Source organism: Nocardia sp. NPDC060259 (assembly GCF_042728775.1).
Taxonomy (GTDB): domain Bacteria; phylum Actinomycetota; class Actinomycetes; order Mycobacteriales; family Mycobacteriaceae; genus Nocardia.
Map to the genome: position 1 here is coordinate 56976 of NZ_JBHXAY010000002.1, position 113106 is coordinate 170081.

At 68.4% G+C, this 113106-nt stretch carries 109 protein-coding genes and 1 riboswitch (2 of these 110 running past the window's edge); of the genes, 40 read left to right on the forward strand and 69 right to left on the reverse strand.

Features of this window, described 5'->3' with window-relative positions; translation table 11 throughout:
* Positions 1-854, reverse strand: the 5' portion of a protein-coding gene (locus ACFWF2_RS01425) for an MFS transporter (RefSeq protein ID WP_379303421.1). It extends 658 nt beyond the left edge of the window; the window shows 854 of its 1512 coding nt (coding positions 1-854); it begins with the start codon at positions 852-854; its stop codon lies off the left edge, out of view.
* A gap of 118 nt (positions 855-972) precedes the next feature.
* Here ACFWF2_RS01425 and ACFWF2_RS01430 point away from each other — a divergent pair, with 118 nt between their 5' ends.
* Positions 973-2283, forward strand: coding sequence for a D-alanyl-D-alanine carboxypeptidase family protein (locus ACFWF2_RS01430; RefSeq protein ID WP_379303423.1), 1311 nt, complete (start codon positions 973-975; stop codon positions 2281-2283).
* Between the two features lies 1 nt (position 2284).
* Here ACFWF2_RS01430 and yhjD read toward each other — a convergent pair whose 3' ends face one another.
* Genes yhjD through ACFWF2_RS01445 form a run of 3 tightly spaced genes read right to left on the reverse strand, consistent with a single transcriptional unit; the run spans position 2285 to position 5348 of the window.
* Complete coding sequence (gene yhjD / locus ACFWF2_RS01435; protein ID WP_379303425.1) at positions 2285-3307, reverse strand: inner membrane protein YhjD; 1023 nt, start codon at positions 3305-3307, stop codon at positions 2285-2287.
* Between the two features lie 42 nt (positions 3308-3349).
* The gene (trpS, locus tag ACFWF2_RS01440) at positions 3350-4381 is read right to left on the reverse strand and encodes a tryptophan--tRNA ligase (protein WP_379303427.1); all 1032 of its coding nucleotides are present in this window, start codon (positions 4379-4381) and stop codon (positions 3350-3352) included.
* Positions 4382-4403: 22 nt separating this feature from the next.
* On the reverse strand, positions 4404-5348 hold the full coding sequence (locus ACFWF2_RS01445; RefSeq protein ID WP_379303429.1) for an oxygenase MpaB family protein: 945 nt from the start codon (positions 5346-5348) through the stop codon (positions 4404-4406).
* A 103-nt stretch (positions 5349-5451) separates the two neighbouring features.
* Here ACFWF2_RS01445 and ACFWF2_RS01450 point away from each other — a divergent pair, with 103 nt between their 5' ends.
* A complete protein-coding gene (locus ACFWF2_RS01450) occupies positions 5452-6090 on the forward strand; it encodes a TetR/AcrR family transcriptional regulator (protein WP_379303431.1) in 639 nt (212 codons plus the stop codon).
* Between the two features lie 21 nt (positions 6091-6111).
* On the opposite strand, the gene ACFWF2_RS01455 is transcribed toward ACFWF2_RS01450, so the two are convergent.
* The 4 genes from ACFWF2_RS01455 to ACFWF2_RS01470 form a co-directional block, all read right to left on the reverse strand.
* Entirely contained in the window at positions 6112-6345 is a 234-nt protein-coding gene (locus tag ACFWF2_RS01455) for a hypothetical protein (RefSeq protein ID WP_379303433.1), read from the reverse strand.
* A 109-nt stretch (positions 6346-6454) separates the two neighbouring features.
* The gene (locus ACFWF2_RS01460) at positions 6455-6925 is read right to left on the reverse strand and encodes a barstar family protein (RefSeq protein WP_379303435.1); all 471 of its coding nucleotides are present in this window, start codon (positions 6923-6925) and stop codon (positions 6455-6457) included.
* A complete protein-coding gene (locus ACFWF2_RS01465; protein WP_379303437.1) occupies positions 6925-7419 on the reverse strand; it encodes a ribonuclease domain-containing protein in 495 nt (164 codons plus the stop codon). The genes ACFWF2_RS01460 and ACFWF2_RS01465 overlap by 1 nt, the downstream gene beginning before the upstream one ends.
* A complete protein-coding gene (locus ACFWF2_RS01470) occupies positions 7416-8195 on the reverse strand; it encodes an exodeoxyribonuclease III (protein WP_379303439.1) in 780 nt (259 codons plus the stop codon). The genes ACFWF2_RS01465 and ACFWF2_RS01470 overlap by 4 nt, the downstream gene beginning before the upstream one ends.
* Positions 8196-8266: 71 nt before the next feature.
* On the opposite strand from ACFWF2_RS01470, the gene ACFWF2_RS01475 reads away from it, so the two are divergent.
* Positions 8267-9121 carry an alpha/beta fold hydrolase gene (locus ACFWF2_RS01475; protein ID WP_379303441.1) on the forward strand — a complete coding sequence of 285 codons (855 nt, stop codon included), beginning with the start codon at positions 8267-8269 and terminating at the stop codon, positions 9119-9121.
* Between the two features lie 53 nt (positions 9122-9174).
* On the opposite strand, the gene ACFWF2_RS01480 is transcribed toward ACFWF2_RS01475, so the two are convergent.
* The 9 genes from ACFWF2_RS01480 to glpK (ACFWF2_RS01520) all read right to left on the reverse strand — a co-directional run bounded on the left by ACFWF2_RS01480 (position 9175) and on the right by glpK (ACFWF2_RS01520) (position 18926).
* Positions 9175-10407, reverse strand: coding sequence for an acyl-CoA dehydrogenase family protein (locus ACFWF2_RS01480; RefSeq protein WP_379303443.1), 1233 nt, complete (start codon positions 10405-10407; stop codon positions 9175-9177).
* 13 nt (positions 10408-10420) lie between these two features.
* Positions 10421-11302, reverse strand: a complete 882-nt coding sequence (locus tag ACFWF2_RS01485; protein ID WP_379303445.1) for an SDR family oxidoreductase — start codon at positions 11300-11302, stop codon at positions 10421-10423.
* 25 nt (positions 11303-11327) lie between these two features.
* A complete protein-coding gene (locus ACFWF2_RS01490; RefSeq protein WP_379303447.1) occupies positions 11328-12203 on the reverse strand; it encodes a MaoC/PaaZ C-terminal domain-containing protein in 876 nt (291 codons plus the stop codon).
* Between the two features lie 9 nt (positions 12204-12212).
* Positions 12213-12647, reverse strand: a complete 435-nt coding sequence (locus ACFWF2_RS01495) for an SRPBCC family protein (RefSeq protein WP_378855100.1) — start codon at positions 12645-12647, stop codon at positions 12213-12215.
* Positions 12648-12667: 20 nt separating this feature from the next.
* The gene (locus ACFWF2_RS01500; RefSeq protein WP_379303448.1) at positions 12668-13885 is read right to left on the reverse strand and encodes a lipid-transfer protein; all 1218 of its coding nucleotides are present in this window, start codon (positions 13883-13885) and stop codon (positions 12668-12670) included.
* 121 nt (positions 13886-14006) lie between these two features.
* A complete protein-coding gene (locus tag ACFWF2_RS01505) occupies positions 14007-14756 on the reverse strand; it encodes an SDR family oxidoreductase (RefSeq protein WP_379303450.1) in 750 nt (249 codons plus the stop codon).
* A gap of 208 nt (positions 14757-14964) precedes the next feature.
* Entirely contained in the window at positions 14965-15603 is a 639-nt protein-coding gene (locus tag ACFWF2_RS01510) for a TetR/AcrR family transcriptional regulator (protein WP_379303451.1), read from the reverse strand.
* A 102-nt stretch (positions 15604-15705) separates the two neighbouring features.
* On the reverse strand, positions 15706-17409 hold the full coding sequence (locus ACFWF2_RS01515) for a glycerol-3-phosphate dehydrogenase/oxidase (protein ID WP_379303453.1): 1704 nt from the start codon (positions 17407-17409) through the stop codon (positions 15706-15708).
* Positions 17409-18926 (reverse strand): glycerol kinase GlpK, encoded by a 1518-nt coding sequence (gene glpK, locus ACFWF2_RS01520; protein ID WP_379303455.1) that lies wholly within the window; start codon positions 18924-18926, stop codon positions 17409-17411. Before glpK (ACFWF2_RS01520) ends, ACFWF2_RS01515 begins: the two co-directional genes overlap by 1 nt.
* Before the next feature lie 115 nt (positions 18927-19041).
* Here glpK (ACFWF2_RS01520) and ACFWF2_RS01525 point away from each other — a divergent pair, with 115 nt between their 5' ends.
* Together ACFWF2_RS01525 and glpK (ACFWF2_RS01530) are read left to right on the forward strand one after the other, a co-directional pair.
* Entirely contained in the window at positions 19042-19794 is a 753-nt protein-coding gene (locus tag ACFWF2_RS01525; RefSeq protein ID WP_379303457.1) for an IclR family transcriptional regulator, read from the forward strand.
* Positions 19795-19906: 112 nt separating this feature from the next.
* Complete coding sequence (gene glpK, locus ACFWF2_RS01530; protein WP_379303459.1) at positions 19907-21409, forward strand: glycerol kinase GlpK; 1503 nt, start codon at positions 19907-19909, stop codon at positions 21407-21409.
* Between the two features lie 52 nt (positions 21410-21461).
* Here the strand turns inward: glpK (ACFWF2_RS01530) and ACFWF2_RS01535 are convergent, their stop codons facing one another.
* A complete protein-coding gene (locus ACFWF2_RS01535) occupies positions 21462-22043 on the reverse strand; it encodes a TetR/AcrR family transcriptional regulator (protein WP_379303461.1) in 582 nt (193 codons plus the stop codon).
* A 152-nt stretch (positions 22044-22195) separates the two neighbouring features.
* Complete coding sequence (locus ACFWF2_RS01540; RefSeq protein WP_379303463.1) at positions 22196-23155, reverse strand: hypothetical protein; 960 nt, start codon at positions 23153-23155, stop codon at positions 22196-22198.
* Positions 23156-23836: 681 nt separating this feature from the next.
* Between ACFWF2_RS01540 and ACFWF2_RS01545 the strand changes: the two genes are divergently transcribed.
* Positions 23837-24367 carry an ester cyclase gene (locus ACFWF2_RS01545; protein WP_379303465.1) on the forward strand — a complete coding sequence of 177 codons (531 nt, stop codon included), beginning with the start codon at positions 23837-23839 and terminating at the stop codon, positions 24365-24367.
* Between the two features lie 16 nt (positions 24368-24383).
* Here ACFWF2_RS01545 and ACFWF2_RS01550 read toward each other — a convergent pair whose 3' ends face one another.
* The 3 genes from ACFWF2_RS01550 to ACFWF2_RS01560 all read right to left on the reverse strand — a co-directional run bounded on the left by ACFWF2_RS01550 (position 24384) and on the right by ACFWF2_RS01560 (position 28021).
* Complete coding sequence (locus tag ACFWF2_RS01550; protein WP_379303467.1) at positions 24384-25265, reverse strand: hypothetical protein; 882 nt, start codon at positions 25263-25265, stop codon at positions 24384-24386.
* 175 nt (positions 25266-25440) lie between these two features.
* Entirely contained in the window at positions 25441-26577 is a 1137-nt protein-coding gene (locus tag ACFWF2_RS01555) for an MFS transporter (RefSeq protein ID WP_379303643.1), read from the reverse strand.
* Between the two features lie 226 nt (positions 26578-26803).
* The gene (locus tag ACFWF2_RS01560) at positions 26804-28021 is read right to left on the reverse strand and encodes an NADP-dependent isocitrate dehydrogenase (protein ID WP_379303469.1); all 1218 of its coding nucleotides are present in this window, start codon (positions 28019-28021) and stop codon (positions 26804-26806) included.
* Between the two features lie 244 nt (positions 28022-28265).
* Here ACFWF2_RS01560 and ACFWF2_RS01565 point away from each other — a divergent pair, with 244 nt between their 5' ends.
* The gene (locus ACFWF2_RS01565) at positions 28266-28913 is read left to right on the forward strand and encodes a hemerythrin domain-containing protein (protein ID WP_379303471.1); all 648 of its coding nucleotides are present in this window, start codon (positions 28266-28268) and stop codon (positions 28911-28913) included.
* 55 nt (positions 28914-28968) lie between these two features.
* On the opposite strand, the gene ACFWF2_RS01570 is transcribed toward ACFWF2_RS01565, so the two are convergent.
* The 3 genes from ACFWF2_RS01570 to ACFWF2_RS01580 all read right to left on the reverse strand — a co-directional run bounded on the left by ACFWF2_RS01570 (position 28969) and on the right by ACFWF2_RS01580 (position 35337).
* Positions 28969-32970 (reverse strand): BTAD domain-containing putative transcriptional regulator, encoded by a 4002-nt coding sequence (locus ACFWF2_RS01570; RefSeq protein WP_379303473.1) that lies wholly within the window; start codon positions 32968-32970, stop codon positions 28969-28971.
* Between the two features lie 36 nt (positions 32971-33006).
* Complete coding sequence (locus ACFWF2_RS01575) at positions 33007-33693, reverse strand: hypothetical protein (protein WP_379303474.1); 687 nt, start codon at positions 33691-33693, stop codon at positions 33007-33009.
* Positions 33694-33843: 150 nt separating this feature from the next.
* Positions 33844-35337 carry an MFS transporter gene (locus ACFWF2_RS01580; RefSeq protein WP_379303476.1) on the reverse strand — a complete coding sequence of 498 codons (1494 nt, stop codon included), beginning with the start codon at positions 35335-35337 and terminating at the stop codon, positions 33844-33846.
* A 133-nt stretch (positions 35338-35470) separates the two neighbouring features.
* On the opposite strand from ACFWF2_RS01580, the gene ACFWF2_RS01585 reads away from it, so the two are divergent.
* The 3 genes from ACFWF2_RS01585 to ACFWF2_RS01595 all read left to right on the forward strand — a co-directional run bounded on the left by ACFWF2_RS01585 (position 35471) and on the right by ACFWF2_RS01595 (position 38927).
* Positions 35471-36211 (forward strand): TetR family transcriptional regulator, encoded by a 741-nt coding sequence (locus ACFWF2_RS01585; RefSeq protein ID WP_379303478.1) that lies wholly within the window; start codon positions 35471-35473, stop codon positions 36209-36211.
* A gap of 63 nt (positions 36212-36274) precedes the next feature.
* Positions 36275-36385: riboswitch (SAM riboswitch) on the forward strand.
* 80 nt (positions 36386-36465) lie between these two features.
* Positions 36466-37782, forward strand: a complete 1317-nt coding sequence (locus ACFWF2_RS01590; RefSeq protein WP_379303480.1) for a bifunctional o-acetylhomoserine/o-acetylserine sulfhydrylase — start codon at positions 36466-36468, stop codon at positions 37780-37782.
* Complete coding sequence (locus tag ACFWF2_RS01595; RefSeq protein WP_379303482.1) at positions 37779-38927, forward strand: homoserine O-acetyltransferase; 1149 nt, start codon at positions 37779-37781, stop codon at positions 38925-38927. Before ACFWF2_RS01590 ends, ACFWF2_RS01595 begins: the two co-directional genes overlap by 4 nt.
* Before the next feature lies 1 nt (position 38928).
* Here ACFWF2_RS01595 and ACFWF2_RS01600 read toward each other — a convergent pair whose 3' ends face one another.
* The gene (locus tag ACFWF2_RS01600) at positions 38929-39573 is read right to left on the reverse strand and encodes a TetR/AcrR family transcriptional regulator (RefSeq protein ID WP_379303484.1); all 645 of its coding nucleotides are present in this window, start codon (positions 39571-39573) and stop codon (positions 38929-38931) included.
* A gap of 152 nt (positions 39574-39725) precedes the next feature.
* Between ACFWF2_RS01600 and ACFWF2_RS01605 the strand changes: the two genes are divergently transcribed.
* Complete coding sequence (locus tag ACFWF2_RS01605) at positions 39726-40685, forward strand: oxygenase MpaB family protein (protein ID WP_379303486.1); 960 nt, start codon at positions 39726-39728, stop codon at positions 40683-40685.
* Between the two features lie 48 nt (positions 40686-40733).
* Here ACFWF2_RS01605 and ACFWF2_RS01610 read toward each other — a convergent pair whose 3' ends face one another.
* Complete coding sequence (locus tag ACFWF2_RS01610) at positions 40734-41108, reverse strand: winged helix-turn-helix transcriptional regulator (protein WP_379303488.1); 375 nt, start codon at positions 41106-41108, stop codon at positions 40734-40736.
* A 69-nt stretch (positions 41109-41177) separates the two neighbouring features.
* Here ACFWF2_RS01610 and ACFWF2_RS01615 point away from each other — a divergent pair, with 69 nt between their 5' ends.
* A complete protein-coding gene (locus tag ACFWF2_RS01615; RefSeq protein WP_379303490.1) occupies positions 41178-41825 on the forward strand; it encodes a nitroreductase family protein in 648 nt (215 codons plus the stop codon).
* On the opposite strand, the gene ACFWF2_RS01620 is transcribed toward ACFWF2_RS01615, so the two are convergent.
* The gene (locus tag ACFWF2_RS01620) at positions 41818-42144 is read right to left on the reverse strand and encodes a DUF3017 domain-containing protein (protein ID WP_379303492.1); all 327 of its coding nucleotides are present in this window, start codon (positions 42142-42144) and stop codon (positions 41818-41820) included. The two genes, ACFWF2_RS01615 and ACFWF2_RS01620, sit on opposite strands and share 8 nt — an antisense overlap.
* Before the next feature lie 99 nt (positions 42145-42243).
* On the opposite strand from ACFWF2_RS01620, the gene ACFWF2_RS01625 reads away from it, so the two are divergent.
* The 3 genes from ACFWF2_RS01625 to ACFWF2_RS01635 all read left to right on the forward strand — a co-directional run bounded on the left by ACFWF2_RS01625 (position 42244) and on the right by ACFWF2_RS01635 (position 43483).
* Entirely contained in the window at positions 42244-42708 is a 465-nt protein-coding gene (locus tag ACFWF2_RS01625) for a tRNA (cytidine(34)-2'-O)-methyltransferase (RefSeq protein WP_379303494.1), read from the forward strand.
* Between the two features lie 93 nt (positions 42709-42801).
* Positions 42802-43029, forward strand: a complete 228-nt coding sequence (locus ACFWF2_RS01630; RefSeq protein WP_379038658.1) for an AbrB/MazE/SpoVT family DNA-binding domain-containing protein — start codon at positions 42802-42804, stop codon at positions 43027-43029.
* Between the two features lie 28 nt (positions 43030-43057).
* Entirely contained in the window at positions 43058-43483 is a 426-nt protein-coding gene (locus tag ACFWF2_RS01635) for a type II toxin-antitoxin system VapC family toxin (RefSeq protein WP_379303496.1), read from the forward strand.
* On the opposite strand, the gene ACFWF2_RS01640 is transcribed toward ACFWF2_RS01635, so the two are convergent.
* The 7 genes from ACFWF2_RS01640 to ACFWF2_RS01670 all read right to left on the reverse strand — a co-directional run bounded on the left by ACFWF2_RS01640 (position 43484) and on the right by ACFWF2_RS01670 (position 50465).
* The gene (locus tag ACFWF2_RS01640) at positions 43484-43711 is read right to left on the reverse strand and encodes a DUF167 domain-containing protein (protein WP_379303498.1); all 228 of its coding nucleotides are present in this window, start codon (positions 43709-43711) and stop codon (positions 43484-43486) included.
* Complete coding sequence (locus ACFWF2_RS01645) at positions 43671-44651, reverse strand: DUF4349 domain-containing protein (protein WP_379303500.1); 981 nt, start codon at positions 44649-44651, stop codon at positions 43671-43673. Before ACFWF2_RS01645 ends, ACFWF2_RS01640 begins: the two co-directional genes overlap by 41 nt.
* 42 nt (positions 44652-44693) lie before the next feature.
* Entirely contained in the window at positions 44694-45128 is a 435-nt protein-coding gene (locus ACFWF2_RS01650) for a type II toxin-antitoxin system VapC family toxin (RefSeq protein ID WP_379303502.1), read from the reverse strand.
* A complete protein-coding gene (locus ACFWF2_RS01655) occupies positions 45125-45367 on the reverse strand; it encodes a CopG family transcriptional regulator (protein ID WP_379303504.1) in 243 nt (80 codons plus the stop codon). Before ACFWF2_RS01655 ends, ACFWF2_RS01650 begins: the two co-directional genes overlap by 4 nt.
* 39 nt (positions 45368-45406) lie before the next feature.
* A complete protein-coding gene (locus ACFWF2_RS01660) occupies positions 45407-46408 on the reverse strand; it encodes a M48 family metalloprotease (RefSeq protein WP_379303506.1) in 1002 nt (333 codons plus the stop codon).
* Positions 46409-46487: 79 nt separating this feature from the next.
* Positions 46488-49943: an error-prone DNA polymerase gene (locus ACFWF2_RS01665; protein WP_379303508.1), complete on the reverse strand. Its 3456-nt coding sequence runs from the start codon at positions 49941-49943 to the stop codon at positions 46488-46490.
* Between the two features lie 66 nt (positions 49944-50009).
* Complete coding sequence (locus ACFWF2_RS01670) at positions 50010-50465, reverse strand: hypothetical protein (protein WP_379038665.1); 456 nt, start codon at positions 50463-50465, stop codon at positions 50010-50012.
* Between the two features lie 132 nt (positions 50466-50597).
* Here ACFWF2_RS01670 and ACFWF2_RS01675 point away from each other — a divergent pair, with 132 nt between their 5' ends.
* Positions 50598-51569, forward strand: a complete 972-nt coding sequence (locus tag ACFWF2_RS01675; protein WP_379303510.1) for an SDR family NAD(P)-dependent oxidoreductase — start codon at positions 50598-50600, stop codon at positions 51567-51569.
* A gap of 122 nt (positions 51570-51691) precedes the next feature.
* On the forward strand, positions 51692-52909 hold the full coding sequence (locus ACFWF2_RS01680; protein WP_379303512.1) for a TIR domain-containing protein: 1218 nt from the start codon (positions 51692-51694) through the stop codon (positions 52907-52909).
* Here the strand turns inward: ACFWF2_RS01680 and ACFWF2_RS01685 are convergent, their stop codons facing one another.
* The 4 genes from ACFWF2_RS01685 to ACFWF2_RS01700 form a co-directional block, all read right to left on the reverse strand.
* Positions 52910-53803, reverse strand: coding sequence for a DUF4231 domain-containing protein (locus ACFWF2_RS01685; protein WP_379303514.1), 894 nt, complete (start codon positions 53801-53803; stop codon positions 52910-52912).
* A 113-nt stretch (positions 53804-53916) separates the two neighbouring features.
* Entirely contained in the window at positions 53917-54876 is a 960-nt protein-coding gene (locus tag ACFWF2_RS01690) for a sucrase ferredoxin (protein WP_379303516.1), read from the reverse strand.
* 196 nt (positions 54877-55072) lie between these two features.
* On the reverse strand, positions 55073-56644 hold the full coding sequence (locus ACFWF2_RS01695) for a DNA polymerase Y family protein (protein ID WP_379303518.1): 1572 nt from the start codon (positions 56642-56644) through the stop codon (positions 55073-55075).
* Positions 56645-56840: 196 nt separating this feature from the next.
* On the reverse strand, positions 56841-57590 hold the full coding sequence (locus tag ACFWF2_RS01700) for a hypothetical protein (RefSeq protein WP_379303520.1): 750 nt from the start codon (positions 57588-57590) through the stop codon (positions 56841-56843).
* 211 nt (positions 57591-57801) lie between these two features.
* Between ACFWF2_RS01700 and ACFWF2_RS01705 the strand changes: the two genes are divergently transcribed.
* A complete protein-coding gene (locus ACFWF2_RS01705; protein WP_379303522.1) occupies positions 57802-58935 on the forward strand; it encodes a serine/threonine-protein kinase in 1134 nt (377 codons plus the stop codon).
* Between the two features lie 60 nt (positions 58936-58995).
* Here ACFWF2_RS01705 and ACFWF2_RS01710 read toward each other — a convergent pair whose 3' ends face one another.
* The gene (locus ACFWF2_RS01710) at positions 58996-59637 is read right to left on the reverse strand and encodes a response regulator (protein ID WP_379303524.1); all 642 of its coding nucleotides are present in this window, start codon (positions 59635-59637) and stop codon (positions 58996-58998) included.
* An 85-nt stretch (positions 59638-59722) separates the two neighbouring features.
* The gene (locus ACFWF2_RS01715; protein WP_379303645.1) at positions 59723-61111 is read right to left on the reverse strand and encodes a PspC domain-containing protein; all 1389 of its coding nucleotides are present in this window, start codon (positions 61109-61111) and stop codon (positions 59723-59725) included.
* Positions 61112-61906: 795 nt separating this feature from the next.
* Here ACFWF2_RS01715 and ACFWF2_RS01720 point away from each other — a divergent pair.
* From ACFWF2_RS01720 to ACFWF2_RS01735, 4 genes are all read left to right on the forward strand, one after another.
* A complete protein-coding gene (locus ACFWF2_RS01720) occupies positions 61907-62536 on the forward strand; it encodes an MspA family porin (protein WP_379303526.1) in 630 nt (209 codons plus the stop codon).
* A gap of 84 nt (positions 62537-62620) precedes the next feature.
* Complete coding sequence (locus ACFWF2_RS01725) at positions 62621-66403, forward strand: hypothetical protein (RefSeq protein ID WP_379303528.1); 3783 nt, start codon at positions 62621-62623, stop codon at positions 66401-66403.
* Between the two features lie 139 nt (positions 66404-66542).
* Positions 66543-68222: a PspC domain-containing protein gene (locus ACFWF2_RS01730; RefSeq protein ID WP_379303530.1), complete on the forward strand. Its 1680-nt coding sequence runs from the start codon at positions 66543-66545 to the stop codon at positions 68220-68222.
* The gene (locus tag ACFWF2_RS01735; protein WP_379303532.1) at positions 68215-68427 is read left to right on the forward strand and encodes a hypothetical protein; all 213 of its coding nucleotides are present in this window, start codon (positions 68215-68217) and stop codon (positions 68425-68427) included. The genes ACFWF2_RS01730 and ACFWF2_RS01735 overlap by 8 nt, the downstream gene beginning before the upstream one ends.
* Before the next feature lie 300 nt (positions 68428-68727).
* Here the strand turns inward: ACFWF2_RS01735 and guaA are convergent, their stop codons facing one another.
* Positions 68728-70302, reverse strand: coding sequence for a glutamine-hydrolyzing GMP synthase (guaA, locus tag ACFWF2_RS01740; RefSeq protein WP_379303534.1), 1575 nt, complete (start codon positions 70300-70302; stop codon positions 68728-68730).
* A gap of 110 nt (positions 70303-70412) precedes the next feature.
* Between guaA and ACFWF2_RS01745 the strand changes: the two genes are divergently transcribed.
* Positions 70413-71213: an alpha/beta fold hydrolase gene (locus tag ACFWF2_RS01745; RefSeq protein WP_379303536.1), complete on the forward strand. Its 801-nt coding sequence runs from the start codon at positions 70413-70415 to the stop codon at positions 71211-71213.
* Here ACFWF2_RS01745 and ACFWF2_RS01750 read toward each other — a convergent pair.
* Positions 71210-72364, reverse strand: a complete 1155-nt coding sequence (locus ACFWF2_RS01750; RefSeq protein WP_379303538.1) for a GuaB3 family IMP dehydrogenase-related protein — start codon at positions 72362-72364, stop codon at positions 71210-71212. The two genes, ACFWF2_RS01745 and ACFWF2_RS01750, sit on opposite strands and share 4 nt — an antisense overlap.
* A gap of 112 nt (positions 72365-72476) precedes the next feature.
* Positions 72477-74021 carry an IMP dehydrogenase gene (gene guaB, locus ACFWF2_RS01755; protein ID WP_379303540.1) on the reverse strand — a complete coding sequence of 515 codons (1545 nt, stop codon included), beginning with the start codon at positions 74019-74021 and terminating at the stop codon, positions 72477-72479.
* Between the two features lie 217 nt (positions 74022-74238).
* Here guaB and ACFWF2_RS01760 point away from each other — a divergent pair, with 217 nt between their 5' ends.
* Complete coding sequence (locus tag ACFWF2_RS01760; RefSeq protein ID WP_022567296.1) at positions 74239-74652, forward strand: DUF5319 domain-containing protein; 414 nt, start codon at positions 74239-74241, stop codon at positions 74650-74652.
* Between the two features lie 125 nt (positions 74653-74777).
* Here ACFWF2_RS01760 and ACFWF2_RS01765 read toward each other — a convergent pair whose 3' ends face one another.
* From ACFWF2_RS01765 to ACFWF2_RS01775, 3 genes are all read right to left on the reverse strand, one after another.
* Positions 74778-75878, reverse strand: coding sequence for an anti-sigma-D factor RsdA (locus ACFWF2_RS01765; RefSeq protein ID WP_379303542.1), 1101 nt, complete (start codon positions 75876-75878; stop codon positions 74778-74780).
* The gene (locus ACFWF2_RS01770; RefSeq protein ID WP_110037079.1) at positions 75871-76449 is read right to left on the reverse strand and encodes a sigma-70 family RNA polymerase sigma factor; all 579 of its coding nucleotides are present in this window, start codon (positions 76447-76449) and stop codon (positions 75871-75873) included. The genes ACFWF2_RS01765 and ACFWF2_RS01770 overlap by 8 nt, the downstream gene beginning before the upstream one ends.
* A gap of 157 nt (positions 76450-76606) precedes the next feature.
* The gene (locus ACFWF2_RS01775) at positions 76607-77440 is read right to left on the reverse strand and encodes a hypothetical protein (protein ID WP_379303544.1); all 834 of its coding nucleotides are present in this window, start codon (positions 77438-77440) and stop codon (positions 76607-76609) included.
* Between the two features lie 624 nt (positions 77441-78064).
* On the opposite strand from ACFWF2_RS01775, the gene ACFWF2_RS01780 reads away from it, so the two are divergent.
* The 3 genes from ACFWF2_RS01780 (at position 78065) to ACFWF2_RS01790 (ending at position 79354) form a co-directional block, all read left to right on the forward strand.
* Positions 78065-78358, forward strand: coding sequence for a WhiB family transcriptional regulator (locus tag ACFWF2_RS01780; protein ID WP_022567299.1), 294 nt, complete (start codon positions 78065-78067; stop codon positions 78356-78358).
* Between the two features lie 125 nt (positions 78359-78483).
* Positions 78484-79101, forward strand: a complete 618-nt coding sequence (locus ACFWF2_RS01785; protein WP_379303546.1) for a sigma-70 family RNA polymerase sigma factor — start codon at positions 78484-78486, stop codon at positions 79099-79101.
* Position 79102: 1 nt separating this feature from the next.
* A complete protein-coding gene (locus ACFWF2_RS01790) occupies positions 79103-79354 on the forward strand; it encodes a hypothetical protein (protein ID WP_379303548.1) in 252 nt (83 codons plus the stop codon).
* A 57-nt stretch (positions 79355-79411) separates the two neighbouring features.
* Here ACFWF2_RS01790 and groL read toward each other — a convergent pair whose 3' ends face one another.
* Both groL and groES read right to left on the reverse strand, forming a co-directional pair.
* The gene (groL, locus tag ACFWF2_RS01795; protein WP_379303550.1) at positions 79412-81022 is read right to left on the reverse strand and encodes a chaperonin GroEL; all 1611 of its coding nucleotides are present in this window, start codon (positions 81020-81022) and stop codon (positions 79412-79414) included.
* An 84-nt stretch (positions 81023-81106) separates the two neighbouring features.
* Positions 81107-81406, reverse strand: a complete 300-nt coding sequence (gene groES / locus ACFWF2_RS01800; RefSeq protein WP_019045169.1) for a co-chaperone GroES — start codon at positions 81404-81406, stop codon at positions 81107-81109.
* 362 nt (positions 81407-81768) lie between these two features.
* Between groES and ACFWF2_RS01805 the strand changes: the two genes are divergently transcribed.
* A complete protein-coding gene (locus tag ACFWF2_RS01805; RefSeq protein WP_379303552.1) occupies positions 81769-83274 on the forward strand; it encodes an Hsp70 family protein in 1506 nt (501 codons plus the stop codon).
* Positions 83275-83419: 145 nt separating this feature from the next.
* On the opposite strand, the gene tsaD is transcribed toward ACFWF2_RS01805, so the two are convergent.
* The 7 genes from tsaD to ACFWF2_RS01840 form a co-directional block, all read right to left on the reverse strand.
* Positions 83420-84466: a tRNA (adenosine(37)-N6)-threonylcarbamoyltransferase complex transferase subunit TsaD gene (gene tsaD / locus ACFWF2_RS01810; protein WP_379303554.1), complete on the reverse strand. Its 1047-nt coding sequence runs from the start codon at positions 84464-84466 to the stop codon at positions 83420-83422.
* Positions 84463-84957: a ribosomal protein S18-alanine N-acetyltransferase gene (rimI, locus tag ACFWF2_RS01815; protein ID WP_378852364.1), complete on the reverse strand. Its 495-nt coding sequence runs from the start codon at positions 84955-84957 to the stop codon at positions 84463-84465. The genes tsaD and rimI overlap by 4 nt, the downstream gene beginning before the upstream one ends.
* A 23-nt stretch (positions 84958-84980) precedes the next feature.
* Entirely contained in the window at positions 84981-85673 is a 693-nt protein-coding gene (gene tsaB, locus ACFWF2_RS01820; protein ID WP_379303556.1) for a tRNA (adenosine(37)-N6)-threonylcarbamoyltransferase complex dimerization subunit type 1 TsaB, read from the reverse strand.
* A gap of 65 nt (positions 85674-85738) precedes the next feature.
* The gene (tsaE, locus tag ACFWF2_RS01825) at positions 85739-86194 is read right to left on the reverse strand and encodes a tRNA (adenosine(37)-N6)-threonylcarbamoyltransferase complex ATPase subunit type 1 TsaE (RefSeq protein ID WP_379303558.1); all 456 of its coding nucleotides are present in this window, start codon (positions 86192-86194) and stop codon (positions 85739-85741) included.
* Complete coding sequence (locus tag ACFWF2_RS01830) at positions 86187-87263, reverse strand: alpha/beta fold hydrolase (RefSeq protein WP_379303560.1); 1077 nt, start codon at positions 87261-87263, stop codon at positions 86187-86189. Before ACFWF2_RS01830 ends, tsaE begins: the two co-directional genes overlap by 8 nt.
* On the reverse strand, positions 87260-88465 hold the full coding sequence (gene alr / locus ACFWF2_RS01835) for an alanine racemase (protein WP_379303562.1): 1206 nt from the start codon (positions 88463-88465) through the stop codon (positions 87260-87262). The genes ACFWF2_RS01830 and alr overlap by 4 nt, the downstream gene beginning before the upstream one ends.
* 7 nt (positions 88466-88472) lie before the next feature.
* Positions 88473-89912 (reverse strand): NAD(P)H-hydrate dehydratase, encoded by a 1440-nt coding sequence (locus tag ACFWF2_RS01840; RefSeq protein ID WP_379303564.1) that lies wholly within the window; start codon positions 89910-89912, stop codon positions 88473-88475.
* A 68-nt stretch (positions 89913-89980) separates the two neighbouring features.
* On the opposite strand from ACFWF2_RS01840, the gene ACFWF2_RS01845 reads away from it, so the two are divergent.
* Positions 89981-90406: a cupredoxin family copper-binding protein gene (locus ACFWF2_RS01845; RefSeq protein ID WP_379083276.1), complete on the forward strand. Its 426-nt coding sequence runs from the start codon at positions 89981-89983 to the stop codon at positions 90404-90406.
* Between the two features lie 66 nt (positions 90407-90472).
* Here the strand turns inward: ACFWF2_RS01845 and ACFWF2_RS01850 are convergent, their stop codons facing one another.
* The 3 genes from ACFWF2_RS01850 to glmS all read right to left on the reverse strand — a co-directional run bounded on the left by ACFWF2_RS01850 (position 90473) and on the right by glmS (position 95559).
* Positions 90473-92053: a serine/threonine-protein kinase gene (locus ACFWF2_RS01850; RefSeq protein WP_379303566.1), complete on the reverse strand. Its 1581-nt coding sequence runs from the start codon at positions 92051-92053 to the stop codon at positions 90473-90475.
* Positions 92050-93591 (reverse strand): serine/threonine-protein kinase, encoded by a 1542-nt coding sequence (locus ACFWF2_RS01855; protein ID WP_379303568.1) that lies wholly within the window; start codon positions 93589-93591, stop codon positions 92050-92052. The genes ACFWF2_RS01850 and ACFWF2_RS01855 overlap by 4 nt, the downstream gene beginning before the upstream one ends.
* Before the next feature lie 87 nt (positions 93592-93678).
* Entirely contained in the window at positions 93679-95559 is a 1881-nt protein-coding gene (gene glmS, locus ACFWF2_RS01860) for a glutamine--fructose-6-phosphate transaminase (isomerizing) (RefSeq protein WP_379303570.1), read from the reverse strand.
* Between the two features lie 36 nt (positions 95560-95595).
* On the opposite strand from glmS, the gene ACFWF2_RS01865 reads away from it, so the two are divergent.
* On the forward strand, positions 95596-96453 hold the full coding sequence (locus ACFWF2_RS01865; RefSeq protein ID WP_379303572.1) for a dienelactone hydrolase family protein: 858 nt from the start codon (positions 95596-95598) through the stop codon (positions 96451-96453).
* Between the two features lie 51 nt (positions 96454-96504).
* Here the strand turns inward: ACFWF2_RS01865 and ACFWF2_RS01870 are convergent, their stop codons facing one another.
* Entirely contained in the window at positions 96505-97158 is a 654-nt protein-coding gene (locus tag ACFWF2_RS01870) for a Uma2 family endonuclease (RefSeq protein WP_379303574.1), read from the reverse strand.
* 124 nt (positions 97159-97282) lie between these two features.
* Here ACFWF2_RS01870 and ACFWF2_RS01875 point away from each other — a divergent pair, with 124 nt between their 5' ends.
* The 8 genes from ACFWF2_RS01875 to ACFWF2_RS01910 all read left to right on the forward strand — a co-directional run bounded on the left by ACFWF2_RS01875 (position 97283) and on the right by ACFWF2_RS01910 (position 104435).
* Positions 97283-98734: a serine/threonine-protein kinase gene (locus ACFWF2_RS01875; protein WP_379303576.1), complete on the forward strand. Its 1452-nt coding sequence runs from the start codon at positions 97283-97285 to the stop codon at positions 98732-98734.
* Positions 98735-98920: 186 nt separating this feature from the next.
* On the forward strand, positions 98921-99235 hold the full coding sequence (locus ACFWF2_RS01880) for a hypothetical protein (protein WP_379303578.1): 315 nt from the start codon (positions 98921-98923) through the stop codon (positions 99233-99235).
* Positions 99232-100797 (forward strand): hypothetical protein, encoded by a 1566-nt coding sequence (locus tag ACFWF2_RS01885; protein ID WP_379303580.1) that lies wholly within the window; start codon positions 99232-99234, stop codon positions 100795-100797. Before ACFWF2_RS01880 ends, ACFWF2_RS01885 begins: the two co-directional genes overlap by 4 nt.
* Positions 100794-101315, forward strand: coding sequence for a hypothetical protein (locus tag ACFWF2_RS01890; RefSeq protein WP_379303582.1), 522 nt, complete (start codon positions 100794-100796; stop codon positions 101313-101315). The genes ACFWF2_RS01885 and ACFWF2_RS01890 overlap by 4 nt, the downstream gene beginning before the upstream one ends.
* Before the next feature lie 116 nt (positions 101316-101431).
* Positions 101432-101992, forward strand: a complete 561-nt coding sequence (locus ACFWF2_RS01895; protein ID WP_379303584.1) for a DUF3558 domain-containing protein — start codon at positions 101432-101434, stop codon at positions 101990-101992.
* A 28-nt stretch (positions 101993-102020) separates the two neighbouring features.
* Entirely contained in the window at positions 102021-102482 is a 462-nt protein-coding gene (locus tag ACFWF2_RS01900; protein ID WP_379303586.1) for a hypothetical protein, read from the forward strand.
* Positions 102482-103675: a hypothetical protein gene (locus ACFWF2_RS01905; RefSeq protein WP_379303588.1), complete on the forward strand. Its 1194-nt coding sequence runs from the start codon at positions 102482-102484 to the stop codon at positions 103673-103675. The genes ACFWF2_RS01900 and ACFWF2_RS01905 overlap by 1 nt, the downstream gene beginning before the upstream one ends.
* Entirely contained in the window at positions 103668-104435 is a 768-nt protein-coding gene (locus ACFWF2_RS01910) for an ESX secretion-associated protein EspG (RefSeq protein WP_379303590.1), read from the forward strand. Before ACFWF2_RS01905 ends, ACFWF2_RS01910 begins: the two co-directional genes overlap by 8 nt.
* 51 nt (positions 104436-104486) lie before the next feature.
* Here ACFWF2_RS01910 and ACFWF2_RS01915 read toward each other — a convergent pair whose 3' ends face one another.
* The 7 genes from ACFWF2_RS01915 to ACFWF2_RS01945 form a co-directional block, all read right to left on the reverse strand.
* Entirely contained in the window at positions 104487-105128 is a 642-nt protein-coding gene (locus ACFWF2_RS01915) for a Uma2 family endonuclease (RefSeq protein ID WP_379303592.1), read from the reverse strand.
* Positions 105129-105269: 141 nt separating this feature from the next.
* Positions 105270-106841, reverse strand: coding sequence for a serine/threonine-protein kinase (locus ACFWF2_RS01920; protein ID WP_379303594.1), 1572 nt, complete (start codon positions 106839-106841; stop codon positions 105270-105272).
* A gap of 89 nt (positions 106842-106930) precedes the next feature.
* Positions 106931-107356 carry a hypothetical protein gene (locus ACFWF2_RS01925; protein ID WP_379303596.1) on the reverse strand — a complete coding sequence of 142 codons (426 nt, stop codon included), beginning with the start codon at positions 107354-107356 and terminating at the stop codon, positions 106931-106933.
* Between the two features lie 50 nt (positions 107357-107406).
* Positions 107407-109173, reverse strand: coding sequence for a hypothetical protein (locus ACFWF2_RS01930; RefSeq protein WP_379303598.1), 1767 nt, complete (start codon positions 109171-109173; stop codon positions 107407-107409).
* 9 nt (positions 109174-109182) lie between these two features.
* Complete coding sequence (locus tag ACFWF2_RS01935; protein ID WP_379303600.1) at positions 109183-109515, reverse strand: hypothetical protein; 333 nt, start codon at positions 109513-109515, stop codon at positions 109183-109185.
* A gap of 97 nt (positions 109516-109612) precedes the next feature.
* Positions 109613-109921 (reverse strand): DUF6802 family protein, encoded by a 309-nt coding sequence (locus ACFWF2_RS01940; RefSeq protein WP_379303602.1) that lies wholly within the window; start codon positions 109919-109921, stop codon positions 109613-109615.
* 93 nt (positions 109922-110014) lie between these two features.
* Positions 110015-110206, reverse strand: a complete 192-nt coding sequence (locus ACFWF2_RS01945) for a PspC domain-containing protein (RefSeq protein WP_019045152.1) — start codon at positions 110204-110206, stop codon at positions 110015-110017.
* Positions 110207-110352: 146 nt separating this feature from the next.
* On the opposite strand from ACFWF2_RS01945, the gene ACFWF2_RS01950 reads away from it, so the two are divergent.
* Both ACFWF2_RS01950 and ACFWF2_RS01955 read left to right on the forward strand, forming a co-directional pair.
* Entirely contained in the window at positions 110353-111993 is a 1641-nt protein-coding gene (locus ACFWF2_RS01950; RefSeq protein WP_379303604.1) for an ABC-F family ATP-binding cassette domain-containing protein, read from the forward strand.
* Between the two features lie 8 nt (positions 111994-112001).
* Positions 112002-112433 (forward strand): hypothetical protein, encoded by a 432-nt coding sequence (locus ACFWF2_RS01955; protein WP_379303606.1) that lies wholly within the window; start codon positions 112002-112004, stop codon positions 112431-112433.
* A 1-nt stretch (position 112434) separates the two neighbouring features.
* On the opposite strand, the gene ACFWF2_RS01960 is transcribed toward ACFWF2_RS01955, so the two are convergent.
* Positions 112435-112800 carry a hypothetical protein gene (locus tag ACFWF2_RS01960; protein WP_379303608.1) on the reverse strand — a complete coding sequence of 122 codons (366 nt, stop codon included), beginning with the start codon at positions 112798-112800 and terminating at the stop codon, positions 112435-112437.
* 132 nt (positions 112801-112932) lie between these two features.
* Positions 112933-113106 carry the final stretch of a phosphoglucosamine mutase gene (gene glmM, locus ACFWF2_RS01965; RefSeq protein ID WP_379303610.1) on the reverse strand. 1164 nt of this gene lie beyond the right edge of the window, so only the last 174 of its 1338 coding nucleotides appear in the window; its start codon lies off the right edge, out of view — the gene reads right to left on this strand; it ends in the stop codon at positions 112933-112935.

A 113106-nucleotide genomic window follows, 5' to 3' on the forward strand; every position in this document is an offset into this window, starting at 1 on the left:
GTGAAGAACATGCCGAACATCGCGAAGCTGACCAGGATCGAGATCGCGGTGCCCCACCGGAAGCCGGGCGCGGCGAACAGCGCGAGGTCGATCAGCGGATACTCGGTGCGGCGCTGCCACCACAGGAACACCGCGAGCGTCGCCGCCCCTGCCGCGACGACGAGCCAGCCGGCCAGGTCGTCCCAGCCGCGTTCACCGATCCGGATGAAGCCGTAGGTCAGCCCGAGCATGCCTGCGGCCGAGAGCAGTGCGCCGAGGAGATCGATGCGAAAAATGGTGTCGCTCCGCGATTCCGGCACCAGGGTGGCGACGGCCAGCGCGCCGATGACGACCAGCGGCACATTGATCAGGAACACCGATCCCCACCAGAAGTGCTGCAGCAGCCAGCCGCCGAGGATCGGGCCGAGCGGCAGGCCGATGGCGGTCGACGTGACCCAGATGGTCAGCGCGCGTTGCCGCTCGACGGGGTCGGTGAACAGCACCGGCAGCACCGACATCGACAGCGGTATCAGCGCGGCGGCGGCGATGCCGAGCACCACCCGCGCCACGATCAGCTGGCCGGCCGATGCGGCGACCGCGCAGGCCACCGAGGCCGCACCGAACAACACGAGCGCCGCGAGCAGGACTTTCTTACGCCCGTACCGGTCGCCGAGCGCGCCCGCGGGCAGCATCAGCGCGGCGAGCGCGAGCGTGTAGGCGCTGCTGAACCATTGCAGCGCAGCGGTATTCGCGTGCAGGTCGACCGCCAGGGTCGGCAGCGCGACAGTGAGCACCGTGACGTCGAGCCCGATCGTGAGCATCGCCATGGCGAGTGCGCCGAGGGCGAGCCAGCGGCGGGTGGATTCCGTCCGCATATCTCCTCCAAAATGAGAGTTACTTTCTTTTGCTAGTAACCATCATTTGATTGCCCATGTCAAGAGCCGTCGCCCGTCGCCGCGCCGTCGCCGCGAGGGCTCGCTACGCTCTGATGCGATGAAGATCCGCGAACTCGGCGTGCGCGCCGCCTGTACCCTCGGCGCCGCCGCGATCGCCGCGGTCATGGCAGGCGCTCCCACTGCCACCGCCGTACCGACGACCGACGCACCGCCGAGCAGCGGCTCGAGCACGACGACCACACCCCCGTTCACCACCCCGAACACCGACGGCTGCCCGCAGAAGACCCAGCCGCCGCCCCCGGTCGACACCTCCGAGGTACCGGCGCCGGGCGAGCCGACGCCGAGCGCGCTGCCGGTGCCATCGCCCGCCGTCGGCGGTGACCGGATGAGCGAGTGCGGTGTCGTCCTGCCCAAGGGGGCGCCCCCGCTGCCCGCCGACATCTCGGCCACCTCATGGATGGTGTCGGACCTCGACACCGGCCGGGTACTCGCCGCCAAGGACCCGCACGGCCGCTACCGGCCCGCCAGCACCATCAAGGTCGCGCTCGCCATCGTCGCGCTGCGCACCCTCGACCTGAACACGGTCGTCATCGGCACGCAGGCCGACGCCGACGTCGACGGCACCAGGGTCGGCATCGGGCCCGGCGGCCGCTACACCAACCGCCAGCTCATGCAGGCGCTGATCATGTGCTCGGGCAACGACGCCGCCCATGCCATCGCCACCCAGCTCGGCGGCGACAAGGCCGCTGTGGCGAAGATGAACGACGTGGCGAAGTCGTTGCGCGCGTTGGACACTCGCGCGGCGACCCCGTCCGGGCTTGACGGCCCCGGTATGAGCACCTCGGCCTACGACCTGTCGGTGCTGTTCCGCGAGGCGATGAACATCCCACTGTTCGCCGAGCTCATCCACACCGAGCAGGTCGACTTCCCCGGCTACCCGGCCAACCCGGCGATCCCCGACGACTCCGACCACCCCGGCTTCCCGATCGCCAACGACAACCAGCTGCTCTACAACTACGAGGGCGCGATCGGCGGCAAGACCGGTTTCACCGACGACGCCCGCCAGACCTTCGTCGCCGCCGCCGAACGCGACGGGCACCGGCTGGTCGTCACCCTGCTCAAGGCCGACGTGCGCCCGATCCGGCCGTGGGAGCAGGCCGCCCGCCTGCTCGACTACGGCTTCGCGCTCGACGCCGACGACCGCATCGGCAAGCTGCCCGAAGCGGGCAGCGAGGCAGTGCAACCCAGCGTGCCACTGGCCTCACCCCCACCGCGGGCCGACGGCTCACAGGCCGAGCCCGACCGGCAGCCGCACCAGGCCGCCCGCGTGGTCACCCTGATCGGCGCGCCGCTGTTCGTCATGGTGGTGCTGCTCTGGATCCGGCGGGCCTCCCGGCGCAGGCGCTGAGTCAGCGGCGCCTGCCGAACAGCACCAGCGCCAGCGCCGCGATCGCGCCCGCACCGAAGTAGGCAGCGCCCGCCCCGGTCGACATGCCCTGTTCCACCACGCGCGGCCGGATGACCACCGCGTTCGGCGGCGCGATGTCGGCGCTGCGCTCGTTGTCACGCGAGGTCGCCGCCCATGCGGTGGCGAACAGCAGGATCCGGTAGGTGATGTAGCTGAACACCATCAGGCCGATGATCGAGCCGAACGTCGCGCCCGCCGGGCTGCGCAACACTATCTGCAGGTAGAACGCGGCGATGACCTTGAACACCTCGAACGCGATCGCCGCCAGCGCCGCCGCCCGCGCTGCACTGCGCAGCGAGACCGGCTCGCGCGGCAATCGCGCGATCATCCAGGCGAACACCGCCCACGAGGCGAGCAGGCCGAGCGCGATCGACACCACCGACAGCACCAGCGTCGCCCCCGGCAGATGATCCGCCCCGATCGCCGCGAGCAGTTGCGCGCCGAGATCACTCTGCGCGAGCGCGGACAGCCCGAGCGAGACGATGAACGCCAGACCGAGGCCGACGAGCGCGCCCAGGTCGGACAGTTTGCTTCGCCACCAAGGACTTTCGGGGTGCTGCACCTCCCACTGCTCGGTGAGCGCCGCCCGCAGGTTCGCCATCCAGCCGAGCCCGGTGTAGAGACCGACGACCAGACCGAGCAGACCGACGGTGCCGCGCGATTGGATCGCCTGATCGATCAAGTCGTTGATCTGGGTGCCGAAGGCCCCGGGGATCTTCTCCTTGACACTGTCCTGGAGCTCGGTCAGCAGGTCTGGCTGACCGGCCAGGATGAACCCCGCCACCGAGAAGGCCACCATCAGCAGCGGAAACAGTGACAGCACAGTGAAATAGGTGATGCCCGCGGCGTAGTAGTCACCGCGTTGACGCTGAAATCGCCCGCCTGCCCTGACCAGATGATCCAGCCAGGGCCTGCGCCCGATCTGCTTCTCGACCGCGGCCGAGATCTTGTCGACGACCTGCATGGCACGCGCCCCTTCAGCCGAAAACCTCAGGCGCGCACCGGGTCAGCGAGCCAGGAAGCCCACCCGGTCGTACACCTGAGCCAGTGTGTTGCCTGCGATCTCACGCGCCCGCTCGGCCCCCGCGGCGAGGATCCGATCCAGTTCGGCCTGATCGGACAGGTACTCCTGCACCTTCTTCTGGACGGGGGTGACGAATTCGACCAGCGCGTCGGCCACGTCGGCCTTGAGATCACCGTAACCCTTGCCCGCGAAATTCTCCTCCAGCGTGACGATCGGAGTTTCGGTGAGCGAGCTCAGGATGACGAGCAGGTTGCTCACGCCCGCCTTGTGCTCGGGGTCGTAGCGGATCTCGCGCTCGGTGTCGGTGACCGCCGACTTGACCTTCTTCGCGGTGACCTTCGGATCGTCGAGCAGGTTGATGAGGCCTGCGTCGGTGGAGGCCGACTTGCTCATCTTCGCGGTCGGATCCTGCAGGTCGAAGATCTTGGCGGTGCCCTTGACGATGTGCGGCTCCGGCACGACGAAGGTCTTCTTGAAGCGGGTGTTGAAGCGCTGGGCCAGGTTTCGGGTCAGCTCGAGGTGCTGGCGCTGATCCTCGCCGACCGGCACCTGGTGCGGGCGGTAGAGCAGGATGTCGGCGGCCATCAGTACCGGGTAGGTGAACAGGCCGACGGTCGCGTTCTCCGCACCCTGCTTGACCGACTTGTCCTTGAACTGGGTCATCCGGCTCGCCTCACCGAAACCGGTGATGCAGCTGAGGACCCAGGTCAGCTCGGCGTGCTCGGGCACCTGGCTCTGCACGAACAGGGTGGACTTGGCCGGGTCGACGCCGAGCGCGAGCAGCTGCGCGACGGCGCCCTTGGTGCGGGCCCGCAGCGCCTTGGGGTCCTGACTGACGGTGATCGCGTGCATATCCGGGATGAAGTACAGCGCGTCGTAGTCGTCCTGCATGGTCACCCAGTACTGCAGCGCACCCAGGTAGTTGCCGAGGTGGAAGGAGTCGCTGGTGGGCTGGATGCCCGACAGCACCCGCTGCTTGCGTTCGGCCGTCGCGGCCGGGGCAGGACTGGACATGCCCCTGATCTTTCCATGGCCCTCAAGCGGAATTGCGCTGCACCCAGTTGCGCGGATCGACGCCGGGCATGCTCGGCTTGCCCGCCTTGACCATTCGCTGTTCGCGACGGGCGAGCAGCTGGTACGAGGGCGTGCTCGGCCCGGCGAGCGCACCGGCCAGGACCCGGGGCGCCAGCGGTGGGGCGACGTGCGCGGTGCGCAGGCTCCGGCACAGCGTGCTGTAGGCGAGCTGATCGGCGATCCCCCACTCGATGCCGTACATCCGCCGGATCCGGTCCGGGAGACTGCCCTGGACCAGCAGATACAGCGCCGAACCGACCTGCTCGGCCGGCGGGCGCAGCCGGTAGGCCTTGCGGTGACCTGCCAGGTAGGAACCGACCAGGCGGGCCTCGTCGGTGAGGAACAGCTCCGAGGAGTTCAGGTAGCCGTCGAAGTACCGGCGGAAGGCCGGGTAGTCGGCGGGTGCCGCGTCGCGTGGCATGCCGAACAGCTCGCCCCAGCGGACGTAGTCCTGGTAGAGGTCCTCGCGTTCGGTGGCGGTGAGTTCGCGCACCAGCCGGTCGTACATCGCCTCGGCCGAGTCGAAGGTGAAGGCCATGGTCATGAACATCAGGTGCGGATCGTGGGCCGCGTAGGCGGTGCCGGCGGGATGGTGTTCGCCCGCGTCCTCGGGCAGGGCGCCGACGACCTTGTCGTGCTTGCGCCGGGTGAAGGCCAGCGCGCGATCGGCTTCGGCCTTGCTGCCGAGGAAGACCGCCTCGAACAGGGCGCCGGTAACGGCCAGCCGGGTGTAGGGCGTCGCGCGATGCGCGGTGTGCTCGCTGGTGCCGACGAACAGCAGCGGATGGACCGCGCCGATCACCAGGGCCCGCACGCCGTAGGTCAGACCCACCGCCCGCTTGCTCATCACCCGTCGGATCATCGAATCGTCGGCGAAATATCCGGGTTCGCCCTGCCGTGCGGCCATGCTGCGCCTCCTCGTCGAGTGCATCTGGCAATAGAATCCACCAGATTTGGTAATCTGGCAAGAGTCTCTACCAGAAAACCGGCGCCGGAGGGCAGCACGCAGAATGGATGCTGTGACAGCACAACGGACATACGGCGGCGTCTCGGCGCAACAGCGACAGGCCCAGCGCCGTACCGCCCTGCTGGACGCGGCGCTCGACATCGTCGCCGAAGAGGGGCAGGCCAAGCTCACCGTCGCCGGGCTATGCGCCCGCGCCGGTCTCAACGAGCGCTACTACTACGAGAATTTCGAGCATCGCGAAAGCGTGCTGGAGGCCCTGCTCGACCGCATCGCCGAGGAACTGACCGGTGCGATCGTGGCGGCGTTGACCACCGCGCCCCCCGACAGCCGGTCGCAGTCGCACGCCGCGATCGACGCGGGCATCTCGGTGCTCACCGACGATCCGCGCAAGGCACAGGCCGCGCTGATCGCGGGCATGGCGACCCCAGAGTTGCGGGCGCGCACCGCCCGCACGGTGCGGGCATTCGCCCGGCTCGTCGCCGCGGAAGGCACCGGTTTCTACGGGGTCGAGGTCCCGCAGAACCTGGTCGACTTCCGCGCGATCTACCTCATCGGCGGCTTGACCCAGACCCTGACCACCTGGCTGGCCGGCGACCTCGACCTCACCCGCGCGGAACTGATCGACCAGGTCACCGAGGTATTCGTGCTCCTCGGTGACGATCTGGCAGGCCGCTACCGCTGACGGACAGCCGACCCGCGTGACCTAGACCGGCACGCACCCGTCGAGAATGACAACGCAGTCTGCGGCGGAACCGGTCGACAGCGCGTGCAGTAGGTTGCCGAGCACATCGCTGGAGCCCGACGACGGATCGGCGATCCGCGCAACGCCGGCCTGGCCGAAGCTTTCCGGCGCCGAATCGGCTTCGGCCGTCGCCATTCCGGTGCTCGCCGCCATGATCGCGGTCAAGATGCTCGCGCTCACCAGTACTCGCTTCATCGATGTCTCTCCTCACGGGCAGCCTCGGGGCGACTGCTCCCGCGACGACGGTAACCAGACCGATCGGTCACCGGCAGCCACCAATTCAGGTGGCAGCGGAAGCTCTGGATCACTCCGTGAGAGCGACGGCGCCGAAGGTTTCCGGGTCGCCCTGCAGGACGACCCGGAAGGCGACGTCGCGGCGGGACCAGTAGGCGGCGCAGTCGCGCATGGCGCTGCCGAACCAGTCGCGCTCGGCGGGCTCCTCGGCGAGCAGGTCGGCCGAATTGCGCACCACCGCGACGTAACCGGGCGCGTCGCCGACGAAATCGTCCAGGTCACGCAGGCATTCGTCGAAGGCGTCCTTGTTCGCGCCGAAGTAGTACGGGAACTGGAAGGCCGCGGCGAATTCGTCGAAGAGTGCGGCGGTGGTGCGCATCTTGGGGCCGCGGAGTTCGCGGACGCGATAGTCGGCGGGCGAGTCGTAGCGGACGCCGCTGAACGCCGCGGCGTCGACCGCCAGCGCGCCGAGCACGGGATGTGACGCGGCCGGAGCCTCAGTCGTGGGACGAGCAAGGAACTGCGACAGCGTCATTCGCATCAGCGCATCCTCGTGAAGGTCTCGTAGTGGTCGCCGGTGTACCAGGCCGTACCGTCGCTGCCGGTGACGATGCGTTCGGCATCGCGACCCCGGTTGCGCTGCTTGGGATTGACGTCCCACTCCTGGTAGGTCACCGGCTTGCCCGCCGAATCCTTCGGCGGCAGTTTGGTTCCCCGGTTCATCCACTGCTCACCGCCCTTGGTCCCCGGCGCGTTCGCCGAATCCGGCCAGCGGCCCCCATCGATCTCGAGGAGGGTCGTGTAGGCGCGATCGGGCACGCCCGCCGCCCCGTTGCCCGGCGCCGCGCTGGCATTCCCGATGGGCGGGCCCGGTTTCGGCGCGGCCTTGGTGGTGGTGATCCCGGCGACCGCGTTGGTGGTAGTCGCCGTCGCGGTGTCGTTGCCGCCGCGTCCGGTGAACAGGGTGAACCCCACCGCGAGAACGATGAGCAGCAGTCCGCCGAGCAGTCCGAGCGTTTTGCGCGAGAGATTCACCGGTATTGCACCGTCACGGGAGCGTGGTCGGACCACCGCTGGTCGTAGGCGTCGGCGCGTTCGACGACGGCCTGCTTGGCGCGGGAACGCAGGTCGCCGAGGGCGAGCTGGTAGTCGATGCGCCATCCGGAGTCGTTGTCGAAGGCGCGGCCGCGGTAGGACCACCAGCTGTAGGGGCCCGCGACATCGGGATGCAGGGCGCGCACCACGTCGACGTAGCCCGCGGCCAGCAGGTCGGCGATCCAGGCGCGTTCCTCGGGCAGGAAGCCCGCCGACTTCTGGTTGCCCTTCCAGTTCTTGAGGTCGACCTCGGCGGGTGCGATATTCCAGTCCCCGCTCACCACGAACTCCCCGGTGCGGGTCTTCAGATAGGCGCCGAACTCGGCCATGAACCGGTACTTCTCGTCCTGCTTCGGGGTGTTCTCCTCGCCCGAGTGCACGTACACGCTCGCCACGGTGACGTCATCGAAGTCGGCCTCGATGTACCGCCCCGAGTCGGCGAACTCGCTGCTACCGAACCCGATCCGTACCGCGTCGGGCGCGCGCCGCGACAGAATCCCGACACCGGCCCGCCCCTTGGACTCCGGTTCCGCGTGCGAGAGCACCCACCCCGCGTCGAGTGCGGGCGCCAGCGCGGTAGCGACCTGCGCGTCGGTCGCCCTGGTCTCCTGCAGGCACACGATGTCGGCTTCGGTCGCGTCCAGCCACGACAACATGCCCTTGGTCGCGGCGGCGCGCACGCCGTTGACGTTCACAGTCGAGAGGATTATCGGCACCGAACGACCGTACAATGGCTAGTCAGGAATGCTCCCCCCGGACACTGTCGTCCAGGAAGGGGTGAATGACGATGACGTCACGCACCGCCAAGTCCACTGTCCCCGCCGCGCCTGTCAAGGCATTGCACCTCGGGTCCGGTGATCCGGTCCTGCTGTTGCACGGGTTCATGTTGTCGCCGCACTGTTGGGAGCAGGTCGCGCGGCGAATGTCGTCGAATTGCGAGGTTTATGCCCCTGCCTTCGCCGGGCACTGGGGTGGACCCAAAGTCGAGGGCTGGTTTCTGGACGTCTACGCGCTGGCCGATCAGATGGAGGACCAGCTCGACGCGCTGGGCTGGCGCACCTGTCATATCGCCGGAAATTCGCTAGGCGGCTGGGTGGGCCTCGAGCTGGCGCGACGCGGCCGGGCCCGCACCCTGACCACCGTGGCCGCGGCGGGCGGCTGGGCCTCGCCCTCGATCAGCCAGGTCAGGGTCGGCTTGAAGTTCGCCTCGATGATCCCGTTCGTCGAGATCGGCAAGCTGCTCGGCGGGGTGGCGATCAACAATCCGCTCATCCAGTACGTGGCCGCGTTACTGCTGGCCAAGAACACCGGCGCCGTCTCGCGCCGCGACTTGGCGACCACCATCACGGCGGTGTTGCACTGCGACGCGATGATCCCGCTGATCCTCGGCAGCCTCCGCGCCCCGGGGATGGACGACCTCGGCGAGCTCACCACCCCCGTGCGCATGCTGCTCGCCGAGTACGACCGGATCATCCCCAACCGCGGCTACGCCACCCGCTACCTGCGCGAACTCCCCGACTCCGCCGACCGCATCCTGGTGCACGGCGTGGGCCACGTGCCGATGCTGGAGGCGCCGGACCGCATCGCGACGCTCATCGCCGAGCACATCTACGCCAGCCGCGGGCACCTGCGCGCGATCTGAACACGCGAGAACCCGGCCGCGCGAACAGCATTCGCGGCCGGGCCCTGTCGCGCCTACTTGCCGAGCAGACCCTTGGCGATGTGGGTCACCTGGATCTCGTTGCTGCCCGCGTAGATCATCAGCGACTTCGCGTCGCGGGCGAGCTGCTCCACCCGGTACTCGCTCATGTAGCCGTTGCCGCCGAACAGCTGCACCGCCTCCATCGCCACCTCGGTGGCCGCCTCGGAGCAGTAGAGCTTCATCGCCGACGCTTCGGCCAGGCTCGGCGGCTTGCCCGCCTTACCCCGCTCGAGCACGTTGAACACCATGTTCTGCACATTGATCCTGGCGATCTCCATCTTCGCCAGCTTGAGCTGGATCAGCTGGAAGCGCCCGATCTCCTGACCCCACAGCGTGCGGTTGCGGGCGTAGTCGACGCAGAGCCGGTGACATTCCTCGATGATGCCCAGCGCCATGAACCCCACGCCCACCCGCTCGGCGGTGAAACTGGCTCTGGCGCTTTCCCGTCCGTCGCCGCCGCGATGTTCCTCGGTCTCGCCGAGCAGCCGGTCGCGGCCGAGCCGGACATTGTCGAAGAACAGTTCGCCGGTCGGCGAGGAGTGCAGGCCCATCTTCTTGAACGGCTTGCCCTGGGTGAGGCCCTCCATGCCCTTGTCCAGCACGAAGGTGAGCACCTTGCGGTGGCGCTTGTCGGCGCCGTCGCCCTCGTCGAGCTTGGCGTAGACGATCATCACGTCGGCGCACGGGCCGTTGGTGATGAAGGTCTTCTGCCCGTTGAGGATGTAGTCGTCGCCGTCGCGTTCGACGCGCGTCTTCATGCCGCCGAACGCGTCCGAGCCCGAGTCGGGTTCGGTGATCGCCCAGGACGCCACCTTGCGCAGGGTGACGATGTCGGCGAGCCAGCGCTGCTTCTGTGCCAGGGTGCCCCGCGACATGATGGTGGTGGCGCCGAGCCCGATGCTGACACCGAGCGCGGACACCAATCCCATACAGACACCGGACAGTTCGCTGATCAGCACCGCCATCATCGACTGCTGCCCGGCGAACGGCGATCCACCGCCGCCACCGGACTTCTCCCGCGGTCCCGCCGCTTCCTTGGCGAGCAGCTTGGCGACGGCGTCCTCGCCCATCGCATCGATCCCGAACTGGCTGAACAGCTTCCGCAGGATCGGGTACGGCAGCATCTCACCGCTGTCGAGGGCGTCCAGATGCGGGCGCACCTCCTTGTCGATGAAGGTCCGCACGGCGTCGCGGATCATCAGATCGGTTTCGGACCATTCGATCATCGTCGTCTCCCGCTCAAGGCAGCCGCACGGCGATGTCGTCGATCGCCCACGGCCCTTCGGTCTCGATGGTCTTCACGTCGTGCCAGCCGACCAGCTCCGAGATGGCGCCGCCCTGCACCGCGAACACCTTGCCGGTGATGGGGCACTTGTCCGAAGCCAGGTAGGCGACCAGCGGCGAGATATTGGCCGGGCTGAAGGCGTCGAAGCCGCCGGATTCCTCGGCCGCGGCGGCCTCGGCGGCGAACATCTCGCCCATGCCGGGGGTGGCCAGGGTGAGCCGGGTGCGGGCGATCGGCGCGATCGCGTTGACCCGCACGCCGTAGCGGCCCAGTTCCTCGGCCGCTACCTGGGTCAGCGCGGCGATCCCCGCCTTGGCCGCGCCGTAGTTGGCCTGGCCCGCGTTGGGCAGGGTGACACCCGAGGCCGACGCGGTATTGACGACGGCCGCGTTGGGCTGATTGCCCGCCTTGCTCTGTGCCTTCCAGTAGGCGGCCGCGTGATGCAGCACGGCCGCGTGCCCCTTGAGGTGCACGGCGATCACCGCGTCCCATTGGGCTTCGTCCATCGCGGCGACGAAGACATCGCGCAGGATGCCCGCGTTGTTGACCACGATGTCGAGCCCGCCGAACTCCGACACCGCCTGGGCGATCAGGTTCCGCGCGCCGTCCCAGGTCGCGATGTTGTCGGTATTGGCGACCGCGTCGCCGCCCGCGGCCCGGATCTCGTCGGCGACCTGCTGCGCCGGACCGACGTCGGTGCCGACGCCGGCGTTGCTGCCGCCGAGGTCGTTGACGACGATCTTCGCGCCTTCCCGCGCGAACAACAGCGCGTGCTCGCGGCCGATGCCGCGGCCGGCGCCGGTGATCACGGCGACCTTGCCTGCCAGGGAACTCATGGGTGACTCCTGTATGTGAGGGGGTTCAGTCCGCGATCACGGCGAGGCCGTCGCTGAGCACGACATCCTCGCCGCGCACCGTCTCGAACGCGTAGGTGGTGACGCCGTCGGCGCTGGTGACGGGCCAGATCCGGGTCTGCAGGTCGTCACCGGGGAACACGAGCTTGGCGAAGCGCACCGCGAAGCGCCGCAGCCGATGCACATCCGAACCGGCGGTCGCGGTGAGCACGCCCCAGGAGGCCATGGCCATCGTGCACAGGCCGTGCGCGATGATGCCGGGCAGTCCGGCGTCCTTGGCGACCTGCTCGTCGAGGTGCAGCGGCACCGGATCGCCCGAGGCGGGCGAGTACCGGAAGGTCTGGTCGTCGTCGACGTGGTGGTCGACGACGGCCGAGGGCGCACTCGCCCGCAGACTGTCGTCGAACCGGTGCGACGGCGCCTGCTCCCCCACCGACTTGGCAGCGTCGATGTTGCGGAAGAAGGCGGTGAGGTACTGCTCGTTCACCAGTTCGCCCGCGGCGTCGCGGCATTCGACCAGGATGGTGATGGTCGTTCCGGTGGACTTGCTGGTGTAGCCGACCGCCTTGGCCCGCGAGACCAGTTCCTCGCCGGGCCGGATCGGCCGGTGGAAGTGGAAGTCCTGCTCGCCGTGCACGACGCGGCCGAAGATGTCCATCGGCGCCACGTCGATGACGGGCATCATCATGGCTTCGAACACCGGCACGATGGCGAATACCGGCGGCGCGACCTCACCGGTGCGGTGCGCCTCGATCGGATCATTGGTCGCCGCGGCGTATTCGGCGATCCGGTCCGCGGTCACCGCGAATCGCTCCGTGTCGCTCCATTTTTCCAGGCCGGCGTCGTCGAACTCGACGACGCGTCCCGATGCCTGCGCTGTCATCCCGGCGCCCTACGCCGAGGCCAGCGCGTCGAGCTGGTCGAGGGACTTGTCGAGCTGGGTGCGGCCGTCCTTCTCCACGGCCTTGCCCAGCGCGCCCTTGATCAGCGCGCCCTCGAAGTCGCCGGACACCAGGATGACGCTGCCGGAGCCCTCCGGCTTGATGTCGAAGGTGAATTCGGTACGCACACCGGCCATTCCGGCCCCGGTGAGGGTCAGCCGATTCGGCACCTCGACGGCCTTGACCGTCCATTCCATCTTGTTCGCCATGCCGAGCATGACGATCTTGGCGACCAGCCCGGCGCCCTCGACCAGCACGGCGGGCGGCTCCTCCATGAACTTCTCGTGGATGGTGAACCACTTGTCCCAGGTCTGCGGGTCCGAGACGACGGCCCAGAGCGCTTCGGGAGTGGCGGTGACGGTCTTGGTGGCTTCGATATGTCCCATTGCGGTACTCCTCGTGCGGGTCAGCGCACCGCGCGCTGGTAGGCGGTGACCACGGCGGCGCCGCCGAGGCCGATGTTGTGCTGCAGGGCAGCGGTGACGTCGTCGACCTGGCGTTTGCCCGCGGTGCCGCGCAGCTGCCAGGTGAGCTCGGAGCACTGGGCCAGGCCGGTCGCGCCGAGCGGATGCCCCTTGGAGATCAGCCCGCCCGACGGGTTGACCACCCACTTGCCGCCATAGGTGGTCTGGCCATCGTCGATCAGCTTTCCCGCCTCGCCCTCGCCGCAGAGGCCGAGCGCCTCGTAGAGCAGCAGTTCGTTGGCGGAGAAGCAGTCGTGCAGCTCGATCACCTGGAAATCCTGGGCGCCGAGCCCGGCCTGCTCGTAGACCTTCCGCGCCGCGATGACATTCATGTCGTAGCCGATGAGGTTCTTGGCGGTGCCGTCGAAGGTCGAGGCGAAGTCGGTGGTCATCGCCTGCCCGACGATCTCGACCGCCTGGGCCGACAGGTCGTGCCGGTCGACGAACGCCTCGCTCGCCAGGATCGCCGCGCCCGAGCCGTCGGAGGTCGGCGAGCACTGCAGTTTGGTGAGCGGGTCGTAGATCATCCGCGAGCCGAGGATGTCGTCGAGCGAATACTCGTCCTGGAACTGCGAATACGGGTTGTTCACCGAGTGCTTGTGGTTCTTGTAGCCGATTTTGGCGAAGTGCTCGGCGGTGGTGCCGTAGCGCTTCATGTGCTCGCGCCCTGCCGCGCCGAACATCCACGGCGCCACCGGGAACAGCACCTCGGAGATCTCCGCGAGCGCCATCACGTGCTTGCCCATGGGCTGCTCACGGTCGTCCCAGGTGGAACCGAGCGAGCCCGGCTGCATCTTCTCGAAGCCCAGCGCCAGCGTGCACTCGGCCAGCCCGCCCCGGATCGCCTGTGCCGCGAGGTAGAGCGCGGTGGAACCCGTGGAGCAGTTGTTGTTGACATTGACCACCGGGATCCCGGTCATACCCAGCTCGTAGACCGCGCGCTGTCCCGAGGTCGACTCGCCGTAGACGTAGCCGACGTAGGCCTGTTCCACCTCGCGGTAGTCGATGCCCGCGTCGGCCAGCGCCTTGGTCCCCGCCTCGCGGGCCATGTCCGGATAATCCCAGGCCCGGGTGGTCCCGTCGGCCTCCTCGACCTGCTTGCGGCCCGGCTTCTCGAACTTCGTCATCCCGACGCCGACCACGTAGACCTTGTTCGCCATTGAACTCCCATCCTCACGCTTGGCCATAAACATACAGCCCTGCATGTATCTTCACAATGGGATTTCGTGACTCAGGTCACCGTCGAGCCGCGCGACAGTCGTGGCGGCGCCGGGTTTGCCGTCAGAGAAGCTTGCGGACCAGCGGCAGCGGGAGGGTGCGCAAGGCGAAGCCGATCGGGATCCAGGGCCAGTCCGGGACGTAGGCCTTGGCGCGGCGCTTCTCGATGGCGGCGACCATGGACCGGACGCCGGTTTCGGTATCGACCATGAGCTTCGGCGCGTGTTCGATCCGGTCGTTCATCTCCGAGCGGATGTAGCCGGGGTAGATCACCGAGACGTCGACGCCGGGAACAGCTTCCGCGCGCAGGCCCTCGGCCAGTGCGGCGACTCCGGCCTTGGTGGCGGCGTAGGTGGTCAGCGTTTTGGGCATGCCGCGCAGGCCGGAGATCGAGGAGATCATCACCAGATGGCCTGTGCCCTGGGCGCGGAAGATCTTCATCGCGGCCTCGGTCTGGGCCAGTGCGGCGAGGAAGTTCACGACCGCGGTCTCCCGGTTGGCGGCGTGCTTGCCGGTGCCGAGTGGCGCGCCCTTTCCCAGGCCCGCGTTCACCACCACGCGGTCGATGACGCCGAATTCGGCCGCGAACTCGTCGAAGACGGTGAACACGGCAGCGTCGTCGGTGACGTCGAGCTGTCGCACCGAGACGACACGATCGGGATGCTCGGTGAGGATCTCCGCGCGCAGTTCCTCGAGCCGTTCGGTGCGGCGGGCACACAATCCGAGGTCATAGCCGATGGCGGCGAACTGGCGGGCCATCTCCGCGCCGAGGCCGGAGCTGGCGCCTGTGATCACGATGGTGCCCCGGCTCATGACACCACCGCCGGCGCTGGTGCCTGCGAGGGCTCGATGTGCGATTCCATGGGCTCACGCTAGTCATCCGGCGCCCGTCGGCGGAACCGATCGCTGCCGACGCGCAGCGGACCGCGGCGCTTGGGGCGCCCACCGGCCCAACCCGGAGCCGACACCACCCATCGTGTGCCCCGGATCTGCCGCCGCTATCGACCCGCGGCGCTCGCGATCAGCGAGAACCTGCGGCGATCACGGCAGCCGCCGCGGCACGCAGGTCCACCATGGCGCGACGCCAACGGCGGTGCGCCCGTTCGGGGTCGGGGACGACGAAATTGGCGACGAGGATGCCGCGCAGCGCGTCCATCGCGGTGTAGGCGAAGTCGCGGGCGCCCTTGCGGCGCAGATCGTCCGGGATCAGCTCGGCGACCGCTTGCAGCACCGCGGTGTTGACCAGCGGTTCGACCTCCTCCATGGCGGCGGCCAGCACCGGATCGGTCCGGCCCGCCACCCACAGCTCCACCGTGGCGATGAACAGCGGCCCCTGATGCAGGTCCCACAGGAACTCGAGCGCGGCGCCGACCGGATCGTCACCGACCCTGACCTGCGTCATCTCGCTCATGGCGGCCGCCACCCGCCGCTCGGCCAGATGCTTGATCGCGGCGACAACCAGATCGTGTTTGGAGCCGAAATGGTGCACCTGCGCGCCGCGGGTGACGCCGGCGAGTTCGGCGACCCGCGGCGTCGTCGTGCCCGCGTATCCGTATTCGACCAGGCAGTCGATGGTCGCGTCGAGCAGGCGCGTGCGCATCTCGCTGCTGCGCTGCTCCTGCGTCCGCCGCGGCGGTTTGTCGGCTGCGGTGCTGGTCATCGGCCGATCCTACCTCTTACATACAGACCTGAAGGTAAGCGGTAGGTCGTGGCCGCGCCCGCCGGAAACCGTGGCTTCCGCGCCCGAGACCGGGTCAGCCCGTCACCGAACGGCGACCAAGCGCGCGGTGTTCGCGGAGATGTCGTCGCTCGCCTCGTTGGCGGCGAGCTCGGCGTGCACCCGGTCGTAGTAGCGGTTGATCTCGGCGTTGGTGGTGTCGTCGTCCCAGCCGAGCAGCGGCGCGATCAGGCGGGCGATCTCCGGCGCCGCGGCGAGGCCGCGATCGGGAACCTCGATGGAGATGCGGGTGCGGCGGGTGAGCAGGTCGTCGAGGTGCAGCGCGCCCTCGTGGGTGACCGCGTAGACGGCCTCGGCGGCGAGGTAGTCCGGCGCACCCGGAATCGGCTGGCGCAGTGCGGGATCGGCGCCGACGAGGGCGAAGATGTCGGTGGCCAGCGCGCCGTAGCGGCCGAGCAGGTGCTCGACGACATCGACGGGCAGACCCACCGTGGCGGCCAGTTCGGCGGCCTCGGCCAGCATTTCGCGGTAGCCCTCCGCGCCGACGATCGGCAGCTGCGCGGTGGCCGAGGCGGGGATGTCGCCGCCGAGGCGGGCGGTGACGGCGTCGACCACGTCGGCGGCCATCACCCGGTAGGTGGTGTACTTGCCGCCCGCGATGACGTACAGGCCGGGCGCGGGCTCGGCGACGGCGTGCTCGCGCGAGAGCTTGGCGGTCTCCTTGGTCGCACCCGTCATCAGCGGGCGCAGTCCGGCGTAGGTGCCGACGATGTCGGCCCTGGTCAGCGGCTCCCGCAGCACCGCGTTGACGTGGTCGAGGATGTACTGCACGTCGGCGGCGGTGGCCGTGGGGTGGTTCTTGTCCAGCGACCACGCGGTGTCGGTGGTGCCGATGATCCAGTGCTCGGCCCACGGGATCACGAACAGCACCGACTTCTCCGTGCGCATGATCAGGCCGGTGTGCAGGTCGAGCCGGTCGCGGGGCACCAGGATGTGCACGCCCTTCGACATCTGGACGTGGAACGGGAAGTCGACGCCGGTCATCTTGATCATGTCGTCGGTCCACACACCGGTCGCGCTGATCACGCTGCGGGCCCGGATCGTGTGGGCGGCACCGGTTTCCAGGTCGAGCACGTGTGCGCCGACGACCTGCTCACCGTCACGAACGAGCCCGGTGACCTTGGTGCGGGTCAGCACGGTCGCGCCGTGGTCGGCGGCGGTCCTGGCGATCATCATGGTGTGGCGGGCGTCGTCGACCTGGGCGTCGTAGTAGCGGATGGCACCGGTCATCGCGTCGGAGCGCAGTGCGGGCGCGAGTTCCAGTGCGCCGGTGCGGGTCAAGTGCTTGTGCATGGGCACGGTGCGCGCGCCGCCGAGGGTGTCGTAGAGGGCGATGCCCGCGCCGATGTAGGCGCGCTCCCACACGCGGTGCTGCAACGGGAACAGGAACGGCACCGGATGCACCAGGTGCGGGGCGAGCGTATTCAGCAGCAGCCCACGCTCTTTCAGCGCTTCCCGAACCAGCGCGAAGTCCATCTGCTCCAGGTAACGCAGGCCGCCGTGGATGAGCTTGGACGAGCGGCTCGAGGTACCGGCGGCGAAGTCACGGGCCTCGACGAGGGTCACCGACAGGCCGCGCGAGGCGGCATCGAGCGCGGCACCGGCGCCGGTGACACCGCCGCCGATCACCAGCACGTCGATCTCGCTGTCGCCGAGCGCCGCGATCGCCTTGGCGCGGTAGGTGGGGTCCAGGGAAACGGACACGACTTGCTCCTTGTTGTGGTTCATCAGTCGATTTCGGCCCAGTCGAGGGTGCGTTCGACGGCCTTGAGCCAGCGGCGGTAGCCGCGTTCGCGCTGCTCGTCGGACCAGGTGGGGAACCAGCGGACGTCTTCGTGCCAGTTCGCGAGCAGTTCGTCGGTGGAGTTCCAGACCCCGACCGCCAGGCCTGCCGCGTAGGCGGCGCCGAGCGCGGTGGTCTCGGCGACGACCGGCCGCGAGACCGGGACGCCGAGCAGGTCGGCCTGGATCTGCATGGCCAGTTTGTTCATGGTCACGCCGCCGTCGACGCGCAGGGTCGCCAGCTGCACGCCGGAGTCGCGCTGCATGGCTTCGACCACATCGCGGGTCTGATAGGCGATGGATTCCAGTGTCGCCCTGGCCAAGTGGGCATTGTTGCTGTAGCGCGAGAGGCCGACGACCGCGCCGCGCGCGTCGGGTCGCCAGTACGGCGCGAACAGCCCGGAGAAGGCGGGCACGAAGTACACGCCGCCGGAGTCGTCGACCTGTTCGGCCAGGTCCTCGATCTGCGCGGCGCCGGCGATGATGCCGAGCTGGTCGCGCAGCCACTGCACGGCCGAGCCGGTGACCGCGATCGAGCCCTCCAGCGCGTAGACGGGCTTGTCGTCGCCGAACTGGTAAGCGACGGTGGTGATCAGGCCGTGCGTGGAGCGCACGATGTCGGCGCCGGTGTTGAGCATCAGGAAATTGCCGGTGCCGTAGGTGTTCTTGGCCTCGCCCGGCTGGAAGCAGACCTGCCCGACGCCGGCGGCCTGCTGGTCACCGAGGACGCCCGCGATCGGCACCGCGCCCTTGAACGGGCCGTCGGGATTGGTGGTGCCGAAACCGGCCGGGTTCGACGACGGCGCGATGGCGGGCAGCATGGCGCGCGGGATGTCGAAGATACGCAGGAGTTCGTCGTCCCAGCGCAGGGTCTCCAGGTCCATCAGCATGGTGCGCGAGGCGTTGGTGGGGTCGGTGACGTGCACGCCGCCCCGGATGCCGCCGGTGAGATTCCAGATCAGCCAGGTGTCGAGGGTGCCGAACAGGGCGTCACCGCGTTCGGCGTCGGCGCGCACGCCCTCGACATTGTCGAGGATCCAGCGCAGCTTGCCGCCCGAGAAGTAGGGCGCGGGCGGGAGTCCGGTCTTGTCGCGGATGCGCTCGCTGTGCCCGGCCGCCTCGAGTGCGGCGATGATGCGATCGGTGCGGGTGTCCTGCCAGACGATCGCGTTGTAGTACGGGCGGCCGGTGCGGCGGTTCCACACGATGGTGGTCTCGCGCTGATTGGTGACGCCGATCGCGGCCAGGTCGGCGGCGGTCAGATCGGCCGTCGCGAGCGCGGTCTTGACGACGGTGCGCGTGCGTTCCCAGATCTCGTCCGGATTGTGTTCGACCCAGCCCGCGCGCGGCATGATCTGCTCGTGTTCGAGCTGATGCCGGGCGACGACGGCGCCGTTCCGGTCGAAAACCATGAAACGCGTCGAGGTCGTGCCCTGGTCGATCGCGCCCACATACCGATTCATCGTGGTCCTTTCGAGAACTCACCATCGAGTCCGGAACCCACGCTAGGAACGGCGTGACCCGGCCGCCACGGCTGCCGTTCGACAATGCTGAACGGTTGGCTGATAGGTTCGGGCGGTGCCGGGTCCGATCCAGTCGATCGAGCGAGCCGCGGCCGTGCTGCGGCTGCTCGCGCGCGGGTCGGGGCCGATGGCTGTCGGCGAGGTCGCGGCCGCGCTCGACCTGGCCAAACCCACCGCGCACGGCATCCTGCGGACCTTGCTCGGGGTGGGCTTCGTCGACCAGGATCCGGCGACGGGCCGGTATCTGCTCGGGCCCGCGCTGGGCGAGCTCGGCAGCGACCATCTCGATGTCAACGAGCTGCGTTCGCGGGCGATTCACCGGGCTGATGCGCTGGCGTCACGGACCGGGGAATCGGTACGGATGGCGGTGTCGCGGCCTTCCGGCGTGACGGTGGTGCATCACGTCTTCCGGCCCGACAACACCGAGCAGGTGCTCGCCGTCGGTGAGGTGCTGCCCGCGCACGCGACCGCGCTGGGCAAGGTGTTGCTCGCCTACGACGCGGCGACGGAACCCGGTGCGCTGCAATCCTTCACGCGTCGCACTATCGTCGACCCGACAGCGCTGGACCGCGCGATCGCCGAGGTCAGGCGGACCGGCTGGGCGAGCGAGGTCGAGGAGTATCGGACCGGCGAGGCGGGTGTCGCCGCGCCGATCCGGGCCAGAGGAGGACTGGTGGTGGCTGCCATCGGCATCTCGGGACCGACCGATCGACTGTGCGACAACCGGCTACAGATCCGGCCCGCCGCCGTCGATCAGGTGCGCGCCGCCGCTGCGGCCGTGCACCGCGATCTCGGCGCGGCACGATGATCCGCGCCACCGTGCCGAACCGGGCCTTGCCGGTCAGTGCTGCCGCGGACAGGCAAGTGCCAGCTGGCGATCCATCGGGATCTCGGCGCGGCGCGACCAACGGGAGACTCCGGTGACGCAACGGTATGTGCTCGCCCTGGATCAGGGCACCACCTCCACCCGCTGCATCGTGTTCGACCGGCACGCGCGGCTGGTGGGGCTGGCTCAGCGCGCGCACCGCCAGCGGTATCCGAGGTCGGGGTGGGTCGAGCAGGACGCGCTCGAGATCTGGCGGACCGTCGAGCGGATCGTGCCCGCCGCGCTACGCGATGCCGGAATCACGGTCGCGCAGGTGGCGGCGATCGGGATCGCCAACCAGCGTGAGACCACCGTGGTGTGGGATCGTGAGACCGGGTTGCCGGTACGGCCCGCCATCGTCTGGCAGGACATCCGTACCGAGGAGCTCGTCGAGCGATTGCGGAAAGCGCCCGGCGCGCATCGGATCACGGAGCTGAGTGGGCTGCCGCTGGCCACCTACTTCGCCGCACCGCGGATGCGCTGGCTGCTCGACCATGTCGACGGGTTGCGGGCGCGCGCCGAACGCGGCGAGGTGCTGTTCGGGACCATGGAGTCCTGGCTGATCTGGAATCTCACCGGCATCCATGTCACCGATGTCACCAATGCGGGCCGCACCCTGCTGATGAATCTGGCCACCCGGCAGTGGGACGAGGAACTGTTGCGGTTCTTCGATATTCCGCGCGCGATGCTGCCCCGCATCGAACCGTCGACCGGTGACTTCGGGACCGCGCGCACGGTCGCGCCCGGCGTCCGGATCGGCGCTGCCCTCGGCGACCAGCACGCGGCGCTGTTCGGCCAGACCTGTTTCGCGCCCGGCGAGACCGAATGCACCTACGGCACCGGTGGATTCCTGATGATGAACACCGGCACCGATCTGATCCGATCCGAACACGGGCTGCTCACCACCATCGGCTACCAGGTCGGACCCGACCCGGTGTACGCGCTGGAAGGCCCGATCGCGGTCACCGGTTCGCTGGTGCAGTGGGTGCGCGACATCGTCGGACTGATCGCCACCGCACCCGAGATCGAAACCCTCGCCAGCACGGTCGACGACAACGGTGGCTGCTACCTGGTCCCGGCGTTCTCCGGGCTCTACGCACCGCATTGGCGCAGCGACGCGCGCGGGCTGCTGATCGGGCTGACCTCGTACGTCACCAAGGGCCACCTGGCCCGCGCGGTACTGGAGGCCACCGCCTGGCAGACCCGCGATGTCGTCGAGGCGATGAACGCCGATGCCGGTTTGCGGGCACAGTCGTTGCGCGTCGCGGGCGGGATGGCCGCGAACAATCTGCTCATGCAGATCATCGCCGATGTGCTCGGCGTTCCGGTGATGCGCCCGCTGGTGACCGAGACGGTCTCGCTCGGCGCGGCCTACGCGGCCGGGCTGGCCGTGGGGTACTGGCCGGATCTGCAAGGGCTGCGGCGCAATTGGCGGGTGGCGGCGCAGTGGGTGCCGCAGGCCGATCGGTCCGTCCGCGACGAGGAGTACGAGCGGTGGCAGCGGGCGGTGCAGCTCAGCGTCGGCTGGGCGCGGCCCGCGGGCGGTGGGTCGGCCTAGCCCGCAAAATAGACCGATCGTTCACGAATGAGGGTGCGCCGCGCGCCGGCGCTCAGCCCAGAATCGAGGCGGCGACCCGGCCCGCGTCCCGCAGGCGGGTGGCGGAATTGGGTGCGCGTTCGAGCACCCAGACGCCCTGGAAGAAGACGAGCAGGAAGCGGGCCATGGCGCGCGTATCCGCGTCGGGCGACAGTTCCTCCTGCGCCCGTGCGCGCGACAGTGCGGAGAACAGGGCCGTCTCCGTGCGCGCCCAGCTGGATTCGACCAGCCGGGCGACATCGGCGTCGCGGGCGGCGAGCTCGACCGCGGCGGTCGTGACCAGGCAACCCAGGAACCGGTTCTCCGCACAGGACTCGTTCACGAACTGGTCGATCAGCCCTCTGATCGCGGGCAGCGCCGGGCCGGGACGGGCCAATTCCGCGGTGACCCGCGCGTCGACGATCTCCAGGTGGCGTTGCAGCGCCTTCATGAAGAGCTCGTGTTTGCTGCCGAAAGTCGCGTAGATACAGCCCCTGGCGATACCGAGATGCTCGATCAGATCCGCTATCGATGTCGTCTCGTAGCCGCGCTGCCAGAACAGATCCAGCGCACGGTCCAGCGCGACATCGGGGTCGAATTCTTTGGTACGCGCCACTTTCCGAGCATACCCAAGTCTATTTTGATCGATCGGTCAACTATGTAACACTGCGATCCGACATCCATCACCACAGAACTGAACAACTGGTTGGTGGCGGAATCGCGTTGCCCGGACGGGGGATATCTCGATTCCGCCACCACCGGCATCTTTCAGAGGGGAGCGATCTCGGGACATTGCCATGGCGATTCCCATTTCGTGGCCTCTTTGTTGTCGGAGAGCCCGTCCAGCTTGGTAAGACTGACACGCGAGGAGTCGTCGATCGGAATGATCAGCGAATAGCCGTTCTCCACCGTCCACCGGGCGGGGACGAGTACCCAGCGGTCAGGACGGACCACGAGGGTTCGGAGGCACTCGTAGCGGTGGGTAAAACGCTGACCTGGTTGCGTGCCGAGCGGAGTTTCCAGTACCAGGTTCCGCGGGGCAAACAGGGGCTCGGTCGTGTCGAGTGTCACGACCGTTTCCCGGTCCCAGAGATCAGCCGCAGTTCTCTGCGCCTGCAGTTGTCCGTACCAGTCGGCGAAAATGTTCGTCAGCCAAAACGACGCCAGCACGATCGCCACACCGGCGAACATCCAAACGGATCGCTGAGCGGAGGTGGCGGACCGCGGTGTGTCTCGTGACCGGAGCGCCGCCAAAGCCTCGGATCCCGCCACTGTCAACAACGCCCCCGCTGCCAGCACCACCGGAATCAGCACTGTGGATCGCAGCACTGAGAATCGTGGCGCAACGACTCCCAACACCGCCAGTGCAGTCAGAATCGCTCCCGTCACAATCGCCGCCCAGCCTGCGCGATGCGCAAGACGAGAGTCCCCGACCTCACGAAGGGCTCGCCATCCATACACGCGGATCGCGAACAGCGCACAGGCCACGACCAGAGCAATCACGAGAGCTGGGTAGAGCACGCTCACGCTGCGCAGGACGTAGTCCGCCGTCGAGTAGTGGAAGGACTCGGTATCGACACCGAAGTAGGCGAAATACGCGCGGGCGGAGACGAAACCGAAGTAGTAGCACAATCCGGTGATCACGGTCGTGGGCGCGACGACGCCTGCGACCACGCCTATCCACTTGTCGACGGCGACCGTCGGTGTCGGCGAAGACGGTGCGCTCATTGTTCAGAGCCCGTCGTTTCGGGTTGGGGGTCCGGGGCTGGTGATGGCGGAGGAGCCGTCGGTGGAACCGCATCGGGTGTAGGAGCAATCGTCGTTAGAGTCCGGGTCGTCGGACCACCTGGGAGGGGACCATCCGAAGTGGGCTGGGGCCCTGGAAGCCGTGTCCGACCGCGATAGGTTGAGGGCGCCGACCAGGTCGTTTCCTCGGATGTCGTGGCCTCATCCTCAGTCGTTGCCGGTACGGACCATGTCGCCGGCTCCGATGTCGTGGCCTCATCCCCGACGGATGACACCGGCGCGGGCCTCGTCGTAGTGGACGATGGCGGCTCTTCTAGCGATCCATCACACCCAGAAGCGAGTGCTGTTGTCAGTGCCAGAGCCAGCGACAACACACCCAAGAGAAGGTACGCACCCAGCGAGACCTCGGCGCGGCCATGTTTTGTCGATCGCATCGGACCTCCCGCTGACGATCTTCGGCGGAGCTTCCCGGGACGACACCGGTGGGTCGAACCGGTAGGTGACAAAGTGTCGTCCGCTGCGACATAGGTCGCACGCGTACCCGACTACTCGATAGTCGGCGACTACTAGTGCGTTCGGCGGTGTAGGAGGTCAGTATGGACAGAGAAGGCTTCCGAGACGCGCCGGCGAACTTGTCGCGCACAACGTGCAAGGGAGTTTGAGATGACTGATTTCAGCCACACCCTGACCACCATCGCTCCGCCGAAGAACGGCTCGCACACCGAACTCGTCCGATGGGCGTTCGGGCGGCTCCATGCCCAGGACGTCGACAGCCTGCGTGGGTCCTGGTGGACGGCCGATACCGTCGTGTACTTGCCGACCGGGACATGTCGTGGCGCCGATGAGATCGCCGCCTACTTCGAGCAGACCTTCGCCGCTGTGGCCGACCTCGATCTCGCGATCGTGGCGATCGCCGAGTCGGATGAGGATGTCTTCGTGCACTGGCATCTGACCGGTCGGCACGTCGGTACGTACTTCGGAATCGACGGCACCGGTGCGCGCATCGACTTCGAGGGCATGGATCACTTCGTGCTCGCGGACCGGAAGGTCGCCACCAATACGGTGCGCTACGACCAGATGGAGTTCGCGCGCCAGATCAAGCTGCTCCCCCCGGACGGATCGCTGGCGGATCAGGCGTTGAAGGCCGCCTTCAACGCCAAAACACGCGTAATGGGCCTCACTCGCCGTCGCTAGGGGCGGCGAGTCGACGTCAGCTGAACAGCTCGTCGGTACGGGTTGCGGTAACGGCCTGCGTCAACCAAGCATCGAGCTGACCGAGGTCGGTGCATTCGGTGAGCTGAGTGCGTTGCGCGGCCGACAGCTCGAGCCCGCGAGCAGTCAGCACCGTGAGCACCGCATGCGCAGCATTCTCCACGCGCCCCTCCTCGCGCCCTTCCGCGCGTCCTTTGGCCACGTACTTGGTGGCGATACGGCCGCGGTATTCGGGAGTGGTCTTCATCAGTTCCTCCAGACGTCGGCTTGCCGCGATGGTCAATGCGTCGTCGACCAGATCAAGGTACATTTTCACACGTTCGTCGTCGGTTTTCATCAGCCCGGCAAGGAAGGCGACGAGGACTTCCTCCATGTGTGGTCCCGCGCCGTGGGCGATAGCCGACAGGGTCGCGAGCTCGGGGCAGCGCCTGGCCTCATCCGGGTCGGTGACGACGGGAAAGCGGTCGGGCCCCAGCACCAGCGGTTGGATGACAGAGCCGACGGTATCGAGTTCGATCGGTTGTTCGGCCCACTTCGCGACCGTCCGGCTCGGAGTCACCACCAGCAGCACGGCCGGACAGCACAACCGTGACCGCAAGGTGGTCAGGTAGACCGGCCATTTCCAACGGCGGACATCCTCCTTGGCCAACTGAACCTCGACACACACGCCGAGCACCGGCTGGTCTCGGTCATCGTGTGTGCTGAGGGCGAGATCGCCACGGAATTCCTTGGGCCCGACGTCGGTGAAGTCGCAGGGCTCGGTCCGTATCTGGGCAAACTCGGGCAGGGGGACGCGGAACTCCTCGGCCAGCAGCGTCGGGGCCAGCGAGAGGTTCGTGCGGAAGAGATCAAGCAAACCTTCGTGCAGGTAGCTCGGCATGCCGGGCACCGTATTAGTGAATGCGTGGAGCACCCGAATCATGGCGGTGTGTTGGGCGAAACACACCGGCCTGGTCGGCGTGCCGACGCGCACTCGCCGGGTCGGTGGCGAGTGCGCGCGGCGATCTGGTAATCCAGATTTCGGCGACGCCGGAGTGGGGCATCGAGCCGGGAAGTCAGGCCGAGCGCCCTCCGGCCCACACGGTGACGGTGAAGAGCAGGACGCCCAGGACTGCCAGTAGGGCGCCGACCGCGGCGGGGGCGGTGTAGCCGAGACCTGCCGCGATGACGAGGCCGCCGAGCCAGGCGCCCGCCGCGTTGGCGATGTTGAGGGCCGCGTGGTTGAGGGCGGCGGCCAGGGTTTGGGCGTCGGCGGCGACGTCCATCAGGCGGGTTTGCAGGCCGGGGGCCAGGGCCGCGCCGGATGCGCCGACCAGGAAGGCGCCGATGGCGGCGGTGACGGGGTTGTGGGCGGCCAGGACGAAGCAGGCCAGGATGACCACCATCGCGATCATGGCGAAGAGGATCGAGCGGTCGACACCGCGGTCGGCCATGACGCCGCCGAGGATATTGCCCGCGATCATGCCGAGGCCGAACAGGGCGAGCACGATGGGCACCGCGCCGATCGGCATGCCGGCGACATCGGTCATGGTGGTGGCGATGTAGGTGTAGACGGCGAACATGCCGCCGAAGCCGATCGCGCCGACGGCCAGGGTGAGCAGCACCTGCGGCCGGCGTAGCGCGCCGAGTTCGGTCATCGGGTTGGTGACCTTCATACCGCTCAGCGAGGGCACATATCGCCACAGCGCGGCCATCGTCGCCACGCCGATCACGGCGACGACGACATAGGCGTCCCGCCAGCCCAGATGCTGACCGAGCCAGGTCGCGCCGGGCACACCGATCACGTTCGCCACGCTCAGCCCGAGCATCACCGCGGCCACCGCCTTCGCCCGCTGCCCGACCGGGGCGAGCGTGGCCGCCGCCAGCGAGGCGACACCGAAGTAGGCGCCGTGCGGCAGCCCGGAGACGAACCGGGCGAGCACGAGGGTGCCGAAGGTGGGAGCAAGCACGGTCGCGACATTGCCGACGGTGAACGCGGCCATCAACGCGATGAGCAGCTTCTTGCGCGGCACCCTGGCACACAGCGCGGCGATCAGCGGCGCACCGACGACAACGCCGAGCGCGTACGCCGACACCGCGTGCCCGGCCGTCGGCTCGGAGATGTCGAAGGCTCTCGCGATATCGGGCAGCAGGCCCATGGTCACGAACTCGGTGGTGCCGATGCCAAACCCTCCCAGCGCCAGCGCGAGCATCGCCGGGACATGCCAGCTCGTGCGTGGCGCGTCGACCCGGTCGGCGGCGGAGAGGGAAGAAGTCACGCCTCCATGCAACGGGCCGGGGTACCCGATCGCTACCCGAGGCGGGGGTGAGTTACCCCACCCCCGGGATCCGGCAACGAAAAAGCGCCCGCATCGGGTTCGATGCGAGCGCCTTTCCCAGCCGTGCGGATCCGCGGTTCGACGCGGAACTCCAGCTATTTCACTTCAGTGCGCGAGCCAGGTTCACGTCCAGCGCACCCAGGAATTCCTCGGTGCTCAGGTAGCCCTGGTCGCCACCGACGAGCAGCGCCAGGTCCTTGGTCATCTGGCCGCCTTCGACGGTCTTGATGACGACGTCCTCGAGCGCCTGCGCGAAGCCGATCACCTCGGGGGTGTTGTCCAGCTTGCCCCGGTGCTCCAGGCCACGGGTCCAGGCGAAGATCGACGCGATCGGGTTGGTCGAGGTCGGCTTGCCCTGCTGGTGCTGGCGGTAGTGCCGGGTGACGGTGCCGTGCGCGGCCTCGGCCTCACAGGTCTTGCCGTCCGGGGTGAGCAGCACCGAGGTCATCAGGCCCAGCGAGCCGAAGCCCTGCGCCACGGTGTCGGACTGCACGTCGCCGTCGTAGTTCTTGCAGGCCCAGACGTAGCCGCCCTCCCACTTCATGGAGGAGGCGACCATGTCGTCGATCAGGCGGTGCTCGTAGGTCAGGCCCGCCGCGTCGAACAGGCTCTTGAACTCGGTGTCGAAGATCTCCTGGAAGGTGTCCTTGAACATGCCGTCGTAGGCCTTCAGGATGGTGTTCTTCGTCGACATGTAGACCGGGTAGTTCTGCTGCAGCCCGTAGTTGAGCGAGGCGCGCGCGAAGTCTTCGATCGACTTCTTGAAGTTGTACATACCCATGACGACGCCGCCGTCCTCGGGCATCTTCACGACCTCGTGCACGATCGGCTCGCTGCCGTCCTCCGGGGTGAAGGTCAGCGTGACGGTGCCCGCCTCGTAGACCTTGAAGTCGGTGGCGCGGTACTGGTCGCCGAAGGCGTGGCGGCCGATGATGATCGGCTTGGTCCAGCCGGGCACCAGGCGGGGCACGTTGGAGATGATGATCGGCGCGCGGAAGATGGTGCCACCCAGAATGTTACGGATGGTGCCGTTGGGCGAGCGCCACATCTTCTTGAGGCCGAACTCCTTCACCCGCGCTTCGTCGGGGGTGATGGTGGCGCACTTCACGCCGACGCCGTGCTGCTTGATGGCATTCGCCGCGTCGACGGTGACCTGGTCGTCTGTCTTGTCGCGGTACTCGATGCCGAGGTCGTAGTACTCGAGGTTCACGTCGAGATACGGGTGGATCAGCTTGTCCTTGATGAACTGCCAGATGATCCGGGTCATCTCGTCGCCGTCGAGTTCTACGACGGTACCTTCAACCTTGATCTTGGACATGGATCTTCGTGTCCTCCTAGGATGGTGCCCTCATTGCACGGCCAGGCGAACACGCTTGTGAGCGGACCCCAGCTGTTCCAACAGACAACGTATATGCCCCGCGTTGTCTGCGGGACGTGTGGTGCAAACAAGACGAGCGTACTGCTGCCCCCTACCTCACCGCGATGGGAGGGCCCGCTGTGCGGGACTCCGCCCCGCAGCGGACGGCAAACAGGTCACAAGTGACCGCGGGCACTGTCGGGTCATGACCGACATACGCTCGACTCCCAACCTACTCGGCATACGGCTGGCCCACCGCGCGATGCTCGCCGATACAGCTCGTTTCGCCGTCCTGGCCGGGGAGCTCGCCGCGGGGACGCCGTGTGCGCCGCGGCGGGCCCGCGCGATCGCCGGGTATCTGGGCCTGCTGTGTGACTCCATCCACCATCACCATCGCATCGAGGACGAGGTTCTCTGGCCTGCGCTCACCGCCGCGGCAGGCGACGCGGTCGACCTCAGGGAGCTGACCGACGACCACGCCCAGCTCGACCCGATGCTCGCCGAGATCAGGGCGGCCTGCGCCGACCTGGTTTCCCGGCGGCCCGGCGCGGCTGCTGTCCTGGCCGAGCGGCTGACCCGGTTGCACACCGTGCTCGACGAGCACATCGCCGACGAGGAGCGGACCGTGTTCCCGATCGTCACCGCGTACGTGACCGCCGCGCAGTGGGAGAAGGTCGAGGCGGCGGCCAGGGGCGGCGCGGTGATGAGTTTCGAACTGCCGCGCATGGTCGCGGTCTGCACGCGGGCGGAGCTCGCCGAGGTGACCGCCGATGGTGGGCTGCCGGTGCGAGTGATGCTGGCCGTGTTCGGCATCGGGTACCGCAGGCGGGAGCGGGTGCTGGCAGGTAGGTGAGGCGGGCCGTCGCGGGCGGCCGCCGGGCGGGTGAGTACCAGCAGGTGGACGAGGGTTATGCCGTCGCCGAAGGCCCGGCGGCGGATGCTTGCCGACTGGTAGTCGTTGTCGCGATACCGATGTCGTCGAGGGCGGCCAGTTCGGCCGCGATGGCGGCGAGTACGTCCTCGGCCGCGGCGCGGTGCGCGGTCGCGGCGGCGTGGTCACCCAGCCGGTCGGCCAGTTCGGCGAGGACGGTGTCGACCGGGCCGAAGGCGACCGACCCGGAGTCCATACCCGCGATGGTGCCCGCTCTGGGCAGCAGGTCCTGATAGAGCCGCCGAGCCGCCTCGACCGTGCCGATCCGGGCGACCACCCTGGCCTCGAACACCGACATCGCGCACCAGTAGTAGTCACGCAGGACCGGGGTGCCCGCGCCGAGCAGCGCGGCCGCTTGCTCGGTGTGTCCCGCGTCGAGCAGGGCCAGCATGTACGCGGACCGGAGCGCGTGCGGTGCGGCCGCGTTCAGCGCGGCGTATCCGTCGAGGCCGGGAGCGAGGTCGCCGAGCGCCCAGCCGGTCATCATCTCGGCCAGCAGGGTCAGTTCGGCACCGTTGGCGTGACCTGCCGCGATCATCTTCGCGCTGAGGTCGGCATCGACGGCCTTGGCGGTCGCGAAGTCGCCGCGCAGTGCGGCGAGCACAGCCAGATGCGCGGTGGAGACGACCAGCAGCGGGCCGAGCTGGCCGCCCTCGGCGCAGTCGAGTGCCTTGGCGATCTCGGCCCGCGCGGCGACCAGCCTGCCCGCGCCCGAGGCGACGAGGAAGCGCAGAAAATGCGCGACCGCCTGGTACTCCGGCAGACCCGCCTCGGTCGACACGCGCAGCAGTTCGTCGGCCAGGTCGCCGCGCTCCGGCCACAGATCGGGACCGAGAGCAACGAAAGCCCTGGCATTGAGTGCGGCGCACAACAATTCGGGATCACCGAGCTCGCGCGCCGCGCGCAAGGCCTCGGCGGAGCAGGCGAAGGCGTGCGGGTTGTCGAAGCCGACGACTTCGAAGGCGGCGGTGACGAGCAGCCGGATCCGCAGGTCCGGCGCTGTCGTGCGGGTCAACGCGGCGGCCAGATCGGCCCGCATGCCACGGTCGGGAGCACCGCGTTCCCGGCTGGTCCAGATCGTGGGGGCGCGCCAGCAGGTGAGGACGACGACGATGGGGTCGGTGGTGATGGTCGGGGGGTCGGTGACGGGGGTCGTGGCGGAGCCGTCGTGCGTGGCACCGTCCGGCGCGACACCGCCGCCGGTCACCACCACACCACCACCAGCCGCGGCACCACTACCGGTCGCAGCACGGTGGCCGGTCGCTGCCGTGGGGCCGATCGCAGCACCGCGGCCGGGCTCTGTTGCGGGGCCAGTCGCGATGTCGAGGACGGCGTGGCGATTGGATGTCGGCATCGAGGCGCGGGCCGTTTCCAGTGCTTCGACGCGCAGGATGCGGGCTTGCTCGTCGTTGCCGCCGTAGGCGAGGGCGTTGATCAGGGCGCAGCGGGTCGACAGCGCGGCGAGGCGGTCGTCGCGAGAGGCCGTGGCGCTGCCATGTCCTGCGCGCGTGTGTAATTCGAGTGCGGAGCGCCAGAGGGGCTCAGCGTCCTGGTGGGCGCGGCGGGCGGTGCGTCTGCGGGCAGCGGCGAGGACGTAGCGCAGGGCCCGGCCTGCGTTCGCGGTGCCCGCACCGGCGATGGCGTGGTGCGCCATGGCGTCGAGGTCGACTGCGCCGGTGGCTGATTCGAGGCCTGCGATGGTCGTGCCGGTGCGGCGTTCGAGCAGTTCCAGAGCCGACCAGTGCAGGCGGGCCCGACGCAAGGCGGGTATGTCGCCGTAGACGGCGTCGCGAATCAGCGCGTGGGCGAAGCTGATTCGATCGGTGCCCGTGATCCGGACGAGGCCGGCGACCGTGACGGTGTCGACCAGGTCGATCAGCGTCTCCTCCGGCTCGGCGGTCAGCTCGAGCAGGGTGTCGAAGTCGATGTCGTCGCCCCACACCGCGGCCAGGCGCAATGCGCGGGCCGCGCCCGCGGGCAGCCGGGCGATCCGGCGGCTCAGCACATCGCGCACACCATCCGGCACGGCGTGCAGATCCCCCACCGCCGCAGCGAGTTTCGCGACCTCGCGGACGAACAGCGGATTGCCACCGGTCCGCTCGCGCAACCGCTCGGCGGTGTCGTCATCGATGGACCCCAACCCGGCACGGGCCGCGACCGCCCGCACCGCCGCGGTATCGAGACCACCCAGCTCCAGCCGGCGACCGGTCGTCGCCGCCAGCGCCGCGGCCGTGGCCCGCACCCCCGCGTCGGCCTCGTACCCCCGCGCGGTGACCAGGACCAGCACCGGCCGCTGTGCCAGCCAGGCCACCACCTGCCGCAGGATCTGCAAGGTGGCGCTGTCGGCACGATGGACATCTTCGAGAACCACCAGCACCGGCCCGTCGGCCAGTCGCTGCCCACACGCCCGAGTCACCGACTGCGCGATAGCGAACGGTCCCGCCTGCGCACCGAACCCGTCCGGTCCCGGATCCGCCGAAACCCGCGCACCGAACGACTCCGATGCCGGACCTGCCGATGTCCGGGCGGTTTCACCGTGACCTGATACCGGGGCCGCCGCAATCTGCGCGCCAAGGACTCGCGGAGACCCCGGGGCCGTCGGCTGCTGAGCGCGCTCACCTCGCGGTGACACAGCACCTGCCACCGTCTGCACGCCGAGTCCGTCGAGCAGATGTATCCAAGCCCACGCGGCGGGCGCGCCGTCGACTTCGGGGCACGCCGCGCTCACGACGGTCCACCCGTCGGCAGCGAGTGCGCAGGCCAGCGATTCGGCCTGGGTGGTCTTGCCCGCACCCGCTTCACCTTCCAGCCACACCACCCTGGCCCGCCCGTGCGCCACCACCTCGCCCGCCTCGGCGAGCAGCGCCGACCGTTCGGCGTCATACCCGACCGCCGCGCCGATGAACCGCGATCGCGTACCGGCCAGATCCGCGCGACCGCCGTCCCCAGGCCGATCCGCCGCCGCACTGTCTACCGACAGAGGAACGTGTGCGGGGCGAGAGGCACCCGCGACACGATCAGCGGGCTGCGTGGCACCAATCCGTGCAGAGTTCGCACCATCGCCGATGAGCCGACCGGCATCCGCGATCCGGTCAGCGGCATCGGCACGGTGCTGGTTGGGGAATGCCGGATCGGATTTCGGTGAGCCGGCGATCGACGTTGTCGGTGCCGCTGGCCGCGTCGAACCGGGCGATCGGGCAGGGTCGGCTGGTACCGGGGGCTGATCCAATTCGGGTGCGTGGGTGAGGATCGCGGTTTCCAGGGCGCCGAGGGCAGGCCCGGGGAGTACGCCGAATTCGGTGTCCAGGTAGGTGCGGACCCGGCGCAGGGTGGCGAGGGCGTCGAGTTGGCGGCCGAGGCGGTATTGGGTGAGGGCCAGGAGGCGGGCGGCGTTTTCGCGGTCGGGGTGGTCGGCGACGTGCGAGTGGAGGAGGGCGAAGGCCTCGTCGGGGTGGCCGAGGGCCAGGGCCGCCTCGGCGCGGCGTTCGACGGCGAGGCGGCGGAGTTCGTGGAGGCGGGCGGCTTCCGGGATGACCCAGTGGGTCGTCGCGAAGGGGGCGTACGGCTCGCCGTGCCAGCACGCGAGTGCGTCGCCGAGAACGCGATAGCGCTGGGCGGGGTCGGGGTCGCCGTCGGCGAGCAGGCGCTCGAACTGCCAGGCGTCGACCGCGGATCGGTCGAGGCGCAGGGCGTAGCCGGGGGCCTCGGAGATCAGGACGGTGGCGGGTGCGCGGGGCGGGCGGCCGGGTTCGATCGCGCGGCGCAGGTAGGAGATGTGGGCCTGGAGGGCGCCGAGGGCTTTGGGTGGCGGATCGCCTGCCCACAGGTCGTCGATCAGCCGGTCGGTCGACACCACGTCGCCGCCCGCGAGGACCAGGCGGGCCAGGAGCGCGCGCTGACGCGGTCCACCCAGATCGGCGGGCCGCTCCCCCACCTCGACCCGCAGCGGGCCGAGTACTTCGATGCGTACGGCGGGCATGCCGCCGTACGGTCCTTCGTCTTCGATACGGTCAATTTACCTGGCGATACGCACCCCCGCGACGCCGATCGCCACACCTTGGGCGACCGTGCCGGGGATGATCCACCAGCCCTCGGCGCCCGGCAGTACCCCGGGCAGCATCGCCGACACCGTCATCGCCAGGGTGCCCGCGATGATCAGCACGCCCGACCACCGGCCGAACACCGCGGCGGGCCGGATCAGCGCGTACACCGCGAGCAGGACGAATCCGAGCAGCAGCGCCAGCGACAAGGGCGCGAGCACCGGGGCCGAGGCGTCGGCGATCTCGGTCGCGGCGTGATGATCGAGCAGGCTGGTGACGTAGACCTCGTGGTAGGCGCCGATCGGGATGACCACCGCCAGCCCGGCGAACAACAACCCGTGCGCGAAGGTGAGCATCTTGCCCGCCCAGTCCGCGCCCGGTCGGCGGATGGCACGGACCAGCGCGGGTAGGCCGACCGCCATCAGCACCGCGCCGACGGCGAAGGTGAGATGCGCGGCTTCCCAGGTCGCCGCGTGCTCGGCGGATTCGGAGTGCTCGAGCGGGTGCATGAGGTTGCCCGCTGCCCACAGCGCCGCGCCGACGGCCAGGACTCCGGCCCGCACCCGCTCACGACTTCCCGCCGGGGCGGGGCTGGACGCACGGTCGGCGGGGTGCGGCGCCGAGGTGGTGTTGTTGTGCTCATCGGCAATCTCGATAGTCATGAGCCGAGCGTGACCGCCAGCGATTGGCTGCCACTTGCGAACGAATTGCGGTTGCCTCGAAACCGTCGGCACGTCGAACGACCGGCGGTGGCGCGACAACAGGCGAGCCCCGCACGCCGGAAAGGCATGCGGGGCTCGGCGATCCGGTACTCAGACCGCGATCGGCACCCGGGCGGCGTGCTCGTCGCCTTCGATCAGGTTCTCCGGCTTGTCCCTGATCATCACCGCGATCACCACCGCGGCGACGAGGAAGAAGCCGGCGCCGACATAGAACGCCACGTCGTAGCTGTGGATCGAGGCCCGCTCGACGAGGTGGTCGACGGTCGGATTGTCGGTCGCGTAGTTCTTCGCCGCCTGCACCGAGATCGTGGTGAGCAATGCGGTGCCGACCGCGCCGCCGACCTGCTGGGCGGCATTGAGCAGAGCACTGGCCACGCCGGAGTCGTCGGCGTCGACCTGATGCAGCGCGACGGCCTGCATGCCGACGAACAACGGCCCCATACCGAGCGCGATCAGCAGCTGGGCGGGCAGCACGCTCAGCGCGTACCCGTCGCCGTAGCCGAGCTGGGCCAGCCACAGCAGACCCACGGTGCCGAGCAGCGCGCCGACCACCATCAGCGGACGCGGGCCGAGCTTGGGCATCAGCGCGCTGGTGACTCCCGCCGAGATCGCGATGCCGACCGGGAACGGCAGGAACGCGACGCCCGCTTTCAGCGGCGAGTAGCCGAGGGTGTTCTGGTAGTAGAAGCTCAGGAACAGGAACATCGCGAACATGGCGATCGGGATGAACAGCGCGGCCAGCAGCGCGCCACCCCGGTTGATCTCCCCCGGAATGCGCAGCGGCAGCAGCGGATTCGCCGAGCGCGCCTCGATGACGACGAAGGCGATCAGCAGCGCGGCGCCCGCCCCGAGCAGGCCGAGGGTGCTCGCGGCCAGCCAGCCGTGTTCGGCGGCGCGGCTGAATCCGTAGACGATCGACACCAGCCCGAGCGTCACGGTGACGGCGCCGGGCAGGTCGTAACCGCCGACCCGCGGCACCGGCACATCGCGCACGATGACCGCCAGCGCGCCGAGCAGCGCGACGATCGCGACCGGCGTGTTCATCAGCAGGGTCCAGCGCCACGACACGTACTCGGTGAGCGCGCCACCGACGATCAACCCGAACGCGACACCGCCCGCCGAGATCCCGGCGAACACCGCGAACGCGCGCGCCCGCTCCTTGACATCGGTGAACGTCACCGACAACAGCGACAGTGCCGATGGCGCGAGCAACGCCGCGAACGCGCCCTGCAAGCCACGCCCGAGGAACAGCTGCAACCCGTCCTGGGCGAGCCCGGCCAGCGCCGACGCGGCGGCGAACCCGACCAGGCCGATCAGGAAGATGCGCCTGCGGCCGAGGTAGTCGGCCATCCTCCCGCCCAGCAGCAGCAGGCCGCCGAAGATCAGGGTGTAGGCGGTGAGCGCCCACTGTTTGTCGCCCTCGCTGATGCCGAGGTCTTTCTGGGCGAACGGGAGCGCGATCGTGACGACGGTGGCGTCGAGGATCACCATCAACTGCGCGGAGGCGAGGACAGCCAGCGCCCACCATCGCATCGAACTCTGTTGTGCCTCAGTTTGTTTCGCGTCTATCTCGATGCCGGTCACCACGGACTCCTAGTCACTCGAAGGCTGGCCTAATCCTGGCACCACGAGACAATTGGCGTCAAGAGCAAAATGTCTGACTGCGCCACTTGACGTGAAAAGACAGACAAATCAGGCCGGACGGTAATCTGGAGGGATGCTGGACTCGACCACTCCGATCGGCGCGGACCGGGCGACCGAACCGGCAGGCCCCACCGCGGCCGACCGCGTGCCGGCGGGCCTGCGTGAACGCAAGAAGCTCCAGACCAAGGCGGCGATCATCGAGGTCGGGCTGCGACTGTGTGAAACACAGGGCTTCGACGCGACGACGGTCGAGCAGATCGCCGCGGGCGCCGATGTCTCCCCGCGCACGGTCAACCGCTACTTCCCGCTCAAGGAAGACATCGTGCTCGCGCCGATCGACGAGTTCGGCAGCACCGTCGCCGTCGCACTCGCCGGGCAACCGCGCACCGGCAACGAACTCAAGGCGCTGTGTGACGCCTACCTGCAGGTCGTCGATACCGAGGCCGAGGCCGACGGCATCCGGTTCCTGCGCCAGTTCCAGCAGATGCAGCGGATCATGCGGACCAGCCAGGCCGTGAACGCGCGCGCCCTCGAATACGCGGAGAAGAAGAACGTCTCGGTCTGCGCGCAACTCGCCGAGCGGATGGCGACCACGCCGGACGACTTCTCGGTCCGGGTGGTGGCCGGCACCTGGCAGATGTTGTGCCACCTCTCGCTCGCCGCCATCGAGGACGAGCTGCTCGGCTCGACGCCGGAAGCCGCCGCCGGGGTGACCAAGGCCGCCATCCTGCGCGCCTACCACGAGCTTCGCCGCGTCTGCGGTGCGCACGCCGACGGCGACACGCCAGGGGTCGGCACACCGTCGGCGGAGTGATCCAGGCGACGAAACCGGGGGAAGTTTCCGCGCTGACACGATGGCCGGTTAACATGACGGCAAGGTCATGAGTACCAGCGCCAAGCCCCGGCTCGCTGGTCGGCAACCCTCCAGCTGCGGTGGGGTGCTCCGGGTGATGACCGGGCTCTCGAAGGTCGAGAGCAAGCGCGCATTGCAGGAGGCCCCCATGTGTTGTTGTCCGTCGATCCGACCCAGCTGACGCGAGACACCGGCAAACAATCCTGGAGCAATTCATGACCGACTCTGCCCTGCCCGAGAACTGGTCCTTCGAGACCAAGCAGATCCACGCGGGCCAGGCCCCCGACGCGAGCACCAACGCGCGGGCACTGCCGATCTACCAGACCACCTCCTACACCTTCCGCGACACCGACCACGCCGCCGCGCTGTTCGGTCTCGCCGAACCGGGCAACATCTACACCCGGATCATGAACCCCACCCAGGACGCGGTCGAGCAGCGCATCGCCGCGCTCGAGGGTGGCGTCGCGGCGCTGCTGCTGGCCTCCGGCCAGGCCGCCGAGACCTACGCGATCCTGAACCTGGCCAGCGCCGGTGACCACATCGTGTCGAGCCCGCACCTCTACGGCGGCACGTACAACCTGTTCCACTACTCGCTGCCCAAGCTCGGCATCGAGGTCTCCTTCGTCGAGGATCCCGACGACCTGGCGCAGTGGCAGGCCGCCATCCGGCCCAACACCAAGGCCTTCTACGGCGAGACCATCGCCAACCCGAGCAGCGCGGTGTTCGACATCCCCGGCATCGCCGAGGTGGCGCACAAGGCCGGTATCCCGCTGATCGTCGACAACACCGTCGCGACCCCGTACCTGATCCAGCCGCTGGCCAACGGCGCCGACATCGTCGTGCACTCGGCCACGAAGTACCTGGGCGGGCACGGCGCCGCGGTCGCGGGCGCGATCGTCGACGGCGGCACCTTCGACTGGACCGTGCGCGACGCCGACGGCAACGCGCGCTTCCCCGGTTTCACCGAGCCCGATCCCAGCTATCACGGCGCGGTGTTCGCCGACCTTGGCGCGCCCGCCTTCGCGCTGAAGGCCCGCGTGCAGCTGCTGCGAGATCTGGGTGCCGCGGTGTCGCCGTTCAACGCGTTCCTCATCGCCCAGGGCATCGAGACGCTGAGCCTGCGGGTCGAACGGCACGTGTCCAACGCCGGGGCCGTGGCGAAGTTCGTCGCCGAGCAGCCGGGCGTCGAGGCCGTGTACTACGCGGGGCTCGAGACCTCGCCCTGGTACGCGCGGGCCAAGCAGCTCGCACCCAAGGGCGCGGGCGCGATCGTCGCGTTCGAGCTGCGCGGCGGTGTCGACGCGGGCAAGAAGTTCGTGGACGCGTTAAGCCTGCACAGCCATGTCGCTAACATCGGTGATGTGCGTTCTCTCGTGATTCACCCGGCATCGACCACGCACTCGCAGTTGACGCCCGAAGAGCAACTGGCCTCCGGCGTCACTCCGGGGCTGGTCCGGCTCGCCGTCGGCATCGAGGGAATCGACGACATCCTGGCCGATCTGCGCGCAGGTTTCGCGGCGGCGACGACGTGACTGTGAGCACCGAATCGCCGATCGCCCGTCCCGCAACCGGTGTGGCCCTGCTGCCACCGCCGGACGGGCGACTCGGCGTGGTCGCCATCGGGGACGTCGCGCTGGAGAACGGCGCCGTGCTCCCCGATGTGCGGCTGGCGGTGCAACGCTGGGGCGAGCTCTCGCCCACGCTCGACAATGTGGTGCTCGTCGAACACGCGCTGACCGGTGACTCGCATGTCATCGCCAGCGCGGACAACGCGCAGCCCGGCTGGTGGGAGGGCATGGTCGGGCCCGGCGCGCCGATCGACACCGACGAATGGTGTGTGATCGCGACCAACGTGCTCGGCGGCTGCAAGGGCAGCACCGGCCCGTCCTCGCTCGCGCCCGACGGCACGCCGTGGGGCTCGCGCTTTCCCGATCTGACCATCCGTGACCAGGTGACCGCGGAGGCGCAGCTGCTCGAGCTGCTCGGGATCGAGCGGCTGGGCGCCGTCGTCGGCGGGTCGATGGGCGGCATGCGAGTGCTGGAGTGGATCGTCGGGCAGCCCGAGCGGGTCGCGGCCGCGCTCGTGCTGGCCGTCGGCGCCCGCGCCACCGCCGATCAGATCGGCACCCAGACCACCCAGATGGCCGTCATCACCGCCGACCCGGATTGGCAGGGCGGGGACTATCACGGCACCGGTCGCGCCCCGATGACCGGCATGGGCCTGGCCCGGCGCATCGCGCACCTGACCTACCGCACCGACGGCGAGCTCGACCACCGCTTCACCAATCGGCCCCAGGGCGACGAGGATCCGTGGACGGGCGGCCGCTACGCGGTGCAGAGCTACCTCGAGCACCAGGCCGAGAAGCTCTGTCAGCGATTCGATCCGGCCACCTATGTACTGCTCAGCGAGGCCATGAACCGGCACGACGTGGGTCGCGGCCGTGGCGGGATCGCCGCCGCGCTGGCCTCGACCCCGGTCCCGTGCGTGGTGGGCGGTGTCGACTCCGATCGGCTCTACCCCCTGCACACCCAGGCCGAGCTGGCCGAGGGGCTGCCCGGCTGCGCCGGTCTCGAGATCGTGCACTCGCGCGACGGGCACGACGGCTTCCTGACCGAGGCCGCCGCGGTGTCGAAGCTGCTCACCGAGACGATGCGCCTGGCCCGCGAGAGCCGCTGACTCAGTCTCTCGCCGTACCTGTCAGCAGGGTGACGATCGAGCGGACGTATTCCTGGAGCCGTTCGCGCGGATACTCCTGCGGCTCGTTGACCGCCAGCCTGCCGAGCATCTCGGCGACGGTGAGGGTCGAGTTCGCGAGCAGGCCCGCGTCCATCCCCGACCAGCGCGGCGACATCGCGATACCCACGCGGACAAGGGATTCCGCGCGGGCCAGGATCTCGGCGCGAGCCGTACGCAAGGCGGCACGGTATTCGTCGGGAGCGCTGGCCGGGGTCGCCAGGATCAGCCGCCAGCGCGTCGGATTCGCGAGAGCGACACCGACGAACGCTTCGACCGTCGCCGAGGCGGCGGCGACGGGATCGGTGTCGAGCAGGTTTTCCGGCAGGGTGTCGGCGATCTGATCCAGCCCGCGTTCGCGCTCGCGTTCCAGCAGGGCCTCGACGAGCTCGGCGCGGGTCTTGAACACGGTGTACAGCACCGGTTTTCCGACGCCGGCCTCCTGGGCGACGGCTTCCATGCTCAGCTCGTGCAGTTCCATCCGGCCGAGCACTGCGAAGGCGGCATCGAGGAGCTGGGCGCGCCGCTCGTGCGGTGGCAGGCGCGGGGCATAGCGGCGCCGCGGCCGTTGCTCCTGAGTCGCGGTCACGCCCGCACCTCCTGTCGTTTCCTGAACGATACCCCGGCGGTGGCGTCTCGGCCTCAATCCTACGCAACCGTTGTATTCACTTCGCACCATTGCTACGGTTGCGTTGTATTCAACTGCGAGGTTCGCCTCGGCACTGCAAAGGAGCACGTGCAATGGCTTTCGATCCGTCCACCCTGCGCCGCGACGACTACGGTTTCTTCGGGCCGGGCTCCCCCAGCTGGAAGGTGTGGGCATCGCCGACCGCGCTGATCGGTTTCCAGCGCGCGGTCACCCTCGAGCACTTCGACCCGTTCCTGACCGCGGCGGTCGCCGATTCACAGGGCATCTACGACAACCCCGCGACCCGCCTCGACCACACGCTCGCCTACTTCGTGCTGGTCGCGCTCGGCGACGGCCGCACCGCCATCCAGGCCGCCGAGCACCTGATGAAGGTGCACGCGCCGATGACGGGCATCGAACCGATCAGCGGCAAGCGCTACAGCGCCAACAACCCGGAATCCCAGCTGTGGATCCACATCACCGGCTGGCATTCGGTGCTCAAGTGCTACGAGATGTACGGGCCGGGACCGCTGAGCCCCGAGGAAGAACAGCGGTACTGGGCCGAGTGCGCGATCGCCGCCGAGCTGCAGACCTGCAAACCCGCCGATGTGCCGCGCACCCGCGACGAGGTGCACGCCTATTTCGAGCGGGTCCGGCCGCAGCTGTGCGTCTCCGAGCGGGCGATCGAAGGCATGCACTACCTGCTGTGGACACCGCCGGGCAAGGGCTGGCATTTCGCGATCGGCAGCAGGCTGCTGTCGCTGGCCACCATCCCGTCCCTGCCGATGTGGATGCGCAAGCTCGGCCGCTTCGCCGTGCCGCGCGTCGTCGACCCGCTCGTCCGGATCCCCGCGAAGGTGATCGCCTGGACCGCCTCCCGCCGCGACAACTGGGTCCTGATCAAGGCCGCCCCGTTCATCGCCCCGATGACCGGCGCGATCTTCGCCGCCCACGCCCACTCCGCACCGCCGCGGACCCTGTCGACGATCACCCCGCAGCAGGCCCGCGAGCTCTACGGCAGCCGGGGCACCCGCAGCCTGTGGGAGCAGCGCGTGCCCGCCGAATCCGCCTGATCGATTCGGCCCAGGGCCGCCGCCGCGCCACGCCGGGCCGCAGCCCGGTCAGGGCGACATGCGCCTGGCCTTCTCGATGCGATTGATATTCGTCTCGACCCATTCCCGCAGCGCCGCGATCGGTTCGCACAGGCTGTGACCGAGATCGGTGAGCGTGTACTCGACCCGAGGCGGCACCGTGGGATACACCGTGCGCGCGACGAATCCGTCGCGCTCGAGCTGACGCAGGGTCTGCGTGAGCATCTTCTGGGAGATGCCGTCGATCCGGCGGCGCAGATCGGTGTAGCGCAGGGTGCCGTCGGCGAGCGCGTCCACGATCAGCACCGTCCACTTGCCCGCGATGTGGTCGAGGACCTCGCGGGTCGGACATTTGGCCGAGTAGACGTCGGCGGGCAGGCCGGTCGCTTCATGAACTGTGCGCACCCAGCCGATTTTAACGCACTTTCAGGTGCCTACTTCCCAAAGGAGAGTGACTCTCCGATAGTAGGAATCATGATCACGCAGACACTGTCAGTCACCGAAGCCATCCGCACCCGGCGCACCGTCCGCCACTACCGGCCCGATCCCATCGCCCCCGAACTGCTCGAAGAACTGCTCGACCTGGCCGTGCAAGCCCCGAGCGCCTGGAACATGCAGGACCGCTCGATCGTCGTGGTGACCAGCGACGACGGCCGGAAGGCATTGTCGGAGGCGGCTTTCGGTCAGCCGCAGCCGCTGGAGGCGCCCGCGGTGCTGGTGTTCGTCGCCGATCCGGCGGCCTGGACATCCGCCAACACCGATATCGCCGAGCAAGCCGTGCGGAACGGGGCGTGGAACGAGCGGTTTCAGGCGATGTTCGATTCGCGCGCCGAATATCACTCGTTGCGCGAGCGCGGGCTGCTGCGTGAGAACGCCGTGAAGAACGCGATGATCGCCGCCACCTATGTGATGCTCGCGGCGACCGGTCTCGGGCTCGCCTCGGCGCCGATGAACGGGTGGGACGCCGAGCTGGTGAAGCAGGCGATCGGCGTCGACGCGGACGCGGATCTGGCGATCGCGGTCATGGTCACCGTCGGCTACGGCGCGGACACCCCGCCGCACCCGGGTCGCAGGCCGCGCGAGCGGGCGGTGTTCGCCGAGCGCTATCCGGCGCTCAGCTGACGCCGAGGGTGTTGATCGTGGCGGCGAGGAAGACGATGGCGCTGCCAAGTGCCGTGAGGGTGGCCACGTCGAACGGCTTGCTGCGGACCGCGAGCAGCCCCACCTGCACGGTCGGCAGGCACAATCGGAACGCGGCGGCCACCAGGGCCGCGCTGCCGAAGATGATCGCGCCGCGCCGCCACCGATCCCAGGCGACGAACACGACCGCGACCAGGATCAGCGCGCTCACCACGGTCATCGGCAGATGACTGCGCAGGTACTGCTGCCACGCGCTCAACCGCACGACCCGATGCTTCCCGGTCGTCTCCGCCTTGTTCACGGCGCCGATTGTTCCAGACGCGGCCGCCGGTCGGGCGCCCCGAGCCCGATCGGTGGGGCGAGCCGAGTGCGCGAGCCCGGCATGACAGAGTGATGCGCTGTGCTGCACCTGATCTTTCACAACCCCGTGATCCCACCCAACACCGGCAACGCGATCCGGCTGGCCGCGGGGACCGGTTGCGCGCTGCATCTGATCGAACCGCTCGGCTTCGACCTCTCGGAGTCGAAGCTGCGCAGGGCCGGACTGGACTATCACGACCTCGCGGTGGTGACGGTGCATCCCGACCTGGCGACGGCGTTGGCGGCCATCGAGCCTGGGCGGGTGTTCGCGTTCACCACCCAGGCCACCACCCGCTTCACCGATGTCGCCTACCGCGACGGCGACGCCCTGCTGTTCGGCACCGAACCCACCGGGCTACCGGCCGAGGTGCTCGCCGACCCCCACATCACCGACCAGGTCCGCATCCCGATGCTGCCCGGCCGCCGCTCGATGAACCTTTCCAACGCCGCAGCGGTGTCGGTGTACGAAGCATGGCGCCAGCTGGGCTTCCCCGGCGCGGTATGAGCTGTCGTATCCGTGGTCCACGCCGTACAATGAGATACGTATCGCACGTAATACGTGTCTTTTCTGCCGTTCTCTAGGACGAGGTGGTGCGCGGTGCGTTTGAACAGCAAGGGACAAGTCACGATTCCCGCCGAGCTCCGACGAAAGTTCGCTTTCGAGGAGGGCGATGAGGTCGAGGTCATCGAGGTCGGCAACGCACTGCAGATCGTGCGCCGCGAGGGCGCGCAGCGCCGCGGGAAACGGCTGACCGGACACATGCGCGGCCGGGCGACAACGAGCATGAGCACGGACGAGCTCATGGAGCTCTTCCGTGGCGACTAGCAGTCGCGGAGCCGGTCGTACGCTGCGAGTGGCTGATGAGCAGCCCATCACCTTGGTGGACTCCTGCGTCCTCCTCGATGTGCTCACCGACGACCCTAAGTGGGCGGACTGGTCGGATGACGCGCTGGCCGAAGCACGAGACGCCGGACCGACGGTCATCAATCCGATCATCTACGCCGAGGTCGCCGGAGGTTTCGACACCATCGAAGATCTCGACGAAGCCATCCCGGAGGCCGATCTCGAGCGAATCCCCCTGCCGTTCCAGGCCGGATTCGTGGCCAGTAAGGCGTTCGTCGCATACCGACGACGAGGCGGGGAGAAACGCAGCCCACTCCCGGACTTCTACATCGGGGCACATGCGGCATATTCGGGCTATCGGCTACTCACTCGAGACGCTGCCCGGTTCCGCACCTACTTCCCCCGGGTGGCGCTGATCACCCCTGACGGCGCGTAGTCAGAGATCGACGTCGAAGCGTTTGAAGCGTGAAGTCGCCCCCGCCGACAATCGCACCGCCGATTTGGCGACGCCGAAGTGCTCGGCGAGGAGTTCGATGGCGGCCCTGTTGGCTTTGCCCTCGACGGCGGGGGCGCGGACGTAGAGGGTGAGGGTGCCGTCGTCGGCGATCTCGACCAGCGGGCCTTTACGGCTGTTCGGTTTGATCGTCGCCCGTACGGTCGGCATCGGTCGCTTCCTTCTCGTGTCCCGCGGTCGGCGAGGTGGTCTCGGCCGCGGGAGTTACCACGGCAGGCGCCACGGGTGCGGCGGGGCGGCGACGGCGCAGCACGGTCCGCAGCACCAGCCAGAGCACGCCGCCGAGCACGGCGAGGAAGCCCAGCCACGGGACCGCCTTGCCCGCGAAGACGACCGCGTCGCGCAACCAGTCGACGAGCGAGTTCCAGCCCGCGACGATGCCGTCCCAGAAATTGTCCGGGTCGCCGGGCGCCTTCTTGTCGTCGGCGGTGAGGGTGATGGTGAGCGTGGACAGCGCGACCTGGTCGTCGAGCGAGCGCTTCTGCGCGGTGAGGCTGTCGAGCTCGCCCTGCCTGCTCGACAGCGCCTCCTCGGCGGCGATCAGGTCGGCGGTGTTGGTCGCGCCTGCGATGAGCGCGCGCAACCGGTCGACGGAGGCCTGTAGCGCGCGGATGCGGGCGTCGAGGTCCTCCCACTGCATGGTGACGTCGTCGCGGTTGGTGCTGACCTCGGTGACGGTGCCGATCCCGCCGAGCCCGGTGATGAAGGCATCGGTCTTGTCGGCGGGCACCCGCACACTGAGCACCGCGCGTGCCGTGCGGTCGTCGGTGCCCGGCTGTTCGGTGCGGCTGTCGATCCGGCCGTCCATGGCGCGCACCTGCTCGGTGACGGTCGCCGCGGCGCCGATCGGATCGTCGGCGGTGATGTCGACCGAGCCGGTGATCACCTCTTTCCGATTCGCCGAATCCGACGGCGCCGGGCCCTCTTTGGACGGCGCCCCCTCCCGGAACCCAGGCGCCACCGCGGCAGCCGGCCCCGAAACACTCGGCGAGGACGCGTGATCGGCCTGACTCTCGCTCGCGTCGTCCCCACACCCGGCCAGGAACAACAGCCCGAACACCCCGACCATCACCACGGCAAGCTTGCGCATGTTCGCAGCGTAATGCGCCGACGCCGCGAGCGGGCCCAGCTGCTAGAGGTCGGCGGGGAGAATGCGAAACGCGTCGACACCGGGTGTGAGCGGTTCGATCGCGCGGAAGTCGCGCTGGTCCAGGGTGAAGATGCAGTTGGTCCGGTACTTGTCGGCCAGGGCGACGCCGACCGAGTCGGCGAGGTCCAGCCGAAGACCCTCGTACTTGGCCCGGATGAGCTGGGCCGCAGCTAGATCGACATGCTTGAGCTCGGCGAGCCGGTAGCGCCCGTCGAGCATGCGGGCCATCAGTGCTTCGGTGACCTGCATCGCCGCCTCGAAACCGAGATCGCGGTGCACGAGGTGGTCCAGCTCGGTCAAGACGAGCGGTGAGATCACCAGGGTCTCGGACGCCATGACCGCGAGCGCCTGTTCATGCTCGGGCTGATCGGCATCGAACGCGGCGAACAGAGCGGAAGTGTCGGCGACGATGATCATCGACGAGCCGACCGCGACTTGATGTGGTCGTAGATCGCCTGATCCATCTCCTCGGCGGTGCGGGCCCGGCCGCTGCGGAATACCGGCAAGGGCGCGTCGTTCTTGGGCACCTCGGAAGCTTCGAGCAACATGGCGATCCCCCGTCGAATGAGTTCAGCCTTGCTGACCCCGGTCGCGGCAGCTTCGGCATCGAGCCGGACCTCCAACTCCTCGGGGAGGTACACGGTCGTCTTGATCATGCCACATATGGTACCACCCGTAAATCAGGAAACCGCAGGTCAGCGGGTTCGGTGGGCGTAGCGGTCGAGTTCGGCGAGACGGTCGTCGAGGTGGGGGTGGGTGGAGAGCAAGGCGGGGACCTCGGTGGCGTTGGCGGTGGAGCCGGGGACCTTCGAGCGGTCGTACACGAGTTGCAGGACGAAGCGGAAGTCGTCGAGGTAGCCGAGGTCGACGACAACGCGGTCGGCCAGGTATTCGAGGCGTCGGGACAGCCGGGGCCGGGTCACCAGCTGGGTAGCGGCCAGGGCCAGGGCGAGTGCGGAGCCCCAGGGGCCGAGGAGGAGGGCGAGCGCCGCGAAGAGCAGGCAGGCGGCGGTGCCGTAGGCCAGGACGGCCGGGGCGACGAGCAGCGTGGTCGCGGCGGCCGCGCCGAGAGAGGAGTAGCGCAGGGCGGCGAGCACGCGGTTCGAGAGTCGCAACAGGCGCGGGTGTAACCGGGCCATCACCCGGTCCGCCGGCGCGAAAACAGCGCGTACCAGCAACTCGAAGGGCCACCGATACCACCGGATCACCGACCGCCGGGTGGCGGTGTCCTGCAGGCGATGTCCGAGCTCGTGGGCGATCAGCGCTTCGAGCTGACGCTCGGTGAACGCCTCGACGGCGGACCGGGTGACACTGACATAGCCGCTGGCGTTGACGGCTCCGTTGACGGCATCGGAATGCATGACCCACACCGTGGTCGAGGCGGCGGGCAGACCGGCGGCATCGGCGACATTCGCCCACGCGCGATTCACCCGGTCGTGTTCGTCCGGCAGGTTCCGTTCGGACGACAGCGCCATCGCCCCCAGCATGAGCCGTTGCCAGCCGAGCACCACCGGACCCGACGCAGCCCACAGCACGGCGACCAGCACCGCGGCCCAGTTCGCCAGCAGCGCCGCGGTTCCCACCAGCAGCCAACCGCTCAGCACGAGCGATGGCAGCGATGCCAGCAGATCCGCCACGGCCCAGTGGTAGCCCTGCCGGTAGGTCACCGACAGTGTGTTCAGTTCGGAGTGCGCCATGTGGCCCCCACGATTCGATGCTCCACTTCCCTTGATACCGCAGCGACTCCCGGATGTCCGGTATCGATTCGGCAGTGGTTCAGCGGAAGTCGCGGGAGCGGGCGACGATGGTGAGGTCGAGGTGTTCGAGCTGGTCGGCAAGAAGGCTGGCCGCGCCCTCGGCATTCTGGACGCGGCCACGGATCAGCAGGGCGGTGGCGTTCTGGGCCAGGCGGCGGTAGCGGGCCCAAAGACCCACCGAGCAGACGACATTGACCATGCCGGTCTCGTCCTCGAGATTGAGGAAGGTGACGCCTGCCGCGGTCGCGGGACGCTGCCGATGGGTGACGGCGCCCGCGACCAGGATGCGGGTGCCGTCTTCGACGAGCAGCAGGTCGGCGGCGGGGACGACGCCGAGCGAGTTCAGGTGCGCGCGCAGGAATTCGGTGGGATAGCTGCCGGGTGAGATGCCGCTGGCCCAGACGTCGGCGGCGGCGAGTTCGAGCGCGCTCATACCGGGCAGCGACGGCGCGACGGTCGCCGGACCGGTGCCGGGCAGCAGGGTGGGACGCTCGCCTGCCGCGGCGCCCGCGGCCCACAATGCGGCCCTGCGCACACTGCTACCGCGGTCGTCGACCAAGGTGTCCAGGGCACCTGCGGTGGCGAGCGATTCCGCCTGCGCGACGGTCAGTTCCACCCGGCCGGTCAGGTCGAGCATCGAGGAGTACCGGCCCGCTGCGGTGCGCTCGGCGACGATGCGGTCGGCGAGATCGGTGCCGATGTGGCGGACGCCGGACAGGCCGAGCCGGATCTCGGCGCCCGCGTTCTCCAGGGTGGGTTCGGCGCGGCTGGCATTGATGTCGGGGCCGTGCACGCGCACACCGTGGCGGCGGGCGTCGGCGACCAGCGACTGCGGCGAGTAGAACCCCATCGGCTGGGCGCGCAGCAGTCCCGCGCAGAACGCGGCCGGATGGTGCAGCTTGAACCAGGCCGAGTAGAACACGATCGAGGCGAAGCTCTGCGAATGGCTTTCCGGGAAGCCGAAATTGGCGAAGGCGTAGAGCTTCTCGTAGATGCGATCCGCGACCGCGCCGGTGATCCCGTGCAGCTCACGCATGCCTTCGTAGAGACGGCCCTTCAGCCGTTCCATCTTCTCCGGCGAGCGCTTGGAGCCCATCGCCCGGCGCAGCTGATCGGCTTCGGCGGGGGTGAACCCGGCGACGTCGACGGCCATCTGCATCAGCTGTTCCTGGAACAGCGGGACGCCGAGGGTGCGTTCGAGCGAATTCTCCAGTGCCGGATGGTCGTAGACGACCGGCTCTTTCCTGTTACGTCTGCGGATGTAGGGATGCACGGAGCCGCCCTGGATGGGTCCGGGCCGGATCAACGCCACCTCGACCACCAGGTCGTAGAAGGTACGCGGCTTCAGACGCGGCAGTGTCGCCATCTGCGCGCGCGACTCCACCTGGAACACCCCGATCGAGTCGGCGCGCTGCAACATCTCGTAGACGCCCGGTTCGGCGAGGTCGAGCGCGTGCAGTTCGACCGTCTCGCCTTTGTGCTCGCGCACCAGGTCGATCATGTAGTGCAGCGCCGAGAGCATGCCGAGGCCGAGCAGGTCGAACTTGACCAAACCGACCGCGGCGCAATCGTCCTTGTCCCACTGCAGGACACTGCGCCCGGCCATCCGCGCCCACTCCACCGGGCACACGTCGGCGATCGGCCGATCGCAGATCACCATGCCGCCGGAGTGGATGCCCAGATGCCGTGGCAGGCCGTCGAGTTCACCGGCGAGCTCGAGCACCGGCGCCGGGATATCGGTGCCCGTCTCCGCCGAGACCCCGGACCAGCGGCTCACCTGCTTGCTCCACGCGTCCTGCTGACCCGGCGAGAAGCCAAGTGCCCGTGCGGCATCGCGCACCGAGGACTTACCGCGATAGGTGATCACATTGGCCACCTGCGCGGCGTAGTCGCGGCCGTACTTGGCGTAGACGTGCTGGATGGCCTCCTCGCGCCGGTCCGATTCGATGTCGACGTCGATATCGGGCGGCCCGTCGCGCTCCGGTGAGAGGAACCGTTCGAACAGCAGTTTGTTGCCCACCGGGTCCACATTGGTGATGCCGATGGCGTAGCAGACCGCGGAGTTGGCCGCCGAGCCCCGACCCTGGCACAGGATGTCGTTGTCCTTGCAGAACCTGACGATGTCGTGCACCACCAGGAAGTAGCCGGGAAAGGTCATCTTCTCGATCACCGCGAGCTCGTGCTCGATCTGCCGGTACGCCTGCGGGTTCCGCTCCGGTGGGCCGTAGCGCTCGGCGGCGCCGCGCAGCGTCAGCTCGCGCAGCCACGAGTCCTCGTCATGCCCGGCCGGCACGTCGAACGGAGGCAACTTCGGGGCGATCAGGCGCAGGTCGAACGCGCATTCCCGGGCCAAGGTCACGGCATTGGCCACCGCCTGTGGATGGTCGGCGAACAGCCGCGCCATCTCCGCGCCCGAGCGCAGATGCGCACCGCCGGTCGGCGCGAGCCAGCCCGCCATCTCGTCGAGGCTGCTCCGCGACCGGATCGCGGCCAGCGCCATCGCGCGACGGCGCTGGGACGGGCTTGCGAAGTGCGCACCGGTGGTGGCCAAGACCGGCAGACCGAGGCGATCGGCGAGTGCGATCAGATACGCGTTGCGTTCGTCGTCGGTGGCGATGCCGTGATGGGTGAGTTCGACGCCGACCCGGTCGTCGCCGAAGCGTTCGATCAGATCACGCAGGGCCGCTTCGGCTTTCGGCAGGCTTGTCGCACCCTCGCGCAGATCCCGCTCCAGCGCGCTGCGCAGGTGGCCCTTCCGGCAGCCGGTGAGGATGTGCCAGTGCCCGCCCGCCGTCGCGGTGAGCGTGTCGAAGTCGTAGCGCAGCACGCCCTTCTCGCCCGCGGCCATGTGCGCGGCGGCCATCTCCCTCGACAGGCGTCGATAGCCTTCTTCACCGCGCGCCAGGACCAGCAGGTGCGGGCCGCGCGGATCGGGAGAACCGGTGCGCGGCACGGAATCCGGGGCACCGACATGGCCGATCGCGTCGCTGTCCGCCGCGATGCCCGCGATATCGGCACGCAGGCCGCCGCGAGGAACAGAACGGCGCCTGACCGCATCCCCTCGGCCAGGCGCCGCCTCCGCATCGGTTCCCAGTGACAGTTCGGCACCGAAAACCGTTGGCATTCCCCATTCTCTGGCCGCCTCGGCGAACCGGACGGTCCCGTAGAACCCGTTGTGGTCGGTGAGCGCGAGCGCCGACAACCCCAGGCGCACCGCCTCCTCCACCAGCTCCTCCGGCTGACTCGCGCCGTCGAGGAAGCTGTAGGCGGAGTGGGCGTGCAGCTCGGCGTAGGGCACCGCCGGCGTGGTGGGCGGTGCGATCGAATCCGCTTCGTAGGCACCGCGTTTGCGCGACCACGCCGGACTGTCGCCGCCGTCGCCCGGATGCATGTCCGCCGCCGGGCGACGGCTCGGCTTGCCCGAGAGCACCCGCTCCAGTTCCGACCAGGTCGGCGGACCGTTGCTCCAGCCCACGCGCCCTCTCCTCTCACGACCCCCGCATCACATCCACCTCCCGCTCGGTCGCGTTTGCCCGACCCCTCAACTCGCGGGCAACCGCTCCATCGACCGCGATTCCAGCGCGGCCTCCACATGACCGAGACCCGACCGGATCACCGCGCCGTAGGCATCGTTGGCGAGCACGTCCAGGTGCCCGCGCGCAATGGCCAGCTGCATCCGCGCCATCTCGAAGTCACCGACCCGGCGGTGACTGTCGGCCAGGTTCAGATACAGCGAGGGCAGGAACCCGCGCAGCCCCTCGTCCAGCGGGATGCCGGGCCCGAACACCGCGCCGAGCGCCCGCTGATCCCAGAGCAGCGCGCCCTCCGGCAACTCCTGCACATCCGCCAGGTGGTGTGCGATCACGCAGCGATGCAACGGGTCGCCGCCTTCCCCTACCTCGTCCCAGAGCCTGGTCAGCGCCGCGCGCGCCGCATCCGGGTCGCCACCGCCGAGCCGCACCGCGGCATAGATATCCGCCATCCGATCGTCCGCCATGGGTCAAAGTATCGCACATACGTTCGAACATTGGCGAGAGGGGTTCGAACATATTTTCGAGTTTCTTGCCAGCCCTGGTCCCGGAACTTACTTTGGAGTAAGTTCGAGGGAACGAGCTGCAAAGGAGCAGTGATGTCACAGGTTTCTCCCGGTGCACAGGGTCGTCGCGGTCGGCGACGGATCGATCTGACCGGCAGTCATGTCGTGATCACGGGCGCGTCGTCCGGGATCGGGCGCGCCGCCGCGCTGGCGGTCGCCGACAAGGGCGCCGTCCTGTTCCTCCTCGCCCGCCGCGGTGACGAACTGGCCGCCGTGGTCACCGAGATCACCGACGCGGGCGGGCAGGCCTACGGCTATCAGTGCGATGTCACCGACGCCGAATCCGTCGAGTCGACCGTCAAGGCGATCCTCGATCAGCACGGTCACGTGGACATGCTGGTGAACAACGCGGGCCGCTCCATCCGCCGCGCCATCCACCGCTCCACCGACCGCATCCACGACTTCGAACGCACCATGGCGGTCAACTACTTCGGTGCGCTGCGGATGACGCTCGCCCTGCTGCCGCAGATGCGCGAACGCGGCTTCGGCCACATCGTCAACATCTCCAGCGCCGGCGTCCAGGTCGCCACCCCGCGCTTCTCCGCCTACCTCGCCAGCAAGGCGGCCCTGGACAAGTTCGCCGAGGTAGCCGCCATCGAAACCCTCGCCGACGGCGTCACTTTCACCACCATCCACATGCCGTTGGTGCGCACCCCGATGATCGCCCCCAGCGGCGACCAGGGCCCCGCCGAGTCACCGGAATGGGCCGCGGCCACCATCGTCCGCGCCCTCACCGAACGCCCCAAGCGCATCGACGTCCCCCTCGGCACCTTCGCCGAATACGGCGCCTTGTTCACCCCCAAACTCCACGCCCGCCTCATGCACCGCTACTACCGCGCACTCCCGGATTCCCCCGCGGCCAAAGGCGAATCGGCCGACCCCGCCGAAGAGTCCACGAAACCCCCACTCCCCCACCGTGAACCGAAGCCGAAGTCGCCCGCCCGCAAAGCCACCGGCAACGCCCTCCGCCGCGCCGCCCGCTGGGTACCTGGCACGCACTGGTGACCAGAGCGAACCCACGGTACGGCTGACAGGGGGTAGCGCCTGAGGAATAATCGCATCAGCCGTTCGTGCGTCATCGTCGACCACACGGGTGAGATCCGGTTGCCTGGAAAGTATCCGAGGGTATGGAACGCTATCGAATCTTCATCAGCTACCGACGGGACGATACGCAGCACTTCGTCAGTCGGCTGCGCGCGACCTTCAGCAAGGAACTCCCGGACGACCTGGCGTTCTTCGACCGGGATTCGATCGACGGGGGTGTTCCGTTCCGGGAGGCGATCACCCGGGCCATCGCCGGGTCGTCGGTGGTGGTCGTGGTCATCGCCTCGGAGTGGCTCAGCCCACGCAACAGAAGCCGATTGCAGGCACCCGACGACCCGGTGCGCGAGGAGATCGAGACCGCACTGCGCCTCGGCAAGACGGTTCTCCCCTTGCTCGTCGACGATGCCAGACTGCCGCAGGCGAACGAACTGCCGCCGAGCATGCGGGAACTGCTCGAGAAGAACGCTGCCAGAATACGATCCGACGTCTACGACGACGACGCGGATCGGCTGGTACGCATCGTCGACGGGCTCATCGCTCAATCGGTGCCCGATCGCCAGGTCAGTAGCGGTGTCGTCTTTCCCGATACCGGCGAGAACGCCAGTACGCATCTGAACCTGATGATCGCAGGCATCGTGATTCCGCTCTTCGTCTGGTTCGTGTTCCGGGTGCACGGCGAGCTGCGCGAGCTGCTGTCCGTGCTGTTCGGCGGATCGGTGATCGCCGGGTATTTCTATGTTCGCAGCCGAGGCGACCAGCTGGTGATCGACGTCAGCGGCATCGAGATCCGCCGGGTCGGCATCATTCACCGCTTCCCCTGGAGCGAAATCGACAGACTCGACACGCATTCCACGAAGAAGAACGTATTCCTCGTCGCCCGCCGCGCCGGTGACCGGCTGCAGGAGAAATACGGTCGGGCCGACAGGTGGCCACGATGGGACACTGCGTCCGGGCATTTGATCATTTGTGATCTGAAGGTCGAAGCGAGCCGTAACACAGGCGGAAAAGACGGTGGATCGATCACCTTCACCACCGACCGATACTCCGGTGGCACCGATTCGCGGGTGCTGGACGCGGCCAAACGATACAAACCCATCGGTGGATTCGGCGGCCTTCGTCCGCCCGGGGAGATGATCCCGAGAGAGGTGGAACAACACCCCTGGATCGGTGTCGCGGCGGCTGTCGTGCTGGCCGTTGTGGTGACGCTGGTCGCCCTGTCTGTCGCTCGCTCGACGGATACTCCGTCATCCTCCAACCGGATATTCGGTGCGACGTCGTTCGAGATCTCCAGCGACCTCTGACTACAGCCGGTGTCGCGTCGCGAGCCAGACCACGTGCTCGCGGCTGATCGCCTCCTCGGCGTCGTCGACCTCCCGGCTCCACGCATCCTCCGAATCCGCGAGGAGTAGCTTCGTCTCGGCACTCGACAGATCGGTGCAGGCCGCCGAATACGCGCGGGCGAGCGAGTCGTGCTGCTTCGCCTCGGTCCAGGCGACCGCGGCTCCGGCGATCATCGCCAGCGCGGGGCCGAGCATCAGGCTGCTCTGCACCACGGCGGTGGCCAAGGACGCTGTGGCACCGGTGAATTCCAGGCCGAACAGCGCCATCCGCCATTGGTTCGACCGTCGTTTGTTGTATCGCGATTTCGCCGCGTACCACTGCTGCTGATCGTGAACTCGCGCTTCGAGGTAGGTTCGCCTGCGGTCGTCCAGCGATGTCGAGCGCTGCTCCCGCATCCACTCCGACACCTGCGAAGCGGCGACCGGCGACAGTTCCAGATCGGAGAACTGACCGCTGAGCCCGCGAAGCTTCTCGACGAGCCCGAGCGTCGCCTCGTTGACCGGCATCGCGATCGGGAAGGGCAGCCCGCCGACGGCGTACTTCCAGGCCAGCGTCTTCGCCGACTCGGCGACGGCGCGACCGTCGTACCACGCCTTGTCCGGTCGGTGCCGCCACAGCGAGGACTCCTCGATGATCGCGCCGACGAAAGCCAGCATCCCGACCAGCCCCATGACATCGAGGCGCCCGTTGCCCACCCGCCACGTGACGATCCCGGCGGCAGCGGCGACCACGAGAAACAGCAGCCGGCGACGAACACCGCCGACATAGGCACGTTGCCCCTCGCGCGAGGCGGCATCGGATGCCTGGAAGAGCTGCGGCATCGATGAGTCGGAAACCCTTGCAGGAGCTGCCATTACCCCATCATCCCCCACATTCGCCGGTCGCGCCGCAACACGTGACCACTGCCCGGAAGTCACCTGTCGATCGACCACCGCCCACAACGCGGACTGCTAGGCGTCGCCGGGGTTCACGACCTCGCCGTCAGCCCGCCGGATCGTTCGGCCAGGTCGGCAGGTAGGGCCGGGAGTTGTTCCACCGCAGCCGGTTCCAGGTAGGTGGCGGGCTTGGGGGCGGCGCCGCAGCTCGCCTGGCGTGGGGCGGCGGCGACGGTGCGGGCGGTGACGCGCCAGCGGCGGCCGTCGCGGTGGGTGACGATGGCGGCGCCCGCGAGGGCCGGGGCGTCGGTGGGGGCCGGGTCGGGGACGACGGTGAGGGCGTCGCCGGGTACCGGCGGGAGCTGTTCACGGACAGCGACTTCGGCGAGCTGGGCGATCGGGTCGTAGCAGCTGCGCCCGCGCAGGCCGGTCAGCGAGACGGCGTCGGTGTCGGCGGCGGCGAGCAGGGCCTCGGCGGCGGCGGAGTCGACGCGGCCGTAGGTGAGGCCGGACGGGAGCAGGACCACGGCGGGGGCGAAGCGGTGGCCGCCGGTGTGCGAGGCCTCCCAGACGCGGCCGGGGTTGGCGGCGGCCAGCGCGGCGGCGATGGGGCGGCCGAGCAGGGCGCAGCACTGGTCGCGTTTGCCGTGCGCGCAGACCAGGACCAGCGGATCGTCCACGCGCACACCGATTCCCGGTGGTGGGCCGTCGACGAGGTGCAGGTCGATGTCGAAGAGCTGGCGCAGGTCGGTGATCTCGAAGCGCTCGCACCAGGAGCCCTCGGGACGCGAGCTGACCAGCAGGACGGTGCGGGTGCCGCTGAACTCGTTGCGGCCGGGGCGGCGGATCAGTGTCGGGCGGACCTTTGCCGCCGAGGTGCGCGCGGCCAGTTCGGCGGTGATCTCCGGGCCGAGCACCTCGTCGCCGATCACGTCACGACCCCAGGCGCCAGGGTGCTCGATGCACAACCAGCCGGTGATGTGGGTCGCGGTGCCGGGCAGTGGGAGGTCGGCCGCGGCAGCCGAGCACAGCATGCCATCGAACGGATTCATGACGCTCCCTCCGGGTCGATCCGTCCGGCCGATCCGGAACAGGCGTCGTTTCACTGTAGAACCGGCGCGGGGTTCGGTGGTGAAGCGCCCTGCGACCTGGCTGTGAGCTGGGGCTTCGGCGGGCAGACCGGCACGCTGCCGGAGTGTCGGCGGCCCACATCGCGGATTCGTCCCGCCACCGCGCGTGCTGCCTGCCTCATTCGTAGACGCCCTCCGCATGCCAGGCAGCGGCGTCGTAGACGAGCAGGACGGCCCTGATCTCGGTCGGTTCGGCGTCGAGCTGGACCTGGGCACGGGCCGCGGGACCCGCCTGTTCGGCGGCGGCCCACCAGCGCTCGTCCACCGGCCACGGGCCCGCCCAGCCGAGCAGCGCCCACTGCCTGCGGCCCCAGTGCAGGCGGACCGGGTCGGCGGTGAACAGGCCGCGGTCGGTGACCTCGACCGCGGTGCCGTCTGCGGCGGTCAGGTGCACGGTGGGGCGGTGCAGGAGCAGCAGGGTCGGCGCCGGTTCGGGGAGCCTGCCCGGCCAGGGCTGGGACGGGTCGGCGGCCGGGGTGAGCTCGTCGCCGAGGGCGATCATGGTGATGCGTTCGGCCGGACCGCGGCCGCCGCTGAGCACCCCGACGCGCACCGCCTCGCCACCGAGCAGACCCTGCACCCGGACCAGCGCGCGGCGGGCGCGTTCGGTCTCCTCGCCCTCCCCGCCCCACAGCCCGAGCTGCAGCGCGCCTGCGGCGACCACCTCGACCGGCTCCAGGCGCAGCGCGACGATCGGGGCGGTCGGCCGGTCGCGGTGGGTGAGCCAGCCGTCGAGTTGCCAGCGGATGCGGTCGGCGGTGTCGGGTGGGGTGAGCGGGCGGGCGCAGCGCCAGATGCGGGAGAGCTCCTCCCCCGCCTCCGTGCGCGCGGTGACGGCGAGGCGGGTACAGGCGACACCGGCGGCGGTGAGGGCGGTGTGCAACCGGGTCGCGAGGGTGCGGCCAGCGAACGCGGCGGCGTCGACGCGATCGATCGGCGGATCGCAGTCGAGCTCGACGCTCAGTTCCGGCGGTGGTTGCCGCGCCGACGGCGGACGCTCCGGCAGTGCCCGGGCGAGGCGATGGGCCAGAACCGCGTCGGCGCCGAAGCGGGAGGCGACGTCGGCGGGGGTGAGCCGGGCGAAGTCACCGACGCGGCGTAATCCCAAGCGGTGCAACAGGTCGACCAGCTCGGCGCGTTCCGGTGGGGCAAGGGCCGGTTCGGCGGCCAGCTCGGCCACCGGCAGCGGCGCCAGGTAGCGGGCGCCCTCGTCCACCGGCACGATCGCGGCGCGGCGGGCGGCGAGCACCGCGGTCGACATGGCGTCGGCGATGCCGATCTGCGCCTCGGCGCCCGCCACCGCCACGGCATCGATGAGCTGCACGGCGGCCGCTTCCTCGGAACCGAAAAATCGTGTGGCGCCGCGTGCTCCGAGGACAAGGAGTCCTGGGCGTAGTACTTCGACACCGGGCACCGTCGCATCCACGGCACCGGCGACCGGTTCGAACAGGCGCGCATCGCGGTCCGGATCATGCTGGGCGACAATCAGTTCGGGGCAGCGTGATTGCGCTTCCCTGCGGGTCACGCCTTCTCGCACACCCTCGGCTCTGGCGATCGCCGAGCACGACACCACCCGATTTCCGTGCAGCACCGCCACGGGACGATCCGCGGGCACCCCGGCCGCCGCTGCCGCCGCCACCGCGGGCCAGTCGGGGCACAGCAGTGCCAGGACACGCTCTCCGCGTGTCATCGCCGACCACCGGCATGGATTCGAACACCATCGACTGACGTCACCGCTGACATGCGGTCAGGCGCCGAGCGAACGGTGCCGAGCTGCGCGCCCCTGATACACAATGCGATCAGGCGAGCCTGCATCCGAGTGCCCGCCGTGGGCGGCAGCGTGGGGCAGGCGATCGGCGCCTGACCGGATGGCCACCGCCGGGCGGTCACGACACGGCCTCCCTGAGGTCGACCACCTCGCGGGTCTCCGCTTCGCGCGCAAGCCATTCGGTACGACCGGCCTGGGCGCACAGGTCGATGCGGCCGTGTCGGGGTGGGCCAGCCTTGGCGCTGACGCGCACGTCCAGGCAGACCGAACGCAGCCGACCGCGGCCCGCGCCGAGTCCGCGGTAGCCGGTGACGCGAGTGTCCAGGCGCAGCGACGGATTGGTCCAGGTGCCACCCGCGACGACCAGGGTGGCGCCGCGGTTGCGGGCGCGGGCGGCGAGGACCCGGCAGCGTGCGGGCGGGACGGCGAGGCCGCCGAGGCCGAGGACCACCAGGTCGAGCCCGTCGAGCAGAACGGCGGCCACTTCGGCCGGATCGGGGCCTGGGTCGGCGATCACCGCCAGCCGGGACAGCTGGGCGCCCATCTCGGCGGCGGCCAGCAAACCAAGCCGGGGCAGGCCGACCACCGCGGCGTGACCGCCGTCGCCGGTCACCGCGGCGAGCAGACCCGAGAGCATCGAGTGCGCGCCGGAGTAGGCGACCACGGCGCCTTTGGGCAGTCCGCCGTCGGGCAGCAGTTCGGCCAGCGGTCCAGGCACCGGCAGCAGATCGCGACGTAGTGGCTGCTCATGCGGCATGTGACCGGTGGCGGACTCGCCGCGTCCCGGCACCGACGCCATCCGACGGCGCAAGTCGTCGAGCGTGCGCTCACGGGCCGCCACCTCGGGCGACAACGCATCCGAACCCATCAACACCACCTACTTCCACGATGGACCCGCGAGCGGAGAACCGCCCAGCGCTGGAACGGCAGCACCGTTTCAGCTATCGATCGTATTCGAATATACGTTCGATGGCGACCAGGGTGGCACCCACCCCCTTCCCGTGTCCACAGCGGGGCCCCTTATACCCGCGCGCCGTGATACCGGCCAGTCATCGGCATATTCGACTACCCTCGCACCCGTGACCGAACGTGCTCGTCCCCATATCGGCCCCGACTACCTCGTCGCGGGCCGCTACCGCCTGCAGTCGAAATTGGGCGGCGGTGGCATGGGTGCGGTCTGGCTCGCGACGGACCGGCTGCTGAACCGGGAAGTCGCGATCAAGCAGGTGCTCTCCACGGCAGGCCTCAGCGAGGCCGAGGCCGAGCGAATCCGCAGCAGCATCGTGCACGAGGGCCGGGTGGCGGCCAAGCTGTCGCACGAGCACGCGATCGCCGTCTACGACGTGGTGATCGAGGCGGGCGAACCCTGGCTCGTCATGGAGTACTTACCCTCGCGCAGCGTGGCCAAGGCGCTCGCGCTGGTCGACACGCTGCCCGCGGTCGAGGTCGCCCAGATCGGCGCGCAGGTGGCCGACGCGCTCGCCGCCGCGCATGCCGCGGGCATCGTGCACCGCGACATCAAGCCGGGCAATATCCTCGTCGCCGATCGCGGTCCCGATCTCGGCAAGGCCAAGCTCAGCGACTTCGGCATCTCCCGCGGCGCGGGTGACACCCATGGCGACGACCCCGAGGGCACCATCACCGGCACCCCCGCCTACCTGCCGCCCGAGGTGGCCCGCGGCGCCAAGCCGACCGAGGCCAGCGACGTGTTCTCCCTAGGCGCGACGCTCTACACCGCGCTCGAGGGCCAGCCGCCGTTCGGTTTCGACGAGGACGAGAACGACGTCGTCACCAGGGCCGCGATGGGCCGGATCATTCCGCCGACCCGCTGCGGCATCCTCACCCAGCCGCTGCTGCACATGCTCGAGCCTGCGCCGCAGCGCCGCCCGACGATGGCCCAGGCCCGCGACGAGATCCTCACCGCGGCTTTCGGGCCGGGCACCGCCGCCTACATCCTCGGTGTTCCACTGCGCACCGAGGACGGCACCATTCCCTCCTGGGCGGCCCGCAACTCCGCCAGCGGCCTGCGCAGCCCCCACTCCGCACCGCTGCCGCGCCCCCAGCGCGCACCGCTGTCCGCCCCGCCCGCGCCGCAGCAACAGCGCAGCGGCAGCTTCGTGGACAACCTGCCCAACGGCGCACCGCTGGCCATCGGCGCTGGTGTGCTGATCGGGCTGGTCATCCTGATCGCGCTCATCATCGCGGTGATGTAAGACCAACCCAGCCACACCCGACCCGACCCCGAGGGGATCGGCGGTTCAAGCGCGCGGCGCTCATTCGATACGACGGCGATGGGCCCAACGGGTCAGCGCGTTGCGATTCGACTGCTGGGTCTTGCGGAGCACGTTGGACGCGTGGGTTTCCACCGTCTTCACCGAGATGAACAGGGTTTCGGCGATCTCGCGGTAGGTGTAGCCGCGGGCCAGCAGGCGCAGGACCTCGAGTTCGCGCGGGGTCAGCGAGTCCAGCTCGGGGTCGAGCGGCGGCTCGGGGACCGGGGAGCGGCCGGTGAACGAGTCGAGGACGAAACCGGCCAGGCGAGGGCTGAATACGGCGTCACCACCGGCGACCCGGCGGATGCCGTCGGCCAGTTCGGCGCCGGAGATGGTCTTGGTGACATACCCGCGCGCGCCCGCCCTGATCACCGCGATCACGTCCTCGGCGGCATCGGACACACTCAGCGCCAGGCACACCGGGCCCTCGGCGATCCCGGTCAGCACCGCGACACCGCCGCCGTCGGGCATGTGCACATCCAGCAGCACCACATCGGGGCGCGCGGCATCGATCCCGGCGATCGCCTCGGCCACCGCACCCGCCTCGCCGACGACTTCCATGTCGGTCTCGCGGCTCAGCTCGGCACGCACCCCCGACCGGAACACCGCGTGATCGTCGACAAGAAACACCCGAACACTCACTGACAGCTCTCCTCATCCCACCCGTGCGATCGACTCGCTCATCGGTACCACAGTTCTCGCGCGGGTTCGCGCGTCGTCACCGCGCTCAGCGCTGCCCTGGCTCGTTGTCGCGCGCTCCTCGACGGGCGGGCCGCGGGTCCGGTCCGCCGACGCCATGACCGGTCGGGTCGGTGCGCTCGGCGGTCGCGCCGTCGGCGGGCGTGGTCTCGGCGGGCGTGACCTCGTCGATGCTGCCGGAGTCGGTGCGCGGCATGACGATCCGCACTTCGGTGCCGCGGCCGATCGTGGAGTCGATCTCGGCGGTGCCGCCGCGGCGTTCGATCCTGGCGCGGATGGACTTCGCGAGTCCGCGACGGTCGTCGGCCACCTTCGAGACGTCGAAACCGGCGCCGCGGTCGCGGACGAAGATGCTCACCTGATGCGCCTCGGCCTCGGCGAACAGGTCGATGTCGGGGACGCCTGCGTGCTTGGCCGCGTTGACCAGCGCCTCCCTGCTCGCGCCGAGCAGGGCGGTGAAGTGTTCCTTGGGCAGGCCTGCGCCGGTCTCGCCGGGATCCATGGCGACATCGCCGACCGTCACCGGCGTGACCTTCACGCCGTGCTGGTCCTCCACCTCACCCGCGATGGTGCGCAGTGCCGCGGCCAGGCTGGACTGGGCGGGGGCGGTGTCGTCGAACAGCCATTTGCGCAGTTCGCGTTCCTGGCTGCGGGCCAGGCGCAGCACCTCCTGCGGGTCCTCGGCCTGCCGCTGGATCAGCGCGAGGGTCTGCAGCACCGAATCGTGCAGGTGCGAGGCGATCTCCTCGCGTTCCTCGTTGCGGATGCGGGCGCCACGCTCGGCATTGAGCGCGCGGACCATGCGCAGCCACAGCGGCACCGTCAGCAGACCGGCGCCGATCAGCGTGACCGCGACCGCGATCAGCGCCGAGCCGAGCGAACTCAGATCGATCCTGGCCAGCACGACCACGCCGAGGCCGACCACGATCAGCGTCGCCCCGGCCACGATCCGCGACCAGGTGACCACCGACGGTCGCGCGGGCAGCCCGAACAGCGCGCGCGGACCCGGCGCGGCGACGTCGTACTCGCGCCAGACCAGCGCGGCGCCGACCGCGATCACGACGATCGGGGCGATCACCCTTGCCGCGGTGCCCTGAAACAGCCACGACACCGTTACCGCCAGACCGAGGCCGAGCAGGGCCAGTCCGATCGCCTGCCTGCGCTCGTCGCCGGTGGGCTTCGCCGCGTCGCTGCCTGCCGGGGTGAAGATCCACAGCAGTCCGTAGGCCACCAGACCAGCGCCTAGCAGCGCGGACAGCAGCACGAACGCCATCCGCACCTTGAACACATCGACGCCGAGATGATCGGCCAGACCACCCGCGACCCCACCGACCACCCGGCCACCGGTCCGGCGAACCAGGCGCGGGGTCTCCGGCATCGGTGCACCGACCGGCTCCGGACCCGGCGCGGGCAACATCCCGGGCCGGTAGCCGCGCGGAACGCCGTACCCCATCGGCGCAGCGGCACCCGGATACGGCCCGTACGCCTGGGCGCCGCGATACGGAGGCTGCGGAAGATACGGCGGCGGCGTCCCGTAGACGGCACGGCCATTGCCGAGCGCGCGCGCTACGAAACGCTGCGGACCCCTCGGCCGGTGCCCACCGCGCGGATCCGCCGCGGCGCCGGGCCCACTCGCACCGCCGAACGGCGCGGCATTGCCGAGCGGCCGGTTTCCACCGTTCGGTGCGAGATGCCGGTTGGGCATGACGCCCTGGTTGCGCACGACGTAACCGTCGGGCGTCGCGACCCCGTTGGGCGGGGCATAACCGTTGGGTGGTGCCCCCGAACCGCTCCCGTTCGACGAGCCGAGGCCGTTCGAGTTCCCGGCGGTGGCGCCGGACCCCGGTGGGGTGGCGGGCCCCTGGGCGGGGTCGCGGGTGGGAACAGACGGATCCATCCTTCGATACTGGCACGCATGACCCGGTGCCGACATCAGGAAAGTCCCTGATGTCGGCCCCGAAGTGCACGATTCGCCGCCGACCTGGGGTGTGATGTGTCCGGTCCGGACGGAAAGCACGCTCCACCAGGGCATTCGCCGACCTCATCGATCGGCCGAACCGGCGTGCCGCGGCGCCGGACCGGATAACCGGTCACAGCACTCTCACCTGCGATTGTCAGCTCTTCGGCAAGGTGATCATCAGCTCGCGCCAAGGGCGAGTTCCTACGTTGATGTCGAGCCGGAATTCACGGCCTCACTTCAGGGGAGGAAACAGTGAACATCACCACCACCATGCTGGCTGCCACCGCTGTCGCACTGACCACCGTCGGGATCACCCCCGGCGCGTCGGCGACACCGATGGCCCCGCACGAGACGACCTATCACGGGCCCGCCGGCTTCGAGCTGACCCTCGGCCACACCGATCAGTCCTACCGCCAGGTGCCCGCGCTCAACGCGATGCCGACCAACCGCGAGGTGTTCCTCGACAACACCGCGTACGGCACGGCGCCGGCCGGGGCGACCGGGACACTCGAGTCGGGCTATCTCGTCGCCTGCGCGGTGGACGTGACGCTGTCGGTCGGGCTGGACGGCGGGATCTCGGTCGGCGCGGGGGCCACCATCGGGTTCGGCTCGTCGGGGCCGGATGCGTCCGCCGATATCGGTCCGTCGATCTCGGCGGGGATGGACCTGAGCCTGTCGCTGGCGCCCGGCGAGATCAAGAAGATCGATGTCGGGAGCATGCCGCTGAGCTCGGGCACCACCTACCTGGTGAACCGCGACTTCCATCTGATGGTCGGCAACTGCGGCGGGCCACTCAACATCTACTCCTGGGCGACCGTCACCGCGACCACACCGGAGGTGAGCGCGACCAACTCGGTCTTCGGGGACACCATGTTCCTCTGACGCGGATCGGGACCCGGCCTCGCGCCGGGTCCCGATCGACCAAATAGCATTCCCCTCGGTCGTTTTCATCGAACGGGGGGTTCCTTGACCATCACCGAGCCGGAAAGCTCCTCGCCGCGTGCGATTTTCGCGCAGCGATTCGCCGAACTCTATGCTGCGGCAGGCAATCCGACCCTGCGCCGGGTCGCCACGGCTACCGAGCGGCGCATGCGAAATACCCAGGCGGGCACGCCGTCACCCCAGCGCATCAGCGACTGGAAGGCCGGTCGCAATGTGCCTGCCCGCTTCGAATCGCTGCTGCCGGTGGTGCTGACCCTGATCGACCTGACCGCGAAGGCACAGCGTGAACTCCCCCGCAGACTCGCCGATCCGCACGAATGGCGCCGCCTGTGGCAGGAATCGGTGACCTGGACCGCGACGGCGGGCGAGGGCGACACCTGCCCCTACCCCGGCCTGCGCGCCTTCCGCGCCGAGGAACGCTCCCTGTTCTTCGGCCGGGAACAGGCCACCACCGAATTCGTCGACCTGGTCCGCGCCACCACCGGCATCGTGGTGCTGATCGGCGCGTCGGGCGCGGGCAAGTCCTCGCTGCTGGCCGCGGGCCTGCGCCCGGCCCTCGACCTGCCCACCGCCACCATGACACCAGGCGCGACGCCGACCACCGCCCTCGCCGCCGCACTCACCGACGACCTCCGGGTCCTGATCGTCGACCAGTTCGAGGAACTGTTCACCCTCTGCCCCGACGAGGCCGAACGCTCGACCTTCCTCACCACGCTCGCCGACCTGACCACCCGCCCGCACGATCCACTCACCGTGGTCCTGGCACTACGCGCCGACTTCTACGAACGCTGTCTGCACCACCCGGTCCTGCGGGACAGCCTGCGGCACAACAACTACCTGCTCGGCCCGATGTCGCCCGACGAGTTGTCGCACGCGATCACCGGACCGTCGGCGGCCGCCGGACTCACCCTCGAACAGGGCCTGGAAGAACTGGTGCTGACCGAACTGCGCGGACTCGGCGGGCACACCGACGCCGATGCCTACGATCCCGGCACGCTGCCGTTGCTGTCGCACGTGATGGCCGCGACCTGGCAGCAGCGCGAAGGTCGCAAGCTCACCGTCGCCGGTTATCGCAAGGCGGGCGGGGTGGCGGGCTCGGTCGCCGAGACCGCCGAACTGGCCTGGAGCGAGCTCGCCCCGGCCCAGCAGGCCACCGCCCAGGAGATGCTGGGATCGCTGGTCACCGTCGGGCAAGACGCGCGCGACACCCGGCGCATCGTCGACCGCACCGAATTGCTCACGCGCAGCAGCGATCCCGACGCCGCGGCGGAGGCGCTGGAAGTTCTCGCCGCCAGTCGCCTGATCGCGCTCGACGCGGGCTCGGTCCAGTTCTCCCACGAGATCGTGCTGACCGCCTGGCCCCGGCTGCGCGGATGGATCGAGATCGATCGAGTCGGACACCTGGTGCGGCAGCGTCTGGAGAGCGACGCCACCGAATGGGAAACCGCCGCACGCGATCCCGCGCTGCTCTATCGCGGTACGCGGCTCGACAGCGCGCGCGAACACACCCGCGGCACCGCGACCAGCCCACGCGCCCGCGCCTTTCTCGACGCCTCGGGACGGTCGGCCCAGCTGGGACGACGCCGGCGGGCAGGCGCCGCCGCCATCGTGGTCGCGCTGCTGGCCACCGGTGTGGTCGCCTGGGACCGCGGCAAGCTGGCCGATCAGCGCACAGCGGACCGTGACTACGCGGAACTGGTCGCCGCGGCGCAACGGACCCGAACCACCGATCCGTCGCTGTCGGCGCAGTTGTCGCTGGCCGCGTATCGGATGCGGCCCGACCTCTCGACCCGGACTCAGCTGCTGAACACCCAGGAGTTGCCGCTCGCGGTCACCGTGCCCGCCCATGAGCAACCCGTCGAATCGCTGGTCGCCCGACCGTCGGACGGGCTGCTCGTTTCCATTGATCTCGACAACAAGGTCATGCTCTGGGACACCACCGTCCCGCAGCGGCCGGTGCGCATCGAGACCGATTTCGACGCACCGGTCGAAAGCTTGGCGTTTGTCGCCGGTGGTTCGAATGCGGTCACCAATGGGCCAGCGGGCGTTCAGTTCTGGGACTTCGCACATCCGGAGTCACCGCGGCTGCTGCACACGCTCACCACCGGCCGACGGGAGTCGATCGCGGTCAGCCCGAACGGGACCCAGCTCGCCGAATCGGATGCGTCGTCGGTGACGTTCTGGTCTCTCGCCGACCCGTCCGGCCCCGTGCGGTCGAGGCGCATAGACCTGCCCCGCAGCGGAACCGAGCACGTGGGATCCGCCGTCGAGTTCAGTCCCGACAGCACTCTGCTCGCAGTGGGCCGATCCGCGTACGACCGAGGGGCTTCCGATGTCGTGCAGCTGTGGGACGTCCGCGACCCGGCAGCCGCACGTCTCGTCGGGACAATCCCCGACACCAGCCATCTCCGTGACTTCGAGTTCAGCTCGGACAGCGCGCTCTTGGCGATCGGCACCTTCGGATCGGCCGACACCGCAGGCCCGCTATCGAGCCGCGTGGAGCTTTGGCAGGTCACCGATCCTGGCAATCCCCGCAGGTACGGGTCTCCGTTTCGGGTCGACGACGGCGTTATGCATTCGATCGCCTTCGCCCCGAACAGCTCCGTGCTCGCCACGAGCGCCGGAGACGCGGGCAGATTGTGGAACATCACCGATCGCGTTCAGCCGGAGCAAGCCGCACCCGCGCTGTCGGTGAGCCTGGGCCACTGCCTGCGATCCTTGGTCGCGTCCTGCGAGAACGGGCCGCGATCGCTGATTTTCCTTCCAGACAGACCGTTACTGGCCGGAGCTGGCAACGATGGAACGTTGCGCATCTGGTCGATCCCGCGATCGCTGGTCGCGACAGCCCAGCACTCCTCGTACCTGCCCGTTTTCGACCGAACAGGCGACCGGATGGCCGTGCTGTCCAGCAATGGGGCCGTGACGGTCTGGGACACCGCCGAACCCCGCAACCCGGTCCGGCGAGCGACGATCCCCGGTTCGCCCGGTCGTTCTCAACCCGCGCTGAGTCCCGACGGACGCACGCTGTCGATCCACGACCGCTACGGCGCACAGCGGCTCGTCTTCGACCTCGACGATCCCGGCAACCCGCGCCCCCCTGCCCCCGTGGCCCGCCATCGGCACTATGTCGTCGACAGTCGAGGGCAATCGGATGCTGGTGGGCGACGGTTCCTCGATCCAGATGTGGGACATCACCGACCGGACAACGCCGGTTCGTCTGGGCGCACCGATCACCACGACGTTCGGCGAGGTCTTCCTGGGCCGGTTCCACGCCGACGGCGACAAGCTGGAGACCGTATCCTTCGATCCGGACGACCGCCGGCGGCCGTACATGCGCGAGATCTGGAGCATCAGCGACCCCGACAATCCGAGTGTGATCGGCGAGATCGGCAACAATGCCTCGGCCATCTTCCAGCCCTCGCTTTTCCTACCCGACAATCGGACCATGATCGTGACGGAGTTCGACAACCTCCGGCTGTGGGACATCGAAGGCCCCGAGACGATCGGACCGCTCGCCGACACACTCCGCACCGAAATGGCACCGATCGTCGCGCTGTCCACGTCGGTGGACTCCCACAGTCTCGCTATCTCGAGCGACGACGGAACAACCGCGCTCTGGTATCTCGACGACCCACGCGCGCCCCGCAAGGGCGCCGGGCCGCTGGGGCCTGCCGACGGGCTCAACCGCCACGTTGTCCTGCATCCCGCCGGCGAACAGCTCATGATCGTCACCGACAACGGCCAGCTCGGCGTCTGGGATCTGGACCCCGAACTGGTCGCCGAACGGATCTGCGCGGCCACCGGTGACGCGCTCACCGAACCCGTCTGGCGACGCCAGGTGCCCAACGTCTCCTATCGCCCGCCCTGCGCCTGACCGGGGAACCCGGGCAAACCTCAGGGTTCACCCCGATGTGCGAAAGGGCTGGTCCGGCACACCATGGATGGCATGAGCAGAGCGAGCTTCGGTGACCAAATCCAGCAGATGTGGCACACGCGGCCCGTCCGGCTGCCGCGGCAGGGGCCGATCGCCGGTGTCGCCGCTGGGTTCGGGCTGCGGTACGGGGTCGATCCGGTGCTGCTGCGGGTGGCGTTCGTCGTGTCGACCATTTTCGGTGGCGCCGGCATCGTGCTGTACCTGCTGGCGTGGCTGATCCTGAGTTCGGCGGGGAACGAGGTGTCGGCGGCCGAGGCGCTGACCGAGCACGCGCGCGGCACGCACTCGCAGACCAAGACGATCGTGCTGATCGTGGCGCTGGCGATCGCGGTGTCGACCATGGGTCCGATGGGGCTCGGGCTCGGCGGGTCGGGCGTGGTGAGTATGGGCCTGATGCTCGCGGGCTGGTGGATGCTCTACATCCGGCACCCCGAACTGCCGACCGGTTTCGACACCGTCCGCGCCGGGTCGCTCGGCACGGGGAGCTATCCGGCCGCCACCGGCTATCCGACCGGCGTACCGGTCCGCGGCTACCCGTACATCCCGGACGTGCCGCCGACCGGGATGTACACGCCCTACACCAAGCTGCCCGACGCCTACGTCCCCGATCCGGCGACGACCGTGTTCCCCCGCGAGGAAAACCGCACGGACGCAGCGGAATCCACCCCGCTGCTCCGGGTCGACGCGGCCGAGACGGTCGTCCTGCACAAGGACGCCACGGCTGCCCCGGTCACCGAGGAGCCCGCATCCGCCCCGTTCACTCCCGCAGCGGAATCCACACCGATGCGGGCCGTCGCGCCGAGCGACACCTCGACCGATCTCGTACGCCCGGTGGACGATTCGAGCGAATCCGGCTCGGCTATCGACCTCGGTAAGCGCGACGCCGAATCATCCGAGCTCGTCGCCGCACCGGCCGAGGACGAGCCCACGCCGCCCACCGGACCCGACGGCCGCACCGAGGTCCTGCGCAAAGACCTCGCCCAGCCCGCACCGGGATTCCCCCGCATCGGCGCGCAGGTCCCCGCCGGTGTCGACCCGCTCGCCATCGCACCCCTCGCCTGGGAACTCCCCGAGATGGCGCCCCGCTACGTCGTGGCGCCACCACCGCCGCCGAAACGACCACGCTCCCGGCTCACCCCGGTCACCATCGGCCTGGCGATCCTGGCGGCAGCGGTGGCGGGTGCGGCGGCGGCCTCGGGTGTGGAATGGATGACCCCCGCGCGGATCGCGGCCTTCGCCCTGGCGGTCGTCGGCCTCGGACTCATCGCGGGCGCCTTCCTGCGGCGCGGTTACGGACTGCTGGTGCTCACCGCACCGCTGGCCGGGTTCGTGCTGCTGGCCTCGCTGATCGGCCCGATCGACTTCGAGAACAACGGCGCCGTCGGCGACCGTGTCTGGGCGCCGACCTCGGTGTCGGAGCTGCAGCCCCGCTACGCCCTCGACATCGGTTCCGGCACGCTGGATCTGCGTGGCCTGAATCTCACCGAGTCCCGCAGCGTGGAGGTCGCGGTGAACATCGGTGACGCGAAAGTGCACCTGCCCGAAGGGATGACAGTGAACACGACATGTGACATCCGCGTGGCCGACTCGACCTGCGTGGAAGGACTGAGCGGGCCGGGCACCCCCGGCGCACCGGTCCTCGATCTGCACATCAAGATGCACCTCGGTGATGTGGAGGTGACCCGTGGCTGATCAGACCAGCGTCGACACGCAGCGCCGACCCGCGTTCTCCCTGCTCTGCACCGGCCTGATCGCGCTCGCCCTGAGCGTGTGGGCCCTGCTGGGCGCACCCACTCCCGAGGGCGGCGGCATCCTGCCGATCGGCTGGGGCGTGGTGATCACGGCGATCGTCATCGGCCTGCTGCTGACCTTCTCCCCGCGTCGCAAACGACACTGACGAAAGACAACCGGACAACCGAGACACGACAATGGCCCGTCTCCGTGACGGGCCATTGTTGTCGGAGGACAACGGCAATGGACGAACGCACCGACCGCACGCAGGAAACTCGCCCCTCGAATGGACTACCGCTGGGCCGAATCCTGCTGGCGTACCGGCACAAACCACCAATCGCCACCACCACGTTTCCGGCCGCCTCGCCGCCGAGGGGCGAGACGTAACGCCGCAGGCGCGGTATCGCCCCTCGGCGGTCAGGTCACGAGGCTGAAAACCCGCGGCGCCAGCCGCCAGATATACAGCTCACTCCCATTCGATGGTGCCCGGCGGCTTGCTCGTCACATCGAGCACGACGCGGTTGACGTCCTTCACCTCGTTGGTGATCCGGGTGGAGATGCGCTCCAGCACGTCGTAGGGCAGGCGAGTCCAGTCCGCGGTCATCGCGTCCTCGCTCGACACCGGGCGCAGCACGATCGGGTGACCGTAGGTGCGGCCGTCGCCCTGCACGCCGACCGAACGCACGTCGGCGAGCAGCACGACCGGGCACTGCCAGATCTGCTTGTCCAGGCCTGCGGCGGTGAGCTCCTCGCGGGCGATGGCGTCGGCCTGGCGGAGCAGGTCGAGCCGGTCGGCGGTCACCTCGCCGACGATGCGGATGGCCAGGCCGGGGCCGGGGAAGGGCTGGCGGGCAACGATTTCCTCCGGCAGGCCCAGCTCGCGGCCGACCGCGCGGACCTCGTCCTTGAACAGCAGGCGCAGCGGCTCGACCAGGTCGAACTCGAGGTCGTCGGGCAGGCCGCCGACATTGTGGTGGCTCTTGATGTTGGCGGTGCCGGTGCCGCCGCCGGATTCGACGACGTCCGGGTACAGGGTGCCCTGCACCAGGAACTCGACCTTCGGGGCAGCGCCTGCGGCAGCGCCCTCCTCGAGCACGATGCCGGCGACCGCGTCCTCGAAGGAGCGGATGAACTCGCGGCCGATGATCTTGCGCTTCTCCTCCGGGTCGGAGACGCCCTTCAGCTCGCCGAGGAACTTGTCGACCGCGTCGACGGTCACCAGCTTGGCGCCGGTCGCGGCGACGAAGTCCTGCTGCACCTGCTCGCGCTCGCCGGCCCGCAGCAGGCCGTGGTCGACGAACACACAGGTGAGCCGGTCACCGATCGCGCGCTGCACCAGGGCGGCGGCGACGGCGGAGTCGACGCCACCGGACAGGCCGCAGATCGCGTGGCCGTCACCGATCTGCGCGCGCACGTCCTCGATCAGCGCGTCGGCGATATTGGCCGGGGTCCACGCCGCGGGGATACCCGCCAGCTCGTGCAGGAAGCGGCTCAGCACCTGCTGGCCGTGCGGGGAGTGCAGCACCTCGGGGTGGTACTGGACGCCGGCCAGGCGGCGCGCGCGATCCTCGAACGCGGCGACCGGAGCGCCCGCGGTGGTGCCGGTGACCTCGAAGCCCTCCGGGGCGTCGGTCACGGCGTCACCGTGGCTCATCCACACCGGCTGCACCGTCGGCAGGCCGCCGTGCAGCACACCGCCGTCGATATTGAGCTCGGTGCGGCCGTACTCGCGGGTGCCGGTGTGCGACACCGTGCCGCCGAGCGCCTGCGCCATCGCCTGGAAGCCGTAGCAGATGCCGAAAACCGGCACGTCCAGGTCGAACAGCCGCGCGTCGAGCTGCGGTGCGCCCTCGGCGTACACGCTGGACGGGCCGCCGGACAGGATCACCGCCAGGGGCTGCTTGTCGGCGATCTCCTCCACCGTCATGGTGTGTGGAATCACCTCGGAGAACACCCGCGCCTCACGCACCCGGCGGGCGATCAGCTGGGCGTACTGTGCGCCGAAGTCGACGACGAGGACCGGTCTCTGAGTTTCTGCCACCGCCCCAGTTTAGTGACGGTGTACGAAGCCCGAGCAACGGGCATCGGTCCGTGCCCACGCGTTGGGAGAACATTGCGCAATACCCGGTCGACCTGGCTATCCTCGTGCACGTGCCATTCGCCCGCGCGATCGATGCCGACATCTACTACGAGGACAGCGGTGGCACGGGGCCGGTGGTGTTGCTCGCCCACGAATTCTTCATGGACCGCACCATGTTCGCCTCCCAGCAGGCCGCTCTCGCTCCCGAATTCCGCATCGTGGCCTGGGACGCGCGCGGGCACGGCCGCACCAAGGATCAGCGGCTGCCCTTCACCTACTGGACCGCCGCGCGCGACGCGCTGACCGTCCTCGACCACATCGGCGCCGAACGCGCCATCGTCGGCGGCACCGCGCAAGGGGGCTTCACCGCATTGCGGACCGCGCTGGTCGCGCCGGAACGCGTCGCCGCGCTCATCCTCATCAGCACCGAGGCGCACGGGCCGACCAGAGAACAGTCCACCGCGACCCAGCGCTTCCTCGACGAATGGCACGACAAGGGCTCGCGGGAAGAAGCAGCGGGCCGCCTGGCCGACTGGCTGATCGGCGACGACGACTGGTACCGCGGCATCTGGACCAAGCGCTGGGTCGGCGACGCGCACAACGGCCTCGACGCCGCCGTCGGCTGCCTGCTCGGCCGCGACTCGGTGCTGGACCGGCTGCGCGAGATCACCTGCCCCGCGCTGATCATCCACGCCACCCACAGCGGCATCGCGGGCGATCGCGCCCGCACGCTGGCCGACGGGCTCACCGCCTCCACATTCCTGGAGATCGATGGCGCCCGTCTGGCCGTCACGATGACCCACCCGGAACCGGTCAACACGGCGATCGCGCGATTCCTGCGGGACCGGGTCTCACCGACCCACGTGCGCTAGCGGACGCTGAGCCCGACCTTCTGGAATTCCTTGAGGTCGGAGTAGCCGGCCTTGGCCATCGAGCGGCGCAGGCCGCCGACCAGGTTCAGCGAACCGAACGGGTCGTCGGAGGGGCCGTAGAGCACGCGCTCGAGGCTCGGGCGCGTGACGGTGCCGTCGGCGCCGTCCAGCCAGGACTCGTCGACCGGCAGGAACGAACCACGCGGCACCGAGGGGTGCGCGGTCGCCGAGGGCCAGTACCAGCCGCGGCCGGGCGCCTCGGCCGCCGCCGACAGCGGCACGCCGAGCATCACGGCGTCGGCGCCGCAGGCGATGGCCTTGGCCAGCTGGCCGGAGGTGGCCACATCGCCGTCGGCGATGACGTGCACGTAGCGGCCGCCGGTCTCGTCGAGGTAGTCGCGCCGCGCCGCGGCGGCGTCGGCGATCGCGGTCGCCATCGGGACGCCGATGCCGAGCACCTCGCCGGTGGTGGTGGCGCCGGGGTAGGAGCCGTAGCCGACGATGACGCCCGCGGCGCCGGTGCGCATCAGGTGCAGCGCGGTGCGGTGATCGCTCACGCCACCGGCGACGACCGGCACGTCCAGCTCGGCGATGAAGGTCTTCAGATTCAGCGGCTCACCGTCGCCGACATGCTCGGCGGAGATGATGGTGCCCTGCACGACCAGCAGGTCGACACCGGCCTGCACCAGGGCAGGGGTGAGGGCGCGGGCGTTCTGCGGGCCCACCCGGACCGCGGTGGTCACGCCGGCCGCGCGCACCTGCGCGACAGCGGCCGCGAGCAAGTCGGGCTGCATCGGCGCGGCGTGTAATTCCTGGAGCAGGGAGATCGCGCGTTCGTAACCCCCCTTGTCGACGAGATCGATCAGCTGATCGATCTTGTCCTGCACGTCGGCGTGCCGGGCCCACAGGCCCTCACCGTTGATCACACCGAGGCCGCCGAGGCGACCCAGCTCGATCGCGAACTCGGGCGAGACCAGCGCGTCTGTGGGGTGCGAGAGCACCGGGACCTCGAAGCGGTACGCGTCGAGCTGCCAGGCCAGCGAGACCTGCTTGGACGAGCGCGTCCGCCGCGAGGGGACGATGTCGACGTCGTCGAGCTCGTAGGTGCGACGGGCGACGCGGCCCATGCCGATTTCCACCATGTCACGCACAGTTGCTCCCTGTGTTCGGGCGCGCGTGTGCGCGCGTTGTCGCGGCCGGAGAACGACCGCATGGCTGTGCGCCGGGAGCGTACCTCCCGGCGCACAAACGCACCTATTGTACTCAGCCGCGCCCGGTGTAGTTCGGGGCCTCGACGGTCATGGTGATGTCGTGCGGGTGGCTCTCCTTGAGGCCCGCCGCGGTGATCTGCACGAACTGAGCGCCCTGCAGGTGCTCGATGTTCTGCGAACCGGTGTAGCCCATGGCCGCGCGCAGGCCGCCGACGAGCTGGTGGATCACCTGGTTGACCGGGCCGCGGAACGGGACCCGGCCCTCGATGCCCTCGGGGACCAGCTTGTCCTCGGCGAGCACGTCGTCCTGGAAGTAGCGGTCCTTGGAGTACGACTTGGCCTGGCCGCGGCCCTGCATGGCGCCGAGGGAGCCCATGCCGCGGTAGCTCTTGAACTGCTTGCCGTTCACCAGGATCAGGTCACCGGGGGCCTCGGCGGTGCCGGCGAGCAGCGAGCCGAGCATCACCGTGGACGCGCCGGCCGCGATGGCCTTGGCGACGTCACCGGAGTACTGCACGCCACCGTCGGCGATCACCGGAACACCGGCGGCCTTGCACGCGGCGACGGCCTCGAGGATCGCGGTGATCTGCGGCGCGCCGACACCGGCGACCACGCGGGTGGTGCAGATGGAGCCGGGACCGACACCCACCTTGACAGCGTCGACACCCGCCTCGACGAGCGCGGCCGCGCCTGCGCGGGTGGCGACATTGCCGCCGACGATCTGGATGCGATCGCCCACCTCGGCCTTGACCTTGGCGACCATCTGCAGCACCTGCGACTGGTGGCCGTGCGCGGTGTCGACGATCAGCACGTCGACCTGGGCGTCGGCCAGCGTCATCGCGCGCGACCAGGAGTCCTGGCCGACACCGATCGCGGCGCCGACCAGCAGGCGGCCGTCGCGGTCCTTGGTGGCGTTGGGGTACTGATCGGTCTTGACGAAGTCCTTGACCGTGATCAGGCCGCGCAGACGGCCGTTGCCGTCGACGATCGGCAGCTTCTCGATCTTGTGGCGGCGCAGCAGACCCAGCGCGGCCTCGGCGGTGACGCCCTCCTGGGCGGTGATCAGCGGCGCCTTGGTCATCACCTCGTCGACACGGCGCTCCTGATCGACCTCGAAGCGCATGTCACGGTTGGTGATGATGCCGACCAGCGCGCCGGTCTCGTCCACCACGGGCAGGCCCGAGATGCGGAACCGGGCACACATCGCGTCGACCTCGGCGAGGGTGTCGGTGGGACGACAGGTGACCGGGTCGGTCACCATGCCCGCCTCCGAGCGCTTGACCGTCTCCACCTGGGCGGCCTGATCGGCGGCCGACAGGTTGCGGTGCAGCACGCCCATGCCGCCCGCACGCGCCATGGCGATGGCCATGCGCGCCTCGGTGACGGTGTCCATGGCCGAACTCACCAGCGGGGTGCGCAGGGTGATCTCCCTGGTGAGCCTGCTGGAAGTCTCGACGGAACTGGGGATGAGATCCGAGGCGGCAGGCAGCAACAGCACGTCGTCGAACGTGAGGCCGAGCATGGCGATCTTGGTCGGATCGTCGCCACCCGTAGGAGGGCGCACCGCGATTCGTTCGCCCGACACGGGATTACTCATTCGGATCGACCCCTCCTGGTCGTCGGTAGCAACGTACGCCGAAAGCTGCGATGCGACGGTGCTGAGCGGAAAAGATTGATGGTCGGTGAGAACAAGCTCGCCGACGCCTGCATTCCATGGTATCCGGCGGGCGAACACGCCTGTGAAGTGAGCCCCGCGGCAAACTTGCCCGGTGCATCGCTGGCGCAGACCACCAAGTACTGCGTACCGTGGGGATGTGCGTGACCATCTACCACCTGGCCTGCCGCCGGATCCCTTTGCCGGAGACCCCTCCGACCCGTCTGCCGCGCTCGATGCCATCGAGCCCGGCGAGCCGCTGGATCCTCATGAGCGCCTCGCGGTCGAGGAAGATCTCGCCGACCTCGCGGTGTACGAAGCCCTGCTTGCCCATCGCGGCATCCGCGGGCTCGTCGTCAGCTGCGAGGATTGTCGGCAAGATCACTACCACGACTGGGACATGCTGCGGGCGAACCTGCTCCAGCTACTCGTCGACGGCACCGTCCGTCCGCACGAGCCCGCCTACGACCCGACGCCCGAGGCGTACGTCACCTGGGACTACTGCCGCGGCTACGCGGACGCATCGATGAACGAGGCGTTCCACGGCGACGGCTTCGACGGCTTCGACAACTGAGCTGTCCGCCAGGCCCGCTCCCCCGCACCGGTCACGCATGCGCGGGGACGATGGCGCCCGGCTCCGAACACAACGACGAAGGCCCCGAACCTCAGGTTCGGGGCCTTCGTCGTGGCTGGGAACGATCAGAGTGACGGCACCGCGGGCGGTGCGGGCAGGATCGACAGGGCCGGCGGGGTTTGCAGCGTCGGCGGAACCGTCGGCTGCGACTGATGCGATGTCGGGACCACCGTCGGCACGGTAACCGGCGGTTGTTCGACGATGGTGGTCTGCGGCGTTGTCGGCTCGACCGTCGCCGGGGGCGGCGTGCTCGGCACGGTGGTCACGGGCGGCAACGTCGGCTCGACGGTCTCCGGCGGGACCACCGGCTTGGTCTCCGGACCGGGCGACTGCAGGATCACCGGCGGTTCGGTGGTACCCGAACCGGGACCGGTCGGCGCCAGCGGAGCCGTGGTGGCCGGATTGCTCGTGGCCGGAGCCTGCGAGGGTGAACTCGGCTTGGTCGAACCGGGCGACGCCGGTGTCGACGGCGGCAGCTGCGCGGCGATCTCGGGGGCCCGCTTGGCCAGCTCGTCCCGCAGCAGGTTCCAGCGGGCGACCAGATCTTCCCGCTTGCCCTGGTCGTTGACCTGGGTCGCGGTGGCCGAAGCCTGTTCCAGCATGACCCGCGCCTGCTCCGGGTTGCCCGCGTCGAGCATGTTCTGCGCGGCGACCAGATCATCGTCGACCCGTGCAACGACGGTCGACTGGGCCTGCTCGCTGAACACGACCTCCTTGACCCGCCACAGCGGATCGCCGGGGGCGGCGCTGTAGGAGAACGCCGTGATACCGCCGAAGACCACGGCCAGTGCCGCAGCCGCTCCGAGAATGGGGCGTACCAGCCGTAGACGTCCGCGCGAGGAAGCTCCGACCCGAACCTGCCGCGCGCCGATCTCCTGATTGACCGCCGCGAACACGGTGTCCAGATCAGGGCCCGCGGGCATCGGCTCGGCCAGGAGATCGGCCCGCCAATCCGCGAGTAACGACGCCAGCTGGAATTCCTCGGGGCTGTCGGTACGCACCGGGCCGTCGCTCGCGATCGCGTCGATCAGCGCATCGTCGCTGCGCACCGCCGCAATGTCGACCGGACCGGAATCACCGGCATCCTCGGCGGCGTAGGGACCGCTGTCGTGCGACCCACGCCAAACCTTCCGGTCGCCTCGACCGCGCTCGCCATCCCTAGCCATACATTTCACCTGCCCTCGCCACTTGTGACTTCAGTTTCGCGAGTGCCCTGTGCTGGGCCACCCGTATCGCCCCCGCCGTGCTGCCCACGGCGACTGCGGTCTCTTCTGCTGACAGACCCATGACCAAGCGCAGGATCAGGATTTCCCGATGTTTCTCGGGGAGCGTTGCCAGCAGAGTGTTCATCTGCCTGCTCGTCTCCGAGTCGAGAGCTCGCTGCTCCGGTCCCTGGTCGGTGGATATGACATCTGGTACTTCGGCCATCGCCTCCGCCTTGTTACGGGCGGCATTGCGATGGGCGTCGGCGACCTTGTGCGAAGCGATCCCGTATACGAAGGCCATGAAGGGCCGACCCTGATCCTGATAGCGGGGCAGGGCGGTCATCACAGCCAAACAGACCTCTTGCGCAACGTCGTCCGCGGAGAGCTGCCCGCGCTCCGCGGCTCCGATCCGAGCTCGGCAGTAGCGGACTACCAACGGCCGGATCAGTTCCAGTACCTGAGCTAAAGCAGTCCTGTCGCCCTGCGCAGCCGCAGCGACGGCGAGGTCCAACTCTTCGCCCATATGCGTCATCGTCAGAGATTTTCCTGGCGTTACGAGTGGCGCGGTCTGATGTGACCGAGCTTCCACCGAAGCGGCGGAACGGAACTAACAATAGCGACCCGTTGATCACCCGCGAGCGGGCCTGGTCGCTTCTATGAGACCTCTCAGGAAGATCAACAGAACCGGGTTACGAAACAGGCAGCGTGAAATCCCCGCCCCACGTGCGGATTCGGGCCGCGTGATCTGCGGCTTCGTCCGCGGCGGCCCTGGCTTCTGCCTGCTCACACACCCCGGCGCGCAGCATCGCGGTCGCCCATCGCAGGGGCAGCAAGGCGTGCTCGCGGCAGTCCACATCGACCGCGCGAGCCAGTTCCGCGGAGCGGTTCGTTTCGCCAGCGGCGGCGGTGGCCGCGGCGACGAGCAGAGCGGACTTCACCCGGTGCCGCACCGACGGCAGCGCGGCGGCGAGCTCGACCGCGATCTCGGCGTCGCGCAAGGCGGGCGCGGCCTCGCCGCCGGCGAGCGCGGTCTCCGCGCGCACCCAGTGCCACCGCACCGCGCAGCGGGGTGGGGCTTCGGCCAGCAGCGGTTCCACCCGGCCGAGCAGTCTGCGAGCCAGGGCGAGTCTGCCGGTGCCGAGCGCGTCGGCGGCCAGACCGGTGAAGGCGTCGGCCAGTGCCTCGGCGCGATCCGGTCCGGTGGCGCCGAGCGCGAGGTTCGCCGCGCGGCCGTCGAATGCCGCGGCGGCGGCGTGGCCACCGAGCTGACGCAGCAGCGATCCGCGGGTGCTTTCGACGCGGGATCGCAGCGCCGGATCGATCCGGGTTCCGGCGAGTATCCGCAGGTCGGATCGGGCGGCGGCGTATCGGCCCTGACCACCGAGCGCGACGGCCCGGTACCACCGTCGCGCGGGGTCGGCCGGTTCCGGCAACTCCGCAGCGGCCCGTCCGGGAGTGGGCCCGAAAGCCGTCGAAGCGAGTATTTCGGAACCGATATCCGCGGGTGAAGCCGTTCTCTGCACGACGAGACTGTAGCCGCCACCGCGCACCCGCGGTTCTCGTGATATGTCCCAACCGCGCCCGGACAGCTACCACTCAGCTTTTGCCCCGGTGGCCGATGTTGCCATCAGGTAAATCTCCGCCCGCCGCCGCCTCTACCGCAATGTTTCGAATTCACATGCGTTTCGCGCAATTAACCTCGGCGCCCTGTTTCCGCCATCTCCGCCGAGGCCGCGCACGAGGGTCGTTGTGATCCGTACCACCCGGACGAGGCGGAGGCCACCTGGCAGAACCCGCCCCTGACCGGCGCGACCTGGGAAAATGCCGACCGGCGTGGACACCGCGCGGCGACCGATCCATAGCCAACCGAACAGTATGAACGGAACGAGTGTGAAATGTAAACAGTGCGCAGGTTAAATTTCAGCGTTGCAGATTTGCGGAACCAATGCGCGGAACTATTGACGGAATTTCCCGCCTGCACCTAACGTAGCTCATCGCCGGGGTCGGCGCCGCGCGAAATTGCAGCGACCATCCAACGGCACCGTCAGGCACCGTCGAGCCGGCCACCTCCCCGGAGGTGGCGCGAAGACCTGCCGCACCAACTTCGCTCGACAACGCTGACGAGCTCGCACCACAAGGAGTTCACCATGCCCATGCCCACCCACCTCCCCGGTCCGAACGCCGACGTCTGGGATTGGCAGATGCGTGGCTCGTGCCGCGGACAGGACTCCGCCGTCTTCTTCCATCCGGACGGCGAGCGCGGCCGCGCCCGCACCGCGCGCGAGATGCGCGCCAAGGAGATCTGCCGGGCCTGCCCGGTGCTGATGCAGTGCCGCACCCACGCGCTCAAGGTCAGTGAGCCCTATGGCATTTGGGGCGGAATGTCGGAGACCGAACGCGAGATGCACGCGCGCCGCAACCGGCGCCGCATGGCCGTCTAGGCACCTCGGCAAATCCGACCCCATCCGCCCGGCGTGGCGTGCCGAATCTCTAGCAAATAGCTGGCACGCGATCAAAGCACCCCCGGGCGAAGGGAGGTCATAGCCGCGGGCTAGATTCGTGACCGATGACACAGAATGGGTTCCGAAGCGAAGCCTTCCCACCGAGCGTGGATTCTGCAGTTACCGCACGCGCGGCCGAAGGAGTCGAGCTAGCTGCACTGTTGGAACGATGCGGCCTGTCCGACCAGCATGCCTTTGCCGAACTGTACGACCGGACGTCTGCGCGCGTCTTCGGCCTGATCCTGCGGGTCCTGCACGACCCGGGATACGCGGAGGAGACCACGCAAGAGGTCTATCTCCAGATCTGGCGCACCGCAACGAGTTTCGACCCCACCAAGGGGTCGGCGGTGACCTGGCTGATGACGTTGGCGCACCGGCGGGCGGTCGACCGGGTTCGTGCCGAGCAAGCCCACACCCAGCGCGAAGTCGCCTACGGGATAAGGGTTCTCGGCAACGAATTCGACGAGGTCACCGAGGAGGTGGAACGCAGACTCGAACAACAGGCCGTCCAGCGCGGGCTCTCGACACTGACCGAGACCCAACGCGAGGCGATCTCGCTCGCCTACTACGGCGGGCGGACCTACGCTGAGGTAGCTCAGCATCTCGGCATAGGACTACCGACCGTTAAGTCCCGGATTCGGGACGGATTGACACGACTGAAGAAAAGTTTGGGGGTGACGTGAGATGAACGAAGCCCAGATCGATCTCGCGCACACCGTCGCGCTCGGATTGATCGACGACGAAGACCATCACACGATCCACACCATCATCGATACCGAAAATCCCACGCTCTGTACCGAGTTCTCGCGAGAGCTCCGCGGCACCCGCGAAGCTCTCGCCGTTCTCGGGTCAAGCACACCCGCCCCACCGCCCCCGTCCCTGCGCACGCGCCTGCTGGCGGCGATTCTCGCCGAAGAACCTCCGGTAGCGAGCTAGCAGACAACAAAAGGCCCCCGAACCGCTTGCGGTCCAGGGGCCTTCGTCAGTTGTGCGTCAGTGCGCGTGACCGTGATGCCCGTGGTTGTCGGCCTCTTCGGCCGGCTTCTCCACGATGGCGCTCTCGGTGGTCAGGATCATCCGCGCGACCGAGGCGGCGTTCACCACGGCGGAGCGGGTCACCTTGACCGGGTCGACGACACCGTCGGTGAGCAGGTCACCGTAGGTAAGGGTGGCGGCGTTGAAGCCTTCCTTGCCGTCGGCGACCTTGCTGACCACGACAGCGCCGTCGATACCGGCGTTGGTGGCGATCCAGAACAGCGGCGCCTCGAGGCCCTTGCGAACCACCTCGACGCCGACGGCCTGATCACCGGTCAGCGAGTCGCGCAGCTCGACCAGCGCGGTCGCGGCCTGCACCAGCGCGGTGCCGCCGCCGGGGACGATGCCCTCCTCGACCGCGGCCTTGGCCGCCGCGACCGCGTCGTCGACGCGGTACTTGCGCTCCTTGAGCGCGGTCTCGGTGGCCGCGCCGACGCGGATCACCGCGACGCCACCGGCCAGCTTGGCGAGGCGCTCCTCGAGCTTCTCGCGGTCCCAGTCGGAGTCGGTCGCCTCGATCTCGCGACGCAGCTGCGCGCTGCGGGCGGCGATGTCGTCCGCGGTGCCCGCACCGTCGATGAGCACGGTCTCGTCCTTGGTGACGACGACGCGCCGCGCCTGACCGAGCTGCTCGATCGTGGCCTCGCGCAGGGTGACACCGAGATCGGGGTTGATCACGGTGCCGCCGGTGACGACGGCCAGGTCGTCGAGGAACGCCTTGCGGCGGTCACCGAAGAACGGCGCCTTGACCGCGACGGCCTTGATCGTCTTGCGGATGGAGTTGACCACCAGCGTCGACAGCGCCTCGCCCTCGATGTCCTCGGCGATGATCAGCACGGCCTTGCCGGACTCGGCGATCTTCTCGAGCAGCGGCAGCAGGTCGGGCAGCGAGCTGATCTTGTCGCGGTGCAGCAGGACGTAGGTGTCCTCCAGCACGGCCTGCTGGGTCTCGGGGTCGGTCACGAAGTAGGGCGAGAGGTAGCCCTTGTCGAACTGCACGCCCTCGGTGATGACGAGTTCGGTCTGCGTGGTCGAGGACTCCTCGACGGTGACGACGCCGTCCTTGCCGACGGTGGTCAGCGCCTTGCCGACCATCTCGCCGATCTCCTCGTCCCGCGAGGAGACGGTGGCGACCTGGGCGATGGCCTTCTCGCCGGAGACCGGGGTCGACGCGGCGAGCAGCACCTCCGACACCTTGTCGGCGGCCAGCGCGATGCCCTGGCCGAGGGAGATCGGGTTGGCGCCGGCGGCGACGTTCTTCAGGCCGGCGCGCACGAAGGCCTGGGCCAGCACGGTCGCGGTGGTCGTACCGTCGCCCGCGACGTCGTTGGTCTTGGTGGCGACGCTCTTGACGAGCTGGGCGCCGAGGTTCTCGAAGGGATCTTCGAGGTCGATGTCACGCGCGATGGTGACACCGTCGTTGGTCACGGTCGGGCCACCGAAGGCCTTCGCCAGCACGACGTGGCGGCCACGGGGACCGAGGGTCACCTTGACGGCGTCGGCGAGCTTGTCGACACCGCGTTCCAGAGCCCGGCGAGCCTTCTCGTCGAACTCGATCTGCTTTGCCATAGAGGATTCAGCTCCTGTGTGAGAACGCAATCCGCCCCGGGTCGGTTTGACGACGCCGGGGCGGAACGCGAATGCGGCGTTGGCCTACTTGGTGACGACGGCCAGGATGTCGCGCGCCGACAGGATGAGGTACTCCCCACCCTGGTACTTGATCTCGGTGCCGCCGTACTTGCTGTAGATGACGACGTCGCCTTCCTTGACGTCGACGGGGATGCGGTCACCCTTCTCGGTGATCCGGCCCTCGCCGACGGCGATGACGGTGCCCTCCTGCGGCTTCTCCTTGGCCGTGTCCGGGATGACCAGGCCGGAGGCCGTCGTCGTCTCGGCCTCGTTGGCCTGGACGAGGATCTTGTCCTCGAGCGGCTTGATGTTCACGCTCGCCACGTTGAGCCCTCCACTTTCAGGGGAAATTCGGTCGTCCGGAACTGTTGTCCCGGACCGGGTTTCGGTCTACATGCGACCCTGCGCGTCAGCCCCGTCGTCGCGGGTGCCGGGACCCGAAGCCCAGTAGTCGACTGGCACAAGTACAGCTACACAGTGCCGACTAGCACTCTATACGTGAGAGTGCCAGCGCTCAAGGCCGGGTTGTGCCAATGTCGCGTTTTCGACACGCCCACACTCGCCAGTGATCTTCACATCGCCTGTCAAGATCTGTAACGTTCGCATAACAGGCTGTGAAAGGATATGTATAGCGTTCCATCGAGATGGTCGGCGTCACAGAACCATCCGCTCGAAGGGAGGTGAACATGCGAACATCCCTCGGCATCTCTGCCGGTAACGAGGTGGTGTGCTCAGCACTGGTCGCCACCGGACCGTCCGGTGAGCAAAGCTTCGACTACCGGGTCGTTTCCGCCGACGCGGCGCACTCCGACCTCGGTGATCTCGTGTCGTCCTCGATCGAGCTGATGACCACCCAGCTGCCCGTCTCCCAGAGCGCGGGCATGGTCGGCGAACCACTCGGTCGTTACGCGGGCGCGCATCGCAGGGCCGAGTCGGCCCGTACGCGGCCACCGACCAGCGTCGCCGTCGCGTACCGGAACAAGGAGCAGGCCCAGGCAATTCGCGCGGCGACCACGCGGCATCGTGATCTTCGATTAGTGCCGGAGGGCACCGCGGCGATGATCTACTTACGCGATACCGGCCTGCTCGATCGCTACGCCACCGTCGCGGTGGTCGACCTCGGCGCGACCGGACTCACCGTCACCGTCGTCGACTACGCCGACGGCACGATCCTGCACACCGAGCGCACGCCGACGCTGAGCGGCAACGCCATCGACGAGTTGATCTACCACCATCTCGTCGACCTGCACTACGCCCGCCGCGGCACCAGGCCCAATCGCAGCACCCTGACCAATCGGGGCAGGGCGGCCAAGGAGCACCTGTCGATCGCGCCGGCGGTCACCATCGATCACGTGGCCGGTCAGCCGCTCAAGCTCACCCGCTCCGATTTCGAGGAGCTGATCGGCGGGCTGCTGCGCAATATCGCGCTGTTCTCCGCGTCGGTGTTCAGCCGGGCGCCGAAGTATCCCGAGGCGGTGGCGGTGATCGGCGGCTGCGCCAACATCCCCGCCGTCGTCGACACGCTGCACGCGCGATTAGATGTGCCGGTACTCACCGTGGCCGATCCGGAGGCCGTGATCGCCAAGGGCGCGGCACTGGTCGCCGATGCCGCCGCGCCGTCGGCACTGTTACCCGCCGCACTCGGTGACGCGCCGAGCGGCACGTTCACCAAGGTGGTCGGGACGCTGGCGGGCGCGGTCGTCGTCGTCGGCCTGGTGATCGGCTACGGCGTGCAGGCCATCACGCCCGACGCCCCCGATGTCACCCCGGCGGGCACCAGCAGCTCCGTGCGACAGCCATTACCCGTTGCACCGCAATTACCGCCGATACCGCAGAACCGCGAGAGCGGCGACCGCACCGGTGTCACCACCGCGCCGCCCACCACCGAAACCCCGGCGCCGAGCCCGATCGCGCCCACCACGCCAGCGCCGCCCAGCTCGGCCCCGGCGCCCAGCCCCTCCGGGCCAAGCTCGACGGCCCCGACGCTGCGTCCCGACCCGAATCTGCCGCAGATCCCGTATCCGGAATCGCCACTCGGCCCGATGAACAGTGGATCCTCCGGCAACCAGCAACAGCGTCCGTCGACGCCGAACACCTCCCCCACCCAGGCACCCGCCCACGGTGTCCTGCCCGTGCCCGTGCCGCCCGCCGCGAGCACGCCGAGCGAAGCACCGCTCCAGCTGATCGACTAGCTGCCGGACAGCACGCTCGCCGCGCCGGATACATCGAGCAAGTAGGCCGCCGCGCCATCCGCATCAGATAGCAGGCGCAGGCACATCGGCCGCGCATACAGACCGCCGCCTCAGGCCGCGGCCGCCTGCGTAGCGGCTGGAACGATCAGCCGCGCAGGGCACTCACCGACACCGGCAGACCCGGATCGGTGGCGACGGTCAGCTCGGCGGGTTGCGCACCCGCCGCGATCACATGGGCGCCCAGCGCCGCGATCATCACCCCGTTGTCGGTGCACAGCCGCGGCTTGGGCACCCGCAGTGTCAATCCCGCCGCCGTGCAACGCTCTTCGGCGAGCGAGCGGATGCGGGAGTTCGCGGTGGCGCCGCCGCCGAGCACGATCGTGTCCACCCCGACGTCCTGCGCGGCGCGCACGGCCTTCATGGTGAGCACGTCGGCGACCGCTTCCTGGAAGGACGCGGCGATATCCGGGATCGGCAGCCGCTCGGGCGTGATGCCCTGGCGCTGTGCCGCTTCGACGTAGCGGGCGACCGCGGTCTTGAGGCCGGAGAAGGAGAAGTCGTAGCGGGCATCACGCGGCCCGGTCATGCCGCGCGGGAACGCGATGGCGCGCGGATCGCCACCGGCGGCGGCCGCGTCCAGGTATGGTCCGCCCGGGTAGCCGAGGCCGAGCAGCCGGGCGACCTTGTCGAACGCCTCGCCCGCGGCGTCGTCGACGGTGCTGCCGAGCTCGGTGATCGGCTCGCCCAGATCGGTGACCTGGAGCAGGTGGGTGTGCCCGCCCGAGACCAGCAGCGCCACCGCGGGCGGCAGCGGGCCGTGCTCGAGCGTGTCGACCGCGACGTGCCCGCCGAGGTGGTTGAGCGCGTAGAACGGCACATCCCAGGCCGCCGCGTACGCCTTGGCCGCGGCGACACCGACCAGCAGCGCACCGGCGAGGCCGGGGCCGATGGTGACGGCGAGCGCGTCGGGCTTGCTGATCCCGGCAGCGGCCAGTGCCCGGCGCATGGCGGGCACGATCGCCTCGAGATGCGCGCGCGAGGCGATCTCGGGGACAACGCCGCCGAAGCGGGCGTGCTGGTCGACGCTGGAGGCCACCTCGTCGGCGAGCAGGTCGAGCGATCCGTCCGGGTTGCGCCGGACGATGCCGACTCCGGTTTCGTCGCACGAGCTTTCGATGCCCATGACGATCACGACAGCACCTCGTCCTGCCTGCCGCGCGCGGCCCATTCGTCGGCCGCGGCGGTGAGTTCGGGCCGCCGCATGGTGTACGCGTCGGCGCCGCTGGGGTGGTAGTAGTTCTTGCGCAGCCCGATGATGTGGAAACCGTGCTTGGCGTAGAGCGCGATGGCCGGCGCGTTGTCGGTGCGCACCTCGAGGAACACCGGGCCCCCACGTTCGGCCGCCGTGGCCAGCAGTGCCTCCAGCAGCAGCGTGCCGATGCCGCCGCGATGGCAGTCCGGGTCGACGCCGATGGTGTGCACCTCGGCCTCGGGATGGGCGGCGTCACCGAGCAGCGCGATGCCGGCGTAACCGACCATGACGCCGTTCGCGTCGCGAGCGGTGATGTAGCGGTTGTGCGCGCCTGCCAGCTCGGAGCGGAACGACACCGCCTGCCACGGGTCGTCCTCGGGAAACAGCAGATGCTCGAGCTCGACGCAGCGGTCGATATCGGCAGGGGTCATCGGTTCGATCCGGTACACGGCACTCACGCCCCGGTCCGGTCGAGGGTGCGGAAGCTGTTCTCCACGGCGTCGGGCCTGCGTAGATACAGCGGAACCAGCGCCTCCGGCGCGGTTCCGGCCAGCAGCTCGAGCGCGGCGACCGACACCAGCCCCGCGGGCGAGGGCGACTCGCTGGGCAGCACCGGGAGATCGAAGTAGTCGACGTGCGCGGCCGAGCCCGCGACCGCGACGGCGTCGCCGAGCGGCACCTCGGTGGGCTTGCACACCTCGGGACCGGCGACCCGCGCCCCGTTCAGGTAGCGGGCCCAGTACACCTCGCGCCTGCGCGCGTCGGTCACCACCAGCAGTTCCCCCGTCTCGCGCTGCTCGCCCGCGGCTTCGGCGGCGATGGCGTCGAGACTGCACACGCCGTGCACCGGCAGTCCGAGCGCGTCGCCGAAGGCGGCGGCGGTGGCCATCCCGACCCGCAGCCCGGTGAACGGGCCGGGCCCGACACCGACGACGAGCGCGTCGAGCTCGTCACGACGCACCCCGGCTTCGGCGAGGCATTCCAGGATCTGCGGGGTGAGCACTTCGGCGTGGGCGCGCGCGTCGACCTTCACTCGGGCAGCGAGCGTCGCCACGGCGGGCCGGGAGTCCGCGTCGGCGGCAGGTGACAGATGCACCAATCCCGCTGTAACGGCGGGTGTCGCGGTGTCGACTGCTAGTACGAGCATGATTGTCTCAACAATACCGGGTGGTATCGGCGCCCGGCGCGCAGCTGTGCTCGCCGGTGGGCGGGCTAATCGATCCACTCCCAGATCGCCGTGCGCACATCGGATTCCGGTTCCCGGGCGAGTTGCACCCGCAGATGCCGCTCCGAGAGGTGTTCGACGACACCTTTACCCCACTCGACCACCACCACCGCGTGATGCAGGTCGGTGTCGAGGTCGAGCGCGTCGAGCTCGTCCAGGTCGCCGGCGAGCCGATACGCGTCGACGTGCACCAGCGCCACCCCGGGCGTGCCGTCCGGGCGCTGCCCGGCCTTGTGCGCCCGCGCGATGATGAACGTCGGCGAGCTGACCCGGCCCAATACTCCGAGACCGGCCGCGATTCCCCTGGTCAGGGCAGTTTTCCCGGCGCCGAGCGGACCGTCGAGAACCACCAGGTCGCCCGCGCGCAGTGTCGCGGCCAGTTCCCGGCCGAACGCCTCGGTGTCCTCGACCGTGGTCAGGACGCGCTGCTGTGGGTCAGCCACCGACGGCCTCCCCGCCACGTGCGTCGCCGAAGCCCGCGCTTGCCAGCAGCCGGTCGAGTGCGTCCAGCGTCACATCGGGGAACTGCAGGTGTGGCATGTGCGCGGCCTCGTTCAGCCGCACCAGCTCGCTGCTGGGGAGCGCTTCGGCAAGCACGTGTGAGTTGCGGAATGGGATCACCATGTCGTGCGCGCCGGACAGCACGAGCACCGGTATGTCGGCCAGCACCGGCAGCGCGGCCGACTCGTCGTGCAGCTCAATCGCTTTCAGGAACTTCTCGATGGTGCCGACCGGGGTGCGGTCGATCATCATGGTGGTGAACCGCGACAGCGTCGGGCTCACCTGGCCGTGGAACGAGCTGACGTGCAGGATCGGCGCGACCAGCTGCTTGCTCGCGGTCCGGCTCACCTGGACCAGCGCGGGCGCGGTCCGCACCGCCATCCGGAATCCGTCGATCGCGGGATGGCGCAGCAGCTGCGGCAACCCGGTCGCGGTCACCTCGGCGGCCGCGGTACTGAACAGCCCGACCGCGATCACCCGCGACGCGACCAGTTCGGGGAACTGCGCCGACGCGGCGAGCACGGCCATCCCGCCGAGCGAATGCCCGACCAGCACCACCGGCCCGGCGGGCGCGCACTCGCGCACCACGGCGGCGACATCGTGGCCGAGCTGTGCCACGGTGCAGCTCTGGGTGCTCGGTGTGCCGGAGCGGCCGTGACCGCGCTGGTCGAAGAAGACCATCCGGACCCGGTCGCCCCACTGCCGGGCCAGATCACGGCGCTGGAAGTGGAACGACTCCATGCTGTTGCAGAAGCCGTGCACGAACACGATCGTCAGCTCGGCGGAGTCGTCGCCGTAGGTGCGGGTGGCCAGCGGCACACCGTCGTCGGCGATCACGACACCCGGTTCGTCCTCATCGATCAGGGCGAAGTTCTCGTCGCGGTACTCGTCACGTTCGGCGGGCCACAGCACGCGCGCGCCGATCCGGCGCAGGGTGTGCGCTACGGCGAGCGCGCCGAGCAGGCCCGCGGTCGCCAGCCCGCCGCGCAGGATCACGGTTCCGCGGCTCATCGGCCGGTCCCCACATACCGGCGGACGGCTCTGCCGCGCGGTGAGCACACGATCTCGTAGTCGATCGTGTCGAGCAGCCTGGCCCAGTCGAGCGCGTGCGGGTGGCCCGCGCCGCCGCCGAACAGCACCGCCCGATCGCCCGCCCGCACGCCGCCCGCGTTGTCGCCGAGGTCGACCATGAACTGGTCCATGCACACCCGTCCGACATTACGGTGCCGGGAACCGCCGAGCCACACCTCGAAACGTCCACTCAGCGAGCGGAATACACCGTCGGCGTACCCGGCGGGCACCAGCGCCACCGTCGTATCGCGCGGCGCGGTCCAGCGATGCCCGTACGACACGCCCTCCCCCGCGGCCACCCGCTTCACCAGCGTGACCTCGGCTTGCAGCGTCATCGCCGGGCGCAGGCCGAAGTCGCCGAGTTCCGGGATCGGGGACAGTCCGTAGACGGCGATGCCGGGGCGAACGAGGTCGAAATGCAGGTCGGGCCTGGTCAGCGTCGCCGCGGAGTTCGCCAGATGCACCTGCTCGGGTTCGAGCCCCTGCTCCTTGGCCTGGGCGATCGCCTCGAGGAAGCGCTCCCGCTGGCGGTCGAGCATGGGATGCTCCGGCTCGTCGGCGTGCGCGAGATGGGAGAAGATCGCGCGGAACCGGACGACCTGCTCGTCGACAAGGGCGCGCAGAGCCTTCAGGACCTGCGGATACTCGGCGACCGACACCCCGTTGCGATTGAGCCCGGTGTCGACCTTGAGCGAGACCGTCGCGGTGCGGCCGGTCGCCCTGGCAGCCTGCTCGACGACCCGCAACTGCGTGAGCGAGGACACCCCGATCTCGATATCGCCGGCGATCGCGGCAGCGTAATCGGCATCGATGGTGTTCAGCCAGCACAGGATCGGCGCGGTGATCCCCGCGGCACGCAACGCCAGCGCCTCGGCGACGGTGGTAACCCCCAACTCGGCGGCCCCCGCCCCCAGCGCCGTCCGCGCCACCTCGACTGCGCCGTGGTTGTAACCGTCAGCCTTGACCACCACCATCACCGCGGCGCCCTGCGCGAACTCACGCAGCACACGCACGTTGTGGGCAATGGCATCCAGGTCGATGACAGTTTCCACTTGCGCATTCACAGCCCCGATCCTGCCAGGACCCGCGGGATTCGCAGCACCGGGGGCGGCACCCGTCCTGGGAATCCTCACCTGGGACATCTCCTGCTCAGGCGTCGGCGAGTTCTCGCAATACCCGAATCGCCGGCCGTATGTGATGCAGCAGCGGCGAGGCCGAGATCGGCGCGGCAGCCGGCTGCTCGTCATACGCGGCGAGGTTGGCCGCGAGCGCATGCACGCGCGCGGCCGCGGCGGCCGACCAGCCCGGCGACCGACCTGCCGCGAGCAACGCGCCGAGAATCCCGGACAGGACATCCCCTGACCCCGCGGTCGCCGCCCACGACCCACCCGCATCATTGACCAGCGTCGTCTCCCCTGGCGAGGCGATGATCGTCGCTCGCCCCTTGAGCAACACGGTCACCTGCCACTCGTCGGCGAGTGCACGAACCGCACCCACCCGATCCGGCCCGAGCTCCGCACCGGTCAGCCGGGCGAACTCACCGGCGTGCGGTGTCAGCACGGTCGGCGCGGTACGACCGCGAACCAGCGCGGGTTCGGCGGCGAGCAGCGTGAGCCCGTCGGCGTCGACGAGCACCGGCAGATCGGTGGCCAGCACCTGCGCGAGCCGGTCCATGGCGGCGATGTCCGTGCCGGCGCCGGGACCGAATGCCCACGCCTGCACCCGACCGGCCCCCGAGACCGTATGGCTGGCGATCACCTCGGGGAATCTCTCCAGCACCGCGGTGTCGTCCCCGACATAGCGCACCAGCCCCGACGTCGCCGCCACCGCCGCACCGGTACTCAGCACCCCGGCACCCGGATACGTCGCACTACCAGCACACACCCCGACCACGCCCTGGCTGTATTTATCATCCGTCGCCAGCGGAACCGGCCAGCCGGCCCCGATCTCCGCCGGATCGAGCTGAGCGAGCCCCGGTTCCGGCAGGCGTAAACCGATCGGCACCAGCACAATTCGCCCGCAATGCGACGCCGCGAGCGCATGCACCGGCTTGTACGCCCCGAACGCCACCGTCACCGCCGCACGCACCGCGGGCCCGTCGATCGCCCCGGTATCCGGATCCACCCCACTGGGCAGGTCGGCGGCGATGATCGGAACGTCCAGTGCCGCAACCAGCTCCGCGGCAGCGGGCCGCAACGGACCACGACCGGAGATCCCGACGATCCCGTCGACCACCAGATCCACCGCACCGAGCCGATCCACCACCCGCCCACCGGCCGCCCGCAGCGCCGCGAGCCCTTCCCGATGCGCGCGTTCCGGATTCAGCAGCACCGCGGTCACCGCCACCCCCCGCCGCGCCAGCATCGATCCCGCCCACAGCGCGTCCCCACCGTTGTCACCGGACCCGACCAGCAACCCCACCGCCCGGCCGACCACACCGCCGGTCCCCGAACGCAATTCGTCGGCGACCACCATCGCCAGCCCATACGCGGCCCGCCGCATCGGCATCCCCGCAGGCACACGCGTGAACAGCTCCGCCTCGGCCGCCCGTACCTCGTCGGCGGTGAAGTAGCCGCGCCGATCCGACATCGTCGCCTCCCGGTCCCGGCGCGGGCCACGGCCGGTCCGCGATCGTTCGCAGACTACGCTCCACACCCATGTCGATGGTTCGTCACCGCGCCGCATCCGCCCGGGTTGTCGCCGGATTCGCCGTGGCCGCCACCCTGCTGTCCGCCGGTTGTTCCGGCGACGGCGGGAACGCCGCCTCCACCACCACCCGCAAGCCGCGCCCGGTCACCACCACGACCACGCAGACCGAGCACAAGCCGACCGACCTGACGATCGACGTCAGCGGCATGAAGTACTCCCCCGCCGACGTCACCATCAAGGTCGGCGAGACCGTCACCTGGAAGTTCTCCGACAAGGCCCCGCACAACGTCCAGGGCATCGGCGACAAGGCGATGGGCATCAACAGCCCCATCATCGACAAGGGCGAATGGTCCTACACCTTCACCCAGCCCGGCACCTACCGCTACCTGTGCAGCCTGCACCCGGACATGCGCGGCTCCATCACGGTGGAGTAGCTGACGCCGACTCGGGTTGAACGGTTCGGGGCGAAGTAGTCACGGTGGATTCCCGGGTTGCGCCGCTCACGAACCGCCGAGAGGCGCGTTTCTCCACAGTTCGTCGCGTACCGTCGCCCCGGTCTTTCCGGGAATGAACTGGTAGAAGGTAATGACGAACCTTGCCCGCTCCGGATCGCCCGGAAATCCGGTATGCAGTCCACCGCCCTGCTGAAAAGTCGAATAGACGATGGTCAGCGGTGTTGCCGAGTTCGGGTGGGGCTCAGACCAGCTCGTGCTGAAACTCGGTTTCTCCGCGAGAGCACGCAGGAAGACCTGCGCGCGCTCCGGAGTATCGAAGTCCATCACGATGAAATGATTTTCATTGGCATCGTCTTCACAATCGATGCCGTTGGCGAAAAAAATGTCCGCCCGTAGCGAAACCTCTGACGGTGTGCCGGGAGTTCTGGCGAGGCAGCGGACACCGCGCCATCCCGTGCCATGTTCGCCCTTTGACACCAACTGCGGGAACAAGTCGGCCACCGCCTGATTCCGGCTTCCCCAGGGGTCGGTACCCATGTTCGCGATCAGGTCGGGCCCGTATTTGATCCCCGCACCGGCGAACGCGCCGACCACAGCGATCACCGCCGCGATCGTGATCAAAGCCCGTCTGCCCCGGCGCCTCGGCGGTCTGCCGGGTGCAGGATGCGCCGGAAGACCGGGTGCGGGGCCGATCATCGGCGCCCACGCGCCCTGCGCCGGGGGCGCCATGGCGTGCTGGGCGGCCATCGTGGCGGCGAATCGCCGCGGGTCCGGTTGCGTGGCCAGTGCCGCCCGCGCCGCCGCGACGAACTCACCGCAGCTGCCGTACCGCTGCTCCGGTGTCTTGGCCATGCCACGAGCAATGACATCGGCGAGCGCCGGGGGCAGGTCGGCGCGCACGACACTAACCCGCGGCGGCGCCTTGGTGAGGTGTGCCGCGATCACCTGCCCTGCGTTCATGTAGTCGAACGGGGCAGCACCGGTCAGCAGCGTGAACAGGGTGCAGGCGAGCGAGTACTGATCCGCCCGATGATCAACGCTGTTGCCGGACAACTGCTCCGGTGAGGCGAAGGCGACCGTCGCGGCGAACGAGCCCGCCACGGTGAGCCCGGCATCCGGGGCCGCCAGCCGCGCGATGCCGAAGTCGGTGAGCACGGCCCGCTCCTCCCTGCCGGTGTCCGACACGGCCAGCAAGATGTTCGCGGGTTTCACGTCGCGATGCAGGATCCCGCGGGAGTGGGCGTAGTCCAGTGCGTCGGCCACCTGTCCGAGTACGTTCAGCACCCGCGCCGGGTCCGCGGACGGCGCGGCGAGCTGACCGGCGTGACCACCCCGCACGTACTGCATGGAGATCCACAGGTGCCCGTCGCTCGTGCCGGTGTCGTAGACATCGACGATGTTCGGGTGTTCGAGCTGCGCAATGACCCGCGCCTCCTGCTCGAACCGCAGCCGCGATTCCTGATCGGCAGACGCGGTCGGGACGAGCAGCTTGAGCGCAACCTGCATCGGCAGCCGTGGATGCCGGACCAGGTAGACCGTGCCCATGCCGCCCTGGCCGAGCACACCGTCGACGGTATATCCCGCGAAGGACGAACCGGTGGCGAGTTGGACCATCTCGGAACTCATCCCTTTCCGAGCGGGGCCTGCGGCCACCATTGTTGATAGGTCTCCTGGGCGCTGTGATTGGCCCATCCCAGCTCGAACACGAGGTTCGCCCGCTGCTGGTCGCCGGGAAAGCGGGTGTAGACCGTGCGGTCGGCGGCCATGCCCGTCCACGGCCGCATACTGACCGTCATCGGCGTCGACACAGCGGGGTGCGTGGTGACCTGATCACCCGACCGTTCCCGGACGAAACTGAACACGGCCGCTGTCGCTTCGGCTTCGCTGCTGTATCGCCGGACCTGGAATTCGATCCCAGCGTCCTTGTCGGAGCAGCGGATACCGTGCACGCGCCCCTCCGAATACGACGAGGAATAGCAGTCGGTACCGAGCCAGCCCGAGCCCGCCCGCGACGAAGGGAGCAGCTCCGGGAACGCCTCGGCGATGCTCTGATACTCGTCACCCCAGCCGCTCATTGCCTGAATGAGCGTGTCGCGCTGCGCATACCCGAGCACGATCGCGGCCACCAGAGCCACGCCCACGCCCGCGAAAATCCTCCGGGTCCAGGAGAATCGGCGCGGTCCGGGCGCGACAGGTGCCGGGACGAAACCGTTGTGCGGCGGAGGCTGTGGTTGCGGATATGGCTGCGAAAGTGCCTGCGGTTGCGGATAACTCGGCTCCGGCGCCTGGTTGAAGACAGTGGGCGCCGACCGTGGATAGGCGACCGCGACGCCCTGCAGCGCCTGGGCCGCGACGGCGGCGAACTCACCACAGCTACCGAATCGGTCCTCGCGGTTCTTGGCCATCGCCCGCGCGAAGACGTCGTCGAGGGCTGGTGACAGATCTGACCGGAACCCGCTCAGCCGCGGCACCGGCTGACTCAGATGACCGGCGACAACCTGCCCGGGATTACTGTTCGCGTAGGGTGTTTCACCCGCGAGCAGGGTGAACAGCGTGCAAGCGAGCGAGTACTGATCAGCGCGGTGGTCCACCACTTCGGCCGCCAGCTGCTCCGGCGAAGCGTAAGCCAAGGTCGCGGTGAAGGTTCCGGTCGCGGTGAGCTGGGTGGTGGAGTCGAGCAGCCGGGCGATCCCGAAATCGGTCAGTACCGCGCGTTCCGGTCGCCCTGCCTCCGGCTGTGCCAGCAGGATATTGGCGGGTTTCACATCGCGGTGCAGCACACCGTGCGCATGCGCGTGGTCGAGCGCGGCAGCGGTCTGGCCGATGATCTGCACCGCCCGATCGGCGGAGAGCGCGCGCCGATCCAGCTTGGCCAGATCGCTGCCCTGGATGTATTGCATCGCGATCCATAGATGACCATCAGTGGTTCCGCGGTCGTAGACACCGACGATTCCCGGATGATCCAGGCGGGCGACCACATCGCCCTCCTGCTCGAAACGCCGCCGGATCTCGGCGTCGGCCGACACCTCACGGTTGAGAAGTTTCAGCGCCACCCGACGTGGCAACCGCGGGTGTCGCGCCAAATACACCGTGCCCATTCCGCCTTGGCCGAGCACACTTTCGATGGTGTACCCCGCGAAGGACGCGACGTTTCCAACCCCCACCCCGACCGTCCCTCCCGATCACATAACGCTGTTCGGCATGCAGTCTAAACGGGCCGGGAATCGAAGGGCGCGCAGGTGATACGGGACCTACTCGACGGTGACCGACTTGGCCAGGTTGCGCGGCTTGTCCACGTCGTAGCCGCGAGCCTGCGCCACCTCGGCGGCGAAGATCTGCAGCGGAATGGTCGACAGCAGCGGCTGGTACAGCGTCGGCGCGGCCGGGATCTCGATCAGGTCGTCCGCGAACGGGCGCACCGTGTCGTCGCCCTCTTCGGCGATCACGATGGTCCGCGCGCCACGCGCCTGGATCTCGCGGATATTGCTCAGCAGCTTCGAGTGCAGCACCGGACGGCCCTTCGGCGACGGCATCACCACGATCACCGGCAGTCCGTCTTCGATCAGCGCGATCGGCCCGTGCTTGAGCTCACCCGCGGCGAAGCCCTCGGCGTGCATGTACGCGAGCTCCTTGAGCTTGAGCGCGCCTTCCAGCGCCACCGGGTAGCCGACGTGGCGACCGAGGAACAGCACGGTCGGCACATGGGCCAGCTCGCGCGCGATGGCCCGCACCTGCGAACCGGTCTCCAGCACCCGCGCGATCTGCTTGGGCATGGCCTCGAGCTCGGCGAACTCACGGGCCACCTCGTCGGGGTACTTGACCCCGCGTGCCTGCGCCAGCGCCAGGCCGACCAGATAGTTGGCCGCCACCTGCGCGAGGAACGCCTTGGTCGAGGCGACACCGATCTCGGGCCCGGTCCTGGTGTAGATGACCGCGTCCGACTCACGCGGAATCTGCGCGCCGTTGGTGTTGCAGATCGCGAGTACGCGCGCCTTCTGCTCCTTGGCGTGGCGCACCGCTTCGAGCGTGTCGGCGGTCTCGCCGGACTGCGAGATCGCCACCACCAGCGTCGACCGGTCCAGCACCGGGTCGCGGTAGCGGAACTCGCTGGCGAGCTCGACCTCCACCGGCACCCGGGTCCAGTGCTCGATGGCGTACTTGGCGAGCAGCCCCGCGTGATACGAGCTGCCACACGCGACGACGAACACCTTGTCGAACTCGCGCAGCTCCTGATCGGCGAGGCGCTGCTCGTCCAGAACGATCCGGCCGCCGTTCTCGTCGACGACGAAATGCCCCATCAGGGTGTCGGCGACCGCGGTCGGCTGCTCCTCGATCTCCTTGAGCATGAAGTAGTCGTGGCCGCCCTTCTCGGCGGCGGCGAGATCCCAGTCGATAGTGAACGGCCGGGTGACCACGCCCTCGGTGTTCCCGGCGAAGTCGGTGACGGTGTAGCTGTCGGCGGTGATCACCACGGCCTGGTTCTGCCCGAGCTCGACCGCCTCGCGGGTGTGCTCGATGAACGCGGTGACATCGGAGGCGATGAACATCTCGCCCTGCCCGACGCCGACGACCAGCGGCGTCGACTGCCGGGCCGCGACGATCGTGCCGGGATGATCGGCATGGGTGAAGACCAGCGTGAACGCACCCTCGAGACGCTGCAGCACGGCCAGCGCGCTCGCGGTGAAGTCACCCGCGGTGGGGCCTTCCGCATACGCGCGCGCGACCAGATGCACCGCGACCTCGGTGTCGGTGTCACTGAGCAGCTCGACCCCGGCGTTCTCGAGCTCGCGGCGCAGCGGCGCGAAGTTCTCGATGATCCCGTTGTGGACGACGGCCAGCTTGCCGGACACATCGCGATGCGGGTGCGCGTTGCGATCGGTCGGGGCGCCATGGGTCGCCCACCGGGTGTGGCCCATGCCGCTGGTGCCCGCGAACCGTGCCGCACCAGCGGCGTCCAGCTCGGCTTCCAGATTGGCCAGCTTGCCCGCCTTGCGTTCGACCGCGATCGACCCATTTCCGTCGAGGATCGCGACCCCCGCCGAGTCGTATCCGCGATACTCCATGCGTCGCAACGCGTCGACGACAACGCCGAGCGCGTCCCGGTAACCGACGTAGCCCACGATTCCGCACATGGTCCCCCACCCTACTGATCGGCTAACCTTCTCGCCGTGTCGGTCTCCGTGAAATCGCTCCTGAGCACCCTGTCCGCGCGCGGCCCCCACCGGGTGTTGCGCGGAAATCTGGGCATCGCGGGCCAGCCTGGTGTGGTCTACACGCCCGAGTCCGGGCTGAACCTGCCCGCCGTCGCGTTCGCGCACGGCTGGCTGACCAGCGCAGAGAACTACAAGAGCCTGCTCGAGCACGTCGCGTCGTGGGGCTTCGTCGTCGCCGCGCCCGACACCGAACGCGGCCCGATCCCGTCACATCTTGACCTGGGCACCGACCTGCTCACCACGCTCGACATCGTGAGCAAGGTCCGTCTCGGCGACGGCACCATCAGCGTGCACCCCGACCGCCTCGCCCTGGCAGGCCACGGCATGGGCGCCGGTGCCGCCGTCATCGCCGCAGCTCAGCGCCGCGTCGCCGCCGTCGCCGCCCTGTTCCCCGCCCCCACCTCCCCCACCGCGGAGAACATCGCCCCCGAACTCGACACGCCCGGCCTGATCCTGGCTGGCGCCCTCGACCTCGACTCCGTCAGCTCCAACGCCCGCGCCCTCGCCACCGCCTGGTCCGGCCCCTCGATCCTGCGCACCATCGACGGCGCCTCCCACAACGGCATAGTCGAAGGCCGCCGCCTCTTCGCCGCCCTCGGCGCAGGCCGCTACGAACACAAAACCGAGAAAACCACCCGAGCCCTCCTCACCGGCTACCTCCTCACCACCCTCCTCGCCGACAAGACCTACGCCCCCTTCGCCGACCCTGAAGCGGCCATCCCCCACACCACGGTGGTCGACCCCAACGCCCCGGTCGAAGAGGAAACCCCCAAGCTGTCCATCGGCACGGTCGCCAAACTGATCAGGGGGTAATGGGCGCCGCCGAATCGCCTCGTTCTTGGAACTTCGGCCTCTCCCGGATACCTAGAATTCGAGTTCGCCCCAGGCGATGTCGATCAGGAATGGCAGTGCCATGACGATGCCATCGGACTTCTTGGGCGACCACATTCCCGCCAGGATGTAGTTGGCCGGGTGCAGTGGGCGGACACCCGGCGGCAGGTTGCCGTGGGTCGTCTCCAGCGCATAGGCACGAACCGAGGCGATCGCGCTGTGCGCCCGTTCCAGCGTCACTTCCCAATACCAGGGGATTCCGGCACCGGCATACCGGGCCTTCTTCTCCTCCATGTCGGCCGGGGAGTTCGACGGCGAGAGCACTTCACCGACAAGCAGCACATCATCGGCGCGTATGTCCTGATAAGGCGCATCCACGCAGGGGCGCACCAGGAAATCCGGGGTCGCGAAGTCCGATTTGCCAGTTCGGCCGAAGAAGATGTTCGTTTCGGTGTGCACCCGCCAGCAGCGTTCTGGATCGGTGGTGACCGCCTCTCGCGCGCAGCGGCGCAGCGCGGCCCAGAGCAGATTGGTGAACTCCTGGTGTTCCGCGGGTCCGCGGCGAACCCACACCACCCGCCCCTCCCACAGCTCGATCTGGGCGGCGATCTCCTCGGGGAGCTGTTCGAGTTCTTCCCAGGTCATGAACTCGGGCAAATCTGGGCGTTCCGGAGATGGACTTGCCATGACGTCATGGTAGTCCCGGACGAAGCCGTAGCGCAGGCGAGATCCGATCGGCGAATTCTGACGTCACCGAGCATCGCGTTAGCACGTGGCTCACTCAGGTCATGGGTGGTCGAACGGGGGTCAGGTGTCCAGTCTTCGTATCGGTGAGGCATTTGCCGGATATCAGGTCGAGGGGGTTCTCGGCCACGGCGGCATGGGCACTGTGTATCTGGCCAGGCATCCTCGACTGCCCCGGCTGACCGCGCTCAAGATATTGAATCCGGAGATGTTCGAGGACAGCGAGATCCGGTCTCGATTCGAACGAGAGGCCGAGGTCGCGGCACAGCTCGAGCATCCGAACATCGTCTCGGTCTACGACCGCAGCGTCGAGGGCACCGTTCCGTGGATCGCGATGCGGTATGTCGCGGGCGCCGATGCTGCGTCACTGGGAATCGTCGATCCTGATCGGGCGATGCGGATCATCATCGATGTCGCCTCGGCGCTCGACCACGCCCACTGGCGCGGGGTGCTGCACCGCGACGTGAAGCCGGCCAACATCCTGCTGGCCGCCCCCGAAGCCGGCGAGCCGGAGCGAGTCCTGCTGACGGACTTCGGCATTGCCAGATCGCACGACATGCGCGGACTGACGCGTACCGGAACCTTCATCGCCACCCTCGCCTATGCCGCACCGGAACAGCTGGCCGCGCTGCCGCTGGATCATCGCTGCGATCAATACTCGCTGGCATGCACGTTGTTCACGCTGCTGACCGGTGATTCTCCGTTCGCGGCAAACAATCCGGTCGCACTGATCGATGCCCAGATGCGCCAACCACCGCCCCCGCTGAGCAGTCGCCGTCCGGATCTGCCGCGCAGCCTCGACGCGGTGATCGGGCGGGCACTGGCCAAAAGTGCTGAGGATCGATACTCGAGCTGCGGCGAATTCGCCTGGGCTGCGGCCGAAGCGCTGCGGGCACGCGAGGCGGACACCGTGATGCCGTTCATGTCGAGGCCGCCGGCACCGATGCCGCCTCGGCCTGTCCCTGGGGCGAAGCACACGCCATCACCACATCTGCCACCTGTCGCGAACCACTCGCCGGCTCGCCGAGTAGGTCCTCGCCGAAAGTGGCCGGTGGTAGTCGGTGTCGTGGCACTCGGCATCGTCGGTACCGCGGGAACCTTCGCCGGGTTGGAGATCCGCGACAGGATCAAATACGGGTCGGCGGCGATCGAGGCAGCGATGCCGAGCAAACTGCGGGACGCGGCCACCTGCACCGCGCCCGAGTCCGGGGGCCTCACCTGCACGATCCCGGGCACCGATTCCCTTCTCATCGGAGGCACCCGCAACGGTGAGGTCCGCTTTCACGCCACTATCCAACGCGCACCTGACAAACACGTCGAGAACATCCGCACCGGGAGGGGCGGATACGTCGGAGACCTGGTCGACCAAGGCGAAACCGTCGCGCGGATCCCGTCGAACGGCAACGATACCGGGCTGGATTGGTCGAACGCGGCTACCGGCCTGGCGATTTCGGCCAGCGGGTTCAAGGACGTCCTGGCGGCGCAAACCTTCTTGAAGCGTTCAGGTCTAATGGACTGAACTGACGCATGCGCGGCTACGAGCCCGAAAGCCTCGCCCCGCAACCACCGTGGTCAACCCGCCTGCCCCGGTAGAAGAGGAACCCCGTCGCATCCATCAGCACGAACCACGAGTCCGATCGATCGCGGCCCCGGCCTAATATGTAGCCGACGCTGTGCGGCAAGGGAAGACGAAGGGAGGGGTCCGATGGGTGGTCACGTGAGGGTCGATCCGGAGCAGCTACGCAAGCTCGGGGGTAATCTGACCAACTCGGGGGGCACGATCAAGACACTCAACAAGGACATCAGCGGGTGGTCGTTCACCGCCGCCCAGGCGGGTAAAGCCTATGGGGACGAGGGCACCAAGTTCGGTGCGGAGATTGTGAGTATCGGCGCCTGGTTGACGCACTGGGAAACCGCGGTGACCAAAACAGGCAATGCGTACACCACCAGCGCGAATACATATGCCTCCGTCGATGACGCCAACGTAACCAAGATCACGGCTGCGGTGAATCTCGGATGAGTTGGACAGCGGACGAATCCGGAGTCGTCAAAGATGGCGAGGTCAACTCCGACTGGGAACACAACGTCTCAGGTTCTGTCGGAAATGCCGACAAAATCCTCTCCGACGGCGCCGAAGGGCTGGAGTACTTCAAGTACTACCTCCCGCTCTACAAAAGATGCTTCACAGAACTTCAGCTCGGCAGAGCCGACATCGCGAACCGCGACTATTACCAGCTGTGTGCCATGTACGACATGGAGCAAGGTATGGATATCGACGCGATCGACAGGATGTCGACAACCCTTAAAGACACACTCCCGAAGTTGTACACAGAACTTGTGAAACAACAGACTCAGCGAAACGCCATACAGAACGTATGGCAAGGCGACGCAGGCGATACGGCCTTCACGATGCTGAATGAACAGGTACGGCGCGCGGACGAGGACTACACCCATGCCAGCACTGCCGCTCGAGAGCTGGGAGAATTGGCAGTTGCGCTTCGCAACATAGTTTCCGAAAAGGCCACGGACGTGAAGGGGTACTGGCGCCCCAGGGGTACTGCCGACTTTCAAGCTGCCCCAGATGAAACGCTCGGACTACAGTCCATCGAGAACTATATCAACGAATACAACAACGACCACGCGAGGAGAGCAATCAGAGACACGTTTGTCCCTCAGTTCGAGGCAACCGTCCTACATTTTGACGAGGTTTGCACAGAAACCTCCAGGATCGTCCGCGAGGTGTTCAAGCAGGCAACGACGGCGCTCGCCGCAGTAGAAGCCGCCCCCTACCCGATGCCATCGGACACCCCAGCACCAGACACCTCCCAGAATGGGAACCCCATCACGAACAACCCCTCTGGTGACGGAACCTCGAATGGCGGCGGAGGTAGCTCGACCGGGGATACCACCCCCGCTACGACTACCGACGACACGAAAACCGACACTGCGGGCACCAAGAACCCGACAACAACCGATGACACCGATGACGACGACGACTCGTCCACAGATCTGAGCAGCTTGCTGTCAACGGTCTCCAGCGGACTGTCGACATTGAGCTCGGTGGTCAGCGAACTGTCGAGCCTCACCTCAGGATCGTCCGGTTCGGCCGAATCCATCGCCGAATCCATCGGCACCGGCCTCAGTTCGCTCGGCACATCGATCACCAGTGGCATCGAGCAGCTGAGCACCTTGTTCAGCGGGAACGGCTCCACCGAAATCAACATCGCCGGGACCACTCTCAGCTTGGCGACCGGAGACGACGGGCAACTCAAACTCACCACTACCGACACCGCTGGCGCGACCCACGCATACGGACTCACCCTGAACGAGAACGGCATCCCGGTGATCACCGACGCGGCCGCATCGGCAGAGCCGACTCCGAGCACGACCGCTGTGCCCAACGAGTCCACCACCGAGGGCGAGACCACCGACGGCGCCGTCGCCGGGAGCATGGCCGTTCAGCCAGGAATATCCGCTTCCAACAACAACCAGGTCACCGACACCGAACACTGGTCCACCATCCCCGAACCGGAAACGCCGGCTGACACCGGCGGACAACTGGCGGAGGCAGGTCCCCTGTGAGCTACTCCCCGATCCAGGACCTGGTTGCCGAGCATCTCCGCAGAGCCCGCATGCTTCGAGCCGAGTTCGAAGACGAACGAGCCCGCTTGCAGGCCATAGGCGACAACCTGTTGGCCGAAGCGCGAGCCGCCGAGGAACGAGCTGCTGAGCAGCAGGCCGCCGAACAGCAGGAACCGATCACCGAGCCGCACCCCGTCATCGATTTCGACGCCGTCCGCCGCGAAGAACAACTACGCGACGCGATGGCACGCTCCGCGGCCGAGCAAGCCCGTATCGCAACCTCGGACAACGAGCCGAGGACCGGGAGGCACCGGAGTGCCGTCGCTGAACACACCCCCGAGAGTTGGGCACCCGCGGGCGGCGCGCCCGCGCTCGACGATGACCAACTGCGCGAGGCACGCGAGGCGATAGCCCGCTCAGCCGCTGCGCGCCGAGCGGCCGAGCGCGTCGAGCCGGTCGACTACGACGGCTATGACCAGGAGAGCGAGTACTTCCGCGGCAAGAGTTGGTTCGGATAGACCGTGGGCAGAACGCACTTGCGGCTCGGAGGCGACATCGCGGCCGCCCCACGGGGTGTAAATTCCCGGTTGGGGCGGGAGCGGACCGGCCTGTGACCGGAACGAGGAGTTGATCGATGGATCGCGGGGCAGTCGTACGGATGGTGGTCGTCGGCGGGGCGATCTCAGCACTCCTCGGCGGGTGCAGTTCGGGGAGCGAAGGGGATGCGCAGCCGAGTTCACCGGCAGCGACCACGACCCAGGAGTCGGTGTTGCCCACCGGGTTCGACGGATGCAGTCTGCCGCAGTCGGTGATCGACGCGGAGGAGTTGCGGAATCCGAAGAAGGACGATGGGTGGACGACCGGGCGGAACAAGTGGTTGGGATGCGGGTGGATCCAGCCACGTGGCTACGGTGCCACCATTACCGTATCAACGATCACCATTCAGCAAGTAAAGGCCAGCGCCGATAATACGATCGGCGAGGAGCTAACCGTTTCCAACCGCCCGGCAATCACCTACTACCCCCCTGCCCAGGCCGGGAAGTGGTGCTCTATCAATGTCGAGATGAAAAACGGAAGCATGGAAATCGGGATAAATGTGCAGCCGAAGCCGGAGAGGTCCATCGGGCGTCATCCATGCGATATCGCCAAGGACCTCGCATCCATGCTCGCTCCAACTATTCAGCCCGGAAGCTGAAAAGACCTAACATTTTCGAGGGGGCCACGTGGCGACACCGCTGGAAAGTATAATTCAAGAAGCGAAGAATGGCGGCTTGAGTGTTTCGTTCAGTACCGACGTTCGGGTTAATGCCGACGAATTCGTGTACATGGAACGAGACTGTGAGGCCTTCCTCGATGAGATCGAGAACCTCCAACGGCAAGCAATGGCTATCGCCAACCGAGAAAAATGGGGGCTCGGCGAAACAACACCAGGTCTGACCTCGGCATCCACCTTGGTGGGTCGGTTTCGCAGCAAAGCGGGAAAGGTTGGTGCAGCATCAGACTCTGACAACAATCTCAACGACATCCTCCAGCAGCACCACGATATCGTGGTCGACATTCGAGACCTGCACCGCGAGATAGCAAAACGCTACATGGCAACGGACCAAGAATTCGCCGCCCGCTACAACGAGCTCTCCGCGAATGTTCCACCATCAGCGATCAACTCCACGGAAGGACTCGCCTGATGACCGGCAACGAGAAGTCCCGGATTGGCGAGCCGGAAAAGCCAAACAGCTGGGAACACTGGGCGATCTACCGAGCATTCAACCCGCTCGACACAACCGAAGCCAATAACGCGAGATCCGATTACCAGAAAATAGCCTCGGATTGGTCCGCCGCCGTCGAGACATTCGCCGCCCGGATCCGTCGCTCGAGCACATCTGCCTGGGAAGGCGCGGCCGCGACGGCCTCCCAGAATGCCATTGCCGACTATGCGACGCGGGCACTCGCGCTGACGCCAGCGTTGAACGCGTTGGCGCAACAGGTCACCACCACAGTCAACGGCGTGAACAACACCCGCGACAAGGTCGACGAGCCGCAGAACATGCCAGACAGCGTATGGAATCTGGACGGCCATGATTTCTGGTTCGCAGAACCGGGAAACCGCTCGATGACCGCGATCAACAAAGCCCGCGATGAAGCACGCGAGGCGATGCAGGACCACTACGTCACAGATTTTGTTGCTGCCGATGGGCAGATTCCCGTCCTGCCGCAACCCGAGAGCCCGACCTCACCGCTGACCTCATGGAAGCCGACCGGCGGCGATTCAGGCGCCAACGGCGGAGGCAACGGCGACAGCTCGAACCCAGGCGGCGCGAACGGCGGAAACCCGGGCGACGAGACCGCACCGACTACCGAAGACCCCGCGGATACCGAGACACCCACCGACACAGACGATTCCAGCGACGACGACACCACCGACGACACCAATCCGTCGACGACCGAGGAAGCGGAATCGCCCGACTCGACATCACCTGCGTCCACCCCGGAGACGACTCCGGCAGGGGTCAATCCGGCAGGGACGCCGGGTGCGGGCTCGCCCGGTGCCGGTTCACCCGGCAGCGGCAGCCCGGGCGGCGGTAGCCCGGGCAGCGGCAGCCCAAGCGCCCCCGCGCCGGGCGGCGTCACAGCTGGATCACCGACCGCTGCGAGAGTTCCGACCGGCGCGACCGCCGCAGCGAGCGGAAGTGGCACCGGCAGGGCGGGTGCACCAGGGATGGGCGGAATGGGCGGCGGCCGAGGCGGCGGCAAGTCCGAAGACGACGAGACCCATCAGATCCCAGACTGGCTGAAGCACATGGAGAACACCGAGGAACTACTCGGTGAGATGCCACGCACAATTCAGGGTGGCGTAATCGGCGGGAACGCAGATGAGTGAATGGACTTGGGAGCCTGACGATTTCGCCGCTCTCTGGTTGAACGATGCGCACGATCGGTTCCCGGGTCCACTCGGCTACACCAGTCGCATCCCCACCGTCAGCGAGGAACGAGCGCACCGAGCGGCGGTCCACGCAAGGTATGACCGCGAGGAGACCGAGCTGATCCAGCTCGCTTTCCATACCCTGAGTAACTGCGACTTGCAGATCAGGATCGTCGGCGAGTCGACCGGCCTCGGCGGTGGTCGACGACGAATGTATCGACTGCTCGGCGCGCAGACCGCCCATCACGCGGTCCTGCTGTCCCAGACCGTCACCGATGACGTCGAGGAGCGCATCCGGTGCAGGCTGTTCCGCCCGGACAACCTGCCAGGCCGGATCGCCAAACTGCTGCCCGAGTTCGCGGCGGGGCGCTCATCGAGCCGAACATTCCACATCGACGACATCACCTCAGCACGACGAGGCGGCAACGACGGCTATCGAGACTCGCCCAGCAAGCAGTTCGAACGCCTTCTCGGCCAGTCGCGCGACGGCGGTGGAATCGCCGAACTACTGCCCGGCCCACTCGATTCCCGGTCCGACTCCTGGTACAGCGCACAGTGGTTCGACCTCACCGAAGAAGGCCGCTACCTGCTGCAACGCGACCGCGACCAGGTGCAGCTGCGCCCGATCGCCAACGAAGACCTGCGCTCGCTGTTCGCCAACTGGATCGACCGAACCCGCAGCAGGCTGCGTGAGCGGGAGAACGAACACGCCTGGTGAACAACGCCGGTGCGGGTACGAACGCAATGGACGAAAGGCAACCGCAGACGTTCAGAACGCGAGTGCCGACCAGGGGATGTCGATCCGGAACGGGTAATCGAAGGTTATCCCGGCGCGCTCGGTCTGGGTCCATTCACCGACGACCAGGTAGTTCGCCCGACGCAACGGTGTGACGCCCTGCGGAAGCTCCGCATGACCGGTCTCCAGCGCGTAGGCGCGCACGTGGGCGATCGAGCTGGTATCGCGGCGCAGACCGACCTCCCAGTACCAGGGAATCCCCGCTCCCGCGTACCGTGCCTTCTTCGCTTCCAGGTCGGTCTGGGTGTTCGACGGCGAGAGGACCTCGCCTACCAGCACTGTATCGGCGGACCGGACGTCAGCGAACGGCGGCAGGCATCGGTGCACGAGGAAATCGGGGGTGAGGAAGTCCGACTTGCCCGAGGTACCCAGGAAGACGTTGGTCTCCGATTCCACCTCCCAACACCGGTTGGGCCGCGCCGACATGTCGTTTCGAGCGCATCGCTCGAATTCGTTGGTCAGTCGGCGGGTGAATTTCTGGTGCTCACGTGGACCGCGCCGCACCCACACGACCCGCCCACCCCAGAGCTCGATCTGACCAGCGATCTCGTCCGGCAGCAGCTCGAGCTCATCCCAGGTCATGAACTCGGGAAGCTCCTCGCTCGGCACTGGCATGCGGCCATGGTACCGCCCAGAAGCCAGTCCACTTCGGGATCGGACCGGTCACCTCAACCACCCGCGCCCTCCTCACCGGCTACTTCCTGTCCACCCTCCTCGGCGACAAAGTGCGCGGCCTTCGCCGACCCCGCGGATAGCTCAATCGCACAGGGGCGCGTTCCGCCACCAGTTGATGTAGAAGGCCGCCAGGCGCTCCGACTGATCCTCAGCTGCTCCCCGGATATCGACCGTTATCCGAAACCGCGACCTGTTGGGATCATCGGGGAACGTGGTGACGTGCAAAGGCGCCGCCCCCGGCCGGGTGACGAGAATGGTCGTCGGGTCCTGTGCACACCCCGTATGGGATTCACGACGACCTGGCCCCACTCGATCGCGAAAAGTCGTCAAGCTGTCCTGCACGTCCTCGGCGGAACCGTAATCCGATACCACAAACGGCAGGCCGTCGGCTGATGTGCAGATGACAGAATCTACCGCGGGCCAGGCCGAGTTTTTCTTGCAGGCCGCACCACCAAACCCTGAGCCAAGATCACTACCGATCTCACCGACCAGTCCTGGAAATGCACCTCCGATGGTTTTATATCGAGCCTGCACAGCTTCCCGCGCCGATGCCCCGCGCATATTGTCGATTACGAATCCAATAGGCACGACCGCTAACAGGAGGAGTCCACCAACCATTACGATGCGTCGCAGTCGCGAACGACGAGCCGAGCGCGAAGTTCCACCGGAGCCACCAGCGTTCTCGGCCGTGCCCGTCTGACCCGATGATTCAACTGTAGGCTCCGGAAAGGCACTCGCACGGTTCGGCTTTGGCGGCACAAAGAGTGTCGGCGCCAGCCGGACCGCCGAAATCGTCTGGGCAGAGCGGGCGCTCGGAACTGCAGCATGGGCTCCGTCGAACGCTTGTCGCACAGCGTCTACGAATTCACCGCATGTGTCGTACCTATCGTTCGCCTGTTTGGCCATGGCGCGGCACAACACAGCGTCCAGAGCGTCCGGCAGTCCCGGCCGCATCCTCGACACGAGCGGCGGCGGCTCGGACATATGCGACTGGATAACCGCGACCGGGTTGGTCGCAGAGAACGGCACAGAGCCGGTGAGCAGAACAAACAGCGTGCAGGCCAGTGAATACTGATCGCAGGCCGGCCCCAGAGGCATGCCGGAGAGCTGTTCGGGTGAGGCGTAAGCCAGTGTGGCAGTGAACGTTCCAGTCTGCGTAAGCGGATTCTGATCGAGGCGCAGCCGCGCAATACCGAAGTCGGCCAGCATGACCCGCTCAGGCAGTCCCGGTTCGACCTCACCGAGCAGAATGTTCGCGGGCTTGATGTCCCTATGCAACACCCCACGCCCGTGTGCGAAGTCGAGCGCCTCGGCTACTTCGGACACCACACGCACGGCCCGCGCCGGGTCGAAGATCGCCACAGCACCGGCATCGGTGCCGTGCACGTACTGCATCGCGATCCACGGACGCCGTCCCTCGACTCCTCGGTCGTACACCGCGACGATGTTCGGATGGTCCAACCGCGCAGCGAGGTCCGCTTCACGCGCGAAGCGCGCCTTGGCCTCCTCGTCGCCGAACATCTTCTCGTCCAGCAGTTTCAACGCTACCGACCGCGGCAGCCGCGGATGGCGCGCCAGGTAGACGGTGCCCATGCCACCGCGCCCGAGCACCCGCTCCAATTCGAACCCGGCGATAAATCCGTTCTCAGTCACCCTGTCCCCCGACGTATCCGCAGGCATGAATCATGCAACCTGCGTTCGGCATCCCACCGAGCGTGTTCAGGTTGCACGATTCAGCCGCGTCAGTCCAGCCAAGTCGAACGACGGTAGTACTCGGACTCGGCGTCGTAGTCACCGTCTGACGGCACGACTGTCGACTTGGCCTGTCGAGCGGCCTTCGCCCGCGCGACCGCCGTCCTGATCTCAACCTGCTGCTGCTCATGGGACATGTTCGGGTCGGGGACGAAAGGAATGGGCGGCGGCACCGGCTGCGCAGGCGCGCTCCACTGCGCTGGTTCTTCCTGAAGCGATTGTGGCTCGGACGTTTCAGGCTGTTCCTGCGCGGATTCCTGCTCGGCGAGCTCACGCAGTCGCTGGGCGGCGTCGGCGGCGAACTGTTCTGCCCGAAGCGAGGTCTGACGGTTGATCTCGTCGATCTCGTCCATCAGAATCGCCGAACGCCGACGCGCGTCCGCCGCGATCTGCTCGATTTCAGCCGCGTAGTCCACGGTCGATCATTCTCCCGATATCGTGCGCGTACCGCCGATGGCCACCCGAGTCACAGCGGTCCCGCCTCGGCGAGAACCGCTCCGCTGTCGCCGGGATTGTTCACAGGGTGATCCTCGACGCTCGGAACGTGCTCACCATCGGTCTCCTGCTGGGTCGACCGAGGACCGACAGGCACACCACCCGCGACGGAACCCGACGACTGCTCGCCCGACCCGATCTCGCTGGTCACCGGAGCGTTCGTCAGATCGGGGGTCTCGGACGTGGTCGCATCCGCACCACCGCGGCCTCCGGTCCCCGCATCGGTGAGGCCGGCTTCGCTCTGGCCCGTTCCGGATTGCGGTGTGCTCGAGCCCAGGACGCCCGCAGTGTCGTCCGTCTGCCCAGTTGTCGAACCATCGGCCGACGTGGAGTCCTGCGTCAGCACCGGAATCCCGTTCTCGTCCAACGTCAACTTGTATTGCGTCGAGCCCCCGTTGGCATCAGTCGTCGTCAACGACAACCCGTTCTCGCCCGCCTCGATGCTCACCTCGGTGTCACCGATCTGGAACGAAGCCTCGTGCTCACCCGAGAGCAGACTGCTCGCCTGCTCGGTCATCTGCTCGATGCCATCGCTGAGGGATGTGCCCACCGATTCGATCGTCGAGGTGAGCGTGTCGCCGAGGTCCCCGGTCAGTGCGCTCGACAGGGTCGTGCCGAGCTCGCTGATCGTCGACGACAGGGAACTCAGCGCACTACTGATATCGGAGTCGTCGGTCGAATCATCGGTGCTCGAATCATCGTCGTTCTGCGTGGTGTTCTTCGCCGCGGAGGTATCGCCCGTCTGGGTCCCTGCCGTCGTTGTCGGGTTCCCGATGGATGCCTGGTTGTCGCCACCACCCGACTGATCGCCCTGCGACTGCGTCTTGCCGCCCTGGGGCTGCTGCTGGTCACCCTGGGCTTGTGACTTATCTCCTTGGGGCTGCTGCTGATCACCGGGCGCGGTACTCGAACCCGCGACCGATGGATAGCTGCGCTCGACGACGCCTGCGGCGGCCTGCTCAGCAGTGCGGAAGAGGTTTTCGATGGCAATCCGTGTCGTGGTGCACTGATCGTTGAAAATCTGGACCTTGCCGTTGTAGTCGGGCATGAAAACCACCGAGAGCCACCGCTTACAGATCGCCTTGATCGCGTCCTTGTACTCCGGTGAGGTCGTGTTCTTGATCTCCGCAGCGGTGTTCGGCACATCCTCCGCACCTGCCGAGTTGCGGTGCCCTGTCATGGTGGCCAATTCGTCGTTGAGGATTTGCCCGGACTCGGCTCCCCTGATCACCCTGTCGATGGCCGTCGGATCCAATCCACCAACTGTCGGCATCATCTTGGGCTTCCCGCCCACGTACAGTTCCACGGCGCCGTCCGTCAGTTTCAAGACGGTGTCTGCCTTGACTTTGACGAGCCCGGGAATCTCCGCCGCGGCCTTGGTCAGCGCCGCTTCGAAATTCCGCACCGCGTCACGGTCCTCGCCCGCCATTGTCGCGATCCGACCCAGCTGACCCGCAGCGGCTTCGGCGGCTGCACCCTGCCAGCCCGTCTGCATCGACTGAGCAGCCGACTGTTGCGCGGCGATCTTGGAGTCAGCCGTGGTCGACAGCTGACGAAGCGCACTTGCGGCGGCGTCGAGCTTGGCGATGTTCATCTCGCGCTCGTTGTCATACGGTCGCACCAACTCGTAGAAGTTGAAGCTTCCGCCGAACGCGGCGACGTACCGGGGACCCAATTGCTCGAAGTACTGCAGACCGGGAGCACCGTCGTTGAGGATGTCGTCAATGGACTTCGTCATCGCCGCACCTCACTTCGCGGGCGCCGGCGCGGCACCGTCGAGACCGCGCGCGGTTTTCGTGTCGACATCGGTGTACTCGACGGCCGCCTTACCGATCGCATCCGCAAGCCCCTCGGATGCCGTTGTCCAGACCTTGGCCCAACCGACCACTCGATCCAGGGCGCCATCGATCTTCTGTCCGCTGCCGGTATAGGCCCTTCCGGCATCCGCCGCACCCCACTCCAGGGTCGCGACCTGTTTCGCCGAAGTGCGCAGGGTCGCCACCGTGTCCTTCAGGCTGTTGACCGTCTGGGTCATCGCAGCTTGATTCACCACGAGTCCACCGGAAACCTTCTCGCCCATACCCCCGCCTCCCCGATAAGCCGGACACGCCGCAACAGCGTCTTACCAACTTCGACGCACGAACCCCCTCGCCGGTTCCATCACCAGCGAGAAAAGTTCACTCCCCCAGATTCCCCTGGTCCGTCCGCCGCCACTCCGACGTCCCATCGGGAAACCGGTGGTACTCCCACGCCGCATAGTCCCCATCGGCCTCGACCACCGTCACATGATCGGCGATCCCGTCGTGGTCGAAGTCCGACCAGACGCTGGTGTCGTGGGGTGTGGCATCGGTGAGAGAGTCGACGACTCCGTCACCGTCGAGGTCCTGGGACGGAGAGTGGAGTTCGACGGGGCCGAGGCTGCCGAGGGATGAATGGGCGTCGATGTCGGGTAGGCCGAGGCCAGGGATGTCGCCCGAGGTGACCATGGGACTCCTCCTCAACGGAAAACTCGCGGATGACGGCGCGGTGAGACTTCCACCATCTTGTCATCCGCGAGCGGGTGCCGGAGCGGTCGGGCGTTACTTCTTCGGCATGATCAGCCACAGAACCAGGTAGAGCAGGAACTGGGGGCCGGGCAGGAGGCAGGAGACGACGAAGACCAGGCGGACGATGTTGGCGTTCCAGCCGAAGTACTCGGCGATGCCACCGCAGACGCCGGCGATCCATTTGTCGCTGGTCGAACGGGTGAAGCGGCGGGCGGGGGCGGTCATTGTGTGAGGCCTTCCTGTCGAGCTGGTGATAACTCCACTGTGCCGAGCACGACCCCTCCCCCGCATCGGTCGGCAGACCCATCCGCACCCTGATTTCTGCCGGGCCCGATCTCAGGGTCCTACCCCTAGGCGGGCAGACTTGAGAGGTGAGCACGACATTGCAAGCCACCGGTCTGTCCGCCGGCCACGCCGAGCGGACCCTCTTCGCCGACCTCGACTTCACCCTCGCCCCCGGCGACGTGATCGGGCTGGTGGGAGTGAACGGCGCAGGCAAGTCGACGTTGCTGCGAATGCTGGCCGAACGCACGGCAGGCGACGGCGCCATCACCTTGAGCCCGCCGGACGCGACGGTCGGCTACCTCGCGCAGGAGCCGGAGCGGATCGACGGCGAGACCGTGCTCGAATTCCTCTCTCGCCGGACCGGCGTCGCCGTTGCCCAGCAGGTGATGGATGCGGCGGCGGAGCGTCTCGGCGAAGGCGGGGAAGATGACTACTCGCCCGCGCTCGAGCACTGGCTCGCCCTCGGTGGCGCCGATCTGGATCAGCGCGCCGAGGAGGTGGCCGCCGATCTCGGCCTCACCGACGGACTGGCGAGCGGACTGGACACCCCGATGACGGGTCTGTCCGGCGGACAGGCGGCGCGGGCTGGTCTGGCCTCGGTGTTGTTGTCGCGCTTCGACATTCTGCTGCTGGACGAGCCGACCAACGATCTCGACCTGGACGGCCTGGATCGGCTGGAGCGCTTCGTCAAAGGCATCCGGGTGCCGCTGATGGTGATCAGCCACGATCGGGAGTTCCTGGCGCGCACCGTGAATCGGGTGCTGGAACTGGATCTGGCGCAGCAGCAGGTCGGGCTCTACGACGGCGGGTACGAGGCGTATCTGGCCGAACGCGAGATCGCCCGCAAGCACGCCCGTGAGGCCTATGACGAATTCGCCGACACCAAGGCGGGTTTGGAGGCGCGGGCCCAGATGCAGCGCAACTGGCTCGAGCACGGCGTGCGCAATGCGCGGCGTAAGGGCAAGAACGACTCGGACAAGATAGGCCGTAAGACCCGTGCCGAGTCGACCGAGAAGCAGGCGGCCAAGGCTCGTCAGACACAGCGCCGGATCGAACGCCTTGACGTGGTCGAGGAGCCGCGCAAGGAATGGGAGCTGCGGATGGAGATCGCGTCCGCGCCCCGCAGCGGTGCGGTGGTGGCGACCGCGGCCAATGCCGTCGTGCGCCGCGGCGAGTTCACCCTCGGCCCGATCAAAACGCAGATCGACTGGGCCGACCGGATCGTGCTCACCGGCGCCAACGGTTCCGGGAAGTCCACCCTGCTCAGTCTGTTGCTCGGCAAGATCGCCCCCGATTCCGGTTCCGCCGCACTGGGTTCCGGCGTCGAGATCGGCGAGGTCGACCAGGCGCGCGGCCTGTTCCGCGGACCGGAAAACCTGGCCCACACCTTCGGCGCGGCGATGCCCGATTGGCCCGACGCCGACGTCCGCACGCTGCTGGCGAAATTCGGCCTGCGCGGCCCGCACGTGACCCGCGCCTGCGACACCCTCTCCCCCGGCGAACGCACCCGCGCCGCGCTGGCCCTGCTGCAGGCACGCGGGGTGAACCTGCTGGTCCTGGACGAGCCGACCAACCACCTCGACCTGCCCGCCATCGAACAGCTCGAGCAGGCCGTCGAATCCTTCACCGGCACGCTGATTCTGGTGACGCATGATCGCCGGATGCTGGATTCTGTTCGTGCGACCCGCCGTTGGCACATGGCCGGTGGATTGCTCACCGAGGATTAGGACGCACCATGGACCTCACACTTGGCATCGATACCCGCGTCACGCTGCTCGTCACCGGCCTGATCTTCCTGATCGCACTGCTGCTCGGGGTGTGGAAGTACCACGGCATCCGCACCTCGGCCGAGGGCGCGGCGCACATCTACGTCGACATCGCGCACCGCGCCGCCCTGCTGTACTCCTTCGCCGGAATCCTGCTCGCGGTGTTCACCGAGCTCAGCGCCTGGCCGACGATCGTCAACTTGACGGCGGACCTGGTGATACTCGCGTTCTTCGTCGGCGCGATCGCCAGCTATGTGCTGCACGGGATGCGGCGCGACACCACCAATCAGTTCGCCGGCGAGATTCCCGCCGCGCTGCGGCTGTCGATGTACGGGCTGATGGCGGGCGAGATCCTCGGGTTCCTGGTGTTGTTCAGCGGTTTCGTCGTCGGCCAGTTCTAGCTCAGAACGACTGCACCACAGCCATTTCCGCGGCCCCGAACAGGTCGATGTCAGAACCGAGCGCGACGCCGATCAGCCCGGCGGCACCGGTGACGACAAGAATCGCGACGACAACGATCAGCGACCGCGAGCGCGGCACCCGTGGCACGGGGAACGAATACCCGCGCGACGGTTCGGGGACCGGCTCGTAGTGCTCGACCGGCTGGCCGTAACCCTCGTCCCGGATCGGGACGGTGTGCGAATACCCTTGCGGCACCTCACGACACCCCGGCCTGCCACACGCCCCACCACAGCGGTGATACGGATCGTAGTCGACCGGGTAGCGGTCCTCGTCGCGGTAGTTCCGGGCAGGCAGCGGCGGCACCATGAATCGCCCCCTTCGAATCGTGTTGCGCGCCAAACTGTCCGGTGCGCCAAGCAGCACACTCGCCACCAGCACACAGGTCAAATACGGCGTAAGCCGATAGTAGATGGACCCGGCGCGCCCCGCCAGATAGAACTAGACCGCCGCGACCTGCTTGGCCAGATCGTCGGCGAGCTGGCGCGCCTGCGCCGGATCGGTGGCCTCGACCATCACCCGCACCAGCTGCTCGGTTCCGCTGGGCCGCAACAGCACCCGGCCGGACTCACCGAGCACCCGCTCGGCCTCGGCGACCGCTTCGCGCACCTCGGG

Bases quoted from the DNA above. Each gene is read 5' to 3' on its own strand.
- ACFWF2_RS01640 (WP_379303498.1), bottom strand. From the start codon at position 43,711: ATGCCGACCGTACGGGCGACGATCAAACCGAACAGCCGTAAAGGCCCG.
- ACFWF2_RS01545 (WP_379303465.1), top strand. From the start codon at position 23,837: ATGACTGATTTCAGCCACACCCTGACCACCATCGCTCCGCCGAAGAAC.
- ACFWF2_RS01880 (WP_379303578.1), top strand. From the start codon at position 98,921: ATGGGTGGTCACGTGAGGGTCGATCCGGAGCAGCTACGCAAGCTCGGG.
- yhjD (WP_379303425.1), bottom strand. From the start codon at position 3,307: ATGCAGGTCGTCGACAAGATCTCGGCCGCGGTCGAGAAGCAGATCGGG.
- ACFWF2_RS01485 (WP_379303445.1), bottom strand. From the start codon at position 11,302: ATGAGTTCCCTGGCAGGCAAGGTCGCCGTGATCACCGGCGCCGGCCGC.
- ACFWF2_RS01955 (WP_379303606.1), top strand. From the start codon at position 112,002: ATGGACCTCACACTTGGCATCGATACCCGCGTCACGCTGCTCGTCACC.
- ACFWF2_RS01615 (WP_379303490.1), top strand. From the start codon at position 41,178: ATGATCACGCAGACACTGTCAGTCACCGAAGCCATCCGCACCCGGCGC.
- ACFWF2_RS01910 (WP_379303590.1), top strand. From the start codon at position 103,668: ATGAGTGAATGGACTTGGGAGCCTGACGATTTCGCCGCTCTCTGGTTG.
- ACFWF2_RS01475 (WP_379303441.1), top strand. From the start codon at position 8,267: ATGACGTCACGCACCGCCAAGTCCACTGTCCCCGCCGCGCCTGTCAAG.
- ACFWF2_RS01570 (WP_379303473.1), bottom strand. From the start codon at position 32,970: ATGCCCGCCGTACGCATCGAAGTACTCGGCCCGCTGCGGGTCGAGGTG.
- ACFWF2_RS01915 (WP_379303592.1), bottom strand. From the start codon at position 105,128: ATGCCAGTGCCGAGCGAGGAGCTTCCCGAGTTCATGACCTGGGATGAG.
- ACFWF2_RS01540 (WP_379303463.1), bottom strand. From the start codon at position 23,155: ATGAGCGCACCGTCTTCGCCGACACCGACGGTCGCCGTCGACAAGTGG.
- guaB (WP_379303540.1), bottom strand. From the start codon at position 74,021: ATGAGTAATCCCGTGTCGGGCGAACGAATCGCGGTGCGCCCTCCTACG.
- ACFWF2_RS01645 (WP_379303500.1), bottom strand. From the start codon at position 44,651: ATGCGCAAGCTTGCCGTGGTGATGGTCGGGGTGTTCGGGCTGTTGTTC.
- rimI (WP_378852364.1), bottom strand. From the start codon at position 84,957: ATGACCCCTGCCGATATCGACCGCTGCGTCGAGCTCGAGCATCTGCTG.
- ACFWF2_RS01785 (WP_379303546.1), top strand. From the start codon at position 78,484: ATGACACAGAATGGGTTCCGAAGCGAAGCCTTCCCACCGAGCGTGGAT.
- ACFWF2_RS01560 (WP_379303469.1), bottom strand. From the start codon at position 28,021: ATGTCCAAGATCAAGGTTGAAGGTACCGTCGTAGAACTCGACGGCGAC.
- ACFWF2_RS01935 (WP_379303600.1), bottom strand. From the start codon at position 109,515: ATGGGCGAGAAGGTTTCCGGTGGACTCGTGGTGAATCAAGCTGCGATG.
- ACFWF2_RS01505 (WP_379303450.1), bottom strand. From the start codon at position 14,756: ATGAGCCGGGGCACCATCGTGATCACAGGCGCCAGCTCCGGCCTCGGC.
- ACFWF2_RS01655 (WP_379303504.1), bottom strand. From the start codon at position 45,367: ATGATCAAGACGACCGTGTACCTCCCCGAGGAGTTGGAGGTCCGGCTC.
- ACFWF2_RS01495 (WP_378855100.1), bottom strand. From the start codon at position 12,647: ATGGGACATATCGAAGCCACCAAGACCGTCACCGCCACTCCCGAAGCG.
- ACFWF2_RS01715 (WP_379303645.1), bottom strand. From the start codon at position 61,111: ATGTTGCCCGCGCCGGGTCCGGAGCCGGTCGGTGCACCGATGCCGGAG.
- ACFWF2_RS01480 (WP_379303443.1), bottom strand. From the start codon at position 10,407: ATGATCGAATGGTCCGAAACCGATCTGATGATCCGCGACGCCGTGCGG.
- ACFWF2_RS01850 (WP_379303566.1), bottom strand. From the start codon at position 92,053: ATGAGTTCCGAGATGGTCCAACTCGCCACCGGTTCGTCCTTCGCGGGA.
- ACFWF2_RS01605 (WP_379303486.1), top strand. From the start codon at position 39,726: ATGGCTTTCGATCCGTCCACCCTGCGCCGCGACGACTACGGTTTCTTC.
- ACFWF2_RS01650 (WP_379303502.1), bottom strand. From the start codon at position 45,128: ATGATCATCGTCGCCGACACTTCCGCTCTGTTCGCCGCGTTCGATGCC.
- ACFWF2_RS01730 (WP_379303530.1), top strand. From the start codon at position 66,543: ATGAGCAGAGCGAGCTTCGGTGACCAAATCCAGCAGATGTGGCACACG.
- ACFWF2_RS01765 (WP_379303542.1), bottom strand. From the start codon at position 75,878: ATGGCTAGGGATGGCGAGCGCGGTCGAGGCGACCGGAAGGTTTGGCGT.
- ACFWF2_RS01575 (WP_379303474.1), bottom strand. From the start codon at position 33,693: ATGACTATCGAGATTGCCGATGAGCACAACAACACCACCTCGGCGCCG.
- ACFWF2_RS01675 (WP_379303510.1), top strand. From the start codon at position 50,598: ATGTCACAGGTTTCTCCCGGTGCACAGGGTCGTCGCGGTCGGCGACGG.
- ACFWF2_RS01700 (WP_379303520.1), bottom strand. From the start codon at position 57,590: ATGGGTTCGGATGCGTTGTCGCCCGAGGTGGCGGCCCGTGAGCGCACG.
- ACFWF2_RS01770 (WP_110037079.1), bottom strand. From the start codon at position 76,449: ATGACGCATATGGGCGAAGAGTTGGACCTCGCCGTCGCTGCGGCTGCG.
- ACFWF2_RS01790 (WP_379303548.1), top strand. From the start codon at position 79,103: ATGAACGAAGCCCAGATCGATCTCGCGCACACCGTCGCGCTCGGATTG.
- ACFWF2_RS01830 (WP_379303560.1), bottom strand. From the start codon at position 87,263: ATGAGCCGCGGAACCGTGATCCTGCGCGGCGGGCTGGCGACCGCGGGC.
- ACFWF2_RS01515 (WP_379303453.1), bottom strand. From the start codon at position 17,409: ATGAACCACAACAAGGAGCAAGTCGTGTCCGTTTCCCTGGACCCCACC.
- ACFWF2_RS01510 (WP_379303451.1), bottom strand. From the start codon at position 15,603: ATGACCAGCACCGCAGCCGACAAACCGCCGCGGCGGACGCAGGAGCAG.
- ACFWF2_RS01445 (WP_379303429.1), bottom strand. From the start codon at position 5,348: ATGGCCGCACGGCAGGGCGAACCCGGATATTTCGCCGACGATTCGATG.
- trpS (WP_379303427.1), bottom strand. From the start codon at position 4,381: ATGTCCAGTCCTGCCCCGGCCGCGACGGCCGAACGCAAGCAGCGGGTG.
- ACFWF2_RS01845 (WP_379083276.1), top strand. From the start codon at position 89,981: ATGTCGATGGTTCGTCACCGCGCCGCATCCGCCCGGGTTGTCGCCGGA.
- ACFWF2_RS01685 (WP_379303514.1), bottom strand. From the start codon at position 53,803: ATGGCAGCTCCTGCAAGGGTTTCCGACTCATCGATGCCGCAGCTCTTC.
- ACFWF2_RS01585 (WP_379303478.1), top strand. From the start codon at position 35,471: ATGCTGGACTCGACCACTCCGATCGGCGCGGACCGGGCGACCGAACCG.
- ACFWF2_RS01960 (WP_379303608.1), bottom strand. From the start codon at position 112,800: ATGGTGCCGCCGCTGCCTGCCCGGAACTACCGCGACGAGGACCGCTAC.
- ACFWF2_RS01555 (WP_379303643.1), bottom strand. From the start codon at position 26,577: ATGCTCGCGCTGGCGCTGGGAGGGTTTGGCATCGGCACCACCGAGTTC.
- ACFWF2_RS01660 (WP_379303506.1), bottom strand. From the start codon at position 46,408: ATGGCGCACTCCGAACTGAACACACTGTCGGTGACCTACCGGCAGGGC.
- ACFWF2_RS01500 (WP_379303448.1), bottom strand. From the start codon at position 13,885: ATGGCGAACAAGGTCTACGTGGTCGGCGTCGGGATGACGAAGTTCGAG.
- ACFWF2_RS01905 (WP_379303588.1), top strand. From the start codon at position 102,482: ATGACCGGCAACGAGAAGTCCCGGATTGGCGAGCCGGAAAAGCCAAAC.
- ACFWF2_RS01945 (WP_019045152.1), bottom strand. From the start codon at position 110,206: ATGACCGCCCCCGCCCGCCGCTTCACCCGTTCGACCAGCGACAAATGG.
- ACFWF2_RS01870 (WP_379303574.1), bottom strand. From the start codon at position 97,158: ATGGCAAGTCCATCTCCGGAACGCCCAGATTTGCCCGAGTTCATGACC.
- ACFWF2_RS01460 (WP_379303435.1), bottom strand. From the start codon at position 6,925: ATGCGAATGACGCTGTCGCAGTTCCTTGCTCGTCCCACGACTGAGGCT.
- ACFWF2_RS01690 (WP_379303516.1), bottom strand. From the start codon at position 54,876: ATGAATCCGTTCGATGGCATGCTGTGCTCGGCTGCCGCGGCCGACCTC.
- ACFWF2_RS01885 (WP_379303580.1), top strand. From the start codon at position 99,232: ATGAGTTGGACAGCGGACGAATCCGGAGTCGTCAAAGATGGCGAGGTC.
- ACFWF2_RS01550 (WP_379303467.1), bottom strand. From the start codon at position 25,265: ATGCCGAGCTACCTGCACGAAGGTTTGCTTGATCTCTTCCGCACGAAC.
- ACFWF2_RS01780 (WP_022567299.1), top strand. From the start codon at position 78,065: ATGCCCATGCCCACCCACCTCCCCGGTCCGAACGCCGACGTCTGGGAT.
- ACFWF2_RS01565 (WP_379303471.1), top strand. From the start codon at position 28,266: ATGACCGACATACGCTCGACTCCCAACCTACTCGGCATACGGCTGGCC.
- ACFWF2_RS01670 (WP_379038665.1), bottom strand. From the start codon at position 50,465: ATGGCGGACGATCGGATGGCGGATATCTATGCCGCGGTGCGGCTCGGC.
- ACFWF2_RS01490 (WP_379303447.1), bottom strand. From the start codon at position 12,203: ATGACAGCGCAGGCATCGGGACGCGTCGTCGAGTTCGACGACGCCGGC.
- tsaB (WP_379303556.1), bottom strand. From the start codon at position 85,673: ATGCTCGTACTAGCAGTCGACACCGCGACACCCGCCGTTACAGCGGGA.
- ACFWF2_RS01895 (WP_379303584.1), top strand. From the start codon at position 101,432: ATGGATCGCGGGGCAGTCGTACGGATGGTGGTCGTCGGCGGGGCGATC.
- ACFWF2_RS01430 (WP_379303423.1), top strand. From the start codon at position 973: ATGAAGATCCGCGAACTCGGCGTGCGCGCCGCCTGTACCCTCGGCGCC.
- ACFWF2_RS01840 (WP_379303564.1), bottom strand. From the start codon at position 89,912: ATGTCGGATCGGCGCGGCTACTTCACCGCCGACGAGGTACGGGCGGCC.
- ACFWF2_RS01450 (WP_379303431.1), top strand. From the start codon at position 5,452: ATGGATGCTGTGACAGCACAACGGACATACGGCGGCGTCTCGGCGCAA.
- ACFWF2_RS01940 (WP_379303602.1), bottom strand. From the start codon at position 109,921: ATGGTCACCTCGGGCGACATCCCTGGCCTCGGCCTACCCGACATCGAC.
- ACFWF2_RS01680 (WP_379303512.1), top strand. From the start codon at position 51,692: ATGGAACGCTATCGAATCTTCATCAGCTACCGACGGGACGATACGCAG.
- groL (WP_379303550.1), bottom strand. From the start codon at position 81,022: ATGGCAAAGCAGATCGAGTTCGACGAGAAGGCTCGCCGGGCTCTGGAA.
- ACFWF2_RS01590 (WP_379303480.1), top strand. From the start codon at position 36,466: ATGACCGACTCTGCCCTGCCCGAGAACTGGTCCTTCGAGACCAAGCAG.
- alr (WP_379303562.1), bottom strand. From the start codon at position 88,465: ATGTCCCAGGTGAGGATTCCCAGGACGGGTGCCGCCCCCGGTGCTGCG.
- ACFWF2_RS01695 (WP_379303518.1), bottom strand. From the start codon at position 56,644: ATGACACGCGGAGAGCGTGTCCTGGCACTGCTGTGCCCCGACTGGCCC.
- ACFWF2_RS01805 (WP_379303552.1), top strand. From the start codon at position 81,769: ATGCGAACATCCCTCGGCATCTCTGCCGGTAACGAGGTGGTGTGCTCA.
- glpK (WP_379303455.1), bottom strand. From the start codon at position 18,926: ATGAATCGGTATGTGGGCGCGATCGACCAGGGCACGACCTCGACGCGT.
- ACFWF2_RS01930 (WP_379303598.1), bottom strand. From the start codon at position 109,173: ATGACGAAGTCCATTGACGACATCCTCAACGACGGTGCTCCCGGTCTG.
- ACFWF2_RS01455 (WP_379303433.1), bottom strand. From the start codon at position 6,345: ATGAAGCGAGTACTGGTGAGCGCGAGCATCTTGACCGCGATCATGGCG.
- glmS (WP_379303570.1), bottom strand. From the start codon at position 95,559: ATGTGCGGAATCGTGGGCTACGTCGGTTACCGGGACGCGCTCGGCGTT.